Below are 110,405 nucleotides of genomic sequence, written 5' to 3' on the forward strand. Positions count from 1 at the left end.
GATCGGCCGCGAGCATCGCCAGCGCTTCATGACGCTCGGCCACCCGATCGTGGCCGGCGACGTGGCCCACGCCATTCCCGAAGCCATCGCCGACGTCATCTCATAACCTTGTTGACCTCCCTCTGACGAGGGAGGTGTCTCGGCAAAACCAAGACGGAGGGAGAGAAACATAAGCCTCAAACTCCACATACCCCAACCTATACACAAACTCCGTACACTAAATCGCAGACCTCACCCAACGACCCAAACACACAAGGAACCATCATGGCCAACTCCCCCATCACCGACGTGATTTTCGACTTCTGCGGCGTGCTGCTGGACTGGAACACCCGCGCATGCCTGGAAGGCCGATTCCCCGATGAGATCGTGGAACGCATCTGCGCCGACGACGACCCCTGCGGCTTCTTCCACTACGAGGACCGTATGGACGCCGGCGAGGATTTCGCGGACATCTACCCGGATGTGGTACGCGAACAAGGCCAGGAACTCGCCGACATCTTCAAGTTCTACATCGGCCACTACGCGGACGCGCTGCCTCGCACGCTGCCGGGCATGGTCGAACTGCTGGCGGATTTGAAGGCCCACGGCTACGGCGTATGGGGGCTGACCAACTGGTCGCATGAGACCTTCCACCTGGCCTTCGAGAAGTACCCGCGCCTTGAACAGCTGTTGCAGGGCACCGTGGTCTCCGGCGTGGAGAAGATGCACAAGCCGAACGCCGACATCTACGAGCTGGCCCTGACCCGTTTCGACCTCACGGCCGAGCGCTGCGTGTTCTTCGACGACACCGCCAAGAACATCGTCGGCGCCAACGAGGTCGGCATCCACGGCATCCTCTTCGAGAACGCGTTGCAGGCACGCGAATCGCTCGCCGAACTCGGCGTACGTCTGTAAGTCGCCAGACGTTGCATCGCGGCATCGGACGGCGAGCCGATTATTGACGACGATCCAACCCAATGCCGCGCCGAATACAGCAACCGGCTTATTCCGCCGAGTCCGCGCCCTTCAGCCCGGTATACAGCGTGTAGTACCGCCCGTGCGATGGCGAGCAGCTGGCGCTGGCCTCGGCTCAGCGCCGCGCTTGCGGGCGGTCGGGTCGTTTTCGGACGGCTTGACTTCCGGATAGCTGAAGTCAACGTCGTTGAAGCCTATGGACCCATCCTTGACGACGGTGACCGGCGTTTGGCGGCCGGCATGTCACACTGTTCGGTGAGCACTTCGACGACGCGGCGCGCGGAGGCCGACGACATCGTGATCATCACAATCGTCATAGACAGCATCACCAGACTCATCAGAATGTTTATGCAGTACATGAGCAGACTGGTCAGATCGCCGGCGTTCAGGTCGCCCGCAACGATGAGGCTGGCGCCCAGATAAATCAGCGCCATGCGCCCCGAGACCACGAACACCATGCACATGGCCACCAGCAGCGGGGTGATGATCGCATCCCGTTTGAATTCGCCGATGTGTTGCATCAGCACTTTGACAACCCTCACGCTTGGCCTTTCCCGCTCGTGTCGATGTCATTAGGTTACCAATGTGGCGCATATCCCGTTACACAGCGTCCGCGATATGCGAGGCGTCTCATATTGTGTCGCCATAGTGGATTGATGAGGTTATAAACCCGTGTGGCGACCATCCCTAGCGATATAAATAGACTTTATGACACTGCTGCAGCTGAAATACATCGTCAAGATCGTCGAGTGCGGCTCGATGAACGAGGCCTCCCATGCCCTGTACGTCTCCCAGCCGGCCCTGAGCTCGTCGGTCAAGGAATTGGAGAACGAGCTGGGCATCGAGATCTTCACCCGCTCCTCGCAGGGCATCGCCCTGACCGTGGACGGCGCGGAATTCCTGACCTACGCCCGCCAGGTGCTCGACCAGGCCGACCTGCTCGAAGAGCGCTACAAGCACGCCAAACCGCGCAAGCAGCTGTGCCAGGTCTCCACCCAGCACTACATGTTCGCCGTCGAGACGTTCGTGGAGATGATCAGCTCCATCAAGTCCGACGAATACGAGTTCACCATCCGCGAGACCCGCACGCGCGACATCATCAACCAAGTCGCCAACATGCAGTCCGAAATCGGCATCATCTACCTGTCCGATTTCAACAAGGACGTGATCGGCAAACTCCTGCGCGAGAAGCACCTCGAATTCCACCCGCTCTTCCGCGCGCCGCTGCACGTGTTCATCTCGCGCAACAACCCGCTGGCCGCCAAGAAGGTCATCACCATGGAGGACCTGAAACCTTACCCGTTCATCCAGTACGAGCAGGGCGAGGAAGGCTCGTTCTACTTTTATGAGGAAGCGGTCTGGCCGGAGTACTCCCCCAAGCAGATCAACGTGACCGACCGCGCCACGATCCTGAACTTCATCATCGGCCTCAACGGCTACACGGTGTGCACCGGCATCGACAACGGCGACCTCAACAACGAGAAGATCGTCACCGTGCCGCTCGACACCGACGAAACGATGTTGGTCGGCTGGATCACGAACGAGCGTTCCAAGCTCTCCAAGGCCGCCGAAACCTACCTCACCAAGCTCAAGTCCGTAGTCGCCGATCACGGCTACAAGCTCATTGATTAGGAGTAAATAAAACAGGCATGGTCAGCAGTGAGATATACTGCGATTAAGCCAACCCCGCTGGGGAAATGGAAGTAAGAGCCGGCCCCTGAGTATCTCAGGGGCCGGCTCTTGCGCTATTGAGACTGACTGGCACAACCAGTTTGATGGCCTCCGACTACTTGGCCGAGATTACCGACGTAGCGGCTGTCGCGGCAAATCCCTTAAGCACCTCAATCATCACGTCACGGTCTTCAACATCAATGCTGCGGGCCGCGGCGAGCATAATCGGCAGTGACTGTGTCAAATGCGAAGTGAGGTCGCCGAATGTGTCGTATCCGCCAGCCTCGAAGATGGCAAACAGGTTTTCGATGAACCTGCGGCGATGCTCATCATCGTATTTCGCCATCCATCCGTTGATCGTGCGCGCCAGGTATCGCGCGCTACTTGTCAGTCCATCAGCCTGTACGAATTGGCCATGATCTACTTGCCAGTGCAATGCGAAATGCTGCATGATGCTGGCACCGTCGCTGCTGACCACCGTATAGCCGTCTTCCACATGCTCACGAGTCTCAAACAGCATGCCGATGATCGACGATCCCGGTACCGATTTATGGATTTTCGGCGCAATGCGCGCGTACCCATCCTCATCGAAGAACGCCTCATCGAAGCCTGGACCATCGTGCGAATACACGGCCGTGATACGTCCCTGAATTTCGCCGGGCACATTGGCCGCCGCGTATACCGCCAGATTGCCGCCTTTGGAATGGCCGCCGACCATAATCGGCCCGGCCCAATGGCCAGCCAGCTCGGTCAGATAACGCGCGGCGGCCTCCTGCGAGGCGACCGCGCGGCGGAACGCCATCATGAAGTCCTCTTTCCACCCGACGATTGAGCTGTCGGTACCGCGAAAAGCCACATAGAGCGTGCCGTTACCCAGTTCGAACACGCAGGCCGAGAATTGCTTGGTGGTTTCGGCATCGAATTCGTCCACGTAGGCGCCCACGCGTAGGTTCCTCCAACGTGGGCTCTCGCTCATCGCACGTAACAGATCGACATTCATCGAAGGCGACCACACCTTGCCGAACATGTCGTCATAGCATTCGGCGCGTAGCAGGTCGCGGATGGAGACCGCGGGAATCATGCCGCTGGCGTCCGCCGAATCCTCGTGATAGCGCGGCACGTTATCCGGCATGCGCGCGTAGGCCAGCTGGGACAGGGCGAGACTGTCCGCCTCGGTGAACGGCAGTGCGGCGAAAGTGTCGAAATGTTGCCGAATATCGTCGGTGATGTTCCCCATAGCGGCCTTCCTTGTTCGAATGCAACGAACCTACGGTAATTCTACGCCGAGCGGGTTTTCATCACAGGCGAGCCGGTCCCAGAGTTTAGAACCCTATCTCGCCTTCAAGGGGCTGATTTGGCCTTCTGGAGACATTTATCTCCGTTTCAAGGGGCTGTTCATCCGTCATATCCCGAGTATGAGCGGCATCACCCCAACGTCATTCCGCCATTTTCATGCTGCTTCTACTTGGGCATCAGCCCCTCGAAACGGAAGTAGATCTCTGGAAACCACGACATCAGCCCCTCGAAACGGAGATAGCATCAATTTAGGCCCAGATTGCCCGTTACAGCATCGGGTAATACTTACCGTGATCGATTTTGGCGGCGATATCACGTAATTCGGCAGCATCTCGGCGGTCCTCTTCATTACCTCGCGACAACTTATTCGCTTTACCTTCCAGATGACGCTCAATGCCCTGAAAACTGCATATCTCCACGAGCGCAAACAGCCCTATACCAACTAACCAGTTCATAGCACGCTCCTTGCCAAAGCTTCTGCCTTAATATGGTACTGCTGTTCATGGATCGTAATAAAAAAAGCGGGCTCGCAAGCCCGCTTTTGGTTTTAGGTTGAAGACGATCAGGCGCCGTATTCCTCAAGGTAGGCGGCGGCGCGCTGCTGGATATCGTGGCTGAGCAATGGGGTGCCGTCGGAGTTCTTCATCTTGGCGGCGGCGTCGAAGATCTCGCGCACGTTGGCGATGGAGAGCACCGGGAAGCCGAATTCGGCTTCCACGGCCTTCACGGCGGACAGGTCGGAGTCCTTGGTCTTCTCCATGCGGTCCACGGAGAGCACGAGACCCACGACCTCGACGTTCGCCTCGGCCTTGAGCTTGGGGATGACTTCGCGCACGGCGGTGCCGGCGGTCATCACGTCGTCCACGAGCAGCACCTTCATGCCGTCGGTCAGCGGGGTGCCGACCATCCAGCCGCCGTCGCCGTGGTCCTTCTTCTCCTTGCGGTCGAAGGTGTATCCAACGGTCATGTTGTGGCCGGCGTTCAGCGCGATCGCGGTGGACACGGCCAGCGGAATGCCCTTGTAGGCGGGGCCGAACACGGTGTCGATGTTGCGGGGAATCGTGTTGTGCACGATGGCCTGGCTAATCTTTTCGGCGTAGAACGCGCCGAGCGCGGCGATCTTCTTGCCGTCGTCGAAGGCGCCGGCGTTGATGAAGTACGGGCTCTTGCGGCCGGACTTCAGCGTGAAGTCGCCGAACTTCAGCGCGTTGGATTCCAACAGGAATTCAGTGAAGCGATGTGCGAGTGTTTCTGCCATGATGTTCCTTACCTCCAAGTCTGTCCTGCGGCCAGTTTAGCAGCGAGTTCGGGACGGCTGTCCAGCAGGTAGTCGAGTTCGCGGGCGACGCGCAGCGGGGCCACCGGGTCGAAGAGCGCGGCCGCACCCACTTCGACGGCGTTCGCGCCGGCGTACAGGTATTCGAGCGCCTTCTCGCCGCTGTCGATGCCGCCGAGGCCGATGATCGGAATCTCCGGCAGTGCGGTGCGCACCCGGTAGACGGCTGCCAGGCCGACCGGCAGCACGGCCGGGCCGGATATGCCGCCGGTGACGTTGGCGATGATCGGCTGGCCTGTGCGAATGTTGATGCGCATACCTTTGAGCGTGTTGATCATGCTCAACGCATCGGCGCCGTGTTCCACGGCCGCGCGCGCCGGCACGGTGATGTCGGTGACGTTCGGCGTGAGTTTGACGATCATCGGCTTGTCGGTCATCGGGCGCAGCCGGTCCATAAGATTGGCGAGGGCCACCGGGTCGGTGCCCACGCTCATGCCGCCGGCGGAAACGTTCGGGCAGCTGACGTTGATTTCCAGCATGTCCGCGTCGGAGTCGGCGAGCTTTTCCACGACCGCCGCGTAATCGTCATCGCAATGTCCGGCGACATTGGAGATGACGAACGCGCCCGCGGCCTTGAGCTTGGGCAGGTCTTCGGCCAAGTAATGGTCGATGCCGGGGTTCTGCAGGCCCACAGCGTTGATGTTCGCGGCCGGCGATTCGGCGGTGCGCGGCGAAGGATTGCCCTCCCACGGCACGGGCGAGGCGCCCTTGGTGCATACGGCGCCGAGCTGGCTGACGTCGTAGAACCAGCGGACAGCGGCGTACTGGAAGGTGCCGGAGGCGGTGCCGACCGGATTCTTCCATTCCAGACCGGCCACCTTGGTGTGGTGCTTCCACACGTGGGGCTCGTACAGGTTGATGTGGTTGTCGCTGCCCTGCGCGGACTGGTTGTTTGCGGTCATCGTCACTCCCCCCATCCGAGCTGTTCGCGGGTGAACACGGGTCCGTCGGAGCAGACCTTGAGGCGGCCGTCCATGGTGTCGATGGTGCACAGCACGCAGGTGCCGTAGCCGCAGCCCATGCGCTGTTCCATGCTCAGTTGCGCGGGGATGCCACGTTCGGCGGCCCAGGCGGCCACGGCCTTCATCATAGGCAGCGGCCCGCAGGACAGAATGATCGGCTTGCGATCGTAGGCCTTCAGGTCGTCGCCTTGTTCCAGTTTGTTGAGCAGGTCGACCACGTTGCCTTCGGCGTCGTCGATGCTCCACGACCAGTCCGCGTACCGGGAGACGTATTCCTCGGCGAAGTGGTCGTTGCGGTAGCCGAATACGGCGGTGGCAAAGGAGGCGTCGTGTTCGGCGAGCTTTTGCGCGGCGTAGATTAGCGGGGGCACGCCGAGTCCGCCGCCGACGAGAATGTAGTTAGCGTCTTTCTTGAGGTTGAAGCCGCGGCCGAGCGGGCCGAGCACGTCGACGGTGTCGCCGTCTTGCAGTCCTGCCAACTGTTCGGTGCCGTGGCCCACGACGGCGAAGATCACGCTGACTTCGTCGCCGTCGACTTCGCTGACGCCGAACGGACGCGGCATGAGCATGAAGTCGTCGTGCGTGAACAGGTTGACGAACTGGGCGGGCTTAGCGTGGGAGGCGATGAACGGGTCGTGGAACGTCAGTCGCATCACGCGGTCGGTCAGTTCCGTAACCTGCGTGATTTCGACGTTGTGGCGCGGCGGGAAGAATCCGGCCGCAGTCGCCTCCGCAACCACATCATGGGTGGGGGTGAAAGTTGTCATTTCATTCCTATTCAGCACATCAAGCTCCCCTTATCAGGGAAGCTGTCAACCGCAGGTTGACTGAGGGGGAGTTAAACACACTCGGCTCCGGTTTCCAGCCCACACTCACGTATAGCCCACAGCCGGACAATCTACCTACCTATATACGGCAACCCGCAGATTATCGCGCATGCCGAGCGCCGCCTGGCGCGCGCTGCTCGCCACAAGGTCCAGCGCCTCGTCGGCGGTCATGGATTCGGAGTACTTGCCGCTCTTCTTCCATGCGCCGATGATGCCGCGCGACGAGTTGACGATGGCGCCGCTGCCCTGCTTGTCGAACATGCCTGCCACGTCCGCGGCCGTGCCGCCCTGCGCGCCGTAGCCCGGCACGAGGAAGAACGTGTGCGGCATGCGTTCGCGCAGCGCCTTGCCTTCCTCGGGGTGGGTGGCGCCGACCACCGCGCCCACGCGGGAGTAGCCATGGCTGCCGATGGTCTCGGCACCCCATCCTTCCACGAGATCGGCCACGTGCTCGTAGACCTTCGTGCCGTCGGCCAGGTCGAGCATCTGCAGTTCGCTGGAGGACGGGTTGGAGGTGCGCACGAGCACGAAGATGTCCTTGTCGGCTTCGGCGGCGGCCTTGACGAACGGGGTGATGCCGTCGGTGCCGAGGTACGGGTTGACGGTCACCGCATCCTCATGCCACGGGTCGAAGTCGCCTACGCCGTTCAGGTGGTGGGCGTAGGCGGCTGCAGTGGAGCCGATGTCGCCGCGTTTGATGTCGCCGAGCACGTAGAGGCCTTGCTGGGCCGCGTATTCGCAGGTCATCGTGTAGATGTCCACGCCGGCGGGGCCGAGCGCCTCGTACATGGCGATCTGCGGTTTGACGGCGGGCACGATGTCGGCGATGGCGTCGATGATCGTGCGGTTGTATTCGAAGTAGGCGACGGCCAGCTGCGCGGATTCGATTTCCTCCGGGGATTCGACCGAGTCACGCACCTCGTCGGCAAAGCTCGCCACGACCTGCGGCGGTACCAACGCCTCGGTGGGGTCGAGGCCCACGACGCTGGGGTTCTGAGTGTTGTCAATCGCTTCGATCAGGCGATCCATGCTGCTCCTTATGTTATCTACAGACGGCTGAACATCAGCTGGGAGCCGATGATCGTGGCGAGGGGGCGTCCGGTGACCTGCCAGCCGCCAAACGGGGTGTTACGAGCCCTGGAGTGGAACTGTTCAGGGTCCACGGTCCATTCCTCAGCGGTGTTGAGCACCACGAGGTCGACATTGTCGGCGTCATCCACGCGGCTCAGGTCGAGCAGTCGGTTGACGCCTTCACGCTGCGGCTGAGCGTCGCTCTCCCCCGCAATCACGCCATCCGGATCATCCCCAGTGGGCGCGGGTTCGGCGTAGTCCTCGACCAGCGCGGCCACGTCGGTTGGCACATGCCCCATGAGTTCGGCGGGTCCCACGGACATGAGCTCGATCAGACGCTCATCGGAAATGAAGCCGCCGTCGACGAGCACCTTGTGGCACACGCCGTACGCGCATTCCAGTCCGATGATGCCGTTGGGTGCCTCAAGGAAGCCGAGTTCCTTCTCTGCCAACGTGTGCGGCGCATGGTCGGTGGCCAGCAGATCCACGGTGCCGTCGGCGATGGCCGCGATGGTGGCTTTGCGGTCCGCTTCGGAGCGCAGCGGCGGATTCATCTTGGCGAGCGTGCCGTACTTGAGCAGCGCCTCGTCGCTCAACGCCAGATAGTGCGGCGCGGTCTCGCAGGTGATTGGCAATCCTTCGGCCTTGGCCTTGCGAATCGCCTCGAACGAGATGGCAGTGCTCACATGTTGGAAGTGTACGTGGACACCAGTGCGGCGGGCCGCTTCTATATCGCGGGCCACGATCTTGAGCTCGGTGTCTTCCGGAATGCCAGGCACGCCAAGTTCGCGCGAGACCGGGCCTTCGTTCACGGCACCTGTATCGTGATGCTCGCAATGCTCGATTAGGTACAGGTCGGAGGCCTTGACGTTCTCCAGCACCTGGTCCAGGATCTCCGGCGTCACAGCGGAACCGTCGTCGCTAATTGCGGTGATGGGGTGCGTGAGCATGGCCGGCGTCTTGGCGTCGTCCTCGAATCCGGGCACGTACCTGAGCCAGTCGGCAACGTCGCTTGCCTCATGACCGGCGCGATCCTTGGACGCGCACACGCACAGATCGTAACGAACCGGCAATTGAACATCGTGCGCAGTATCGTACTGCTGCAGGAAGTCGATGACGTTGTCGAAGCCGGCATCCAGAACCTCTTTCGCACCGGCCGCTTCCAGGTCAGACACGGTCTGCCCATCCAGTGCCGGCAACGTGTTCGGCATGATGAGCACGTTCGTGTATCCGCCGGATGCGGACGCGCGGCAGCCGGAGACCATAGATTCCTTGTAGGTCTGGCCGGGATCGCGGAAGTGGACGTGCGGGTCTTCGAAACCGGGGGCCACGGTCAGTCCGGTGGCGTCGATATCGGCACCGTCAGCCACGGCGGAGGTGTCGGCGAAGTAGGCGGCAGCGGTCCCGGGCACCACGAGGTCGATGACTTCGCCGGTGTTCCAGACCTTGATGTTGCGTAGGGTGATGCTCACAGTTTGGCTTCCTCGTCGCAGTAGTCGCAGCGGTATTCGAGCCGTTCGGAGTGCACGAGGTGGAACATCTGCTTGATGCCGGGCTCGGTGGTGGTCACGCAGCGCGGGTTCACGCAGGAGATCACGCCGACGATGTGCTCGGGCAGGTTCGGCTGCTTCTTTTCGACGATCTTGCCGCCGCGCACCACGTCTACGGTGGCCTGGCGGGCCACGAAGCCGAGCACGTCGAGGTCGATGTCCTTGTCATCCTCGATTTTGATGATGTCCTTGGAGCCGTAACGCTTGGAGTTGGCGTTCATGATGAGCGCAAGCTTGGTTTTGGCCGGGTCGATTTTCAGGTATTCAAGAACCTTCAGCGAGGTTCCAGCCGTCACATGGTCGATAATGATGCCGTTCTGAATGCTGGTGACTTCCATCAGGCATGAACCTCCTTGGAGTTGAGCGGTTCGTATCCGGGCAGTTCGTCGCCCACCACGGTGCTTTCGAGGGCCATGCGCACGAGCATGCCGTTCTTGACCTGTTCGAAGTAGGCGGCACGCGGGTCGTCGTCCACGTCCACGGCGATTTCGTTGACGCGCGGCAGCGGGTGAAGCACGGCCATGGACGGCTTGGCGAGCTGCAGCTTCTCTTCGTCGAGAATGTAGGTGTCGCGCAGGCGCAAGTAGTCGTCTTCGTTGAAGAAGCGTTCCTTCTGTACGCGGGTCATGTACAGCACGTCGAGGTCGCCGATCACGGAGGCCAGGTCGCGCACTTCCACGTAGGAGCAGTTGTCTGTGGCGTTGATGCGGTCGATCACGTACTGCGGGGTCTTGAGCTCGTCCGGGCTGATGAGCACGAAGCGCACGTTGCCGAAGCGGCACAGGGTCTCGATCAGGGAGTGCACAGTGCGGCCGAAGGTCAAATCGCCGCACAGTCCCACGGTCAGGTCGGTGATGCGGCCGAAGCGCGACTGCAACGTGGCCAGGTCGGCCAGCGTCTGCGTGGGGTGCATGTGGCCGCCGTCGCCGGCGTTGATCACCGGCACGGATGCGGCGCGGGAGGCCACCAGCGCGGCACCCTCCTTCGGGTGACGGATGGCGACCACGTCCACGTAGTTGGACACGGTCTTCAACGTGTCGGCGATGGATTCGCCCTTGGTCACGGAGGCCAGCTGCGCGCCGGCGAATCCGATGACCTTGCCGCCGAGACGCAGCATTGCGGTCTCAAAGCTCAGGCGCGTACGGGTGGAGGGCTCGTAGAACAGCGTGGCCAGCACTCGCCCATCGCAGGTATGGGCAACCTCTTTGCGGTGGGAATCGATGTATTCGGCCTTATGCAGCAGGTCGAGAATCTGGTTTGTAGACAGGCCGTCCAGCGTTACGACGCTTTTGCCGACCATTGGCGTTTCTTCAGACAAGGCTCACCTTTTCGCTCGTGGTTTTCAGGTGGCCACCCTTGTGTGACCTAATATAACTTACGCCATTTTTCGGACAGCCGCATTCACCGAGTGTTCACCTGAAAATCCAACGAATATGCTGTGTCTGTATAGCTGATATCTGCTTTGGAACGCCAGAGCTCATTCATTAGGTCGATTTGACGTTCATTAGGTCACTGCACCCTCGTATCTGTTGTTGGAATGCCGCCATTCCAACAAGGTATGCGGCGGCGGACCGACCTAATGAACGATGAATCGACCTAATGAACGTAGTGAACGCAATACAAGAAAGGTCTATCGCTGCGCGCGGCGTCGATTTCGTTCCAGTCGCGGCGCGATCACGTGCATACGCGGGCGAGGGGCGGTTTGCGGCTGCGGCGTTGCGGCGGAGGCCGTGGCGGTGGCTGCTGCAGTCGCCTCACCTTCGGTCTGCCCGTAGAACAAGCGCTGGCACACGTCACGGCATTTGCGCATCACCGCCAGCAGGTCGTTCTCGAAATGCTGGCCGCGGTGGGCGCCGTAGCCGAGGTAGACGGCGATGCCGCCCAGCGAATAGATGTCATCAGGCAGAATATCGGCCTGGTTGGCGCGCCCGCTCCACAGATAGTTGCCGTTGCGGGCCGCGGTGCACAACGTCCAGGTCTTGCGCAGCTGAATCGCGTCGATAGCGCTGATGAGCTTCTTGGCTTCCAGCACGTCCAATGCCTCCAACGTGCCGTTGACGCGCAGATCTTTGATATCGCCGGCGTGCTGGAGCTGCATGAGTTGCACGGTCCATTCCACGTCAGACAAGCCGCCCTTGCCGAGCTTCAGATGCCGTTCACGGCGCACGCCGCGCGGCAGACGCTCGGCTTCCATGCGGGCCTTGAGCTTGCGGATGTTCTGCAATTCTGCTTCAGTCAGTTCCGCGGTCGGGTAGCGCAGCGGGTCGGCGATGTTGATCAGGAAGTCCCGCGCCAGTTCAGCGTCGCCGGCCGCGTACCGGGCGCGCAGCAGCGCCTGGCGCTCCCAGGTCGAAGCCCAGGATTCGTAGTATTCCTCGCAGGAGGCATAGGAGCGCACGAGCGGGCCGTTCTTGCCTTCCGGGCGCAGGTCCAGGTCGAGTTCGATCTTGGGTTCCAGCGTCGTCGGGCCTTGCAGGATGTTGCGCAGGTCTTCCACGACCTTCTTGGCGAAGGCGTTGGCCTGGCCGTCGTCGGCGTCGTCGGCCGGACGGTAGATGAGAATGGCATCCGCATCGGAGCTGAAGTTCACTTCGCGCCCGCCGTAACGGCCCATGGCGATGACGGTGATGCCGGCCGGCGCGGTTTCGACGCCGAACGCGGCGATCTGGTGGCGCACGGCCCAGGTCAGTGAGGCGTCGATGATCGCGTCATACACGTCGGTCATGGCCTTGAGACTGTCGGAGTCGCTGATCACACCGCTCATCCAAGACAGGCCGATGCGTTCGATTTCGTGGCGGCGCATGGCGCGCATGGAGGTGGCGAACTCGTTGATGTTCGAGCCGAAACGTTCCAGCGCCGAGCCGGTCTGCACATCCAATGCCTCGCGCGTGCGGGCCTGCAGATTGCCGTCATCACCGAGCCAACTGATCGATTCGACCGACTTGTTGAGCGCGTCGCCCAGGAATCGCGAGTTGGACAGGATGTGGCACAGACGCTGGGCAGCGGAGGTGGAGTCGCGCAGGAAGCCGAGGTAGCCGGATTCGGTGCCGAAGTTCTCCTCCAGCTTGCGCCAGTTGAGCAGGCCCATGTCCGGGTTCTGGCCCTCGCCCAGCCACTGCAAGACGGCGGGCAGGATGATGCGGTTGATTTTGGCCGCGCGCCCCACGCCGGCAGTGAGCGCCTGCACGTGGCGGATGGCGGCGTCCGGGTCGCCGAAGCCGATGGATTCGAATCGTTCCTGTGCGGCCTCGACGCTCAGCACGATCTGGTCGTTCTCCATCTGGGCGTTGACCGGCAGCATCGGGCGATAGTAGATGTCGAGGTGCAGGTGGCGTACTTCGCGACGGGTGTCGTCGTATTTGTCGACGAGTTCTTCCGGGTGCAGGCCGAACGCGCGGGCGAGGCGACGCAGCTCCTGGTTCTGGTTGAGCTCGTCCACGTCGATGTCGCGCTTCTTCTCGAGGCCTCCGACCGAGGCTCGGCCGAGGTCCGGGAACAGGTGCGTGCGCTTCAGGGACCAGATCTGCTGGCGATGCTCCATCACGCGCTCGAAGCGGTAGTCCTGGGACATGCGCACGGCCTGTTTGCGCGAGACATAGCCGCCTTCGGACAGGCGCTGCAGCGAGTCGAGCGTGTTGCTGGTGCGCAGCGATTCGTCGGTGCGGCCGTGTACGAGCTGGAGCATCTGCACGGTGAATTCCACATCGCGCAGGCCGCCGCGGCCGAGCTTGATTTCGCGGTCCTTCAGGGGCGCGGGAATCAGATCCTCCACGCGCTTGCGCATTTTCTGGCAGTCGTAGACGAAGTTCTTACGCTTGGACGCGCTCCACACGAACGGCCGGCTCATGTCCATGTAGGCCTGGCCGAGGTCGGGGTCGCCGGCCACCGGGCGGGCCTTGAGCAGCGCTTGGAACTCCCAGTTCTCGGCCCACTGCTCGTAATAGTTCTTGTGAGAGGAGAGCACGCGCACCAGCGCGCCGTCCTTGCCTTCCGGGCGCAGGCCGCCGTCGATCTGCCACAGCGGCTGCTCTGCCACGCCCATGATGACGGACTGGCAGACGCGCTGCAGCATGGTGCCCATCTTGGTGCCCACGCGGATCAGCGTCTGATGGTCCACGTCCTTGTCGGCCGGTTCGACCACGTAGATGAGGTCCACGTCGGAGACGTAGTTCAGTTCCTGTGCGCCGAGTTTGCCCATGCCGATGATGGTGAAGCGCACGTGCTCGTTGCCCTCGGTTTCGTGGCGGGCGATGGCCAGCGCGCCTTCGAGCGCCGCGTCCGCAAGGTCGGACAATTCGCTGCTGATGGTCGGTTGGATGCGAATCGGATCCTCCGCCATGACGTCCTGCGCGATGATGGCGGCCAGCTGCCGGCGATAACCGGCACGCAGCGCCGTGGCCGCTTCCGCCAGATCCTTGGAGGCGACGGGCATGGCCTGATCGTCGGGATCGGCGCCGACCGCCATGAGCAGACGGGCTCGACGCTGTGCGCGGTTGAACAGGTGACTGTCGGCGCTGCCGACGGACGCGGCTTCGACGAGTTCCGGCCTGAAACGCATGAACTTGCCCATCGCGTCGGAGGCGCCGAGCACGGTGATCAGACGTCGAAGGGCACCGGCGTCGGGAATGACCCGATCCAGATCCCGCCGACTGGACTGCATCGCGTTGACGATATCCACGAAATTGCCCAGCGCCACGTCGGGGTCGCACGCATGGGCCAACACGCCCAGCAATTCGGCGCATCGTCCATCGGCGATGGCGTCGGCCTTGAGCTGGCCGAACAGGGCGCGAGCCCTGTCGAGGTCTTGCAGACCTGCCCTGATGAGGTCCATGGAGCTGGGTTTGAACATCGACGATTCCATAAGATTCCACTATATACGCTCATGCCCTTCCGAATGGGGCATGAGCCGGGAAGGAGTCATCGGGCGACGCTGATGAGCTCCGAGGAATCCATATCGTAATCGGCCATGGCGTAGGAACGGATGGCGGGATCATCATAGGTGTTCATGTAATAGGTGTTGGTCTTGGACGAGTATCCGCTGGTGAACAGCGTGCGTTCGAACTGGCCGTTGCCCATCTTCGCCATGCCGTCCACCATCTGCACGGAGCCGAGGGTGTGGAACAGGCGCGACACATTGGCGGCTTCATCGTTCTGCTGCGGGTAATGCGCGTTGGTGTAGGCCACACGAACGAAGCGGGACGGGGAGCTCACGTCGCCCGGGATGCCATGCATGCCCACACCCGCACCCCAGGCGGTCAAGGAGGCCTTGCCCCATGAAGTCGGTTCGGCCATCTCGTTGCTGACGCACATGTAGTTGCGCAGATTCTCCATATGGAAGTCGAACGTCGGCTGATTGGTCAGCACATCGACGTCATCATGATGCACATGCATGCCATCGGCCATCTGCTCGACGACGATGCTGCGTTTGCCGTCGCCGATGAACCAGTGCAGCAGCGACTCCTGCTGTCCCGGCACGATCTGGGAGACGAGCGTCACGTTCCTGAGCGCCTCCTCGACCTCGTCGACGGAGTCGAAATTACGCGCCACCCACAGCGGGAATTCGAACGTGGCGACGTTCTCCGTGCCTTCGACCGGTTCGTGGACGAACGAGGCGTAACCAGGGAAATTCAAGCCGGCGATGGCCAGACCATGTTCGTTGGCGCAGTCGAAATACATCGGCCTATCGGCCATGACCACGCCCACGCCGATCACCGCGTTCGGCTTCGCCTTGCCGCTCGCACCGAACACCGTGTCATAGTGGTAGCCGCACGGAGTGACCAGGATGGTCTCCCCATATGAGAAACTCCAGTCGAGATTACGGCCGAAATAGGTGTTGCCCTCATCATCGGAGAAACGGACACCAGTGCACATAACGGACTTCCTTCCATCGCTTTGGTTGGCTTGCACGTTCATGATACCCATCGGCCGCTGGGTGAACTCTGGGTTTCGCCAGCAGGTTAACGTGCGGCGCGACGCATTGAGACGCGCCGCGCCGCGATATGCGTCAACCTTGCGTACCGAGGAACAACGGTTCCACGTTGCGCCAGATACGGCGCGTGGTGGCGGGGTGGTTCATCGAATACAGGTGGACGCCGTCCACGCCGTGGGCCACGAGGTCGGCGATCTGCTCGGAAGCGTAGAGGATGCCGGCGGTACGCAGCGATTGAATGTCATCCTCCCACCTGTTCAGCAGTGCATCGAGTTTGTCGGGAATGCGCGAGGCGTTGCGTTCGGCCATGCGCCGCACCGACTTGGCGCCGCGCACCGGCATGATGCCCGCTTCGATCGGCACGGTGATGCCGGCGGCGCGAGCCTTGTCCAGGAAGCGGTAGAAATCCTCGTTGTCATAGAACAATTGCGAGATCAGACGGGTGACGCCGGCATCGACCTTGATCTTCAGGTTCTCGATGTCCTGATCCAACGATCCGGACTGGTAATGGCCTTCTGGATAGCATGCGCCGAACACCGTGAGATCCGGTTTCATGGATCTGATGTAGGACACGAGATCGCTGGCATGGTTGAAATCGCCGACCAAACGTTCGCCATCGATGTAGTCGCCTCGCAAGGCGAGCACCGCGCTCACACCGGCCTGCTCGAACATGTCGAGGGCCTCGTCGATTTTCGCCTTGTCGGAGTACAACGCGGTCAGATGCGCGACTGCGGGAATGCCGTACTCCTTGCTGATCGTGTGGGCGATGCGCGCGGTGGCGGTGCGGTCCGAATGGGTGCCGTGGCCGTAGGTCACGGAAATGAAGTCGGGGTTCAGCCCCTCCAGACCGTCAAGGGTGTCATAGATGGTGTCCACGGGAGCGTTGCGTTTCGGGGGAAAGACCTCAAGGCTGAACATCGGGGAATGCATGCTGATTTCCTTACATAAACCCGAGCTCCCTCATCCGGAAGGGAGCTCGGTGATTTCCGCTACTTGTCGAGCCTGGCGCGCACGGCCTTGGCGGCGGCGACCAGATGTTCAAGGCTCGGCCAGGTCTCGTCGTTGCCTCGGGTCTTCAGACCGCAGTCGGGGTTGATCCACACCTTCTTTACGTCGATCTTGTCCAGGATCTCGTAGATGCGATCCTCGATCTCCTTCTCGGAGGGGATGCGCGGGGAATGGATGTCGTACACGCCCGGACCGGCTTCGGTCTCGAACCGCGCGTCGTGGATGGCGTCAAGCACCACGAGATCGCCGCGGGACGCCTCGAAGGAGATCACGTCGGCATCCATCGCATCGATGTCGCGGATGATGTCGTTGAACTCGGAATAGCACATGTGCGTGTGGATCTGGGTGGTCGGCTTGACGGCGGAATGCACCAGACGGAAGGCCGGGATGGCCCAGTCGAGATACTTGGCGTGCCAGTCGGACTTGCGCAGCGGCAGCTTCTCGCGCAGGGCGGCCTCATCGATCTGGATGATCTTGATGCCGGCGGCCTCAAGATCGAGGACTTCGTCGCGGATGGCGAGAGCGAGCTGCTTGGTCTGTTCCTCATGGGTGATGTCCTCACGCGGCCAGGACCAGTTGAGGATGGTCACCGGTCCGGTGAGCATGCCCTTCATCACATGGTCGGTCTTGGACTGGGCGTACGCGGACCATTCCACGGTGATCGGGTTGGCGCGGGAGACATCGCCCCACACGATCGGGGGCTTGACGCAACGAGTGCCATAGGACTGGACCCAGGCGTTCTTGGTGAACAGGAAGCCGTTGAGATTCTGGCCGAAGTACTCGACCATGTCGTTACGCTCGAATTCGCCATGGACCAGCACATCGAGGCCGATCTCCTCCTGTTTGCGGATGACGGCGTCGATCTGCGATGCGATGAACTCGTCATAGGCCTCCTTGGTGACTTCGCCCTTGCGCAGCTTGGCGCGCTCGGCGCGAATCTCCTTGGTCTGGGGGAAGGAGCCGATGGTGGTGGTCGGCAGCAGCGGCAGCCCGAGGGCCTCGCGCTGCAGGGACTGGCGCTCTTCGCGGGCCGGCTGACGCACGTAGTCGGCATCGGACAGCTTGCCGATGCGTTCGGCGACGGCCGGATCGGCGGCCACTCGGGTGCCGTCGAACAACGCCTGATTGGCGGCGAGGGCCGCGGACGACTTCTTCTCATCCTCGGTGGCGTCGGTCAGGGCCGCGATCTCCTTGAGCTCGCCGAGCTTTTGGACCGCGAATGCGAAGTGCTTGAGGTCTTCGGCCGGGATGCCGGTCTCCCCTTCGGTGCTGAACGGCACATGCAGCAAGGAGGACGCGGTGGAGACGGCCACATCGGCGGTGACCTGCTTCAGAGCATCGACCAAGCCGAGGGAGGTGGCGTAGTTGTTGCGCCAGATGTTGCGGCCGTTAATCACGCCGGCGAAGATGGTGGTGCCGGCGGCCACGCCGTACTTGGCGACGGCTTCGAGGTTCTCCTCGCGACCTTCGTTGAGATCCAGCCCGATGCCGTCGAAACCGAACAGGTTGACGGTCTCATACACGTCGGCGATGTGGCCGAAGTAGGTGTTGAGCAGCACCTTCACATTGCCCTTGGCGGGCAGGATCTTGGTGTAGAGGGCCTTGAAGAGCTCGACATCGCCCGGCTCCTTGTCGAGCACGAGGTACGGCTCGTCAAGCTGAACCCACGCGGCGCCAAGATCGTTGAACCTGGCGAGCACCTCGGCGTAGACGGCGGCCACCGCGTTGACCAGTCCTTTGTCGATCTCCAGTTCGGCGGCTTCCGGAGTACGCGCGAGCTTGAGGAAGGTGTACGGTCCGATGAACACGGGCTTGGTTTCGACGCCCAAGGACTTGGCCTCGTTGAATTCATCGAACGGTTTGGTGGAATTGAGCTTGATTTCGGCGGACGGTTCAACCTCGGGCACCAGATAGTGGTAGTTGGTGGTGAACCACTTCTTCATCGGCAGTGCGGTTACATCACCCTTGTCGCCCTGGTAGCCGCGCGCCATGGCGAAGAGCGTATCCTCCTGATCGTCGAAGGCGAGACGCTGGTAACGCTGCGGAATCACGTTGAGCAGGATGGCGGTGTCCAGCATCTGATCGTAGTAGCTGAAGTCGTTGCTGGCGATGAGATCGATGCCAGCGGCCTGCTGCAGCCTCCAATGCTTGGCGCGCAGTTCGGCGGCGGTGGCCTTGACGGCGGCAAGGTCGTTGGCACCCTTCCAGTAACCTTCGATGATCTTCTTCAGTTCACGGTTCTGCCCGATGCGGGGGAAGCCGGAGACGGAAGTCAGAGTGGACATGAATCCTCCAAATTGTGTGCGTTCGTAACCCGATTCAGGGTAGCAAACATTCGGATTCCGGCCCCTATAAATAGCCGCAGAGTGTCGCTATCAACGGAATTTATACCCTGACGATCCCCTCCCGGCAGCCCCAGGTCGCACGCGGTCACGGAGGGTCGATTCAGTCAAAATCCTTCACATTGATGACGGCAAGCAATTCGCCGCTATGAACCTGCCATTCATCGAACGGTTTGTCCAACCCCATGATCACGACGGATGCGGGCGAGAGTCCCAGATTGAGCAGATCAAGCCGTTCGGCATCGGAGTCGGGCGAGGCGAGCCATTGGGCGCTGATCGATACCGTCGGCTCATGACCCACGATCATGAACACGCGGTTCTTGGCCTTGACGTGGGCGAGCTCGTCGAACACCGCCTGCACTCCCCCGTCATACAGGCTGATGCGGTAGTCGACGATCGGCTTGTCGCCAAAGGTCTTGAGCATGCGGTCCAGTGTCTGGCGCGTGCGGGTAACGGACGAGCAGGAGATTTGATCGGGCACCAATCCCAGCGACTCGATACCCTTGCCCACGGCCTTCGCCTGTTTCAGACCTTTGTCGGTGAGCTCGCGTTCCGAGTCGCCCTTGTCGCCGAACAGCTCGGCCTTGGCGTGCCTCATGATGATGAGGATATGGTCGTATTTCTTCGCTGCTTTGGCGACTTTGCTCAGCTTGATGCCCATCCGTGGCTCCCTTCACGAACCGCCTGCCCGGTGTGGCGGTGTGGCGTTGCTTCCAGTATAGAGGTGTGTGAGCGCTCACAAACTCATCGTTTGGCGGTTATTCGTGCGTGTTGCCAAGTTCTCCCACCTGACGGTCGAGGTCACGCAACACCTTACGTAGTTTGTGGTCGGAGATGTCGCGCAGTTCCAGTTCCTCGATCTGCGCCTCACGCTGTTCGTCGGTGAGCGAGTCGATGTCGGTCTGTGTGTCCTTGGTCACGCGATCGCGCTTTCTGAGCGCCTCGAACCCGGAGGCCATGGCGCGCGAGATAACAAGGAAACCGGTATGGCCGATCATCTGGTGGTCGGGGCGTACGGCGAGGCCTTGGGCCTTCCATGTGCGTTCGAACGATTCCTGGATCTGCGGCTCGGTCCAGCAGCCGGCCGCGCGCAGGGCTTCGGCCAGTCGGCTCATCTGCGTGGTGGTAGTTACGTAACTGACCAACACGCCGCCGGGGGCAATCACGCGGTATGCCTGGTCGAGCCTGTTCCACGGGTCGAGCATGTCGAGCATGATGCGGTCGAACCAGTGTTCGGGCAGTTCGGCGGCCACGGAGTCGAAGTCGCCGGTTTTGAGATCCCACCAGCTGGGGGCCTCGCCGTAATACAGCGTGGCGTTGGCCTGAGCCACTTTGGCGAATTCGGGGCGCAGCTCGATCGTGGTCAGATGGCCACGATCGCCCACGGCGTCCAGCAGGTTCACGCTCATCGCGCCCGAGCCGGCACCGGACTCAAGCACGCGCATGCCGGAACGGATGTCGCCGAGCTGGACAACCTGGGCGATGTCCTTCGGATACATGATCTGCGCGCCGCGCGGCATCGACAGCACGTAATCGGCCAGTCGCGGGCGCATCACCGCATATTCCCAGCCGCCGATGGCGCGCGACGACTTCCACGGCTTGTTCTTGTCTTTCTCTGGATAAACCTGGTTGACCTGCGCCTCACGCTTGGCGTGCACGGTGAGGATGACGGTGCCTTCGGTCTTGCCGATCACATCGTCATGCAGAATCAGGCCATGCTCGGTCTGCGTGGAGCCGCCAGCCACAAGCTGATCGGTGATCTTCTTGCCCTTGCGGTCGGTGAACTGCACCTTCTCACCTGCGGTGAGAGGCCCGCGCCTCGGCTCCATAACTTGCTCCTTGCGTGCTCGGTGGGTCAATCGCTACAAGTCTAATGCATGTAAGCTCGTTGGTGAGGTGATGACGATGCGAATGCAGATGACAAGCCAGATCGATGCCGACGGCAATGACCCCATTTTCCTGATGTTCCACGGTTACGGCAACGACGAAAGCGAGATGGTGCGGATTCTCGACGCCGTATATGCGCCGATGCGGCCCCGTCCGCAATTGCCGCCGTACCCAGCTATATCTCGTTCCGTGCCACCTACGCAAGGCCCTATATGGGCGGCAATTACTGGTATCCCGACGGCTGCGGCGTGGACGAGCGCCAACGCGAATGCGCGGCGGTCGGGGATGCGGTGGCTTCACTGCTGGATGCCTCGGCATTCGCCCATCGCAGGAAGATATTGATCGGTTTCTCCCAAGGCGGTTATCTGTCATATCGTCTGGTCAAGGTGCATCCGACGTTGTTCAATGCCGCGATCCTGCTCAGTCCTTCGTTCATGGGCGAGGAACAGGCGGCGCTTGACTCCACTACCCGATTCTTCCTGGCGTATGGCGCGCAGGACCGCACGATTCCGCTGCCCGACCAGCAAACGGCCCATCAGGTCCTTGAACGGGCCGGGCATCTGACCTATCGCGAGTATTCCGGCATGGCCCATGCCATCTGTGATGAGGAAATCGCCGATATCCGGCATTTCCTACGTGCCATATGATGCCGGAATAGCTTCAATATGGAATATCTCCGTTCAAAGAGGTACCGGTCCAAGTAGAAGCGGCTCAACAATGGCGGAATGGCGCTGGCCATGCCCATTCATCGCGCGATGGTTCTGCGATCAGCTCAATTCCCCTGCCGGCTGATGCCGCCCTTATGACCGGTGGCCTTGAATGGCGTGGCGCGTGCCGTCACCTTCGGCCCCGGCAGATTCGTACTGGTATTGGATTGACCGCGGAGCCCGACAGCCGGCTGGGACTCGGAGCGTCGACCAGTACCCGTGATGTTGGTATGCCGTTTGCCGTCGTGCGCCCGTTTCCCACCAGCACCTTCAGCCTCGTCAATATCAATGCCCTTGGCGTGCAAAGCACGCGCCCACCGCTCATCCATCGTGCGCCTCACACATCCCATTCGGGTTTCCACGTGTACTGTATGTCGTAGGCGCTTGACCAGAACAGGTATTCGTTCTGCACACCGGTCACGAAGATGTCCACGAGCTCGGCCCGGCGCTCTTCGTTCAAACCCTCCACGAGCTGTTCGATGTGTTCAATCAGCCACGCCGAGCTACTCCAGAACTCCTCGGTCTTGTACATGTCCACCCAGCTCTTGTACGGGTTGGCATCGAGCGTGTCCGCGAATTCGGCGGCGAGACGCTGACCGTAGTCGGCGTACACCCAGGCGCAGGGCAGCACGGCGACCAGGATATCAACCAGCGGATTGCCGTATGCGATCGACAGGATGTTCGACGTGTAGGCGCGGGCGAACGCAGACTGGCGCACCGAGTTCATCTCCTGCTCGCTGATGCCGTAGCTCGCCATGTATTTACGATGCATGGCGGATTCCACATTGAAGATGCCGTTCTGCACATCCGCCATGAACCGCATGACCTCGGGATCCTGGGTCTTGGTCAACGCCAGCGCGTGCACCTTGGCGTAATCGTTCAGGTAGCGGTAATCCTGCAGCAGGTAGAACGCGAAGCGCTCGCGCGAAAGCGTGCCGTGACCCAGCTCGCGCAGGAACGGCTGCCGGTAGCCCTCCTCCCAGACCAGGTCGGAGGCCTGGCGCAGGCGCTGGGCGAACGGCGGCAGGTGGTTCAGGGTGATCGGGCCGAATGCGACGGCGTCAAAAGACATCGTTTGCCCCCTTCGATGGTGTTGGCCAACAGGCTCCAAGGGTCAGGCACAGCGCCTTTCTCAACCCGTTCGCCACCACGATGGCCGGCAGCTTGCATTCACGGGTTCCCCTGCAATGCGCCTCATTATGGCAACACGAACCGACAGGTGCCGGCTGCGCCTAGGATGGGAAATCATTGCTGCACGCCGAAAAGGGGAGGCGACTGTCATGAGGTATTTCACGACCGACACGCATTTCGGGCATCCACTGGTCACGGTGTTGCGAGGGTTCACGACGTTCGATCCGACGCACTCGCGCTATGAGGAGGTGCTGCGCGCGCATGATCGCAAGACCGCCGAAGATTGGGCCAAGGAGGAGACGTTCGGCGCGGGTCTGACGTTTCGTCAGGTCGCCGATACGGATGCGCATGACAAGGCGATTGTGGATCATATCAACACTTTGGTCGGCCCGGATGATGAGCTGTGGATTCTGGGTGATATCGGTTTCCGCACATCGCTGACCCATCTGAAGAACTGCCTGCGAGCGCTCAATTGCAAGCATCTGCATGGTGTGATCGGCAACCATGATGACTGGTGGCTGGAAGACCGCCCCGCACTCAACCTGTTCGAAAGTTTGGAGCCGCACGATACGGTTAAGATTGAGGGACTCGGTACGGTCAATCTTTCACATTACCCGTATCGGGAGGATCTGGCATACAGTTGGCCCGATGATGTGGCGAAGTTCAGCGGCAAGGCGTTGCCGTTTGACGGTCGCAGACTGCTGTATGGACATACGCATCAGCTTTCGCCAGATGGTGCACGCCCGGAGGCACTGAATGTTGGCATTGACACAGCATTGACCGCCGTTGAGATGTATGCACGCTGAACACGCGCCTCAACGGCATTGGTCTCGTCATCTCTCGCTCACACCAACGGATTGCCGGCAAGACGGGTCAATTCGGCGTTCAGCTCGGGGAAATGCTCGTTGCCGACGAACGGACCGTATTCCGTGCCGGATTGGAATGGGCACCATGCCTGAATGGTCATATGCTTCAGTCGTGAATAAGGCAGGATGCCACCGGTGCGATCGGCTGCGGGATCGCTCGCCATATTGAATTGGATTTCAGCGTCGAGCATCTGTGTATGCATTCCGCCGTGTCGAAATAGTCGATGCCGGAATCATGGGCCACGGCCACGGTACGTGCCGCATCGGCGGCATCCAACGCGTCCATGCGCATCACGCCCAGCGCCACTCGTGACGCAATCATGCCGGATTGTCCGATTTCCTGAGTCTTCATAGTGTCTCATTTCTGTTATCGTGAATCGGCGAACGGGCACTGTCCGCTTCGTTGCCGGGCAGCAATCTCCATTGCCGCTGCTTATGTCACCTTATTGCTTGAAGTGCACTTGAAGGCAACTCGCAGGCAGGCAGCGCGCGCTGCCGGGCGCGTCTTCGCGTCTTCATGTCTTCGCTGTGACCGAGACATCGTTGTGCCGTAATCATGCCCATTTCTTGTATGATGACCTCTATAGCAACAGAGCTAGGGGGATTCCATGAATACTACCGATTCAGCCAAAGTCAGTGATGCCAACGCCGGCGCAAACAATGTCATCCATATCCCGCACAATCCCACGCTTGCCGGATTGGCCACACTGACCCGCAACGTGGCGTACGAGACCGGGGCCGATAACCTGGTGATGGATATCATCTCGCCACAATCCACCGGCGATGACGATGACCGCCGCTACCCCACCGTGGTATTCGTGCAAGGCAGCGCCTGGACCACGCCGCATCGCGACTACGAGATCCCGCAACTCTCGGCTTTGGCCCGCGAAGGCTTTGTGGTGGCTACGGTGAATCATCGCGATGCCTCGAGCGATCCCCACGACGTGTTCCCCGCATATCTCGAGGACGTAAAAGCAGCCATCCGCTATCTCAGGGCAAACGCACGTCAATGGCACGTGGACCCCGACCGTCTCGGTATCTGGGGCACGTCGTCCGGCGGCAACACGTCGCTGCTGGTGGGGTTGACCGCCGACGATCCGCGGTATGAGGACGGCACCAATGCCGCTGAGAGCGATGCGGTGAAGTACGTGGTCAGCTGCTTCCCGCCCACCGACATGCTTGAAGCTGTCGACGCATTCGACGATGAGACCAATCCATTCCGGCTGTATTATTTCGGCCCGTTCGCGGCCGTGGTGGGTGCGACCCATGAGACCGGCATCAATGCCGAGGTCCGTCAGCGCGCGGCTGACATGAGCCCCTACCTGCAGGTGCGGGATGACCAACAGTATCCGCCGATGCTCCTGTTGCACGGTACCGCCGACACCGTGGTCCCCTACCATCAATCCGTCAAGATGCGCGACCGGCTGGTCGAGCACGGCGTGGACGCGCAGCTGGTGCTAGTCGACGGCGCCGAACATGAGTACGATTTCTGGAGCCAACAGGTCTTCGACGTGATTTTCGATTTCATTCGTGAGCGGAGCTGAACGGTAAGGACACACGGGCGCGTCCTTTTTATAGGTTGCCGAGTTCTCTTTTAGCCAATTTTGTTGGATCCCCTATCTGCGCGAACATACCATGACAGTTCTAGACTGTGTTCTAGGACTGTCAATCGGCAATGTGTATGAAGCGTGATGTGATGGGTCAGACGGCGATTGATGGAGTTGAGGGACTTAATAGGGCCGGTGAACTCGGTGAACTCGGCAGATTTAGCCGTTCGCGGCAGCTGATGTGGGGGGTCATGCGCTGTATCTGATTTGGTGGTGTATTTTCTTCCGCCCGAATGCGCAGGTCAAAGGCGGCGCGCTGCGCGTATTCGGTATTGCGTGCATTCTTGTGGCCGGGCGGTGGCGGGCATCGTCGGAGTAGTGTTAGAATGTTTTGGCATCAGTAAGTTACTTTAGCACGCGGCCGATTTCCTCTTTGAGAGCATACCGTCTCGGGTACTTTGCCATGATCTCCTTGGCGAGAGCCTTGGCTTGGTCGAGTCCGAAAACGTTGCGATATTGCTCGATCCACATGGCAACGAATCGGTATTCGTTGCGATTTCCCTGTTGCAGATCGCGATCCAGCGGCAGCTGCTTTCTGATCAGTCGTTCTGCTTCCGCGCTGTGATTGAGGCTGATGGGCTTGAGCAAATCACGCAGGAGTTCCGGCCGCTGCCCGGCTAAGGCCAAGGCCTCATCGGATAGGCGCTCTTCAGTCATGAGTCGTGCAAGGACTTTCCCACCGAAATCATGCTCATGATAGTTGCGCAGAATGTTCTGAACGCTTTGAGGCCAGCCCGATTTGCCGACCATCGATTTGAGGATGGGAATGCAACGTTCGTCCGCCACTGAATCACTGTGAGCGACGTAGTACTCATATAATTGTTTGATGCCGTTCTCATCGTTCAGTCGTTCATAGCAGGCCTCCAGCATGGTAAGCTCGCCATGCGGCAGTTGAGCGGTGAGCTCCCAATACCCCGCATGCTTTTGCGCGGCATCCCAATCGTAAGTCTGTTCCAAGAAAACGGCGGCCCCGGCATAATCCCCGTCCAGGAATTTACGTGCGATGACGGCAAATCTGCATTCGGCCACGTCCGTGTTTTTGGACAGTAGCTCATCGGCACTAATTGCGTCGCCGCCGTACAGCAGAAAGTCATGATGGAGTTTCATCAGATAGTCCTGTGCAGCTCGCCAATCGTAATCGGTCAGGTTCGTTCGATGGCCGTCAATGGAATCCCCCTTCTTGTCATGAAGGAATTGCTGGGCAACATTCAATGTGGACTGCGCATAGGTGCGGCACATGAACGAGGTCGTGCCGATCTCGCGGGGCTGATGCTCCATCTGTTCTATGTCCGCCGTACCTCGTGCGTGAATATCCGCGAATGGGATGACGCATTCCAGCGGCGTGTGCGGCCAAAACAGCATCTCGATCATAGGGGTATCACGCATGAATCTCAACGCTGCAATCAGCATCTGCTGCGCTTGCTCGCCTGTAACGATTGGTGCCGCGGCATACGTATAAGCGAGGATCCGCTCATTGAGGTGTTCGATATATGTCTGTAGCGCACCCTCTTCATCATCGACTTGTCTCGCGAACCACACTGTTTTTCGCAAAGCCGCGCACATGCGTCTCATGGCCAGCGGATAGTCGTTCGATTGTTCTGCTTCCTCGAATACGGCCATCACGCCGTTTATGGCGGCATCTCCCCATTCGAATTTCCAGCCGTAGTCCTTGCCGAGATGTCGCCGCATGGGAGATTCCATGACGCGATTCACGGTGCTTTCGGGCATCAATGGTTCCATGCCGCTCGCGATTGCCGGATTCGCAGTCACGATGGCATTGATTTCGTCCTGATTCCAAACCAGATAGAAATGCTGAGCGGGCGTCCACCGTTCTGATTTGCGCAGTCCCACTCGTTCTCGAATATGTTGCAGCACTCGATTGAACACTTCAGGTTTCGATGCGAGAGGATTTGCTGCTACGGGTATGTCTGGCCGAGAGTCGTCCTGCTTTGCAATCATCGCATCGTATGTCACGTTCTGCTGATGATTACCGCCGTGTTTGTAATCACGCAACGTCAAGAGCGCCGCACCAATATGCTTGCAGTATCCGTCATAGTCGTAGGGGCAGGTGCAGGATGCGAACACGATATCGTTGCCACGAAGTCGAATATCGACATCGTAGAGTTCAGAACCGTGCACTTCGGCGTGGAATAGTCCGGCCGACAATTCCTCTAACCCACCGATTCTATGCTCGTCCACGTAATCATATGCTCGCTCCAGGCTGCGGGAGGTCATCTCCTCTTCGAACTCGTCGAAATGGGCAGTCATGACGGGCCTCCTAATGATTGGTCATACATTACGGTGTGGGACGTAGTAGCCTAATGCAGTTCGGCTATCATCTGTTCAGCATCACCCATGCAACATCATGTCACGGTGCTTGTGCCAACGGAACAGACGCTCACGATGGCGGTTCAGCGTGAAACGATCCCACATCTGGTCCTCGGCCCACTCAACCGTGCCATCATGTTCTTCATCTTCGGGATTGCCCAAGGTATCAAGGAACCGCTCGAACCCATACGCCCCGCCGACATCCTCCGGAGGCGCATCCCCCGCCCCATCCCAAAGCTGAGGATCCGCAACGTGCACGCTGCGGTAGGTACGCAGCAGCTTGATGTCATGGATCCAATCGTCACCATAATCGTAGTAATAGCGAGCGGTACGCGCCTTGGGAAACACGTCGCCCAGCTCGGTTTCCGAAGCAATGCGAACTTCCGGCAACGGCTCTACCGGCATATATTGTTCGTATCTCGCCTCATGGTATGAGGGCTCTTCTCCCCACAATTCTTCCACTTGCACCTGCTTCCCATCCGGGAATGTGGCGCAGAAGCAGAACAGATGCTCGCCGTACCACATAAAGCATTCCTGCAATACCGCATGCAAATCAAAGAACGTCAATGATGCCGGCACCAGAATCTCCCGCCAGCATTCGCGCCCGTCAAGGCGCAAAGTGACTCGGAAACGAAATGCCGTGTTGCCATTGCCTGCCATGAAGACTCCCTTATCAACGATGAAGTTATTATCACCGTAACAGAGTCCAGGGCAAACCACTGCATTACGAATCTGATTCGCGCCCTCAGAAAAGGCCGAATCATCTGTTCAATCTCCGTGTCCTGTGGAAAAGACTCTAACAATAACCGGTACTGTTCATCATCAGCAAGTCCAATATGCCATGTGACCAGGTGCGGGACACTCATGTGATCAGTCGCTATGGCGGGGAGACGTGACTTTGGTTCGTACCGTCGAGCAGACGCGAATGGGGATAGCCGTGCTGCTCGTGTCCGATATCGGCTGGGGCGTGCTGCCGCTGTACTGGCGCACGCTATCCAGTATGAATGCCATCAGCGTGCTCGCGTATCGTTTGGTCGCCACGTTGGCGGCCATGGTCGCGCTGTTGGTGGCGTTCTCCGGCCTGCCCACCGCGATTCCGCTGGCCACGTTCTCCTACGGCGTGCAGCACAGCCATTACCTGACCGTGAGTTTCATCCAATATCTCAACCCGCTGATCCAGTTCTGTGTGGCTGTGCTCCTGCTGCACGAACCGATGCGCGCGCAGGGCTATGCGGCGTTCATGGTGATTTGGGTCGCGATCGCGGTGTATTCGTTCGGCGCGATTTGGGCGTATTGGGAGCGGCTGAAGCCCCACGCACGTTAAGCGCTTCCTTAACTCCCCTCCCCGAATGCGATTACCCAGTGGAAACAAGACTACATCAGACCAGTATGCACCGCCAAGCGGCGAGTAACACTCCACCCGCTACAATCAGCAGTATGGTTGTTCCGCAAAAGCCAACGCTGGCTCAATTCGAGGTCATGTTCGAAGGCACACCGTTGATTCTTGAACGTGCCACCGATTACTGGGAATCGGGCCGCGTGAGTTCGGTGCAGGAGATTGCGCCGCAGCTGTATCACGCGCAGGTGTCCGGCAGTGCCGATGACTGTTATGACGTTGACATCCGCCTCAGCAAAGACGCTCGCGGCGAGAACGCCAATGAAGCAAACACTGATGACCAAGCCACTACCAGCAGTAACAGCGACCACGAATCCACAACCGACGACAATTCGATTCGCATACAATCCGCCGCGTGCACCTGCCCGTATCAGAGAACACCATATTGCAAGCATATAGGTGCCGTGCTTTACGAACTGCGCAAACAGCTCATTGGCGCGCACGGCAATCACCACAATGATGACACCGCCAACGCTCACGATGGTGTCATCGCACTCCCCCGCACCGTGCTGTATCCCATCCAGCAACACCTCGACACGCGCGCAGAGCAGGGCAAAGGCCATCTGCTGTTCCTGTGGTCCACCCAACTGCGCGAAGCCGCAAAGACGTTCTGCGCCCAGCCAGACGAAGAACGACCGCTAATCCCGCTGATCGACGCACAAACCATGCTCTCCGACACAATCCGCCGATGCCATGAACGTTTCATTATTCATATCAGTAAACACAGCGATGCGTACAGCAAATCATGTGACTACACAGAATTCATCAAAACCGTGCAGGCTATCGCGGGCAATGCCCTGCAATCCAGTGATTACGCGAGCGCATGCGGCAACCTGCGACTGTGCATACACGAAGTCCACGCGCTTCTGCTCTCGTCCGAGAACGATGATGGCTCCGAACCTTTGCTCACGCTTATGGATGATCTGGCGATGCGCGTGCGATGCTATATGGAGAATGTGGCGGAATTCGCCGACTCCTCTACCGCCGGCAAGGCATTGAACACCATTGCGCAGGCCGCGAACGACAAAGACATGCGGCAATGCGAACCATTGAACAGTATGTTGCTGATTTCCAGCGCGCTCGCTTTCGCCCAATATGACGACAAACGCATATGGGCCATTGACGTGATCGAGAACGCGATAACGCGTAATCTGGAATACTCGTTCAACGAAGAGAGCGAAGAAAGCGACGAGGACGACGAGGATGAGGATAACGAGGATACGAGCGAAGTAGACGACGAAACCGACTTCATTTCGGATGAATCGTTACACGTATTGCAGTTGTTCACACTCATGAGCGCCTACGACCTATACGCTCTATCCAACGATGACGCCGGACGCGAGCAGCTTCTGAAAGACTACCCGGAGTCAATGGCCCTCACGCTGATGAACGCTGCGAACATGATTCATGAAGAGCGCTTGCGTTCCGCATACATGCTCGCACAAGGTTTCCTTCTGTCGAGCCGGGATATGGAAGATGTCGATATCGATGCCCGGCATAACGGTCTGCTGCCGGACCTGCTGCCCCATGGATGGCATACCATCATGGAATGCTGCGCCGAGGGACTCAATGACGTTGGACTGCTCGCCAACGTGTATCGGTACTACATTCTTTCCTGCAACGACAGATCCGATACCCATTACGTGAGTAAACTACGCAATCTGTTACGCATCTACGGCGGTCTTAGCGCAGAAGAATGGCATGACGTGGCTGATGGGCTGACCAGAGATTGCGCCCGGAACATCATCGACCGCATCAAGTACCAGCCGGAAATAACCACCAAAGGCGGCACACAGCGCCACAGCAGTTGGCGCAATCCCGCTTATGAGAAGCTCATCGTGGATGAGCGGCTTTCGGACGCGGCCCTGACCTATTACGTCACCGTCGATTACCCGCCGCTGCCATTGCTGCGCACCATCGCCATCGAACACCCCGAATCGGCAAAATCGATAATCCTCGACGCGATGCCATACGGCACCATGGGCACGGCCGCGTTCCGGTTTACGGTGGAACGTGGCGTCGACAATACATTGACGGCACGCCGCGCCACATACCAGCAGATCGCCAAACAGCTGCGTCGTTTCGCCGCAGTGTTCGGCGATGAGGAGACCCGTGTGCTGGCACACGAGATTGTCGAGCGTTATCCGAATCGTACTGCGTTGCGGGAGGAGCTGGCGTTTGCGTTGTAGTGACGACATTGGCAACGCGGTACGGCATTCGGCACATATCCATTGACTATGCAGAGAAATGCCAGCCTGTTCTTCGCTGAGATTCCTGATGATATTGGTCAGCTGGCTGCAAACCCAGACCTTGGCCAAATGCTCATCCATGAGGAATCCCTTGCCTTTGGCATAGCGGACGACGACACCCGGCATGTTGAGTGCATTTTCAGCGCATTCAACATCATCTGCGTGCGCTTCGCGTGCATTTTCAGCACAATATCCGTCACATACCTTAATGGATGCAGCACTCCTTCAAACGCTGCTGCAGGCCTTCGTCCACCGCGAAAAGGTACAGACCGTGGACGCCGCGCTTGAGCAGGACATTCAACTCATGCTTCAAATTTTCTTCGGCAAAATCTCCTAAATCTTTGCGCTTATTGGTTGCCAGATAGTTTTGGCTGGCCTTTGCATCGAACACGATTCCCCCGTTACGATACGTCACCGAGGGTCCAATGATCACACCGGCATAGTTCAAATCAAACCCTTGGATGGTGAAGATGGAGCCAATCTCATCTATGGTGTACGGCTTCTCCGCCCAAGACAGTTCTTTGTCGATGCCTTTCCTGCTTTTCGGAGCGGAATCTTCGAGCTGATAGTTCCAAGGCTTGCAGAATTGGTCAGAACTTATTGCGGAATGATCGAATCCATGGTCATCCGCAAGTCCCATACGCCATACGCCGGAAGTATCGCGATGCAGTTCCACATTCCAAAAGCCATGCGGATCATTCTGATTCTCAGATTTCGCCGAATACTTCCAGTCATAGGTGGCCAACAAACGGGACAGTCCAGCCCCATCCCAACCATCGGGCTTCAGCTGGGCTTTCGCGTGAATGGCATTAAACAAATCAACCGGCGAGTCGAACACCTTAACGTCATAAGGTTCTCGAATCACTTCACCATCTACGGCATACTCGCCCGTATCAACGGGCAAAGGGCCGATACCTTTCCCCGAAGCGAATCGGTCAATCCACTGAATCATCGACTTACTCGCGGCAATACGGAATTGCTTTTTCAAATGGACATGCGCAATGTCCACGGAAATGGACGGCAGATGATATTCGGCGCCCAAATCAACCGCTTTGAATGCGCCGATTTTCCCGGTCGCACATGCGATCTGAGTCGAATCAGAGTCCAGCTGAAGTTTTTCCAGCATCGCTGGGTCCCACTGCTGGCTGGACTGCATAATCTGATTGTGATCAAAGACCGCAATCACCACCCGGGCTCTGCGCAGAATGTCATACAGCTGGTTCTTCCCGGAATATCCCTGATTTCCTTGCGTCATCAACAAATGGGCCTCGTCGATGAGCACGATGTCCGCCAGGCCTTGCGGTTGGTCTGGAATGCCTCGACCATGCTCATTGCGTAAGCTGAATCGATTGATGAACTGACTGGGCAGCATGACCACTTCATCAGATTTCTTCTGCAAACCCAGTTTCGTGGCAATCTGATTATATACGTGCACCTGTTCCTTATGATTGACAAGAATGTATGAGGAAAGCCGGCCGTTCGCCGTTTGTGACAGCTCAGGATAATCTTCGTCTTCGGAATAGGTGTCGCCTTGGATGCCGATTTCAGCCGCGATTCTGTAGAACAGGTGGCTTAACAGGACCGTTTTGCCTGTCCCTGCAGCACCTTGAACAAAGATTAATTTCGGATGGCGGTCTGAAGATTGCTCATCGGCTTTCTTCTGTTGCCGGCTATCGGCAACCAAGGCGGCAAGTTGCACCAAAATAGATTCTTCGGCTTCGAGCTGGCTATCGCTGAGTTTATGAAAAGGCGATGCCTTGAACAACGCGGAATCTCGGATGATCTCCTCCGCCGGGAACAGGTCAGAATCTTCCTTGTGTAATCTCAACCAGATTTGCGAGAAAATCCGATCAAACTGGTCTGCGGTGTAATAATCGCCTTGCGCATTGGTCCGTCGATTGTTGAGCCTTTTCACCGAATCGGTACTGGACATATAGTGCATAAGACGGTTTTCGACATCCAGGGTTAACGACTTATTGAATTTGGGATGTGAAATAACATATTGCCGATATGCATCATCATTCCGCGAGACAGCATCAGCTACAGCTTTCCAGTCCTCGCGTTCTTTAGCATCTCTTTCAAGATGCTGGAATGTACGATGCCGTATATCGTTGGTCTCACCGACGTACACCGTATATTCGTTCTTCATCGAATAGCGATTGGTCTTTCCTGAATACACGACATAAACCGTTGGATATGCCAACACATATCGCAGCATGAAATGTTCCAGATCGGAATCATTAACACTGCGCCCCATCTGCTTCTCGAGGGATTCGTCAAAAGCCTTTTCAAAAGCTTCCCTACTGTATTGACCATATGGCAGGTTGATGACAAACGGCGCCAAGCTCTCACTGTTCATAATCATATTATGGTCCATCATGAGCTCTGGTACATGACCAACATTCAGCAAGTCCTATAATGTCAGTCATGATCAGTGACAGTACCATTCAATCGATTCGTGATTTTGTGTCGGAGCGTGGCTGGGGCCAATACCACACTCCTGAGAACCTGGCGAAGTCCATCAGCATCGAGGCGTCGGAATTGCTGGAATGCTACCAGTGGACGCCGCAGTCGCCATCCATGGATGAGGGACATGTCAGAGAAGAACTAGCGGATGTGCTTACGTATTGCATCATGATGGCCGATGCGCTTGGTGTGGATATGGATGACATCGTCATGGGCAAGCTCGCAAAGACCAAGAGCAAGTATCCCGCGGAAGCCGTCCGTGATGACTTCGAGGAATACGAGCACCGGCATCTGAATGCTCGTAAGACGGATGACGATGCTCAATCTTCGCCTAGCAAGTAGCTTGTTCCATGCGGCTGCTATCACCATGCCGTGATTCCGACACCACCACTCGATAATGGTACACACGGAACCAATCAAGGATGACGGATGGCCGGTGGCATTGGTCACCGGCGGCACGAGCGGCATCGGCAAGGCGACTGCGCGGATGCTCGCTGTGCGGGGTTGGCGTGTGATTGCAGTGGGACTCGGTGCGGACGAGAATATCCCTGAGACTCAGCGTCTTGGCCACAGCGAACTGTTTACCTACGAGATGGATGTCACCAAACGGTATCCATTACCTCATGTGTATATGTAATATCAAGGTCGGGGATACAGTACAACACCTCAAATATTCGCTTGACAGCATGCCAATCTCCCTCTGTCAATCCGCGATATTTCGGGAATTCATGCATCGTATACCATCTCACACAATTCAATGCTTCATGAGGAAACTCTGAAACTTGGTCTTGCGATTCATCTAATTCCCGACGTCGGCTCTCACGCATGAAGATAAGCACCGCAGCCACATGCTTGCAGTACGTTGCACGTTGGGAATATTGGCATGTGCAGGCGGCAGAAATCACTTTGCCATGGCGCAAACGAATGTCCACTTGATAGTCGTCATTCCCGCGAACCACGGTATGCCAAAGATTCTCAGCAATCATGACCGGCGGATCAACCTTGCCGGCATCGTAATAAGCTTCTCCACGCACAAAAATCCTGCGTTCAAACAATTGAAAGAAACCGTCATCCACTTCTGCTGTCATACGGCCTCCTTGCCCTATGTATTTCAGGATAACGCTTGTCGCCCGCTTTTTGTCATGTCATGCGATATTTTCAATTGCTGCGAGCATCGCCCGGAACCAATATTCGCTTTCGGCGTTCCATGGACCATTCCCTCATATTCGGGACTACAGTAAGCGACAGATATGAAGCTACTGTGCCCCAGTCCGAAGGAGGACATTATGGGATTGTTTGATTCGCTGAAGAACATGTTTGCGCATCATGAGCACCATCATGGAGCCAGCATCGGTCAGCCGCTCACTCTTACCGACACCAAAGCAGTGCTCGCTTTCATCGTGCTGCACCAACATCTGGCAGATATGCGCAAGGTGGCCGAAGCGGTCAAGCAATTGCAGGATGAGATGCCTCAGTACATCACATTCGGCATGTCGCATTATTACAGTGAGCCCAAGCGCGTGCGCTTCCAGTCCGAAGGTGGCAAGTTCATCGATGCGGACGCCATCGCCACCGCATTTGCCGAGACCACCGTATTGCAGGACGAGTGCGAAATCCAGCATCTTATGGGCGATATCGAAGACAACCGTGAGCATCGCGATCCGGCAAAGACGCCAGCAGTACCGATTGACGAACTCGTGCGCGTCACCAATGAAAGGCTTGCGACCGGCAACGATGAGGAGCGAAGTCGTGCATGGCTGTTCGCCTTATTCGATCAGCTCGATGACATTGCCGAGGCGACAAAGAACAACCTGGAGCCGCTTGTCACAGCGTTGGATACGACTCTACAAAACAGCTCCGCTACTATTGGCAACTCCGCCACTACCGACGCCGGCAGCAGCAGCAACAATGCCAATGCCGGCGATGCACGTTCCCGTATCATCTCCCTAATCGCCGACGCTCTCTTCCCGGCCGCAGAATCCTCGAAGACGAGCAAGTCCTCAGCATCCGCCGCCATCCGCGAACTGATGCTCAATCCCACCGCAACATCGCTCGATTACATGCCAGCCATAGACGTACTGCGCGCCCACGGTCTCACTATTTGCCGGTGAGTCCGAGAAGTCAACCGGTGGTTCATACGGCAGTGGTTCATGCGGCACATACCGCACGGAACTGCTATGCACGAACCACTGTGTCCGAGCAACGAGAACGCGCTACTTCTCCAGCTTCTCCAACTTTTCCAGTGCCTTTAACAGCGAATCGACATGTCCTTTGGCACGCACGTTGTAGCGCGCAATCGCCACGGAGCCATCGGGATTGATGACGAGCGTCGAGCGGATCACGCCTACGTGCACCTTGCCGTAGAGCTTCTTTTCGCCGTATGCGCCGTACAGCTTGTGCACGGTCAGGTCGGGATCAGACAGCAGCGGGAACGTGAGATGATCACGCTGTGCAAACTTGCGCAGCTTGTCAAGTGAATCCTTGGAGACACCGAGCACTGTGACATTCTTCGACGCCAATCGGGCGAGATTGTCGCGGAAATCGCAGGCCTCGGTGGTGCATCCGGGCGTCATCGCGGCCGGGTAGAAGTACAGTACAACCCTGCGGCCGGCATCAAGCACGTCAGACAGGTTGATTGATCCGCTCTCTGTAAACCCAGGTATAACCGCCGGCAGAGTGAAATCGGGCGCCACGCTCCCCTCTTGCAGACGTTCCGGCATTGAATCAGAGCTATCAACAGTAGTGGTCATGATTCCCATCATAGAACCCTTATCAACAGCGCTAGTAAAGTTATTCAGAGGTCAGTCACACAACTGCGGATCGGCAAAACGGCGATTCTGCAACACCGGCAATGTTCGACGCGCGGAATCAAGACACTCACGACTCAGCTCAGCAGTAATGAGATCGGCTTCCCTATCGCCCGCCGCCGCATCACGCGCGAATCCGTCGATGATCTCCAGATTCCGTTCCGGTTCCTCCGCCACCGTAAATTGCGCAACCGCGACGGACAGATGGATAACGCCCGTTTTCTTGCGCAGATTCGGTTGTGGGTTCCGATGAAAAGGACATGGCCCGGCTTTGGTGCGATTTTCAGTCGCTTGCACATGAAAACCGCGATTGGAAAGAAGGCCGGAAGCCATGTCCGATAAGATCATACGGTTCGACGACGCCCTGTTCGGGTCGACGGTGATCGAGCGCTGCCGGAGGCGCGAATCCGGCGTCGAGGAGGCGCTGATGGAGATGTGCCTCGCGGGCGTGGGCACACGCGGGGTGGACGACACCGGCCGGCTGCTGTGGGGCGAGCGGATGCCATCCCGGACATTGAGCGACAGACTCAAGAAGATCCACAAGGGGATCGACGAGTGGCGGAAACGCCCGTTGGAATCCGAGTGCCCGTACGTGTTCGTGGACGGCGTGCGGCACAAGCGGTCCCGGGGCGGGCGCGTGGAGAACGCGGGCGTCCTCGTCGCCATCGGCGTCGGCACGGAGGGCCGGCGCGAGGCCATCGCGGTCGACGAGGGCATGCGCGAGGACGCGGCCGGCCGGGAGCGGTTCTTCCGAAGCGTGATCGAACGCGGGTTGGGGGGGCGTCGGACCGGTGGTCGGCGACCGGTGCGCCGGACTCGTCTCCACGGTCAACTCGATGCCGCCGAACGCAAGATGCCAGCGGCGCATGGTGCGTTTCATGCGCGACGTGCCCTCCAAGACGCCGCCCGGTCACAGGGAATGGGCGTCCGCCGCCCTGAAGGCCGTCTTCGCGCAGGAAAACCGCGAATCCGCCATGGCCAAGGCGGGGACGGTCGCGGGCGAAACGGAGGAACGCAAGCTCAAGGCGGCCGCGAACCGCCTGCGCGGGGGCGTCGGCGAGACCGCCGCCTGCCTCCTGCCGGGGTTCCCCGCGAACCATGGGATCAAGCCGCGCACGGACGACATGATCGGGCGATTGAACAGGGAGATCCGCCGGCGCACCCGGGTCGTGGGCGGCTTCCCCGGCTCCGACAGCGCGCTCATGCTCGTATGCGCCGGAATCCGCTACGTCACCTCACGCTCGTGGTCGGACCGGCGATACATGGACATGTCCCGGCTCGATGACAACCCAGGCGCAGCGGCATGAAAGTCACGCCAACAGCTGGCCAACAACCAATCTGCGCAAAAAAGCGGACACTACCGACAGATGACCACTATTTTCGCATGATGAACAAACCATTTTGAATTCACAATTCTCTATGCTCGGCGCAGCATACGTTCTGCCACATCGATATAAATATTGCAATCGAAAATGACACATACGGCGGAGCTCATCAGCTCTCCAGAAGTTGCTTCAAATAAGCTGAATCATGCACCCGCACTGGTCGAGTATCCTCATCAAAGCCTTCATTGGTGTCTACCTGCTGCTTGATGAAATCAAAAGCCTGCTGAGGAGTGACACGAATGCTGGCTTCCATCTGTTCTTTCATTATCGTCGGCATAAGATCGTTCCCTCCTTCCCCGTTCAGTATATATTCAACTTATTTCTCACTACTACAGCACGGAAGGATCCTCCGTCTGAGAGCAAACGACATAGCCTCACACCAGTCCCAACGTTTTGAAGGCGTTGGCCAGGCCGTCCTCGTGAATGTCGGTGGTGGTGAAGTCGCAGAAGGCTTGGATGCCATGAATGGCGTTGCCCATGGCTACGGATGTGCCGGCGGCTTTGAGCATGGCGGTGTCGTTGTCGGAGTCGCCGATGGTGATGGTGTCGGCAATGGCATAGCCCAGCAAAGAAGCCACGTCGCGCACAGCGGTACCTTTGTCGATGCCGTTGATGAGCAGTTCGCCGTTATTCGGCGAGATCTTGTCGTATGAGCCGTGCACGAGCTCAAACCATGGGCTCAAATCACGTTGAGTCTCCTCGAAAGTCACGTCAGGATTCGGCGAGGTGAAGTATGACCCCTTGCTCACATGAATCGTATGTCCCAACGTGGAGCCGGCCGGAACCTCGACCTCGTCCAGCAGATGCCAGAACCGCGCAAACTCACCACGATTCCACGTCTTGCCCTTGGACTCCAGATGGCGGCGATAACCTTCGGAAATGTACATGCCGTCCGCACCCTGCCATTGGTAGCTTTCGATATGATGCTCGGCGAAATACGCCATCGCCGCATCAATTGCCTCGGGCGATATGAGGTGCTGGAACAGCAGCTTATCGCCAATATTCGCCTGCGCGCCGGCTACGGAAACTACACCGTCGAATCCAAGATCCAGAATGCTGCGTTCGATTTTTGGCATGGAGCGACCGGTACAGATGAAGAGCTTGTGGCCGTTGGCCTGGGCTTGTTTGCAAGCGATTTTGGCAGATTCGGGTACGACGTGGTTTTCGTCGGCTAGGGTGCCGTCGATATCGATGAATACGAGTTTGCTATTGGTTGTCATGGTTGCCTTCGTAACTGGTTGGACCTCCCCCAGTCAGCTTACGCTGACAGCTCCTCCAGAGGGGGGCGAAGAAAATCCCGCCTAAAAACCTACAAGCATCACACGGCGTAGGCGGCCCAGCGGCCGTGGGTGTGCTGGACTTCGATGGGCATACCGAACAATTCCGACAAGCGTTCGTCGGTCAGGCCATTCTCCAACGAACCGGTGTAGACGATGGTGCCAGCACCGGGATTACCCATTGAATCCACGCCCGCTTCGGTGGCGTCCTCAGCAGGAATCGGCTTTCGTCCCATGATAGCGATGTGGTCGAAACCAGCCGGAATCTCCTCCAGTCGATGGGTGACCAGCACCACGGCACGCTCGGAGCTTTCCTCGCCGATTCGGCTCAGCGTGCGCATCACCTGCTCACGACCACCCAAGTCGAGGCCGGTGGTCGGCTCATCCATGATGAGCAGCTCGGGATCTCCCATCAGCGCACGGGCGATCAATACGCGGGTGCGTTCGCCTTCGGACAGTCGCCACATCTCCTTGCCTTCCAGATAGGAGACGCGAAAATCGCGCAGCAGCTGGCGGGCGCGGGCGTATTCCTCTTGCGTGTAGGTGTCGCGCCAGCGCCCGGTCACGGCGGACAGGCCGGTGACCACGGCGTCCAGCGGGTCCTCGAACTCGGGGAACTGCCGGCCCAGGTCGGCCGAGGCGAGACCGATGCGGGTGCGCAGTTTGAATACGTCGTATTTGCCGAGTTGATGGCCGAGGATGAATACGCGGCCTTCCGAGGGGAACGTGCGGGTGGCCAGCATGTCGACCGCGGTGGATTTGCCGATGCCGTTCGGACCGAACAGCACCCAACGCTCCCCCGCGTTGATGGTGAGGTTCACGTCGGTGATGATGACGCGACGGTTGCGCCGGAATTCGACGTTGTCGAGTTGGAGGACGGTGTTTGTCATGAGTGAAATACTACCTATGATTCGCGGTCTGACGACTCCCCTCAGTACGCTTCGCGGACGACTCCCCTTAAAGAGGGGAGCCAAGAAACCGGTACCTGAGGGGAGCTGGCCGGCGCAGCCGGACTGAGGGGGGCACTCGTTGCAGCGCTACTTACTTCTTCTGCTCGTCGAGCACGGACTGGTAGACTTCCACGGTCTTGTCGGCGATGGTCTCCCAGCTGAACACGTCGCGGGCGCGTTCGTAGCCGGCCTGGCCCATCTTCTTGGCGAGTTCGGGGTCAGCCATGATCCTGTCGATGGCGGCAGCCATGTCGTGCACAAACTTGTCCGGATCGGTGGGGGTGCCGGTACCGTCGTGCAGCTGATCGATCGGGACCAGATAGCCGGTTTCGCCGTCGACCACGACTTCCGGAATGCCGCCAGTGGCGGATGCGACGACCGGCAGACCACAGGCCATGGCCTCAAGGTTCACGATGCCCAGCGGCTCGTAGATGCTCGGGCAGATGAAGGCGTCGCAGCCGTGCTCCAGCGCGTTGAGCTCGGGCTTCGGGAGCATTTCTTCGATCCACACGATGTTGCCGCGCTCTTCGTCCAGCTTGGCGAACGCGTTCTTGACTTCCTCGGCGATTTCCGGGGTGTCGGGCGCACCGGCGCACAGCACCACCTGGATGTCCTTGGAAATCAGGTGCAGGGCCTTGAGCAGGTACGGCAAACCCTTCTGACGGGTGATGCGGCCCACGAACAGCAGGGTGGGCTTCGAACGGTCGATGTTGTAACGATCGAACACCTTCCAGCCCGGGTCGTCAGGGGCAGGGGTGGCGAAGTCGGCCATGGTGATGCCGTTGTACACCACGATGACCTTGTCCGGGTCGAGGTTCGGGTAGGCGGTCAGAATGTCCTTGCGCATACCGCCGGACACGGCGATCACACGGTCGGCGTGCTCGTAGGCTTCCTTTTCGCCCCAGGAGCTCAGGTTGTAGCCGCCGCCGAGCTGTTCGCGCTTCCATGGGCGGAACGGTTCCAGGGAGTGGGCGGTGATGACCAGCGGCGTACCGTGCAGCATCTTGGCCAGGTAGCCGGCCAGGCAGGCGTACCATGTGTGTGCGTGGATGATATCGGCGTCAACGTCGTTGGCAATCTGCAGATCCACGCCGAAAGTCTTCAATGCGGGGTTGGCGTCAGCCAGCTCAGAAGGCGTGTCATAGCCGACGACCTTCAAGCTGCCCTTAGCATCGGCAGCATTCGGGATAGCAGGAATGTCCGTCTCGGTGCGCTTGCCGTCAAACGCACGCACGGTCACATCAACGCGCTCGGCCAAAACCTTGGACAGCTCCTCGGCGTGTACGCCGGCACCACCATACACGTGCGGCGGGTATTCGCGGGTTAGAATATCAACTTTCATCGGACTGCCTCTCCTTCGTGCGTCAGAAAGAAACTCAAGCACTTCTTACTTTAGGGCACCGCATACAAGAAAACGCACAACTTCCGTCGTGCGTTTTGCTTTTCAAGCCGGATTTACCGGGCAAAAGATCAGACTGCCGTGCCGTTCTGATCCAAATTCGGATTGTGCTTGGAATCGCCAGCCGTAAAGAACAGGCTCAGCACACCCACAATGAACACCGCGGAAACGGTGATGATCAGCCACATCGGATGGCTTGGCAGCCACATAACCACGAAGAACGCGATAATCGCGATGGCGATCAGCGTCCAGCTACCCACACGGAACCACTGACGCAGCGAATGCGGTGCCTTGAACATCTTCGGATTCGTGTAGTTCGGGTTAGTGGTCAGCAGGGTTTCGGTGTCCGCAATCGTACCGCCGCTGGGCTTCCACTCGGTGTCGTCGGTGCCGTCCTGCAGACGCTGGGACTTCTGCTGCAGCTGGTATTCGTCAATCATTCCCGAGCGACCGCGGCCTTGGGTCTGGTCGTACTGCGACGGCACTCCCCTGCGGCCTGCTTTGGCTTGGGCACGGCGTTCTGCACGATTCGGCATTCCACTACTCCTGTTTCGACGGTGACACTGTTGGCTATATTACTCGCTTATCGGCGGCAATTTGCCACCAGTCCATCGGAACCCACTGTGTGTCATTGTATTTTCAGTCAGTGATGCGGGCAGTCGGTGATGCGATAAGTTTGCGTATGGAAGTCGCAAGTGACCGCAGTGCCGTCCGCGAATACCGAACGCTGCACCAGCGGATCATCATCCACGAACTCGTGACGAACCAGTTCCTGCATGCCGACCCGCTCATGGAATGCAGCGACCGTATGGCAGCGTTCGATGTCGTTTTCCGTGCGAGCGCGCTGTTCGTCGTCCATGTCGCCGTCAACGCCGATGTATGCGGCATCGCGAATCAGGTATGGAGCTCCGCCGTTGAGCAGGGCGTACAGCATGTAATCGTCGCCGTTCGCCACACGCTCCATCATCCATGGTTCGATAATGCAATCATGGTAGACGAGGTTATACAGCGGCACCGGCACACCTTGGCGCGGCTCGTTGGGTGAGCGCATCTGGAAGTCGTATGGCGCGTAATGGCAGAATATCAGGCTTGGCACTGCCCAGTCCGATACCTCTTCGGACGAGGAGAGGATGCCGTGCGAGAGCAGATATTCGAAGCATTCGGCGCGGCGGTCAAAGCATTCGCGGCGGGTCATGCGGTGTTCGGGGTTCGAGCATTCGTCGCCTTCGTTGCAGGTGAAAACATCCAAGTATGCACAGTCGAGCTTGATGCCGTGTGCGGCGATTTCGGCGAAATTGCGGCGCACGTAGTCCGGTGCGAGCTCGGCGCACAGGTAGGTCTGGTGGCCGCCCGCCCAGCGTGCGTGTTCGGGCATCGTACCGTCTGCCAGCCGAATCGCATTGTTGGCATCAAAGGTTTGCGCGGTGAAGTAGTAATCGCGGTACTGGTCATGCGTGCCGAAAATATCGCCTTGCTCATGGCAGGCGTCGACCAGCGACTTCATGCCTTCCCAGCCGCCTGCCTCCTGACAAGCCGGCAGATAGTCAGGGTGTGCGTTGTCGTATCCGGGCTGTGCCCAACCATCCAAGTGCATGTACAGTCGGCCTGCACCCATGCTGTGCAATGTTCGCATTTGCTTTTCGCGCTGCGCAAAGGTGACCAATGAATCGTTTTTCTCGGGGTGATCCTTATCGTAGTAGTACGAGTCGGGCTGTACTTTGGTTTTGATGCCGATGTGCACCCATGAACGACCAATCAGGTCACGCACGGAGGGATTGCGCGCCGCCTTTTCGGCGAGCGTACGCAAGCGACCTCGTTCATTGACGTACGAACGATAGGCCTTGCACACCGCCGTGTGATCGGCGTGGTCGAGGAACTGGTAGCGTACCACGCGGCGATAATTCATTGTGCCGAGGCTTGGCTCAAACCAAGTATTGATATGGGTGTACGGGCCATCGCTGGGATGGTCGATGCCGTAACCGGCATTCCATGGAGTTTCGCAGATGGCGATATACCCGTGTCCGTCTGCGCGGAGCTGCGCGAACCACGGCATGTAACCGCCAGCCGTTTCGAAGCGACCGTCGAAGGCGATGTCTTTGGTGCTCACGGCGGTAGGCCATGTGTTGGGGATCATCACACCTTGCTCATGGGTGATGAGCGTCGTGTCATGGTCGTCGGCGCAATCGAAGTCCATGGCTGCGGGCCACGTCACATTGGTGATGTTCAGGCCTTGCTCATTGAGCGGAATCCATTCGAAGAGCACATCGCCTGAGGCACGCTCCACCCATACATAGGTTTCAAAGGAGTATGCGCTGTGCCCAAAGCCGGTGAAGATGCTGCGAATGCCGGTTCCCGTGCCGGTTTCACGCTGCTCATGGGTGATGGAAGTGGCATCCGCGAACGCGAAGGTGCCTTGCGCGCATTGCAGGGTCGGCTTGAAATCAGCGCAGGTATTCCATTCGGCACCGTCGCGCGTAAAAGCGAACTGCATTGTTCGTTCATCGAATCGCACGGTAGTGCCGGATACGGTGAATTCCATAGTTAATGTGCTCCTGTATGTTCTCGATTGCTCCCGCTTACGGGAGCTCGCTCATATAACAAGATTAGGGGTGGTCTGCTGTTTGAGACCACCCCCAGTCGGCTTTGCCGACAGCCCCCGCCAGCGGGGGGCTAGCGCTGTCTGTTTATTACTTACTGCTTACTGCTTCTTGGTCAGTGCGGTGAACACTGGGCCGCCGCCGTAGTCGAATGCGACGCCGGAGACTGCGGAGGTGCTGGCTGCGGTGGCATTCTGGTTCCACAACGGGATAGCCGGAAGGTCCTGCAGCAGAATCTCCTCACCTTGCTGATAATACTTGTCGGCTTCCTCGGTGGACGGAGCGGAAAGAGCCTTGTCCATCATGGCATCGAAATCGGGGTTCTTGTAGTTGCCGCTGTTGCCGCCCTTGCCGTCGGCCGAACTGGAATCGTACAGCTGTATCAGATAGTTGTCCGCGGATGGATAATCAGGGCCCCAACCGCTGCGGTATGCGGAGGTCATCTTGCCTGAATCCACATTGGACAGGAATTCGTCGGAAGTGGACATCGGGATGCTCTTGGCATCGATATCCAGCGTGTTCTTGATGTAGTTGCAGATTGCCTCAACCCAGTTCTTCGCAGTGCCATCAGCATTGTACGCAATGCCGAACTCACCGCTCCACGGGGAGATGGCGTTGGCCTTGGCCCACAGTTCCTTGGCCTTGGACGGGTTGTACTTCAGTACTTCATTTCCCTTGAGTTCCTTGGAGTAGGCGCTGATTGGGGCTGCAAGGAAGTCGACGGCGGGCGTGGCGGTGCCGTGGAAGATCTTCTCGGCGATGGTCTTACGGTCGATGGACATGGAAATGGCCTGACGACGCAGGTTGCCTTCCTCGTTCTGGCCGAAATGTTCCAGCCATTCAGGAATGGTGAAGGTGAGCGTATTGCCACCGGGCTCGTTGTATGCCTTCAGCGACTTGTCGGATTGGAAGGAGGTAAGTGCGGTGTCAGGAATCGTGCTCGTGAAGTCCAGGTTGCCACCGCGTAGGTCGGCGTATGCCGAATCAGGCGAGGTGTAGATCTTGAAGTTCAGGCCATCGTTCTTGGCGACACGATTGCCCTTGTAGTCAGGGTTCTTCACCATTTCGATGCTGTGGTTGTGCTGCCAGGACACGAACTTGTATGGGCCGTTGCTCACTGGGTGCTGACCGAACTTCTTCGGGTCCTTGAACGCGGATTCGGGCAACGGCATGTAGGCGTGGCTGCCGGCCTTGACCGGGAATGCCGAGTCGGGCTGGCTGAGCTTGACATCGATGGTGTTGTCGTCAACGACGGTCAGGCCGCTCAGCGTGGCCTTGGGGTCCACGTCCGGCTTTTGCAGATCATCATAGCCTTCGATTGTGCTGAAGAAGCTGGCGCTGGCCTGCTTGTTGGCACTGTTGGCGGTGTAATTCCAAGCGTCTACGAAGGAGCGCGCGGTCACCGGAGTGCCATCGGTGAACTTCCATCCGCTCTTGAGCTTGATGACGTAATGCGTGGCGTTGTCGCTGGAGGTGATGCTGTCTGCTACCTCGTTGTGGATGCCGCCCCGCGCATCATAGGTCACCAGACCGGCGAACAGCTGGTCTACAACCTTGCCGCCACCGGCCTCAGTGGTGTTGCCGGGGAATAGTGGGTGTGCCGGCTCACTGCCGTACACGGAAATGATGTTGGAATCTGAAGCATTACTGGAATTGGAGATGCCGGTCGATCCGCAGCCGCTGAGCAGCATGACGATTGCCGCACCGGCCGCGACCAGTGCAGTGACATGACGTGTGTTCAAGAATCTCTCCCGAATATTTTGGCGTCGTCTTTTTGGCGACGAAAGGCACCATAGGAGCTTCATGTTAACCATGTATGCAATATTCTCGAAATATAGACATTACTGAAGACTCAAGGCAGTAATTAATCCCAGAAACGCAAAAATCCCCTCACGAAGAAGGGATTTTCATGTTTCTGTTTGGAAAGTATTCAGCGAGGCAGCATCATCGGACGCTGGCTGGCCTTAATCGGGGCCGGCAGCTCGCTCTTTTCCTTGGAGAGGTACTCGTCCACGGCTACGGCGCAGGAGCGGCCTTCGGCGATGGCCCAGACCACGAGGCTCTGACCACGGCCGGCATCGCCGCACACGAACACGCCGTCCTGGGAGGTGGCGAACTTGTCGTTGCGGGCGATGTTGCCACGCTTGTCAAGTTCGACGGGCAGCTGGTCGAGGATGGTCTCGGTGTCCGGGTGCAGGAAGCCCACGGAGATGAGGACCAGATCGGCCGGCAGCACGCGCTCGGTGCCGGGCTGGCGGGTGAAGGGGCCGTTCTCGCCGGGGGCCACAGAGACGACCTTCAGGCCGGTGACGTGACCGTGTTCATCGGCCACGAAGCCTTCGGCGGTGGTCGAGTTGTCGATGGTGACCTTGGCCTTCTCCTCTTCGGTGCCTTCGAAGTTCACCGAGTCGGTCGAGTAGATGTACTCGCCACCCTCTTCCATGGAGGAGGTCTTCTGGTAGGTGCGGGCGAAGGTCGGCCACGGGCTGTTGTCTGGGCGTGAAGACGGCTCTTTCGGCATGATCTGCAGCACGGTGACATCCTTCGCACCCTGACGGATGGAGGTACCAAGGCAGTCGGAACCGGTGTCGCCACCGCCGATGACCACCACGTGCTTGTCCTTGGCGGTGATGTCGTGCACCGGCTTGACGCCGAAGATACGGCGCGTGGCGTCGGGCAGGAAGTCGAGGGCGAAGTGGATGCCGTCCAGCTCGCGGCCTGGAATCTTCATATCGCGCGGCACGCGGGAGCCGATGGCCACCACGACGGCGTCGTAACGGTCACGCAGGTCATCCCACGTAATGTCCTTGCCAATTTCCACGTTGGTGCGGAAGCGGGTGCCTTCGGCCTCCATCTGCTTGACACGGCGGTCGAGCAGACCCTTCTCAAGCTTGAAGTTCGGGATGCCGTAACGCATCAGACCACCGATGGCGTCGTCCTTCTCGTAGACGACGACAGTGTGGCCAGCGCGGGTGAGCTGCTGTGCGGCGGCGAGGCCGGCAGGGCCGGAGCCGACGATGGCGACCGTCTGGTCGGTCAGACGCTGCGGCGGCAGCGGCTTGACGTAGTCCAAATCCCATGCCTGGTCGATGATGGTCTGCTCGTCAAGCTTGATCATGGTCGGCGGCTGGTGGATGCCGAGCACGCAGGCCTGCTCGCACAGGGCCGGGCAGATGCGGCCGGTGACTTCGGGGAAGTTGTTGGTCATGGACAGACGGTTGTAGGCGTCTTCCCACTTGCCCTGACGGACCAAGTCGTTCCACTCGGGAATCAGGTTACCCAGCGGGCATCCGGTCATGCAGAACGGGGTGCCACAATCCATGCAGCGGGCCGCCTGCGTTTGGGTCCACGGTTGCAGGCCGGTTTCGGCGTGAACGTCGAACCAGTCCTTGATACGCTCCTCAACGGGGCGTTCAGCCAACTCTCGGCGGGTACGGACCTTCAGGAATCCTCTCGGGTCGCCCATGTCAGCGCGCTCCTTCCATAACCTGCTCGTACACCTTTTCCCAGGCGCCGGGCGCATTGAAATCTACATTGTTGGCCTTGGCTTCTTCCATGGCCTTCGTCATGGCCACGAACTGCTTCGGCACCACGTGAGTGAACCGCTTGACGGTTTCGTTCCAGTCCTCCAGCAGGGCCGCGGCGAACTGGGAACCGGTCTCTTCGGCATGCTGCTTGACCAGTGCGTACACCAGCTTGGAGGTTTCGGCATCAAGCGACTTGAAGAGCAGTGCACCGGACTTGATGGCACTCGGGTTGACCTTCTTCATATCGAGGTCAAGCACATAAGTGTTACCACCGGAGAAGCCTGCACCGAAATTGCGTCCGGTGGGGCCGAGCACCACAACAGTGCCGCCGGTCATGTACTCGCAGCCGTGGTCGCCCACGCCTTCGACGACGAACGTGGCACCGCCGTTACGAACGCCGAAACGTTCGCCGGCGCGACCGGCCACGAACATCTGGCCGGACGTGGCGCCGAAACCGGTGACATTGCCGGCGATGACGTTGCTGTGCTTGTCGAAGGTGACGTTGTCTTCCGGGCGCACGATCATGCGACCGCCGGACAGGCCCTTGCCGGCGTAGTCGTTGACTTCGCCGTAGATGCGCATGGTCTCGCCGCGCGGGATGAACGCGCCGATGGACTGGCCTCCGGAACCGTGCAGGGTCATGTCGATGGTGTCGTCCGGCAGACCTTCCTCGCCGTAACGGCGGGTGATCTCGTAGCCGACCATGGTGCCGACCGTACGGTTGACGTTGCGAATCGGCATTTCGATGCGCACGGGTTCCTTGTGTTCGAGGGCCGGCTGGGCAAGTTCGATGAGGTTGTTGTCCAGCGCCTTCTCCAGCTCGTGGTTCTGCTCGGTGGTCTGGTGCAGAATCGTGCCGGGTACCGGGCCGGCCTGCTTGAGGACGTTGGACAGGTCGATGCCGCCGGACTTCCAGCGCTTGATGGCTTCGTTCTGGTCCAGGCACTCAACGTGGCCGATGGCCTCCTCAAGAGTCCTGAAGCCGAGCTGGGCGAGGATCTCGCGCACCTCCTCAGCGATGAACATGAAGAAGTTGACCACATACTCGGGCTTGCCCTTAAAGCGGGCGCGCAGCTCAGGATCCTGGGTGGCAATGCCCTGCGGGCAGGTGTTCTTCTGGCAGGCGCGCATCATGACGCAACCTTCCACGATCAGGGCTGCGGTGGCGAAGCCGAATTCCTCGGCACCAAGCAGGGCGGCGATGACCACGTCACGACCGGTCTTAAGCTCGCCGTCGCACTGGACGACGATGCGGGAGCGCAGGCCGTTCAGGATCAGCGTCTGCTGGGTTTCGGACAGGCCGATCTCCCACGGGGTACCGGCGTGCTTGATGGCGTTGAGCGGGGCTGCACCCGTACCGCCGTCATAGCCGGAGATAAGCACCACGTCGGCATGGCACTTGGCCACACCCGCGGCGATGGTGCCGACGCCGAACTCGGAAACGAGCTTGACGTGGATACGTGCCTTCGGGTTGGCCATCTTCGCATCGTTGATCAGCTGCTTCAGATCCTCGATGGAGTAGATGTCGTGGTGAGGCGGCGGGGAGATCAGCTCCACGCCCGGGGTGGCGTGACGGACCTTGGCGATCCACGGCGGGACCTTGGCTCCGGGCAGGTGTCCACCCTCACCAGGCTTGGCGCCCTGGGCGAGCTTGATCTGCAAATCGGTGGCGTGCACGAGGTAATCGGAGGTCACGCCGAAGCGGGCGGACGCAATCTGCTTGATGCGGCTGTAGCGCTGCGGATCATTGATACGGTCGTCGGATTCGCCGCCCTCACCGGAGTTGGAGCGTGCGCCAATCGAATTCATGGCGATGGCAAGCGTCTCGTGCGCTTCCTGCGAGATGGAACCGTAGCTCATGGCACCGGTGGAGAAGCGCTTGACGATCTCAGAGGCCGGCTCGACTTCGGAGATGTCGATCGGCTTGCGGTTGGTGTTGAACTTCATCAGGCCACGCAGGGTCATGAGACGGTTCGACGTGTCGTTGATGTGGTGCGAATACTTCTTGAACATCTGGTAGTCGCCACGATGGGTCGACTGCTGAAGCAGGAAGATGGCCTCGGGATCGTTGAGGTGATCCTCGCCGGTACGACGCCACTTGTAGTCGCCGCCCGTACGCAGGTTGCGGTGCGGGGATGCGCTCCACTGGTTCGGGTAGGCCACGCGGTGACGGATGGCCACTTCCTCGGCGATCTCGTCAAGGCCAACGCCGCCCACACGGGAGGTGGTGCCGGTGAAGTATTCGTCGATGACTTCCTGGCTCAGGCCCACAGCCTCGAACAGCTGCGCGCCACGGTAGCTCATGATGGTGGAGACGCCCATCTTGGACATGATCTTGAGCACGCCGGTGGAAAGCGCCTTGGTGAGGTTCTTCACGGCGGTGTCCGCGTCGACCTTGAGGTAGCCATTACGGGCCAGATCCTCAACGGATTCGAATGCCAGGTACGGGTTCACGCAGGCGGCACCGTAGGCGATGAGCAGCGCGACATGGTGAATCTCGCGCACATCGCCGGCCTCGACGGCCATGGAGATCTGCGTACGGGTGTGGTGACGCAGCAGGTGATGCTGCACGGCGGAAGTCAGCAGCAGGGACGGAATCGGGCCCCAGGTGTGGTTGGATTCACGGTCGGAGAGCACGATGAAGTTCTTGCCGTTGTCGATGGCCTCATCGATTTCGGCAAAGATCTCGGCAAGTCGATCTTCGAGGGCCTTGCCGCCGCCGGCGACCTGGTACAGGCCCTTGACCACGTACGGACGGTAGTAGCCGCCGAGGATGCGGGCCTTGTCGAGGCGCTTGAGCTGGGCCATCTCATCAGAGTTGACCACGGGCAGCGGGATGAGGATCTTCTTGGCGTGCAGTTCGGAATCGGACAGCAGGTTCGGTTCAGGGCCGATGGCGGATTCAAGCGAGGTGACGATTTCCTCACGCTCCCAATCCAGCGGAGGGTTGGTGACCTGCGCGAACTTCTGGGTGAAGTAGTCGAACAGCATGCGGCTGCGGCTGGAAAGCGCAGGCATAGGCGCATCGTTACCCATGGAACCGAGCGGTTCCTTGCCGGTGTTGGCCATCGGAGTGAGCAGGAGCTTCAGATCCTCTTCGGTGTAGCCGAAGGCACGCTGACGGCGCTGGACGGACTGTCCGGAGTGGCTCACGTGCTCGCGGCGGGGCAGGTCGCTCATTTCGACCGAGTTGCCTTCCACCCACTTGCGGTACGGGTGCTGGGAGGCGAGGGTCTTCTTGACCTCTTCATCGGGAATGATGCGGCCTTCGGCGGTGTCGACCAGGAACATCTTGCCGGGCTCAAGACGACCCTTGGACACGATGTGCTCCTGCTCGATTTCCGGAATCACGCCGGCCTCGGAGGCCAGAACGATGTAGCCGTCGTCGGTGAGCTGCCAGCGGCCGGGGCGGAAGCCGTTGCGGTCGAGCAGGGCGCCGACCTGGGTGCCGTCGGTGAAGACGATGTCGGCCGGGCCATCCCACGGCTCGATAAGCGTGTTGTTGTACTCGTAGAAGGCGCGCACGTCCGGGTCGAGGTCGGGGTTCTTCTCCCATGCCGGCGGCAGCATCATGCAGATGGCGTGCGGCAGGGAGCGGCCGGCGAGGTGCAGCAGTTCGAGGCACTCGTCGAAGGTGCCAGAATCGGAGTAGCCCGGGGTGGTGATCGGCAGCAGCGGCTCGAATTCGCCGAGCAGTTCGCTGCTCAGGCGGCCTTCACGGGCGGAGAGCCAGTTGCGGTTGCCCTGGATGGTGTTGATCTCGCCGTTGTGGGCCAGCAGACGGAACGGCTGGGCCAGCGGCCAGCTCGGGAAGGTGTTGGTGGAGAAGCGGGAATGGACGATGGCGATGGTGGCCTTCATGCGCTCGTCGTTCAGATCCTCGAAGAAGTGAGTGAGCTGCATGGTGGTGAGCATGCCCTTGTACGTGATGGTACGGGCGGACAAGGAGGCGAAGTAGACGCCTATCTCATGCTCGACGCGCTTGCGGATGCGGAAGGTCTTGCGATCCAAGTCCACGCCGGCCAGAGCACCGTTCGGAGAGGCGACCACGAGAGTCTTGAACCCCGGCATGGCGGCAAGGGCCTGCAGGCCAAGGCCGTCCGGGTTGGTGGGCACCACGCGCCAGGCGAGAACTTCGAGTCCCTCCTCGCGCACGATTTTGGCGATGGCCTGTTCCTGCTGACCGGAGGTTTCGATATCGCGGTCGAGGAAGGCGATGCCTGCGGCATAGTGGCCGGCTTCGGGCAGTTCGGCGGGCACGGTGGCACGCATGAACTCGTCCGGCATGCTCATCAGGATGCCGGCGCCGTCGCCCGTGTTCTCCTCGGCACCCACGGCACCGCGGTGGTCGAGATTGACCAGCACCTCGATGGCGTCAGTGACGATTTTGCGTTCAGGACGCTTGTTCAAAGTGGTGACCATACCCACACCACAGGCGTCATGCTCGTTGGCGGGATCATACATACCGTCCGGAGCGTGGACCGTGAGATCGAGCGGGGCTTTGAATGTCACCGGAATCACCTCAATTGGTTGTGGACACGTAAGGGAATCGTGTCTCTTCGTTCATTGCTGTTGACACAGTACCGTTGCTCCATGTCATTTACGTTTCGCGTGTCCATATTCCGAATCAGGCGATCCGCGACGATGACGGGCGGGACGTGGTCGGCCCGCTACAGGGCTTCGCCGCCGTCATACGCACGTTCGGAGGCGCGAAGACAGGGTTCGCCCTGCACCACTTCGACCTGCGAGGGCGGCATGCCGTCACCGGTGCGTTTGGCTTGGATCCGCTCGAACAGCATGCGGAAGGATCGCTCCCCCATGTCCAGGAAATTCTGCGTGTAACTGGTCAACGCGGGATTCCACATGGCACCGAAGTTGCGGTCGTCGAACCCCACGACGCTCACATCATCGGGCACGCGGCGCCCGACCTCCCTCAGGCCTCGGATCACGGCCACGGCGATCTCATCGTTGTCGGCGAAGATCGCGGTCACCTCGTCGCGTCGTCCCAGGACGCGACCGGCCTTGACCGACTCATCCAGATCATCGTCGGGCACGATGATCGGATCGGGCGCCGCGATGCCACGTTCCTCGAGCGCATCGCGCCAGCCGTTGGTCCTGGTGTTGGCGGTCGGCCCCGCCGGGCGCCCCACGTGAAAGACGGTGCGATGCCCGAGATCCAGCAGGTGCATGGTCATCCAGCGGCCGCCATCCCTTTCGGCGTTGATGATCTGATAATCGCCGTCTCCGAAACTACCGCCCACCACGACCATCGGCATGTCTTTGGGAATGTGTTCGAGCGCGGCGATGCCGGCCCGATCATATTCGTAGACGATCACTCCGGCCGGCCTGATCGACAGGCCCATGCGCACACGCGCCTCGACGGATTCCATGTCGGATTCATCCAGGGAAACGATGTTCAGCAGGAACCGGCGCCTTCGCGCGGCGGCCTCCACGCCATGATTCGTTTCGGATGTGGAGAAAGCGGATGGGTTGGCGGCGAACACCACCACGGAATCCATCTCCCGGTTCGATAAGGCACGCGCCACGATGTTCGGCTCATAGCCCAACTGGCTGATGGCTTTGGCGATGCGTTCGCACTTGTCCTCGGCGACGTTGACGGTGCCGTTGAGATACCGGGAGACGGTCGGTGCCGAAACCCCGGCCAACTTGGCCACATCCTTGATCACCGGTCTGGTGCGGCCCGTGCTTTTCGCCATCCTCATCTCTCCCGCCATAGCCGCCGGACATGGACGCCGTCATGCACCCGCGTCCCGGTCACGAATCCTTGGTTTTCCGCGTCTCATTGTAGGCCATGGCGCGGAGGGCGACGTATGGGCCGGATGCGCCAACGAGCGGGAAACGCCGAGGGCGGAATTTCGCTCTTGCGTTTGTCATCGAACCGCGCTATTCTGAAACCGGTTTCAAAAGGAAGCCGATATATAACTCAAAGCCACAAGGCTTTGACCAACGAAAGGAAACATGATGTCTTTCAAGGATTCCATGATGCGCGGTCTCGCTATGTACGGCATGAGCTCCACGACCCAGTACGGCCGCGCCAACGACACCATCCTCGCCGACCTGATCAACGAAGCCAACAAGAGCGCTCGCTGAATCGACGGGACGCACGCCTGACGACGGATGTCGCATCAGGACCCGAACGTCATCGACAGCAAGGAAACAACAGGAGCAAGGCCGTTTTCGGCTCTGCATGAACGAAAGGCAGTGACTATGTCCTTCAAGAATTCCATGGTGCGCGGTCTCGCCCTCTGCGGTATGAACTCCGTCGCCCGCGCCGGATACGCCGACAGCAAGATGTTCTCCGACATCATCGCCGGCACCGATAAGGACGCCCGCTGAACCGCCGCGGACGATTCCCGTTCAGACAACCGATAATTCAACACAGTGATAATCAAACACAGTGATAACTGAATGACAATCGGACAACGAAGTCCACTTCTCTCTCGCCCCCATGCCATGTGTCCGGGTAGGCGGCTTGACGAAACGTTCATTTCATCCGCATGACCCGCACGATCTGCTCGGTGGTGCGCGTCACATTGGCGGCCGCATCGGCCAGCAGGTCGTTGAGGCTCGAAGCGCCGGGCGCGATGCCGAAAACCGCGTCGATGCCAAGTCCATGTAACCCGTCGATTCCCACACCAACACATCCGGCCACGGCGACAACGGGCTTGCCATACCGTTTGGCCGCTCCGGCCACACCGGCAGGAGCTTTGCCGAATCCGGTCTGAGCATCGATGGCGCCTTCCCCGGTGAACACCACGTCAGCCCATCGCACGGCCTCATCAAGACCGGATTGCTCGATGACGATATCGACGCCCGATCGAAACTCGGCGCCAAAGAAACCCTTCAACGCGGCACCGATGCCTCCCGCGGCACCAGCGCCGGGCACATCGCTCACGTCCACGCCGAAACGGCTTTCGATCAGACGCGCGAAATGCGCCAAGGCGGCGTCCAACGTGACGACATCATCGGCACCGGCCCCCTTCTGCGGTCCGAACACCGCGCTGGCGCCAGTGGGACCGGTCAACGGATTGGTCACATCGCAGGCGGCGATGATGGACACGTTCCCAATGGCCGAATCCATCGTTGTGATGTCGATGACGGATACATCGGCCAAGGCCGCTCCCCCACGTCCCAGCTCGTCGCCGTTCGCGTCCAGGAGACGCACGCCGAGGGATTGCAGGAGGCCGGCGCCGGCGTCATTGGTGGCGCTGCCGCCGAGACCGACGATGATTCGTCGAACGCCAAGACGGGCGGCGGCGAGCAACAGTTCGCCGGTACCATAGGATGACGCGATCAGCGGGTTTCGTTCCTCCGCGCTGAGTCTGGCGAGACCGCTGGCCTCGGCGGTCTCGACCACGGCGGTCGCGCCATCGGCAAGCACTCCGAACCGGCCTTCGATAAGTCGACCGAGCGGATCATGAACTGGCACGGCATGCATCGTACCCCCGGTGGCGTCGACGAGCGCACACACGGTCCCTTCACCGCCATCGGCCATGGGAAGACAGCGAATCTCGGCATCGCGATCGGCATTCTCAATCCCCCGAGCCATCGCCTCGGCCGCCTGCATGGCGGTCAAGCTCTCTTTGAAGGAGTCGGGGGCGCATAGGTAGCGCGTCATGATTCGAGCATACTCCACGACGCTCCGGTCCTAGATACCGGCGAGATCGAAGAACCGTTCGATGACCGTGTCATTGATGAGCCTGCCGCGCCGCGTGGGCACCACCCGGCGTCCATCGACCACGGTGACCAGGCCCTCTTCGATCATCGGCGTAAGCCGATCCACGGCAATGACGCGATCGATGCGCTCCAGATCGAGCCCTTCACGCATACGCAGACCAAGCATGATCAGTTCCTCGAGGTTCTCCTCGGCGGTGATCCGCTCACTATCGGCCCATGGCACACGGTGTTCATTAATGGCGACTCCCCAGAGACGGGGGTGGGCGATGTCCCAACTGCGCAGGCCGTACCCATTGGAAGACATCGCATGGCAACGGTAATGGGAATGGGCGCCGGGACCCAGCCCCGCCCAATCGACGTTGCGCCAATACCCGAGATTATGCCGGCTCTCGTATCCGGGGCGGGCCCAGTTGGAAATCTCATACCAATCAAGACCGGCTTGGGTGAACAGCTCGTCGGCGAGCTCGTATTTGGCGGCCTCATCATCGTCATCCGGCTTGGGCAAGGTGCCGGCGGCGATCCGACGGCCCATTTTCGTGGTGGGTTCCACGGTCAGCGCATAAGCGGAGATATGATGCACACCGAGATCGAGAGCGGCCTCAACCGAAGTGCGCCAATCCTCAAGGCTCTCCCCCGGCGCGCCGTAGATCAGATCCACGCTGGAACGCAGTCCGGCCATGGTGGCGGCGTCGACGCCGGCGGCCACGTTGGACGGCGTGTGCGTGCGGTCGAGCGTCGCCAGCACGTGCGGCACGGCTGACTGCATGCCGAAGGATATGCGGGTGAAACCGCCGTCGGCAAGCTCGGCTATGTAAGCCTCATCGACCGTATCCGGGTTGGCTTCGGTGGTGATCTCGGCGTCGGGCGTCAGACCCCAGATCGCGCGGATGGCATCCACCACGGCCACCAGATCGGCGGCGGCGAGAACCGTGGGAGTGCCTCCGCCGAAGAACACGGTGGAAGCGGCAGGCTCCTCGATGCCGTGATCGCACTGCCATTGCCTGATCAGAGCCATCTCCCGGATGACCATCTGGGCGTAATGACCGCGCGAGGCGCCCGCACCGAGGTCCGTGGCCGTATAGGTGTTGAAATCGCAGTAGCCGCACCGCCGCAGACAGAACGGCACATGAATGTAGATCTCGTAAGTCAACCGTCACTCCCCTCAGCCATCCGTGCCGAAGACTCCCCGGCGAGGCGAGCCTCCGGCACCCGCTCAGCCTTCCGTCTTCTGCGCGGCGCGAATCTTGTCTTTGGTGTCGCGATCGTTGGAATCCTCGCCGGTGGACAGGGCGGCGATGAACGCCTCCTGCGGCACCTCTACATGGCCGAGCATCTTCATACGCTTCTTGCCAGCCTTCTGCTTTTCGAGCAACTTGCGCTTACGGGTGATGTCGCCGCCATAGCATTTGGCGAGCACGTCCTTGCGTAACGCACGAATGTTCTCACGCGCGATGATGCGCGAACCAATCGCAGCCTGAATCGGAATCTCAAACTGCTGGCGAGGAATCAGACTACGCAATTTCTTGGTCATCATCACACCGTACGAATACGCCTTATCGCGGTGAACGATGGCACTGAACGCATCGACCTTCTCGCCCTGAATAAGGATGTCCACCTTGACCAAATCGGCGGACTGCTCGCCGTCCTCGTGGTAATCAAGGGAGGCGTAGCCCTTGGTACGGGACTTGAGCTGATCGAAGAAGTCGAACACGATTTCGGCCAGTGGAATGCGGTAGTGCATCTCCACACGGTCGGTGGAGATGTACTCCATCGTGCCCATAATGCCGCGGTGGTCCTGGCACAGATCCATCACCGCGCCGATGAATTCCTTGGGCGTGATGATGTCGGCGGCAACCATCGGCTCGACGATCTTCTTGATCTTGCCGTCCGGGAATTCGCTCGGGTTGGTCACATGATGCTGGCTGCCATCCTCGGCGGTCACGTCGTAGGTGACGTTCGGGGCGGTCTGGATAAGGTCGAGGCCGAACTCGCGGGAGAGTCGCTCGTTGACGATTTCCATGTGCAGCAGACCCAGGAAGCCACAGCGGAAGCCGAAACCCAGAGCCACGGAGGTTTCCGGCGTGTAGATCAGGGCGGCGTCGTTGAGCTTGAGTTTGTCGAGTGCATCACGCAGTTCGGGGAATTGCGCGTTGTCGATCGGGAACAAACCGGCGTAGACCATCGGCTTGGGGTCGCGGTAGCCAGGCAGCGGCTCGGTGGCCGGGCGGACGGCCGAGGTCAGGGTGTCGCCCACCTTGGACTGACTCACATCTTTCGCACCGGTGATGATGTAGCCGACCTCGCCGGCACCCAGCGCTTTGGTGCGAGTCATGTCCGGACTGATCACACCGATCTCGATGGGATCATGGGTCATGCCGATACCCATCATGTGCACTTTTTCGCGGTCGTGCAGTTCGCCGTCCTCCATACGGATGTAGGTGACGATGCCGCGGTAGGAGTCGTAGACAGAGTCGAAGATCAGCGCGCGGGCGGGGGCATCGGGGTCGCCGTGCGGGGCGGGCACGTCCATGACGATCTGGTCGAGCAGGTCGGCCACACCTTCGCCGGTTTTGCCGGAGACGCGCAGCACGTCGCTCGGCTCGCAGCCGATCAGACCTGCGATCTCCTCGGCATGCTTGTCCGGTTCTGCGGACGGCAGGTCGATTTTGTTGAGCACGGGAATGATGGCCAGATCATGGTCGATGGCCATGTACAGGTTAGACAGGGTCTGCGCTTCGATGCCCTGGGTAGCGTCGACGAGCAGCACCGCGCCTTCGCAGGCGGCCAGTGCGCGGGACACCTCATAGGTGAAGTCCACGTGGCCGGGGGTGTCGATCATGCCGAGCGTGTATTCGGTACCCTCAAAGGTCCATGGCACGCGCACGGCCTGGGATTTGATGGTGATGCCACGCTCCTGCTCGATATCCATACGGTCAAGGAAGCGATCGCGCATCTCTCGCTCGGGCACAATGCCGCTCAACTGCAGGATGCGGTCGGCCACGGTCGACTTGCCGTGGTCGATGTGTGCGATGATACAGAAGTTGCGAATCACCGACTGATCAGTGGAACCCGGCTGATTGTGTTGGACGACCAACGCATTCCTCCTCTTGGCATATACTCAAACTTCACCTAGTGTAGCCGAGGGACTGTATTCGGCGTGGCATTGCGCGGGTTTTTCCGGGGCTCATGCTATCCTTTAACTCTTGTATGTCCTTATAACACACATCGTTTGGAGTAAACGTGGCAAACATTAAGTCGCAGAAGAAGCGCGTGCTCACCAATGAGAAGGCGCACCTTCGCAACGTGGCTGTGAAGTCCGGCCTGAAGACCGCCATCCGCGCCACCCGCGAAGCCATCGCCGCCGGTGACAAGGCTGCCGCCGAGGCCGCCTACAAGGTTGCCGCCCAGAAGCTCGACAAGGCTGCTGGCGCTGGCGTGATCCACAGGAATCAGGCCGCCAACCGCAAGTCCGGCCTCGCTGTTGCGATCAACGCTCTGTGAGCATAAGCCTCTTAAGGTTTTAGCAAGTCCCCGCAAGTCATCTGGCTTGCGGGGACTTTTTATATCTCCGTTCAAAGAGGTACATTGGCGGTCTTGCGAAATGACATCTCCGTTCAGAGAGGTACCGGATACGGGAAAACCCAATTATAAACGCCGTCATTGCAACGCTTATACTCGATGTTTCGTGCTTCAGGTACCTCTTTGAAAGCAACTAGCCCTGAGGCGGTCTTGAATCATCCTGAGGCGTACCCCCATCATCCATGGTATTAGCGTGGTCTCGGCCAGCTGATTGCTGAATATGCCGTTTTTCGCTAGGCAGATACACACGATGACGTTCGACGGCTCCGGGCAGAGTGACGTTGAAGCCTACCGAAAACAGTCGCAGCGCCACCACGATGATAACGATCAGTACATCGAGCAGCATTTCCGAGCGCATGTCGAACCAGCCGTATCTCGCGCCACGCCATACCAACACAGTCAATATGCAGCCGATAAACGAGGGCACAGCATAGAGGTGTTTGTCCCGAATAATCATTGGCACGTCGCCAATGAAGATGTCACGAATGAGGCCGCCGGCCAGTGCTGTGAACATGCCCAGGAATACGGCGGTCATGCTTGAGGAACCGTATGCCAGCGCTTTTGCGGTGCCGTTGACTGCGAATAGTCCGAGGCCCAGAGCATCGATGACAGTCATCGTCCATTTGAGTTTGGTAATCTCCGGGTGGGCCACCACCACGATAATGCCGGAAAACAGCGTAGTGAGCACAAAGCCTTTGTCGGTGATGCCGACCGGCGGCAGGGCACCGAGCATTACGTCGCGCACAAGACCGCCGCCGAGTGCAGTCAGCCAGCCGCACAGCATAATGGTGAAGATGTCATAGCCCTTGCGAATGGCGGCAAGCCCGCCGGACAGTCCCCAACACAAAATAGCGAAGTACTCGATGACCACAAAAACGATGTTGTTCTCCAACGCCACCTGCATGAGCCGCTCCCCTCTTGTGCCGCTTCGGTTCGTTTCAGTCCGTCTTCGTTCTGTTCCCATTCATCCTTATCCGGCGCTACCGCCCGCCGTACCCGAGCTTACAACAGGCCTTGCCTGACGCAATTGGACTAGAGAACAAACCGAATAAATGCTATTGCCGGTTCGACTCCACTCTTTTTCTCTTACAGCGTCGCCAGCGCGCCAAACTTTGAGCAGCCACCGACGTTAGTCCTTCTCATTTGTCGGAGGTCGGCCAAAGTTTGGCACGGCACCAACGATCATGCGCTCCAGTGTCGTTGCCGTGCCAACTTATGTACAGCTAACGACGCTAAGCCCCTTTTTATCGTCGTTTGATCGCCAGAACTTGACCCGTTAACGACGCTAAGGTGTCTCAGCGACGTCAGCAGTCCAAACCTTGAACCATTACTGACATTGAACATCCCCCAGCGTCGCCAGAAGCTCATGTCTTGTCTCACCACCGACGCTATAGTAGTGGAGGCCTTCATCAAGAGCCCAAATATAGATTCACTCATCGCATCCGAATGTAGTTTTCAATGGATTCAACGCGTGATTCAACATCGCGTAGACGGTTGCACAATGCTGCTTCAATATCGATACCGTCCGAGAGGGCTCGACGCACGATGGCGAGGATTTCATCGGCGTAGGCATCGGCCTTCTCATGTTCAGGAGAATTGTCACCGTTTGATTCGGATTGAATCGCCGCTTGAGGCTGCTCGTCATCTTGCTTCGTGTCAGCCGCAGCCGGCTCATCAAACGCCGCGAACAATCTATCAGCATTCGGCGATTTGGAGATACGAGAAACGACTTTGGCCGCGCGAGGCGACGAACCTTGAGCGTGGGAAATGCCCTCAAGCACGGATTTACAATGCTTTTCCTGTTGTTTCATCTTTTCCCATAGAGCCACTACGGCTTCCGGGGATTCGGGTTGGGTAGTCTCTCTCCCGTCGTTGCCGTCAGCATCAAAAGCATCAGAAGATTCGGAGGAATTGCCGGCATCATCAGCCGCAAACACATGCGGATGCCGAGTGATGAGCTTGTTCATCAACCGGTCGGCGACCTCGTCAATACCAAAAGGATCCTCGGCATCCGATTCGCAGACCCGCGCCTGAAACACGGATTGCAACAGCACATCGCCCAGTTCCTCGCGCATGTTGTCACGGTCGTGAGTTTCCACCGCGTCGACGTATTCGTAGGTTTCCTCAAGCAGATTCTTGAGCAGTGACTCGTTCGTCTGCTTACCGTCCCACGGGCAGCCGCCCGGCGAATACAGCACGTCCACCACGGCCTTGACCCGGTCCGGCGCCGTAACCGCCTCAACCACCGGCTTTAATTCCGAACAATGCTCGAAGCCTGACGGCAAACGGTAGGCTGAAGCATGGTATTCCGTCATGTCACTCATCTTGCTCATAGGTTTGCTCCTGTTCTCATCTGGATGAACCATAACCAACCCGCGCAACGTGTAGAAGACCTAGATCATATTATTTGTTGCGAAATGTTGCTAAATCCATCTGTATCCCTCTAGCCAAGAACATTTCCAATACGCCAAGACCCCTTGGAATTGTTGATGTTCCAAGGGGTCTTAATCAGAAACAAAAGGTGCTAGTTCAGCACACCTTCCACATCCAGTAACGTATAATGAAATCAACGGCTCCCACGGAAAGAACGGCGGAATTCCAACGATTTGATACGATTGGTATACCATTGGAATACCATTCGCCACGGATTGTTTGTTGGAGAATGTTGGAGAATGAAGGATGCTGAATGCCTAGGATAAGGAAAACCGGAGCGGTCTACCCCATCCGCCACGAGCAGCGGAAAACACTCAAGGACGGCACGGTAAAGACATACGTGAACTGGCAGGCCAAGGTGGACGGCCGATGGGTGTCCGCCAAGACCTACAAGGAATGCGACAGGAAAATAGCCGAAGCCCTCAAGGAGAAAACCGAATGGGGCATGGGCGTAGACCGCGCCACCCGGCTCGGCGAGTACGCGGAACGATGGTTCGAGCTGAAACGACGCGACCTGAAACCCAAGTCCATCAACAACTACGCGAGCCTCATAAGCGTGCACCTGTGCAAGTACGCGAACGAGAAGCTGGGCGAAGTGACCGCCTCGGCGGTGCAGCGCATGATAGCCAACATGCGCAACCTCGACGGCACCCCATGCTCGTACAACCGGCAGCTTGGCTTCTACAACATCCTTAACCAGATATTCAAGGCGGCGGTGGCCGACCGGCTGATACCCACCAGTCCGGTCACCAGCGCGGCAAGGCCGAAACGCAGGGACACGGGATTGGCCGGGGACCGGCGCACCATCAACGGGCCCGTGGCCGTGTCGGCGGACAGGCGCAGCGGCACGCAGGACCGCAAGGCGTTCACCGTGGAGCAGATGCAGGACATGCTCGAAGCGTCCTCCGACGACCTGTTTCTGGGCGCACGCCAATGGTGGCGTCTGCTCACCGGCATGAGACAGGGGGAGATACTGGGAGCCACATTGGACGATCTCGACCTGTGGCGGGACAAGACGTTGGAAACCCCGGACAGCGGCGAGATATGGATAGGCACCTACACGGTGAACTGGAAACTGGAAAGCCTCGACAAGGAGCATGGGTGTGGGGAGCCCGGCAGGGACGGAAGATACCCGTGCGGCTTCAAACGGCCTTCGAGCTGCCCCCGATACCGGTGGAGGGTGCCGGACGGATACGACATGATACACCTGTGCAAAGGGTACGCTTTGACGCCGCCGAAGTCCGCGAGAGGCAAGGTCGTGCCGATAATCCCCCAGTTGGGCACCGTCGTGCACCGGTATCTGGAGGCCACGGAGAATATCATCCCGAACCCGTACAACCTGATATTCAGGACGCGCGAGGGTATGCCGTTGGCCGCGTTGGATGACAGGGCCAGTTTCCGCGACCTCATGCGCAGGGCGGGCATACCCGACTACGAGAACCGGTACGGGCATGAATGCCGCAACTCCGTCGTATCGCTCCTGTTCCACATGAAGGTTGACCCCGGCATCATCCAACGCATCGTCGGCCATTCGAGCATAGCCATGAGCGAGCATTACCGCACCGTGCCGGTAGAAGATTTGATGCGAGGCATGGAGACGATAAGCGACGGGCTCGGTCTGAAGCAGATCGAATGGAAGGCGTGAACTGGCGCGCCGAAACTTGCCGGCCATACAATGGAAGAGTAAGTTAATCACCTTGAATGTCCAGCGGAAGGAACGTTACGGAGGCGCACCATGACAAGCATATTCGACGTGGCCGCTTACGTGCTGGACAAGCTCGGCGTCATGACCACAATGAAACTGGAAAAGCTCTGCTACTATTCACAGGCATGGTCCCTCGTATGGGATGAACGGCGTCTGTTCCCCGAACGGTTCGAGGCATGGGCCAACGGCCCGGTATGCCCCGACCTATACCATGCGCACAAGGGCATGTTCAAGATCACGCGCGGCGATATTCACGGCGACCCGTCCAACATTGACGAGGACGGCATCAACACCATAGACGCCGTGTTGAAGGCCTACGGGAAAATGGGAGCCTACCAGTTGAGCGAACTCACCCACAGCGAACGCCCTTGGAAGGACGCTCGCGGCAATCTCCCCCAAGGCGCCATCTGCAACACCGAGATAACTGAAGCCGCCATGGCCGAATACTATGGGAGCCTCACCGAATAGTGGGCCACCGCAGCAAAACCAAGAGCATCAAGGCCAAAGCCCCGAGCTCTTCAAAACGTGTGCCCGCGCATCACGTGGCGAAAAGCTATCATGTCCCCGAATCCGCCACGGAGATTCCCAAAGATTCCGTGAACCGTCGCATCGTATTCCGTTTCGACTGCGTTGACCTTGAGGCCGACTGTCCATGGTCGCTCGCGCACATGAGCGACGAGGAGCATCGACTGCTGCTGTTGAAGATGCGTGACTTCGAAAAGGCCACGGTGGGCGAGATCATTAGCCCCTCATATCAGGCGTTCACCTGCTACCCTGATTTCACCCAATGCCCCAACCAGACGCCACAGGACCGGCTGGCGAAATACTATGAACGCGAAGGCGATGCGTTGGCCCGGTTCCGCTTGGGCGGCACCGAACGCCTGTACGGTTTCCTTGTAGGCAACGAGTTCCACATTCTCTGGTGGGACCCGAACCATGAGGTATGGCCCTCCACTAGGAAACACACCTGACCATCATATTGTAGTGGTATACAAAATGGTCCCGTTCTCCAATACAGGAAGACGAGACCATTGTCTTTCGTTTACTGCTTCGCTGTATATCCGACAGCAACACATGATTCCATGACGCTATTCAGATCAGATAGCACTTGAAGGCTGTCGTATTGGGCATCAGCGTAACCAAGATTCTGTGTCGCATACACAATCTTCAACATCGGAGCATTCAATGCGGCAAGACTCGCTTTCATATCGGGGTCGGCCTTTGGGAATGCCTCGTTGATTGTCTTGACCGCCAATGAAGCTCCCGAGAAGGCTTGGACGGCATCATGGTTAGCCGGATCGCGGAAGTACCCAGATACCGCTGCCACATCATCAATCAGGGACTGATTACCATCGAAGAGGACACCGCAGGCTCCCATCGTATCGGGCGCTACGCTCGGAGCGCTCACATATCCGTTCAACTGGACCTTCGCGGCTTTGTATTTATCCTCCCATGCATACGACGATTGTTGAGCGGAATTGACTTCTTCGCTCATGGCTCCGACACCGAAAAGCATGCCCACGAACAGTGCGACGATGATACCGATAATCAACAAGACGAAAACCGGCACCGGAATCGTGATTCCTTTTTTACGCCTATGAGATACAGGCTGTGATGGTTGCATGCCTGCTGGCGGCATGGGCTGGTAAACCGGCGAGCTCATGTTGTTTCCCCTTCTCTTCATTGGGTCAATGGTTTATGAATTTTATGTCCCATGCTTGATTATCATGGTTGCATCGGTAGGGACGATAGAAAGATGTCGTCCGGTGAGCCGCTACCTAGACTCAGCGCATCATAAATATTGTCGGAGGCATGTTCATTGACTTCCTTCGTTTTGGTGTAGTCATGAATGACGAAGCCGACCACGGCGATGATCACCGCTGCGATAAGAATGCTCACAACGGATTTGCCGATGCCGGTATCGTGATTGTCGGATTGAGAATCCTTCTTCCTTATCTGCTGTTCCTGCAATTCCACGAGTCTTTTCTGTGTCTCCAATAGCTGGCGTTGCAGTTCTTCCTGCGTCATTTCCGGCTTTGACTTGTCCGGTTCCGATTCAGGCCGATTCTGTTCAGGCTCGCTCAAAATTATTCCCTTCTATCCATTGAACTGGTGCCTTAATCCTAACTCGATATGGTCAGGTTGTCGTGCAGCCAATGCCGGTAATCCTGCAGAACGCTGACGGTGATACCGAGTTCCTGCGCCATCGCGTACGGTTCTCCCCCGTACAAGTCCTCGGCGTGCATATAGTCCACGGGGTTTATCAACGCCAATGCGGTCTCCTTGCGCGTCAGGCATTCCTCCTTCTCACGGCTCAACAGACGCAGCCCGTCATCGAAGTGCTTGGCGTGGATAAGCTCATGCTGCAATGTACATGCCCGTTGTTCCATGCTCATTGTGGGGTCAATGTAAGCGGTGCGGGTGATGGGATCGTATTCCCCGCACTGCGAACCATCGAACTTCCTATCCTCTATAAGTACTCCCATATGACGCGCCTCACCGGTGAGGTCAGTCCATGTTTTCACGCCCGGACTCCGCATTCTTGTTCTTATCCTCATAGGCCGCTTTCTCGATCTGAATCTTCTTGCCGAGAACATCTTCAAGCTGGGAAGCGACTGAGGCATATTGCGTTTGAGGCTCCGGCGCAGAGGCTTCTTCCAGAATAAGGAAAGGATCGCACCCTAAGGCTTCGGCCACTGCGTCAATATCTTCGGTGTTGAAGCATCGTTCACCACGCAATTTTGCGTAATAGGAATTACGGCCTATCCCTGAAGCTTTGCATAGGTCATCGATGGTCATTTTGGCGTCTCTGCGCCTGTTTTCAATTGTCTCTATCACTCGTTGAGTGAACTGCGATTCATATTTACTCATAACTACATTGTACCGAATTTCGGTACGTTTGTAAATTTCGTACCGTTTCCGGTTGACAAGCCGTACCGTATGCGGTACGTTAAAGATATGCAAACGAAAACAAAACTTTCAAAAACTTCGGTGGGACTGATTCAAGCAGTTCGTGCTGAGGCAGCAAGACGAGGGGTAAGCACCCCGGAGCTTGCCAACAGAGTGGGGCGCAACAAGAAATTCTTCTACGACCGCTTCAATTTCAGGAAGGCTTTCTCCACCGACGATCTCAACGACATCGCCGTGGCGCTTGGCATAACAATGGCAGACATCATCAGTTCAGCTCGCTTAGCCGCCGGCATGAAGTCTCCTGACTTGGAGGTAACAGCATGAGTGTCTATCAGACCCCAACTTGGACTCGCCGCCACGCGAGACTGACTGGCTCCCCCCAGTCAGACCCACGTAGCGACATGAACGCCAGCCGCCTCACGAACGGGTTTGCTGCAACTGAGATTGCAGCACGGCGTTTTCACGAGAGATATGGACGATTGCAGCCGCGAGATTCGCTAGACCGTACGCCATCTTCCGCTGAGCTGGGTCAGCTGACAGCCTTACTGCTGCATTGAAATCATCGCAAGCGGAACTTGCATAGTTCTCCGCTTCACTAGCCATAAAAATCACCTCCTCTCCGAATCGAGAAAACAATGCTTAGTCAGAATCGTAACCTCTCCCAGAAGCTCGTTGTGGAGGAACGTCGCACCCGTGAATACTTCACCGGCAACGTCACCGAAGATGGTCTAATCAACGCGGAAATCGACACCGATTACGGTGCCCGTCCCCTCACTCCGAGTCAGGCGCGTTTCGTCGCCAAGGCCCTTGAAGACCTGGCCGACTGCGCCGACGAGAAGAACGAGGAATAACAAAGTCTTGCCGTGGCCGGTCGGTTCCCTTATTCACCAAACAAGACTACAGGCGAACAAATACTGACCATACTACGACCGTTCACGGCAACCATCGGCCCGTCCCTTGGCGATTAGGGGGAATCGGAGACGCCGACAAACCGTCACCCATTAGACACTCCTGTCTCCGTTTGAAATTTCATGACGGTTGGCGTGGGAAGTTCAAATCTTCCACGGGCCACGGAAAGGATAAATGATGAACACCAAGGATTATGGACATCACTGTTCGGGCTATCAGCACCCTGACGGTTCGCCCACACGCTATGAGACACGGGCCGTGAGCCTGTGCATGGCGGGCTTGGTTCTTGGTGTTCTCACGCTTCTCTTCCAACCCAGTGCGGGCCCGTGGAGCATTCTCGCGGGTTTCCTGTGCTGTTCCCCCGTCGCCCTGTGCTTCATGTTGGACGACGAATAACTGAAGATTTCCGGGCGTGGTCTTTTCCTCATTTCTAACTCGTCCGGTGGTAGCCAAGCGCACGGTGGCCGCAGCCGAGAAGCCTTCCAATGGTCATGGACTTCAAAGACTGCACCGGGTTCGACTCCCGGCTTGGCGCTCAGAAAAATTGAACCCCTTCGCGTCCTTGCGTCGGAAACCAATAAAAGGGTTTCGGACGTGTCAGCACCGGCGTAGAAGGACAACCAAATAATCAAGCCCAGTGGAGGGAAACAATCATGGAACTCACCCCATTCGACCGTATGAGACTGCTCAACGAGGCGCGTGGACTATTGCCGCAGGACGAGCTTGAACGTCGGGCGCGCGTGATTCTCGACGATCCCGCCGCTCCTTCTGAGACATCGAAGGAACCCGACTCGCCTCGTCTTATCATCAGCGACTTCCTGCGCTCGAAAGGATTCGAGCCGATGAAGAAAAGCGCTCTGCATTTCGGCTCCCGTCTGGCCGAGAACTACAAGATGAAGTTCGGCGCCTACCCGCCGAAGCACGGGAAGGCCTACATCTACTACGAGATCGACCGGCCTCTCATGGAGGAGACGTGGGCTCAGATTCAGACGGAGGACGCCGACTGATGGCATCTGATTTCAACTCCATCGCCAAAGCCATCCGTTATCTCGGTGATTGCGTCCGTTATCTCGCGGACAAGTATGTGGCCGTGAACGATCGTGTGTACTCGGATTGGAACGAGGCCTCGAAGGTCGTGGGGGACGTTGGCCGTGACCATGTGGCCGATTATGCGGAGGCGTCGCACAAGCAGGGCAAGTCGCGTACTTGGCGTCACAGTCACCTGATGGAACGCGAGGAACAACTGTCCATGCAGTCGAGGGGTTCTCATGTTGACTCCGAATGATGTCCGGCATAGAAAGTTCCGCACGTATCGTTCCCTGCTTTACGGAGAGGTCTACGACGCGGAGGACGTTGACGATTTTCTCGACTCGGTGGCCGACACCATCAAGGTTTTAGGCAAGGAAGTACTCAAAGCAAGAAAGAAAAGGCAATGACCGTCGAGCAGATGACCGATGACGATTACTTCGCGTTGGACGCGGTGGATCAGACTTCGTTGAAGAAAATGCTGGTAAGCCCGTTGGCGTATTCGGATTACCTGACCGGTGAGCATGGTTACTCTTCGGCGTTGGAGTTTGGTAAGGCGGCGCACAGCATGGTTTTGGGCAGTGGCCCGCAGGTTGTGGCTAAACCGAATCTGCGTACCAAGGAGGGCAAGGCTCTTCGTGACAGGCTGGTCGAACAGTATGGTGCGGACGACATCGTGTGGCTGTCCTCTGATGATGTGGAGAAGGTTCAGGCCATGCGGGACATGGTTGGAGACTTTTTCACGAAGCTGGATGGTCAGCCGGAGGTGGCGATGATCGCCACCGACCCTGATACCGGGTTGTTGATTAAGGGCAAGGCGGACTGGTTGCCGTCCACTCCCGACCCGGATGGTGTGCTGCGTATCCGTGATTACAAGACCACGGTGAAGTCGCCGGACGAGTTCGAGCGTTCCTGCTGGCAGTACGGGTATCACATTCAGGCCGCGTTCTACATGAGTCTCTACCGGTTGACGATGCCCGACTATAAGGGGCCGTTGGGTTTCGAGTTCATCGTGCAGGAGAAGAACCCGCCGTTCGACTGGATGCGCTACGAGATTCAGGAGGATTCACCCATCATCACCGAACTGGCGGAACCGAAGATAAACCACGCCTTGCAGAGCATCAAATGGTTCCGCGACAACACGGAGAACCCGTTGGAGGCGATGAGAGCCTACGGGTTGCCCAAATACCCGCAGGATGTCGTGTTCCCCGACTGGAAGCTGTTGGAGGAAGAGGAGGAGATTGAATCATGGCGGTAGTCAAGAAGAACCGTAAGGCTTACGGATACGATTACGCGGATTTGCCGTCGATTCTCCTTTATGTTGACGAAACCCTGCACCTTGAGGTCAGGCAGCATGTGATCTACGATGTGGCCCCTCATTTCCCTTATGGGTGCGTGGTCACGTCCATCAGGCAGAAGGACGGCGAATGGTCCGACTGGCTGGCTCCCATCCCGGTTCTCGTGGGAGACGAGACGGAGGGCGGCAACCAGAAAAGGAAGAACACGCTGGCGCAACGGTATGGTTCCGCCGAAACGTATGCGCGACGCTACTCGTTGAACACGGCGTTGGGATTGTCTTCCACGGATAATGACGCGCAGACCTCCGGTTTCCAGAAACGTTCCGTCAAGTTCATGACCGACGAGCAGAAAACACAGATCGACCGGATTCTTGAAGACTGCAAGATTCCGGTGGGTCAGGAGAACGGTTTCATCGGCAACGTTCTGCAAACGCGGGTCGCCTATGGCACGTTGACCGAATATCAGGCGCAACGGTTCATCGACGCTTATCAACAGCACAACGACAAGGTTAAGGAGGCTCCCAGTGAGCAGTGAGATTGGTTTAAACGACGCGAAACCGGGCATGTGGATCGAGTTCGATGATGCGTACGGGCATTATGCGGGTGAACTGCATGAGATGAAGGATTCGGAAGATGTTATACACTCTCTCATCCTAAGTATGAGCGATAGGCCTCCACTGTACATCGAGACCGAGGATGAGGGCAATCTCGTGATTCTCATTGATTTTGGTGATGGGTACCGTCACGGTTCCGCCCGGAACGTGCACGTGTATGAGTCGAAGCCCGAGACGGAATCCGTCAAGCAGGCTGAAGATGATGGCGGGCAACCGTTCTGGAAAGGCAAAACCTGCGAGGAGCTAGCCGGATTACGTGTCAAGGTAACATACAAGAACGGGGCCGTGCTTACCGGCGTCACCAACGAAGATGGCGACGTTGTGATATCTGATTCAGGTCGCGTTGCCCCCTTGTCTCGCTACTACGGTAATGGACGCTTTGCTCCAACGATTTATATCAAGTCCATTGAACTGTTGGATGATGCCCCGCGTGAGCGTATCACCGATATCGCGAAGGTTCGTCCCGGCGACAAGGTGGTAATGAAGAACGGCAACGAGTACACGGCGGTGAATGTGCGTCCTGAGTGTACGGACGGCTCGTCCCTGCAACTGAACGTCGAGGGTTTCGGCATTGCAGTCGCTTTATGGGCGGAGGACTCCGCCTTCCAATATGCGTATCGAGAACCGTACACGATGGCCGACCTTCCGAAGGAGCCAGGATTCTACAAGGCTCGCACCGAATCGGTGTGGAAGCATGACGGCAAACGTTGGATGCCGGTGCTCTCCCACGATGGCACCATCGCCCCCGCCTTCCCATGCCAGTCCCAATCCCGCAGCCAGTTCTTCAAGACCAGTGTCCGGGATGATCGTTTCCCGTTCACGAAGGTGGAGGCGAGCTTCGAGTGACTTTCACCCCGAGACCGGGCTGCAAGTGCGCGAGATGCCTGTGGGCTCACGGGGACAAGATCACGCTCCCCCAATGCCCTACATGCGGCGCCACTGATTGCGCCGGAGCCCAATCACACATGCTGGTCTGCAATCAGACGGCCAGCAAGAAACACAAGGTCTACCCGTATAGGAGGTACAGCTGATGGCCGGAGAGGCACGAGTCGTTTTGGAGAACGCCAGTCTGGGCGCTGACCCGGAACAGAAGCAATCACAGTCGGGACAACCGTATCTGAGTCTGCGGTTCGCCATTACTCCTTACTGGAAGAACCGTCAATCCGGCCAGTATGAGGACGGGGAGACGGAATGGTGGCAGGCCACAGAGTTCGACACCCGGCAGATGGAAACCTATATGCGTGAACTGCACAAGGGCGATTCGATTCGCGTCGAAGGCGTGTTAAACATTCGTCTCTATCAGGACAAGCAGGGTCAGACGCAGATCAGCCGCGAGGTTCGTTTCGCGCGCATCTCGAAGAATCTTCCCAAGGCGAAGCAACAGCAGCAGGGTTTCCAGCCGAATTACGGTCAGCAGGCGAACAATTACGGCCAGCAGGGCTACGGGGTGCCGAACTACCAGCAGTCCGCCCAACAGCTCAACCAGCAGTTCCAGCAGCCTCCTGTCGACCCTTGGAGCCAGCCGCAGGGCACTGCCTCTCAGGACGAGTTCGGCAATGGTTAGTTCTAACCCTTCGCGTGAGACGTGCCGTCTTGTGGATAGACGGGATGGCGAACGTTGCGTGAGATGCGGGGCGACATGGAATTGGGCTGGTTTCTCCCGTCATCACCGACATCTGAGAAGCCACCCGTTCCCCGGCCTGCACTTGCCATCGAACCTGATCCTGCTGTGTGGAAGCGGTTCGAACGAGGGTTGCCATTTGTGGGTGCATACCCATCAGCGTGAGGCGATGGAACAGGGGTGGATCGTCAGCGGTTTAAACGACCACCCCGAACAGGTGCCGGTACGAATCTACGGCAAGGGCCTTGTGCTCTTGGACAACATGGGAGGCTACACGTTATGCAGTTAGACCCCATCGAACAACTCTACAAACTGTTCTGTCGTGAATCATCGTTCAGGCCAGCCTTATACAAGCTAGACCCGGTGTTGTTTCGCCGGTTCACGAACGGGGAGATTCGAGTATGACACAGGCGAGGAAGGGCCCACGACTGCCGTTGAACCGGTTGGGTGAGGCGATACTTGCCGGCTCGTGGCTGTCAACCCAGTTGGGCAGACGATTGTATGCGGCTGAGGCGCAGACATTCGGACGCATGGTGTACGACGAGTGGGCGAAAACCCATCCGGGCACACTCCCCTACACGGTGAGAATCGATTCCAGTCAGAAAACCGCGTACCTGCCAGAAGACATGCCTCTGCTGCATAAGGCGCTCACACGGTACACGAACAGCAGATCATACCAACGCATACAAGCGGAAATCAAAGGAGAAACACCAATGAGTGAGAAACCATTCTGGGAAGGCAAGACCTGCAAGGAGATGGCCGGACTGCACGTCAAGGCCACATGGAAGAACGGCACCATTGTTACTGGAGTGTTAGATGACGCAGGAGATATTAATTTAGGCGATAATTGGTCTTTGTACACGTCACGTGGCTATGACTCTTCCTGTGATTTTGAGCCAATAGACAATATCCAATCCATCGAACTGTTGGATGACCCCGAGTATGAGCGCATCGACAACATCGAAAACGTGCAGGTGGGCGATATTGCCTGCACGACGGAGGGAAACCATTTCCGCGTCATCGATCTCAAGCCTGACCCTCTAGGCGACATGCTCCTGCGTATCCGCATCAGCGAGATAGACGGTGAGTACTGCATCGACTCCGATGATTTCGCCTACGCTTTGCGTCGGAAGCCGAAGCTGCCCGACCATGACGGGTTGTGGCGGGATAAGGACAATGCCTTGTGGAGCGTCGCCATCTCCGGCCTGGACAATTCGAAGTTGGTCGCTTTGCTTATCGGTGACCCGGAATCCCCCGTCACCGGGTCTGTTTGGTCGGGCCTCAACAGCAAGCACGTGACCTCTCAAGCTCCGTTCCGTCCGGCCAAGGCGGTGGAAGCATGAACATCCACCCGATCATTGATAAACCTCCATCGTTTCCGCAAACTGTCTTACGCCTGCTCACAGGAAGCACTCATTGCTGTGACTGGTGCGAGAAACGCTGGATCAAGGTTCACCGCACTGGCCAATTGGAATGCCGAAACCGTCGATGTCCCTACTGCGGGCAATACGGATGCCCCCGAGCCGAAAAACACTGGAAGAAATGCCCCGTGTGGAATCACACGATCCCGCCTGCATGGCTATACCCCGTGTTGAATCGGCTCTGCGAAAGAGATCTGCAACGAATGGCGAAGAAATCGAGGAATGATGCGTGACACGATTCTGTGCCTATGCGACCTGACCGGTGTCATGGCCCGCCCTTGGGTGGAACACGGGTATCAAGCCGTGTTGGTGGACCCGCAGCATGGTTGCGACCATGAAGACGGTGCCTACCTGAAACTGGCTTGCACCATCGAGGAAGCGTTCGACCAGATCAGCGTACTGGTCCGTTCCGGCCGGCTCGCGTTCGTGGCCGGGTTCCCGCCATGTACGGATATGGCGGTGAGTGGAGCGCAATGGTTCGCCCGTAAGTACGAGGCCGACCACATGTTTCAGGCGAAGGCCGTGAGCGTTGCCGAACAATGCCGGGTGATCGGTGAAATGAGCGGCGTCCCGTACATGGTTGAGAACCCGGTGAGCGTACTCAGCCGTGTTTTTGGTAAACCCTCCCACACGTTCGACCCGTGCGACTACACGGCCTACGAGCCCTTGGACAATTACACGAAAAAAACGTGCCTTTGGACGGGGGGGGGGATTCCAGATGCCGCCTCGCAGCCAGGACATGAGCCTGCCGGCTCCTGACCGGAATCGTATCTGGTACATGAGCGGCAAGGACAGAGCCAACAACCGAAGCAAGACGCCGCTCGGCTTCGCCCGCGCGGTTTACGAAGTCAACCAAGGAAAGGCAACGGAAGAATGAATCTTTTAGGTGAAACCAAGGATGCGATATCACGAAGCGGGCATTCGACCGATGACGTTCGATTCGTCGGCTCCCGCGACGGGGAGCTGGGAATTCCGTGGAGTCAGGCCGAACCGGTGCTTGACATCGATTACGACGAAGGATACGGCGGTCAGGAGATAGCCGCCGATCTGGTCGTGGTGTTCACTGATGGCGGGTTCCTGCGCCGCGAGGAATACGACGGCAGCGAATGGTGGGAGTACGAGCCACCGTTCAGAGGCCCGGAGACGCAGAAGCCGTTCAAACTCGTGAAGCTGACCAGCTATCGCACACGGTTGCTTGTGGAGATCAATTATCCGATGGAGGCAACGGAGGAATGAGCGACATGAGGAGCTTCATCAAGGTTAGCCATGAACGTTTCACTTTGATTCTGCGCAAGGGGATGCTCCCGTTCCACTGGATTGCGGAGTCTCATGTCTTCCCGGACAAGGGTTATGTCACATCGGTGCGAGAGCGCGCCAACTACGGCGCAGTATGGGCGTTGAGCAGTATGGGCGCTCTCGATCAGGTCATGCCCTCGATCTGGGAGGACATCAAATGGTTGGACGAAAGGATGGACTGATGCGTTTTCACAAAATTAGCCCGTGTCCCAAATGCGGGGGCAAGGTCAAGGCGAAATGGGAGGAGCAGCATTATCTGTCCGCTTTGGTCTTCCGGTGCGGCGGATGCAGGTATAAGCCGTATGTTCTCGCGTTGAAGTCGAAGCCCGCAGTGGAGTGGGAGTGGCCGAAAGACATGATGCTCGCAGCCGCCATCCGTCGTTGGAATGCGATGTGCAACGGGGACAAGCGTTATCGGTTGATCTACGAGAGTCTGGGAGGCAGACGATGAGTGTCCTGTATCACGGCGGCGTACCCGATCTGAATACGGGCGACATCATCGAGCCCGGTCACAGCCGGGACAATTTCGACGACTGCCCGATATGCCGCGCCCGACGCGAGCAGGGCGCGGACGCACCCATCGACGCGACACTGCACCCCGACCAGGTGTACTGCACCCCCGACCGTCTCTACGCGCACTTCCACGCGAGCATGTACGGGCGCGGGAACGTCTACCAGGTGCGACCGGCCAATTGCACGCTCACCCGCAGCGGCGAGGATTCCATCGAATCCTACCGGTGTGACCGGCTGGAGGTGGTCAGGGTGGTGGACGTGCACGTGACGCTGACATGGAAGGAACGCCGCAAACTCGCCCGCAAGTGGGCCAAGGCCGACAAGGAGCACGACGGCAAGGCGTTAGACCCGAATCCGGTGCCGCGCAACGCGACCCCTGAAATGCTAGCCCGCTGGCAGGAAAGGGAAATCGCACTCGCAGAAAGACAGATGGGAGGCGGACGATGAATGAACCGTTTGACGTGCAGAAGATCATTCACGACCGCATTGTGATGCACTCCAAGTATGGCGTGCAGGGTGCTTGGAATGACGGGTATATCGCGGGCTTGTCGGCCGCATTGTGGGCCGTGGTAACGGCTGACGGAGTGAACCGTACCGGCTGCAAGCATTTCGATCTGCACAATCCCGGACAAAAGGAGATGGGCCTTGAGCATTGAGACGGAATCGTTCGACTTGACCTTTGGCAGCATCCACTATGCCGGCACGAGGCTCACTATCCCGATTGACGATGACGAATACATGGTTTATCGGGTAGAGATCGCCAATCATCGGCGTGGCTCTTCCAGCTTGGTGACGTTTCACCTCGACCGGGACGACTCCCGCCCGGAGCACAAGACCGTTGGCCAATCTGCAAGCGCTTATCTGAGCGTGGACGAGGCGAAACAAATCATGCAGGCACTGCAACAGGCAATCAAGGAGGCGGACGATGAGTGACAAGGCGATGCCGTTGGGCAGGAAGTTCAAGGTTCGGTTGACCATCACGCCGGAGGAAACCGGAACGCCCGTGGACATGCTGGGATTCACGTTCACCAGCGGCCGGAACGGGCATACGGAACTGGACGCAATGTACAGCAACATTCCCAAACTGGTTGACGACGGGCTCGACTCACTGTCGATTCTTGTGATCTTCAAAACACTGGAGATGTGGGCCCAGAAGGGATATGAGCTGTGCCAGCCCATCGTTCAACGATTTTACGGAGGCAGACGATGAGCTATAAGGCGAAGATATTCACCCGCGAGGAGTTTCGAGAGGTCGTCGCAGCCGCCATCTACGACTACGAACAAGCGCCCGCGAAATGCCTCTACACGACCAAGGATGCGGCAGACCAACTCTACGGCCATTACGGCGAGGAAACCGAGGTGGAGGAATGAACGGAGTACAGCTTACCAACCATCTGACCGCGCAATTCAGGGCCTCAGCCCTGAGCCGGTACGAGGCCAGAATCACCGAGGACGGCGACTTCAGAGCCTACATATACGCCATGAGCCTCAAACGTCTCAAACGCAAGTGCGAGAGGTACGCGAAGCGTGAACGCAAGGCCATCGCATATGTCGCCACGCTCAAGGAGGGATCATGAGCGTAAGTAGTCTCAAAACGCGAAGAAGGAATTGAATTGAGCGGCTGGCGTGACAAGGCCGCGTGCCGTGACATGGACCCTGACCTGTTCTTCCCAACCACGTCCAGCGAGGAACGATTGGCGCTCAAGGCCTGCGCCCAATGTCCGGCGATATGCGAATGCGCACGGTACGCGGCGCAACACGACAGAATCAGCGGCTACCCATTGCAAGGCGTATGGGGTGGCGTGAACAGGAGCAGAAGAAGGAATCGAAATGAGTGACAAGGATATGGTCACGGTTTACGAACGACGTGACGGCAGCAAACCCGGATTATGGTCCGTGTACCGGTATTTGGGGTGGGACGTGTTTTTCTCGTTCTCCCTCGCGGTGGGCATCACGTCAAAGAATACGATGATGGCCATTGTTCAAGCGTTTTGTCTGCTGGTTTTTCTTGGACTCACCGTCTGGCAGTTGAACCATCTGACTTGGAGCATCACCGACTATCGGGTGCGTATCAGCTCTAATTTGGAGAAGGGGGCTCATGTTGAGCAAAGCGAAAAGTAAAGCATGGCAACTGCTCATTGAAGACTCGAACCGTCCGGCAGAGGAGATTCGCTTGGCTACCGGACTTCGGGTCGATGTGATCGAGCAGATGCGCGGGGACGTGCAAAAACGACTACGAGACAACCCGGAGTTCTGATTATGAGACCGAGTTATCTGCCCGTCCAGTATGAGCATTGCCCGTACTGCGGAGGAATCTTGAACGTATTCGGGGACTGCGTGGACTGCCAGTTTCACGATGACCCGACTGAATGGTGGATGGACGAATGAGCCGACAGAAAGCCAAAGGCACACTGCTTGAATCCAAGGTGGTCAACTATTTGCGCGCCCGGTTGGGTGACAGCGAGCAGACGATACACCGTGAAGTGTTGCATGGGACGAAAGACCAGGGCGATATCACCGGTCTGCGTATCCACGGCCAGCCGGTCGTATTGGAGTGTAAAAACTACAGCACCTATACGGGGAGACTCAAGGAGTGGATGCAGGAGGGCCGTACCGAGGCGGGTAACGCTGACGCACCTTACTGGTTCGTCGTGTTCAAACAGAAGGGTCTCGGCTTGGACTCGCTGTCAAGCATGGACAACCAGCCCGTGCTCACCGACTTAAAGACCCTCGCATTGATAGCAGGACATGGAATCATCGAAGGAGACGAAGAATGAGCTACGACCTGTTCATAGTGGACAAGGATGTGCCGGAACCGGAATGGTTTGACGTATGCGAACGGGACGGCGAGCATGTGCGGACCGCTCATGGCCATTATTTCAACTACACGTATAATCTATCCGCGTTTTTCACCGATTACAAGGTCCATCCTAAGCATGACCTGGACGGGTTGACGGCCGGGGAGGCCGCAGCCCGTATCGACAAGGCGTTGAAAGACATCTACTTGGAACCATTGTATGTTTTGCGCGGCAAATACAATCCGCCGAACTATTGGGGCAGCGTGGACAGCGCCATCGCATGGTTGAAACTGATATACGACTATTGCCGGGAACACCCGGACTATATCGTGAGGGAACGCTCCTAAGGGGAAATGATGGAAGATAGGAAACTCGTTGATTTCGCCCGTTGGCTGAACGATCATCCGGGCGAATGGAATCTTTGGCCGTATCTCATTCTCATACAGGCCGACCGCAGGGATACCGTCGCATCGATGAGGCTTGTCATGGAACGCATCAAAAACCATCAGTACGACGAGTTCCGCGTGGACACCGTATTGCTCGAATACGAACTATTCAACGGTTTCATGGGCTTCGATAAGGGCAGCGTGCATGAAAACGGTCTCGCGTTGAAGATGAGGCTCAAAGCATGACCGCGCGGGGGGACGACCGGAAACTCATGCACTGGATAGCCTCACACGGATACACGGTGGTCAGGGCCACGACCGGCCACTGGAAAGTCTACGACAACGGCGTGCTGCTCACGGCGACGAGCGGCACGCCATCGGACTGGCGAAGCCGCCACAACTTCATCAAGACGTTCAGGAGACGATCATGTCAGACCCCGTGAACCCGGAACGGCTGCTGGAGGAGGCGGAATGAGCATCGTCGGCTTGGCGCATTTCATCGAACTGGCCGTGTTCTTCATCATCGGGATACAGGCGTTCCGCTACCTATTCAGGAAATGGAATATATCCCTATCCGATGAAGGCGGCGACGCGATGACGATCGTTGCCTTCAGCTTTGGATTGATAGCGGCTTTCGCAGCGCATGGCGTCTGCTGGGCGTTCATGCAAATGGTGTTCCCCGATTACACGTACTGGCTGATAGGAGCATGACAATGGTACGCAAAGGATACGTTCAACTGGTCAACAGCTTCTACATGAACCGTAAGGTACGCAAGCTCAGGCACACATGCCCGAGCGCAATAGGCGCGTTCACGATGATGCTTACTTTCTGCGGAGACAATCTTTCAGACGGACATATCAGCGAAGACGATGCGTTTTACGTGTTGGATATCACCGATTCAGAAATCGATGCGCTTTGCGAAGTCGGCATGATCGAGCCGGACGGGAACAACGGGTACTACATTCACGACTATCTCGCACACAATCGAAGCCGCGAACAGGTGCAGAAGAAGCGCGAAAGCAATGCTGAAAATTACCGAAAAGATAAAAACGAGGCGAAAACCTCCGATTCAGATAACTTTCAGACGGCTGAATCGCGTCTGAATCGGGACAAACACCAGAACACCAGAACACCAGAAGAATTATCTAAAGATAATTCAACTCCCCCTACCCCCTCGAAGCCGGACTTCGGTAATCTGCTTGACCGTATCGAGGCTTTCTATCCGACGAACAGGTTTGACGGGAAAACCTCCCAGTCCCGTATGCAGCTGGAGGTCGATTGGCCGAAGATCGTGAAAGCCGCTGGAGACTCCGACCCGAGCATGTTTCTCGAAGCCAAGGCTCGAGCGTATGCGGAGGCCACCGACGAGCAGTACGTGAAAACGTTCAGCCGGTTCATCGGCGGTGAACTGTACGCCCGCAACTGGGAGAAACCCAAGCCCGAAGCGCCGAAGCCACGACCAGGGCAACCGTTGAAATCCCGAAGCCAGCAGAACCTTGAGGCGAATCTGGCGAAAACATGGCAGTACATGACACCCGAGGAACGTGCAAGATACCAGCAGCAGGGAGGTTTCAATGCTCAGCAGGGGTGAGGCAGCAGCTGTATTGTCGCTTATCAACGCGCATCACGGCAACGCGCAATGGGATGACGTTCAGCTTGAAGCGTTCCATTCGGAACTGAGGACGGACATCACCGCCGCCGAGGCTCAGGAGGCGGTGAGACGCTTCTATGCGGAGAACGATACCGGCCGTTGGTGTGGTTCGGGTGACATCAACGCCATCGTCCGCCGACTGCGCGTCAAGGCGAAGCCCTCGGAGGCGGAGATCGCGCGTGAGTGCGATGCGCGGGGCTTGGAGGGTGACGCGGCGTGGCTGTACCGGCGTCAGCGCATGTTGGGCCGTCAACCCGAGGAGGCGGCTCGAATCACGGCCTCGAGTCGCAACCCGTTGGAGTTGGAGCCGGCGAAGCCGAAGCGGCGTACACCGGTACGGCATTTCCTCGGCGCGGGCGACTTGGGGTTGGGTGACATACTGCCGCGACACGCCGAACCACATTTGGAAAACTAGAGACGCCCGTGCATTATTGGTCTTGCTGACACGTCCGAAGCTCTTAATGAGTGAAGGTCTAGGTCAGTTTGTCTTTTTCCCCTGAAAACACGAGGCTCTGCCGCTATGACGGTTGCTGGCGGGAGATCGTGACCGACGCGCCGTCCATGCTCATCGGGCATGGGATACCCGAGAACCGGAGCCTGTTGTGCGCATGGCATGAACGCCAGCTCTCCAACGACCTGCAATGGTTGGAACGCAACCTGCCCGACCTGACCGAGTATCGCATCAACCGCGCCTACGGGCACAAGAACGGTGGCGGCGGGAACGCGGGCACGGCTCCAGCGCCCGTAAGGGAAACCCTGCACGACCTGCTGTACGCTGACGACGACCACGGTTATCCGGGCTTGCAAGGCACACTCTACGAGTGGGTGCGCAGCCTGAAACTGAACCTGCGTGAATCGGCGCCGCTGGCCGACATGGTTTACCGAATCGCCAATCACCCGAAACTCGACGAGCACCCGTCCACGCCCGTGTACGCGGAACCGGTTCACGGGCTGGTGCGCAAACTGCGTCGTTTCCTCACGGACGATGACGGGGAAACCGTGTTGTACGGGCCATGCCCCGCCAACGGGTGCCTGGGCCAGCTCTCCGGCTATGCGGACGCGGAGACGGCGAAATGCCCGCAATGCGGTTTCAGTATGCCGGTCGCCCTTATCAGGGCGGAACGGGTGAAGCGTCTCCTCCAATCGGAGGCGGTGAGAACCCGTGGCGAACTGTTGGACATCATCAAGGCGTGCGGAATGCGCGTGAACCGCAGCACTTTGCGTAGTTGGATACATCGAGGCCAGTTGCCCCAGCAGGGCGAGGATACGTACAGCAATCCGCTTTACCGGTTCAGTGATTTCTACCGTCTCGCGTCCGGCTTGTCGGAGGACGCGGACGTGTGGGAGATCATGCAGGTTTCGCAAAACCAATCCAAGGAAGGAGACAACAAGTGAGCAATCAGATTCAACCATTTGACTTCAACGGCATTCAGGTGCGTGTCCTAACCGATGAACACGGCAACCCGTGGTTCCTTGGAGCGGACGTATGCGCCATTCTCGGTACGGCCACCAACCATATTCGGGAATACCTCGATGCCGATGAAATCACCAATATCCGTAGTACGGATATTGCTCAGAACGGCGGCAAGGCACCCGTTTTCGTGTCCGAGTCCGATACCAGCCACTCAGCCCCATCCACTCGTCAGGACGGGGCACACAACTTCAACAAGCAAAGGGAAACCAATGAGCGACAACCTCAACCACATCAACGCGCGCATCGGAGGTGAGGCATGAGCACGATACGCTACATCAGCCTGTTCAGCGGGATCGAAGCCGCCACCGTCGCATGGCGCCAGCTCGGGTGGAAGCCAATCGCATACGCGGAAATCGAGCCATTTCCCAAAGCCGTGCTCAGACAACACTATCCGGAAGTACCAGATTTAGGAGATATGACCAAAGTTGACTGGAAACAATACCACCATGCGGCAGATGTCGTTGTGGGAGGAAGCCCCTGCCAAGCCTTCTCGATCGCCGGCCTCAGGAAGGCTTTGGACGATCCACGCGGCCAGCTCATGCTCGAATATCTCCGAGCTTGCGCAGAGATTGATCCGGAATGGATCGTCTGGGAGAACGTGCCCGGAGTACTGTCGGCTGAACACGGACGGGCTTTCCAATCGCTCCTTGAAGCCGTGGCCGAACTCTGGCCTGATGGCGGGGCGGCATGGCGAGTGCTGGACGCTCAGTTCTTCGGTGTGGCCCAACGACGCGAGCGTGTGTTCCTTGTCATCAACACTCGAGACTGGCGACGTGCCGCCCCGGTTCTTTTTGAGCGCGAAAGCCTGTGCTGGGATTCTGCGTCGAGCCGAGAGAAGAGGGAAACCCTTACCGGTGGAACTGCGAACGTCATTGGAAACGCAGATTCACACGTTGGAGAATGCCTGACACCCGGTGAGAGCCAGGCACGCCGCGTGTATGCGGCTGACGGCGTGATGCCGACGTTGAACGCGCGTGAGCATGGCGGGCAGAACCAGCATGCGGTCATGCTGGACTTCCACCAGCAGGACGGCAGGTTCCAGGCGTCGAACCATCCAGACGTGTCGAACACGCTCACCAGCCACATGGGAACCGGTGGGAACAACGTTCCACTTGTGAAAGCGTTCAAATGGAATCAAGGGGAACGCTCGCGCAGTCTGGCGATCGGTGATGTGAGTCCGACATTGAGCACCGACCATAATCCAGCCGTCTACGAGATAGCGGGAAACATCATCGGTCGCGGCCCAATGAACGGCGGATACCAGCTTGGTGTTGCCGACCCGGACGAAAACGGCGCTTTCACATTGACTTCCACCGATAGACATGCGGTGGCTGGAATCGAGAGAGAGAGAGAAGTGATGTGCCGGGCGGACAGCCAGGCGAACGCCGCATTGGACTCCGACCTCGCGCCGACCTTGATGGCGCACTCCGCGAAGGACGCGCCGATCATATACCCATCATGACAAGCAACGGAGATGACGTGTTCCCCGCGCTGTGCGCCACTGACGGAAGCAAACGGTTCATCGACAACCAGTCCATCAACGGTGGGCGACTACTGATCGACAGGAGGCGAACATGAGTCTCGCATTCAAAATACGCGGAGGGAAAGCGGGGGGGTAAGGGATTCCTGGGACAGGAAGAGCTTTCCGCCACACTCAGCACGCACAACGACCAATACCTATACATGGAAGAGGATTCGATGAAAGGTTTAACGGTTCGCAGGCTCACCCCGTTGGAATGCGAACGGCTCCAGGGATTCCCGGACGGGTGGACGGATATCCCGTGGAAAGGCAAAAAGCATTCGCCGGACAGCCCCCGTTACAAGGCGTTGGGGAATTCAATGGCCGTTCCGGTCATGAGATGGATAGGCGAAGGAATTCAACTCGTCGAAGACAACAAGGAACTTTTCAAGAAGGACAACCAATGAGCACTGAAATACAACGATTCGACTTCAAAGGCGCTGCACTGCGTACCTTGACCGATGAGGCGGGGGAGCCTTGGTTCGTCGCCAAGGACGTATGCGACATCCTCGGCATCGATACCAATCATCTCGGAGAAAGCCTTGATTCCGACGAGATGAATACCCTCCGAATTACGGAGGGAAATACCAGAGGCAATCCGAATAAGACCATCATTAGTGAGCCTGGCCTGTATCGTCTGGTCATGCGTTCGCGGAAGCCGGAGGCGAAGGAGTTCCAACGCTGGGTGACGCATGAGGTGCTGCCATCGATTCGCAGGCATGGTGCGTACATGACCGAATCGACTTTGGAAAAGGCAGTCACCGAACCCGACTTCCTTATCCGGCTTGCCACGCAAATCAAACAGGAGCGGGCGGAAAAGGAGAAGGCCCAAGCACAGGTCGAACGGATGCGTCCCAAAGCGTTGTTCGCTGACGCTGTGGAAACCTCGAAGACCAGCATCCTTGTGGGCGACTTGGCGAAAGTCCTGAAAGGCAATGGCGTGGATATTGGCGGCACTCGCTTGTTCGCGTGGCTGAGGGACAACGGATGGCTGATGAAAACCGGCAGCTCTCGCAACATGCCCACGCAGAAATCTATGGAATTGGGCTTGTTCGAGATCAAGGAAACCACCGTGGTTCACTCGGACGGTCACACGACCATCAACAAGACGCCGAAAGTCACGGGCAAAGGTCAGACGTTCTTCGTCAACAAGTTCCTCGGACACAGGGAGATTACTCAATGAGCATCAATCTTGGTACCACGGAAGTGGAATTGAGCTTGTACTCCAAGGCGCTTCAACTAGCCACGTTCACCGTGGAAGTCCCGGTGGTGGGCGAACTGGAACCGGACAGCGTGTGCATAGGCGACGACATGCAGCCACGCGCGCACGTGACAGTGACGCTGCCGCCCGACGGTTCCGTCGAAAAGGCCGTTAAAGCCGGGGTTTATGCGTTCCAGAAGGCGTTCAACGAGTCGATGGAATCGAGGAACGTATGAACTGGCTGAAGCGACTGCTGCACTTGGAGGAGCCGGAACCTAAGCTACCGGTGTTGGAGCCATGCCCTATCTGCGGACGCACACCCAAGCCGAAGTATGTATACGACGACATCCTTACCCGCTACTACTGTCAGGAAGACTCCGTGTGGCTGCTCTCGGAGTGGTGCGATCATTCCGCGAGTATCTTCTCGTTTGCCCCGTTTGAGGGCAAGGACGTTCCGAAGTGGAATACCGGTTGCAGACTGTTAAGGACAATTGCTGCCGTGCCAGTTCCCGAATGCCCTGTCTGCGGGGAGAAACCCACCGTGCAACCGGATACCGAGTCGGATATTCCCCAGCTTGTCTGCTCATGCAACGAACTGTTGGGCAACGATGGGATAACCAACGTCTATCAGCGCAAACACGAGTGGATACGTCGTTGCGTGGCGTTGAAACGCAAGCAGGACAACGTGAGTGAAATGGAACAACTGATCGGAGAAACACAATGAACGGACATTATCTCATGAGAATGCTCAAAAACCCGTGGAACGACTCTATTCCGAGTGTTCCACGGGTTTTCTTGTATAATCGGGCCCATATTTATGGTTATCAGTTATTAGCATCGTCATTCTATAACAGATAATCGATTATCTGTTATCGTCTTAACGATTCCGCCACGGTTCGGCTAGCCTCGTTGGTGACGGCCAGACGGTTCATGTCGTAGCGGTCAAGCATCTCGCGCGTGCTCCAGCCGCCTGAGGCCATGATCTCCCTGTCGGGGACCTTGCGGCGTCGTGCTTCCGTGGCGAATGAGCGGCGCAGCGAGTGCGGCGTAATTCTCCGCGCTGCCTTCACTTTTTCGCCCAGGCTGGTCACGACGCCGGCAAGCTGCGGATAGGTGACGCGCTTGCCCCTCCAGACAAGCAGCGGCCCTTTCCGACGTTCGCCTATCGCTCGTTCCACCGCCTTGGCGGCGCGTTGCCGGCCATCCTCTACCAGATGATCGCGGATGACCGGCAACCATGATGGGGTGAGCCGCAGTTTCTTCTTCCGGCTCATGCCTCTTCCACTTTCTCGGCTTTGAACGTGGAATCGTATTCATCGTAAGAGATGTCGCTGAGCCGCCTGTATCCGGCCTCCTTCAACGCCTTGTCGATATCCGGCGACCAATCGGGGCCCGAGGGGTCGGACGGTGTGAACGCGATAGGCTCGATACCGTCAGTGTCCTCGGTTTCGGAATGCAGCCACCAAGGGTCGTCTTCGTACACTTTGTCGGCACCGTCTGCCGGATAGAGGCTGAAGCGGAATGTAATCATGATAAATTTCCTCACTTTCCTGTGAGGCGTGCTATGCTAGTGCACGCCTCAAATTCGTTGAATGGTTTTGTTGGCATACGGCTGGAAGGGCCTAATCTTCCGGCCGCATTTTTTTACTCGTGGTAACCGCCCGTCAATTAGCACCGGACACGCACTAGTTCCAATCGACTGGGGCAAGCACCCGTAGGGTTTCGTCATTGTTGACGATCTCCCACAATCTCGCCATGTCATCGGCCTTGATCTGCGGGTAATCATCATTCCTGTCATAAACGATGTCGAAACCGTCCAATCCGGTGAGATAATCCTTGATATTGACCAAGCCTTTATCCTCAGCCTTATCGATGGTGCCGGTGGAAACGAGCGTGTCACCGAACGGGGAGAGTCGGGGGACGCCATGCCCCGAATACGTCCAATTGCCGATAATCACGTCATTGTTGGGGAATATGATGATTCCGCTCTCATTGTTGGTTGCGTCGAAAAGCGTGTCGAAGTCAGTCATGGTAGCTCCTTGGGTATGGTTGCAAAACGTCCCGAACGATATGCTCGGGACGCACTGATGGTAAGAATGTTTCAATCCACGCCCGGAAACCGGGTGACAACACGGCATTGAACGCCGGTAATGGTCAAGTCTAGCACTTTTTAGCGTCGGTGTACCGGCTCGGCACGGGCGTGGAATCGCCCCACTCGTCCATTGACTCAGAAGTCAGCTCCCACAAGCGTTCGACCTTGAGCTTCCCGTCCTGGAACAGCGTGTCCGCGTAATCTCGGAGTTCGTCAGCGTCGCTTGCGGACAATCCGGCGCGGCCGCAAGCCTCCATCACATCGTCCATCATGGTTGCGTCGCCTTTATGAGCCTGATACCACGTGACGATACGCTCGAAATAGTCGAGCGGAAGCGCCGAAGCGTTAGAGTTAACCTCGAAATCTGACCTCATGGCCGCGTACAGGTTTCGACCCAGCTCCTTGAGTTCCCTGACGCTCTGAGAAACGTGAGTAGGCATGATATTCCTCCTGAAAAATGTTCGGGCACGACAGTCGCCGTGCCCCTTGTGTTTTGGTTTGCTAATTCCCAGAAGGTCACAAGATAGTCCTATGGCCTTCAGTGTATCAAGATTTTGAGTATTCCTTGCATAGATCGGCGGCGAACTTGCTGAGATTATCCGGGTCAAGCACATAGCTTTCCCCGTCCTCCCCCGCTTCGTCATACCATTTCCACACCTCATGCAAGGCAGCTTCCATACGCTTGGTGTTCAGACCGCCGATATCCGAGTTGCCGGCGTTCCCGAAACCGTCAACGACTGAGAAAGCCTCGGTCAGATTTTTAATGCCAAGAATTTCAACGCCTTTTATAACGCAAGAATCAATCTCAGTCGCCTCGCTATCCTCAACGCTGAGATAGTCCAGAAAGCTCGAGTATGGCACCAAGACACGCTTCGCGCCATGCTTAACCGCGTAGGCCACTACGTCCTTGGCGCTAATGGGAGTGGAATGCACGTCACCATCGGCATTGATTTTGCCGATAGCCACAAGCCCCCTAAGCCCAGCCAGGTAGACGTGGAGATCATAATCTGGATTATTATTGTATTCAGCCAGCCCTCGAACCACCAACGCTATGGCAAGGTCACAAATTCCGTCAGCCTTGCCCATTGACGCCGGCGCAAGATTCACGTTGATGCGACAGTCGGGCCATGTGATACCGCTTGCTTGCATTCCGACCTTGATACGCTCTCGCGTATCGGATAGGCTTGCGTCCGGTAATCCGATAAGACTGAAATATGGTAGTCCCTTTCGTAGAAACGCTTCCACCGTGACGCCATACAGGTGCTTGCCGGTCGTGTTAATTGTCTTGCATACGATGCTCATTTGATTACCTCCTGATTCCAGTCCAACATGTCAGCGGCCAACCATTGACCGCCGCCCGAAGCATTCGCGTACAGCCAAGCCCGATATGAGATTCGAGCCGCCTTATCGCGCTTTACCCATGCCTGAAGCCACATGAGACGCAACCTCCAGCCGGGTATGCGCCGCCACAGTTCCGTGTTCGTGGCCGGGTCGAAACGCTCATAACGGTAGACAGCGGTAATCATTCCGACTCCCTGGAATCAAGTTCCGTACCATCCTGGCGACTGGCGGCGAACACGTCACTGCCGATATCGTCAACGTCGTATAGATCGCCGTCACCGTTCTCCTCCACCCAATCGCACAGTTCAGCGAAGGTCAATCCCTTGGGAGCCTTGACCTGCCGGTATTCGATTGTCGTGACATGCTGGGAGATACGGTAGGTCTCCATACCGTCGTCTTCCGCCATCGCGGCGAAAAACTTCAAGCTGGCGCGGACCTTGCGCATACGACTGTACGCCGTATCGACAGGCACAAGGTCATTCATCATCTGGGCCACGTCATCGTCGGCGTCATAGCCGCCGTCCGCAAGCTCCCTCAACTGGTTTTGTACGTGCTCCAGCGAATCCCATTCGATGAAAAACTCACGGCCGGACGGCAACCCATCAACCTTATATCCATCCAATACCCACAGGACCCGCGCCTCGGACATGCCCCGCACCTTTTGGCATACATCCCCTAGCCCCGAGCCCTCAATCAACGCCTGCAAATTCTCCAACTTGTCTTCCATGACAAAACCTTCCTTTGTATTGTTCGGTAAAACGATTGACGGAACAATAGAACGCTCTAAAGTCCCGTCTAAATGCTGATTTATGTGAAAACCGCACCATAGAAAGCCCTATGATGCGGTTCTAAATGATGGTTTCTATAAGAATGGCCTCATAGAACAAGTCCATGAGGCCATGAAAACGATAACGGCTATACGCTCCGCCTGTATGGTGGAATGTCCAACGTGGCTTCCAATCCGTCGTTAACATGCTCCGCGTCCCTCAACGAGAGTCGTCCGAACCATTGCAGCAGTTCGCTCCTGTTGAAGTAGAAGCGTTGCGAACAGCGCACGAGTGACGGCTTCAACAGCCCCTCGGCCTTCCAGTCGAGCAGCGGCACGTCGCCGGCCTCATCCCAATCAGTGTTGCCGGTTATCTTCGCCACGATACCCGACACCAGATCACCGTCAACCTCGGTGATTACCACGGGACGCGGCTTGCCGATACCGGGATGGTCGGGAAACTCGACCCACATCAGCCACACGTCATACAGGCGCGGTTCACTTGGCGTACTGGTCATAGACAGCATCCTCCGAATCATTCCAATCGGCGGGCAGTATCACATGGCCCTTCTCCGAACGCTCGAACATGTAGGCATTGTGAACAGGCGGCACCGGATAGCCGTCCGGCGTGTGCCGCGTCGGCTTGAACGGCAACCCGTTGTCCACCAGAGACTGGCGTAAAAACATGTTGACTGCGGTGCTCAGGCTCATGCCCATGGAATCGTAGAGCGCGGCGGCACGCGCCTTGACATCATCATCGATATTGGCGACCAGCTTACCCATAATAAACCTCCTTAACGGTTAACAGATGGTATCAATCATATACCATATTGGGATAGAATAGTATCCGAATTTTTACTAGTAGATGTAAATCTCACCCGCCTTGTGTTTCCACCCGTCCGGCGCGTCAGGGAACGCCTTACGCCATTCAGGTGTCAGAGATCCAAGCAAATCGGCGTAATCATCAAACGAGAACACGTCTTCATACTGTGCCTCAATATCGTGTGCCACACCGTCCAGTTCGCCCAACATATTCATGAACTGTTGAGTTTCGCCATCGGGATACACGTATTGGGTGATCATAAGGTTACTCCGCCAGTCGTCCAAGTATTCTCGGACGCGGTAATCGATCAACGTAAGTTTGATAGTGGCGCTCATAGTAATCTCCTAAAAAAGTATTGGTTTGGTTTATAGGTATGGGATGCCGTCCAGCGGAAGTGAGGAAAAATGCTGGACGGCAAGAACTTAGAACAGCGGCAAAGCAAACCGCTTATCGGGTAAATCGGTGGCGTTCAACGCCGCCAGAATCAGATCGGACGTATGCAGTGGAATGTTGGCACGCACGGCCGCGATATTCCCGGCAGTGTAGGCGCAACCGGACGATTCCAGCACCTCACGAATCTTCGCCGTGGATATCCTGACTTCCATCACAGCACTCCCAGCAAATCATCGACAAGCATGGCGATAGCGGTTTGATAACGCTGATACGTGGTGGAATAAGCACAGTCGTAAACCTCACGCGCTCTCTTATCCAGCACGTCCAACGTGAAACCGCTATCAGCGGTCAAACGTTCCATTTCATCATTGTCAGGCGGCGTACTGGGCATACAGCCGACACCCTCCAAGGTGTCCATCGCGCGCCGGCGTAAATCATCGATGAAACCATGCTGACCATCGAACACGGCGGATAGCTCATCTTCGTTGTCATCGGCCATTTCCCACGCCGACTTCAACAACAGTCGCGTGGCCTTGTCTCTCAGCTCGCTCATGTCACGCCGCCTTAGCCCACAGGTTACGGGCAACGGCCACGTAATCGGCCACCGCCTGTTCTAACTGCTTGTCACTGCCACGCTCATACCTTGCACGGTAGGCGACTACGCATTTGCCGTTGGCCGAAGCGATGTACGCCACCTTTTTACCCTTGCTGGTACGGAACGCCTTGATATGGCCCAAACCTTGCAGTTCCGGGCATTCCTTAGCCATCATCAGGTCAGGCAGAGTCGCGTAGGACACGGCAAACGTGTTGACCTTGGGCGGGACTTCAGGGATCTCTTGAGTGATCGGGGCCGGTTCATCATCAAGAAACTCATCCTCACCAGCCCATTTGCTTTCATCTTCAACCTCGGTAGGCGGCAGATGACGCACCATACCTTGCTTAGGCCAATGGTCAATAGTCGTAAACCGTTCGTTCTCGCATGTCCAACGGGACTCAAAATCAGCCACCGTGATACCGGAAACGCTTTTAGCATCCATCCCCGTCAGCACGGGAACCGTGAACCCGTAAGCCTTACGCTCATTGTCAGGCACCAGAAACCAGCCATGTTCAAGGTCGGACTGGCTTGCTTTCATACCATCCAATAGTTCGGCGTATTTCTTCTCACCCTTGGCCTGAACATTCCAAGACGTGCCAGCGGACGTTTCCGACAATCGCCAGATACGCTTCAGCCGGGCGTTTACATACCGCACGTCATACTTACTATTGTCCTTACGCAAGCGTACCCACATGCCGCTCACGGCATTCACGTTACGCGACGGGTCATTAGCCAGCTTCTTCATTTTGTTTACCTCATTTCAAAAAAATCGATTGTCAGATCTGCACGCCACGGTGATAGGCGTAATCGCCATACACGCAAGTGGCAGTGTCGTTAACGCCGTAAGGCGTGGAACATTGGGGAGTCGGCTGGATAAAACCAACCCACCTGAGAAAGAGAGTGGCCGCGACTAGCGCGGCCACAAGCAGAACATGACGGACTCTCAACACTCGCCATCCTCAGTGGCTTCAGTGTAGAAAACGTCGTCCATCTGGTCATTATCAAAACGCTCATTGATGTAATCGGACAACGCTTCAACGTCGCCGTCGTTGTAGAGTCGGGCGATTCTTCCACACCCTACGCCGTTGCCTTCCAGCATGTAAGCGTCCTGGGCCCAGTAGGGTTCGCCTTTGAAAGCCGCGTTATATTCGGTTTCGGTGACATACCCGTAATCGCCCAGACGGTAGATGCCCTCACAAGGCTGAAACCCGTCATACCGGCATTTAGGCGTAAGTTTCGCGTCAACACGCTCCACCATATCCGTAATATCCTTAGCGGTAATCATTGTTAGCTCCCTTAAAACAGCGGGGGCACGGCTCCCATGCCATGCCCCGAAACGATTGATTTAACGATGGACTCGCACCATGTAGCCGCGTCCCCAGTGGTCGATCACGGCAATCACTCTGCGTAATACCTAGCCGGGTTATTCTGCATGTCAACACGCCGCCATGCCCTGACCAGTTCGACAGTCGAAGCATACCGTTCAACAGCCGACCGACTACGGTCGTACCGGACGGCCATATCATTGTCGAAACCGATAACCGTGTCCGCCATGATATGACGCGCCTCTTTTGCCGTGATGGCCTCACGATGCCAGTTGCCATCAAAAACGTCGTCGGCAACCCAAGCGTCACGCTCAGCCCTCGAATCAAACACCATGAGATACCCCGGCCATGACCCGTCATCCCATTTTTTGCCGACACCGTAAGTCCAGTAGAAAGCGTAATGATAGCGTGCCATCATGCCACCTCGCCATCGAAGTGACGTTCGGCGGCTACCGCGTACAGCACGTCATGCATGGTGTCGGTACTGTAGCCGTTGATATTGGTGACAACTTGCAAAGTCTGCTCGGACACACCGTAATCATCTTTTAGCGCGTCCCACATTTCCTCGATAGACATTGTTGAATCTCCCTTGAATTGATGAAGCGCGGAGACAGCCGCGCGACTGAATGAACTTGGGCGGAGAATGCCGCCCGACATGTAAAAGGTCACAGCCACGGGTTACGCGCGAATACGCTCACCGTCATGGTGTCCTCATGAGCTTGGTACCCGTAACCGTCAGGCATATAGACGATATCCGTGTAAGGCGGTTCGCTACCGTCGCCCGCACCGTCATGCCAATAGCACTGCGGCAGGTCGGAACCGTCTTCGAGCTCGCAGTAGGGCGAGTTGACGGCAAGATTGTAGACGTCCTCAAATGTGTAGGATCGCGGCGCGGCCTGGGGCACCGACTGCGCCGGCGCGGACTGTACCGACTGGCTGACAACCGGCGCGGCCTGAACCGGCTGGCTGACAACCGGCGCGGCAACCGGCACCAACTCGTTAACCCGCGCTTGTACAGCGTCATAATTATCACCGAGAGCGGCACGCCTCGCCTCACCGTCACCGTACTCACCACGGATAACAGCGGCGGCGAGAGCGTCAATATCCACCGGTTCCGGCTCACTGACAAGCTTGGATTCCGGCACTGGTATCGGAACCAGCACGTGAGGGGTAACGTCCTCACGGATAGGCTGAGTAGTCTCGGCGGCATTGGCCGGAACCGACACCATGCCGCACAGGGCGGCGAACGCGGCAACAGCCGCAACAAACTTCTTACGCATGATAGTCCTCACTTCCATGTGAGGCGGTACAATGAGTACCGCCTTTTTAATCTCTCAATTGATAAAGGTCAGCCCCGCAAGTGTTGGCGCACTTACGGGGCATTTATGTTAGGCCAATAGGCCCAGTGCCTAGACTATGGGATAAACCCAGTGAGCTAGGCCAACTGTGTACAATGCCCACAGTCAGGCAAAGAATTGATTAGGGCGCACACCTAGCTTTCGCTAGTGTTTTCTTTTGGCTTATCAGCCTCTAACAGCTTGCGCGGATTACTGACCTTGAGCGCGTCAGCCACCTTGATGACGACGTTAAACGAGGCGTCACCTAGGTTCCGAGCGCCGGTCTCCCAAGCAGCTATGCGCTGCTGGTTCACACCGTCTACCCTATCGGCCAACTGCTTCTGCGTCAGCCCTCGCTTCTGCCTTAACTCCCTAAGACTCATGGCTCACCTCGCTCTTCGCTACAGTGAGCCCAATTATACCTTTGGCTTAATCGCAGACGGGGTTTCTGATGCCATCGCACCGCGTTCTTTCAGCGGCCCCCGCACTACTCGCAAGGCCTCTGCCTTGCTTCGCTATCCCTCACCGGCCTGTAGCCGGGATGTCGGTATCACTGTTCAGTTATCAAACTTCTGGACTCACAGACTGGAGCCTGTCTAGCGCCCTGAGGTCTGTGGTCTCTGCTTGGCTTTCCGCCTTGCGTGGTTCCCACTATACACACTCCCAACTGGGAGTGCAAATCAGGTACGGCACGACACCACGCAACCCGTTGCAAACACTCGCATCTCTCGGCGTGTCGAAACCCACAAAACACGACACAAAAACCGCGCGGCACGACACCACGCAACACACCACCAGATCACAGACCCGCAGACACAGACACAGCCATGACATAGAGGCACACCACCACGTCACAACTCACAGACGGATAGGCCACGTCACCACCACGTGACGGACTCACACGGACGGATAGACGGAGAGGGACACGAGACAGTCAGGACAGCCGTACAACACGACCACCACGTCACCCTCACACTCAGGCAACAACGCATAGGTACATGCACACACGGGTACCACGACCACCAACATAGGGGCGGAGAGGGGTACCGGCACCCGTTATACATTTGGCCGCTAGGTGTCTGGTTTCGCCCGTGAATGCCGCTCCCAGACTTTTTTGAATTAGCGTGACATGGTGTGTCGCACCAATGATTGCAACGGTTTTCGGGCTGTGGTCTTTTCCGGTTTCTGTGCAACGCTTGTTGCAACGCTTGTTATGAGTAAACTGTCGTGTAGATGGATTGTCGGGGATTGGAGCAAGGCTCAGATTCCTGACAAATTATTATTCACCCCGTATGCCATTGGCGTCGGGGTTTTGTTTTTGCCGTGCCTTCAGATCACATCAACAGACAGTGTTGGTGTCGTTTCTTGAACCGGGGCGCGGTGTGGACGGTTGGCAGAGTCCGGTTGATTGCAGTGGCTTGCTAAGCCGCCGAACGTCGTTTTGGCGTTCCGCGAGTTCGAATCTCGCACCGTCCGCGAAGTATCGAGGGTCGCTCCCTTGGTGCTTTATGAGGTTGGCTGAATAAACCCGGATTGCATGTATGCCGGGTTAAGGCTGCGTCACGGCTTAGCGGCACCCTTTAGCGGGGGAAGTGTGACGAGGAACGCTACAGCGGTACACGGTTAGTGCATCACATGCTCGGCGTTGGTGGTAAAACGCAATCCACCACCTCGCAATTCTTAGCTCATCTACATGTCGTAGAAGGAGTTTCCTAGGTCGTTTCTATGAAGCGGCCTTTGTTTTCCCGATCTGGTCTGCTACGTAGGGGCTGGGGGTGGATGACCTACGGGTCGCGCCACAATCGGGGTCTGGCGGTAGGCACGTGGAGTGCGCGTCGGCTGTAACCCGACTGCCTTTGGCAATGGGAGTTCGATTCTCCCTGCCGCCACAATCGCAATGTAGTGCCAAATATCTGGTTGTTAGGACTGGGGCTGAATACCTAGGGGGCCCCGGTCGCAGAGAACGTCGGGTAGCGCCCGGAGATCGTCGCATTATATTCGTGCGGCGCGTTGCGAGATTTGGAGAGGCCAGCCGATTGGCGGCGGCAACTGTTCCGAAAACAGTCTGCCCTTACGGGCGTGTGGGTTCGACTCCCACTCTCTCCGCGGAGACGGCTGGTCGGACGTCTGACGAGCGAAATATTACGACCTATATGCCCGTGGCCGAGTGGTTCAGGCACCGGTCTCCAAAACCGGTTACGGAAGTTCGATTCTTCCCGGGTATGCGATGCCTTGAGAAGAGGCAGCTCTTGGCGGTGACAGCTTCTCAGTCATCGCCAGTCGCCGGCGGCGGCTTCACGCCATGCCGTACGGCAATAACTGAATAGCCTTCCTCTAGTGGGAGGCATGGCATTGTAGCTCAGTTTGGTGGAGCGGACGCCTCGTAAGCGTCAGGTCGCCGGTTCGAGTCCGGCCATTGCCTCTAGGTGCCGTCCGACCGCAGAACACGGCCTTTCTCTCGCTGCTTATGCTGCGCAACGGACGGCACCGTCCCCTTTATCAAGGAGTCGTCATGGCTTGGTCGAGTTCGAATCGCAGGGAACGGTTCAATCCGGGTTGGGAGCGGACTCGCAAGCTGATATTGGAGCGCGACCATCATCGCTGCCAGTGGCCGGTGACCGACGAGTTCGGTTTCACTCATATCTGTGGCCGTCCGGCCAATCAAGTGGATCACAAGGTTCGCAACCCGTCGCATGACGATGACTCCTCCGAGAACCTGCAATCCCTGTGCCAATACCATCACGAGCAGAAAACCTGTCAGGAGTCCGCCGAACAGCGTCGTAAGAACAGGGAGCGTCGGAAGGAAGAGGAATGGTATTCGCATCCGGCGTATCGACGGACTGTCTCGTAACGGGTTGCGGCGAGCTTGCCGCGGCCGATGGATTGTGCCGTAGCCATTACAATCGCAAGGCTTATTCCGGTAGGCCGGTGACGCCTATCCGTGCCCGTGTGTGTCCGATGTGCGGTATGGCGTTCCAGTTGACCCGATGCTCGAAGATTTTCTGTTCCCCTACTTGTCGCAAGCGGTTTCAACGGTTTCGGGCGAAGCACCCGTATACAACATTGGCCAGTGCCCCCAATCCGATTATCGAATCGGAGCCTTTGACTCCCGAGCCGGTGCGGAGCATGACGTATGGGGCTTTCACGGAGGCTGATATCTGGGCCAAGTGTGATGGTACTTGCAGGGGTTGCGGCAAGCCGGTTTCAAAAGACATTGACAGTCCGGACGCCGGTACTCCCGCGTGGATTGTCCCGCCCGAGGACGGTGGTGAGCCATCGTTCGAGAATCGGGCGATTTTCCATTACAGGTGCGTGCGACGCCACGTCTGACGCGCCTTCTGCAGAACGAAGCCCGTCATGGGACGAAAGTGGTGAGTCATGGCTGGGAACGGAAGGAAGGCGGCGAAGCCCAAGACGGGTGGCGGCTATGAGGTCGGAGCGCCGCTGGCCGAGGTGCCGGAGGATTGGACATTCGAGGAATTGGAGCCCATCGGCCCCGAACTACCGGACGCTTCCGAACTGAATCTTCTTGATGGCGTGTGGAGCCCGTTCGTCCGTAAATACTATGACGCTTTCCGTCGTACCCCTCAGGCGCGCCAGTTGCGCACGAAATGGGAGTGGTGGAATTTCTTCTACAAGCTGGCCGTCATGGACAAGAGCATCAAGAAACGCTCCTATGACGGTCTGGCCCCGGAGATGCGCCAGTCCATGAACCAGTATGGTGATACCCCCGACGCTAAACGCAAACTGAAGATGGAGGAGTCGCAGGCGAACGACATGGCCGCTGGGATCGTGGGCTTCCAGATTCCCGATGACCCGAACAACGATTTCGATGATCGTGCGCGGGCGGTGCTCTGATGCATGATGTCATCCCGAAACTCAACGCGAAGGACAGGCAGCGTTCGCTGGGCCGTCTTGCGGTGTGGTGGATCGAAACGTTCACGCTCATCGGTCGCGGCGACGCGAAGGGCATGCGTATCCGCCACTCCCCCGAATACTTCCAGTTCATCATCGACTGCTATGCGCTCGACCGTAATGGTAGGCGTAGGTTCGGTCAGGTGTTCCTCGCCCGTCCGAAGGGCTGCAACAAGAGCGGTTTCGCCGCCGAGATAGCCATGTTCGAGGCTTTCGGCCCTTGCCGGTTCGCTGGTTGGGCGAAAGGCGGGGAAACCTACACGTTCCTCGGCAAGACCTATACGTATCGCAAGGGCGAGCCGATGGGCCGTCCCGTGAAATCGCCTCTCGTGGTGTGTCTGGCCACCGCGGAGGAGCAGACCGGCGAGGTCTACGACACCATCTACTACAACTGCACCGAAGGGTATCTGAGGTTCCTTGCCGGCGATGGCATGGATGCGGGTAAGACCCGTATCCTGTGGCCGAAGACCGGCATGGAGATTCGATATTCGACAGCAGCCGCGCGAAGCAAGGACGGTGGCCTTCAGACGTTCGTGTGCTTCGACGAGGTTCACCAGTACAACAACAAGCGCCTGCGTGACCTGTTCGACATCATGACGCAGAATCTTACGAAGCGTGGCGTCGCCGCCGACCCGTGGTATCTGATGACCACGACCATGTATCAGCCGGGCGAGGACAGCGTGGCCGAACGCGCGTTCAAGACGGCGCATGATCTCATGGAGGGCCGTCTGCGCGGCTGGGAGGATTTGCTGTTCGACCATCGTTACGCCGACTTGGCGTTGGACGATTTCGCCGACGACGAGAAACTTGAGCATGCGGTCTACGAGGCGTACGGTTCCGCGATGAAATCGCCTGACGGCAAGGACTACATCTTTCTCCCCGATGGGCGCATGGTGCCGGTCGGCCCTGATGGGCGTTCCGCCGAAGGCTGGTCGTTGAGGGACGAGGGCGTCGAGCCCGGCCCTTCGAAGTACGGTTGGTGTGATTTGCGGCGAACCGTGAAGAAGATTCTCGACCCCGCGTATGACCCGAACAACGCCATCAGGTTCTACTTGAACTCGTTGGCCTCCGCCGTGGATGCGTGGCTGACCGAGGACATGATTAAATCGCATGCGGTTCACCGCGACATCGTGGACAAGGCCATCGCCTCGCGTGACCTGAACCGGTTGAACGACGCTTGGCAGCAGGTGGTCTCCGACACCGATGAAATCACGTTGGGCTTCGACGGTTCCGTGTCCGATGATTCCACCGCGCTGGTGGGTTGCAGGATACGCGACGGCATGCTGTTCCTCATCAAATTGGAGCAGAAGCCGGACGGCCCGCAGGGCGCGAAATGGCGTGTTGACCGTGATTCGTTCGACGGCAGGGTGCGTTGGGTGTTCAACCATTACAACGTGGTCGGCATGTTCGCGGACACGGACGAATGGGAGCCGTACATCGCGCAATGGGAATTGGATTACGGCGACAGGCTTCAGGTGTATCCGAGGTCGAACGGCTCGCACATCCGCTTCCCGATGAACGGCTACAAGCGTGACGTGATGAGCGAACTGAAGACCATGCGCGCCGCGTTCAACGAGCCCATGAGAACCGTATCCAAATACGACGAGCCCGATGTGACGAACATCCAACTGTTCGCCGACCCTCGGCTCATCGACCATTTCCGCAACGGACGCCGCAAGGACAAGCCCGAAGGATACCTCGTGTTCAAGGAGACCCCGAACAGCCCTCATAAGATCGACGCCGCCATGGCCGGGCTCCTCGCCTACCGTGCCCGCGACATCTACTTGGGTGCCGCCGTTTCCAACGAAGAGGAGTCGTTCGCCCCCGTGCGCGTCTGGTGAATCTGATGAAAGGAGGCCGCATTGGCCGAACTGCAGAGCCTTATCCCCGGCGACGAGGAGCCTGACGGCGATGCCATGCTGCTGACCCAGCTGGCGAACGGCCTCGTATCCCGTATTCCGACCCTATGCACGTTGAAGACGTTCTATGACGGCAAGGAGCAGGTGCCGGTCAAATCGATTCCGAAAAGCACCAACCAGTCCGGCTACGCGGTCTACCAGAGGTTCGTCTCCATCTGTCAATTGGATTTGGCGAAGGCCATCGCCGATGCGGTGATACACCGCCAGCGGCCCACCGGGTTCCGGCTCATCGCCGACAAGACGATGCGTTCCACTAAGGCGGACGACATGTGGTCTCAGTGCCGCATGGAATTGAAGAGCCGTCAGATGTTCCACGATCTCGCCGTATACGGCAACGCCTACGCACTGGTCAACAAGAACAAGCTGCCATCGCATATCACGGTGCTCAGCCCGTGGAACACGTACGTCTCCTCGGACGAGGATTCGGCGGTCAACTACTGGTACAAGGCCAGCGAGGGCTGCGAATATCTCGCCCTCTACCGTCTGATACGCAATGATGACGGCAGCGTGAAGGACGTCTACTGCCGCATCGCCTACAACGAGACCGACTCCCGAAGCCTCCTTGAAGAAGGCGACGAGGAGGAGATATACGGCATCGCCAACGACGATTCCAAGATTCATCCAACGCTGTCACCCACGTTCCAATGGGATGGCGGTGCGGAAAGCTCCTATGATTTCGCGGAGAAATGCGAATGCCTTCCCATCGTGCGCATGCACGCGCCGGGCGGCAAGGGCCAGTTCGAGCCGCATATCCCTACATTGGGCAGCATCGACCAGCAGCGTTTCCAGCGTTTCTGCATTCAGGAATTGCAGGCGTTCAAGCAGCGTGCCGTGTCGATGAGCAACATGCCTCAGTTCTACAAGGAGTCCGACCCGCAGGTTCGTGACGGTTTGGCTCAGGCCGGAGACCGTATCGACTACAAGGATCTGTTCCAGCAGGGGCCCGACGCATTGTGGCTGGTTCCCGGTGACGCGAAGTTCTGGGAGTCCGGCGTCACGGACATCAACCCGCTCATCACCGCCGTGGCTTCCGACATCAAGCATCTCGCCGCCTCCTCCGGCACCCCGTTGGATATTCTCAGCCCGGACGTTTCCGGCAGCGCGGAAGGCGCACAGCTCAAGCGCGAGGGTCTGGTGTTCAAGGTCGAGGACATGAACGCGCGTGCCAATGACGGGTTCACCCGTCTCATGCGCATGGCGTTGGAGGCCGATGGCAACAGCGCCGCCGGCGAACGGTTCGAGACCGTGTGGAAGCCCATCAACCCTCCATCACAGTTGGAGCAGGCTCAGGCCGCGAACTATTCGAAGGGCATTCTTCCCGTCAAGACGAACATGCGCCGCAGCTACGGCATGACCGAGATCGAGATAGCCGAGGCCATGCAGGACCTCATGGACACGCAGTTCGCTCAGGCCATGGCCTCCGAGAACGCGATGATCGAAGGCAAGACCTCCCAGCAGTCGGCGGGCGTCCTGCCCGACGAGACGGATTCTCTCGCGTTCACCGATACCACGAGTGAAAACGACGTGGTGCAGGCGGATGAGCCCCCGACCGTGGACGGTGAATGATGGCCGTTATGACCTTGGAGGTCGCATCCAACGCGCTCCAATCCTCACGTCAGAGGCTCGTCAACGAGTATGTGAGGCTGGCCCGCACCATGTGGCTCAGCCTCACGCCAGCCGACTGGTGGAACGACGCCGTGACCTACGGCGCAGCCGCGAGGCTCGCATTGCTGGAACTCGCCCTGATAGGCCAGGTGCGCAGGCTGGGAATCAGCTACGCTGACCAGACGCTGCGCATGGTGGGCGTCGCTCCCGCCGGCAATGTGCAGCAGCTCGTCTATCCGAGGGTCAACACCGACCCGTGGCTGGTGGCCGCACGCCCCGCAGAAGACTATCGCGGCGAGGCCGTCAAGAACCCCGGCATAAGGCCGGAAACATGGCCCAAGAAGGGTGATGAGCTGTTCGATGAGGTCAACAAGTGGCTGCAATCCGCGTTGCAGCGATTGCAGACCAACGTGTGGGACAACGTGGAACGGGCCTCCACCGACGCCACATTGGGCCGGTATCGCGGCAGCAAGGTGCTCGAATACCGCAGGGTGCTTCATCCGGAGCTTTCCCGTTCCGGTTCGTGCGGCCTGTGCATAGCCGCCGCAGACCGATGGTATTCGACCGCAGCCCTGCTCCCCCTGCACGCGAACTGCAAGTGCGGCGTCGCCCCTGCGGGCTCCGACTACGATCCCGGATTCCAATTGAACTCCGACGATCTCAAAAAGCTCTACGAACAGGCCGGAGGCACCACGGCGGCGGCGTTGAAGAACGTGAGGGTCAAGACCATCACGCACGGCGAACTCGGCCCGATCCTCATGGCGCAGGACGCGAGGGATACGCCGAACCCGGTTCCCGGCAAGGATTCCGACAAGTGGACCACGCCGGACCGGAAAACCACGCTCCAACAGTTCCAGCGGATGAAGGACCGTGCGATCGAGTTCTCCAAACGCTACAAGCAGGTGTCCGACACCGGCAAGGAAGTCCACTTCAGATACGAGGGCCGAACCTACAGGTTCAAGCCGTCGATCCATCTGAGGCAATCATGGGCATACCAACGTGCCCTGCTCAACCAAGTGCAGTCGATGCTCGGCACCGCTGCCTAACCAAGAAAGGCCATCATGGCTAACAATCAGGAGAATCAGACCGTCACGGACGGTTCTCAGAACGCCGGTCAGACCGTCACGGCCAATACCGGTACGGATTACATCGCGAACAGCTCGATCACTGGTCCCATCACCGATTCCAATCTCGCCGCCAATAGCGTGACCCACCAGAGCATCATCGCCAACGCAGTGACCACCGAGAAACTTGCCGCGAACAGTGTCGATGAGACGGAAAACGGCCCCGACTGGAAGGCATTGTCCCGTAAGCACGAGAAGCAGGCCAAGGACAACTACGAGCAGCTTCGCAAGACCGAAGCCGCCTACGAGGAGTCCCAGAGCCAGCTGCATGACTTGCAGGTGGAAAACGCGCGCATGAAGGCCCAGAAGGCCCACCCGCAGATCAGCGATGACGTGTTCGCCCTGTGCGGTGAGACCGAACCGGAGAAGATTTCCGAATGGGCCGAAAAATACGCGGCACTCAATCCAGTTACGTCTCCGGTGAAGGCAGAACCTGTGCGGGAGAAGGCCGAACAAGGGGCACGTACCCGTGGCGAGGGAGCCCCGAAGATTCGTTCCGGCACATACGCAGACGGATACGCCGCCGCCAAGGCACGTCAGGAGCAGCGGCGCCAAGCCCGCTCCGCCAAGTAACCACAAACATTCAATCGAAAGGAAAAGCACATGGCATACGAGAATGTGCGCTCCACCGGCACCGTGACCGTGGAGGAGAACAACGAGTGGCGTTTCGGCAACCACACCGACGACGGCATCGTGAGCGTCACCCTCGACCTGTCCACGTTCAACGTGAACGACAAGACGAAGCGCGACAAATACCTGACCGGCCTGGGCGACAAGGCCACGACCATCTGGATCAAGAGCGGCATCCCGCTGGCCAAGATCACCGCCAGCGGCGAATACGGCCCGTATGACCCGAATGCTACCGATGGCCGTCAGAACAAGATCGCCGGCCTGCTGGAAAGCATGGTGGAGATCAGCGTCACGTTCGGCGGCTGGGATGTGGTCAACGGTGCGAACGTCGGCATGCGCTACCGTGGTGACATCATCAAGAGCAAGCTGCCGGTCGTTCCCGCCGACGGCGCGGTGTGGGGCGGCAGCTTCTTCGACATCGAGGACGATACCGTCACCCCGCTGTCCAACGCTTCGGCCACCTCCAACATCACGGTTCCAGCAACGGTCACCGCGGCGAACATCACCGACGCCTCCACCGTCGGCCGCAGCATCCTGACCGCCAACGATGCCGCCGCAGCTCGCACCGCCATCGGCGCCGGCACCGGCAACTCGAATTTCGACGGCTCCTACAACAGTCTGAAGGACAAGCCGACGATTCCCCCCGCCTACACGCTGCCCGCCGCCACGGCGAACGCGCTCGGCGGCGTCAAGCAGGTGACCATCGCGGCGGGTGCCAGCGCGGCGGACATCGTGACCGCACTCAAGACAGCCGGCATCGCCAAGTAACCAATCCAACAACCCTTATAAGCCCGCCCATTGTGGCGGGCTTTCGTATATCTGAAAGGAACCCTCAATGAGTGGAACCCTGGAAAAGAACATCATCAGCCCGTCCGAGGCGTCGGGCGTGGTGCAGTCCGGCTTCGATTTCATCGACGGCCTGCTGCCGTTCGGCTCCGTGTTCCCCGTCAAGTCGAATGACGGCAAGGACACGGTGACGTGGCAGAAGATCATCCCGCCGAAGGAGACCGACGCCATGAAGTTCCGCGCCTGGGACGCGGAGGCCGCTCACGGCAAGACCGTCGCCCAGTCCGGCGAGAACTACACGGGCCTTATCCCGCTGTCGAAGATGGGCCACATCTCCGAACGCGACGTCATCAACCACACGGGCGATTCCACGTGGCTGCATGACAAGGCCGTGGAAATCCTCACCCAGTTGGGCCAGGAAGCCGCCGTACGCATCGAACTGGCCCGCATCGCCGCCATGGTTGACGCGAAGATCACCGTCGAGGAGAACGGCCTGAAGGCCAACACGTGGACGTTCGACCGTCCGAACAGCATCTCCAAGCTCACTCCCGCCAAAGTCTGGTCGGACGTGAAGTCCGATCCGGTCACCGACGTGCAGAAGTGGGTGGACGCCATCAAGAAGGAGCGTGGCCGTACTCCGGGTGCCGCGCTGACCACCAGCAAGGTCATCGACGCGCTGCGCACCAACGAGTCGTTCATCACCGAATACACCGGCGTCTCCCTCGCCAACTCGAAGCCGCGCCTGACCCGCGCCGAAGTGCTGGACGTGCTGCGCACCGCCTGCGGCCTCGCCGACGTGCGCATGATCGACGTGCTGTACACCGATCTCGAGGTCAACAACGGCTTCAAGATGCCGGTGGACACGAACACGCTGATCCCCAACGGCACGTTCATCATGTTCCCGTCGTACAACGACACGGGTCTCGGTTTCACCGCCTCCGGCCCGACAGCAGAAGGACAGGATCCCGAATACGGCATCAACAAGAGCGTGAACGACGGTTTCATCGGAGCCATGTTCTCCGGTGGCGCCCCGGTCAAGTACGACCTGTGGGCCAACGGCACGATGATGCCGATCCTGCAGGAGGCCGTCAGCACCGCGAAGGTTTCCGTCCTCGGATAGTAAGGAGGGGTCGTGGCTTCCATCGATTCCATCGACTGGCTGAAATGGTTGCGTGTCAACGCGCTCGACCAGCCCGACCTTCTCCTTGACCGGTTTCCCAACGCATGGCTGCTCAATGAGTGCGGGGTCGCTGCCGACATGGTTCAGGCTGAATGCCAGAACGTGGCCCCGCGTTATCAGAACGGCCTGTTGAAGGAGCGCACGCTTGGCTATGTGGTGAGCCAGATGGTGTTGCGTGTCGTCCGCTACCGGCAGTTCAAGACCGAATCGAACGGCAGCTACTCGTATACGAACTTCGATGCGCAGGACAATCCGCCCGGCAAGGACGGTTCCATGAACCTGTACGTGTCGAAACGTGAGAAGGCGCTGCTGGAAGGCCATTCCGACTCGATGGGCCCGATGGGTACCGTGCATATGGGTCTCGACCGCGCCTACGGCCTGTGAGGCGCTTATGGAGACCTATGACATGGGCCACCTCTACGACGGGGTGGACATCGACGAGCTGGGCGGAGGTCACCTGTACGACCGTACGGAATTGACCGGCCATGGCGTCCAACAGTTGTTCGATACGGATTACGTGATCGTGGTCAACCGTCGTCATGTGCAGGACGCGCATGGAGGCTATCACGAGCAGGTCGGCGACCCGGTGAAGGTCGTGTGTTCGGTCGAAGGCCGGGCGCAGCAGGCCGGCATGTTCTCCATCAGTGGCGCCGAGGACAAGAGTCCTTCCGGGCAGAACGGCGGGGGCCTTCAGGAGGTCACGCCCTTGCAGATTCTCGCACGCCAGTGGCCCGGTGATATTCATTCGCGTATCTGGTACAAGGGCGACTGGTATGACGCCGATGGCTATCCGACATGGCGTGGCAGCGGCAGCGTGCTTTCCCGTCATTGGGAGGTTCGCTGCCGTCGCGTGGTCATCGGCGGCTACGTGCCCGGCGGCATTCCCGAACCCGTATGGTCGAAGGAGGTGGGCGCCGATGGGCCGCGTGACCATCAGACCGGGGATAGGCCGTGACGTGGCGCTCATGTTCGGCCCCTCGATAACCCTCGCCGCAGCCGAGAAAGCGGCCGTCATGGTCAAAACGCAGATGGGGGTTGGAACGGTTGACGACCGTAATCATGCGGTGGCGCGAGCGGACTTGACGGATCGCATCGACGTCTCCGTCCGCCCCGGCCATGCGCAGGACCATTCGGTCGTTCTCAGCGTCAAAGGCCGTGAGGGAACGGAAATCGCCTCGCATTTGGAGTTCGGTTACGTCAACAATCGTGCCGGACGTCGTTTGGCCGGCATGCATTCCATGCGCAACGTTGCGTCGAAGCTGAAGGTGTAGGCCGTCATGGACAACATCTTCAAACACCTCGCCATCGATGTGAGGGAAAGCATCGACGCCGAACAGGTCGTCTACGAACTGTTGAACCGTGAATATCCGAACGAGGATTGGGCGTCGGTCGCAGTGTACAGCGAAATCGACCTCGACCTGAACGCCGTGACCGAGAACGGCCGGGTGATTCTCTATGAGGTGTCTCCCGGCCAACAGGTTGACAGGGGCTTGTGGCGGTTCACCGTGTCGTTCACCGTTCTCGCCGCCGACACGAACAATCCGAGCGGTTTTGCCCGCGACCTGTACCGCACCGTCATGGGATGGCCGTTCGAGGAGAAGACCTCGGCGGGCAAGATCAGCCGCATCAACAGCATTGATTCCCCACAACGTCGCAGCGACGCCAAGGAGAACCAAGGCAAGAACATCAAGGAATACGGTTTCGACGCATCAATGGACGCGCGGGACCTTATCTGACCTACAGGGGTCGGCCACATGGCCGGCCCTTTTCTTTTACCCAAATCCAATATCCGAAAGGAACCATCATGGCTATTAACGGCGATGCGCTGCTTCAGGCCGCGCGAGGAACCGTGTTCACGGCCCCCGCCAAGACCGCCATCCCGACTGCCGGCGTCAAACAGTTTCTGTTGAACTCCGGTAGTGTGAAGGTCGGCACCGCGGACACTCCCGTTTGGGATAATCTCGGCCACACGTCCAATTCCAACAAGATCAGCTTCAGCAAGGACGGCGGCGACACCAACACCATCGACACGTGGCTGATGGCCGCCGCACGCACTTCCACCGAAGCCCCGACCATCACCGTCAGCGGCGCCAGCGTGCAGGGCGACAAGGCGACCCTGCAGAAGGTCACCGGCGGCTGGACTGGTGACAACGGCGGCGTGATCGTGCCCATCAAGCCGATCGTGCAGAAGCTCGCCTTGTTCGTCCTCGCCTACGATGACGGCGACAAACTGTCCTTCGGCCTGTACCTGCCGGAGACCGATTTCACGTTCGACACCATCGACCTGACCGGCGACGAGTTCGCCGAGTTCAGCTTCAACGCGGTGGTCAAGTCCACCGATGCCCTGAAGAAGGGCCCGAACGGCGAGATCGGCGGCTACGCGCTGTTCAGCCCGGAGGATTTCAAGTAAGGTCCGCAGCCATCCGCGCTGCGGATGGTGGAGACCCGCCAGCCACAGTCGAGGCTGGCAAGGATATCCGGCTCGCAGGCCAGTCTTCCACTCTCGGCGGGGTGAAGCTGCCGGCTCCCCCCGCCTGACATTGATTCATCCCCATACGGTTCTCCTATCCGGGCCGTATGGGGATTCTCCATTCACGGATAGGGTTTCACGGATAGGAGGACGGCAATGACCGCCAAGAAAAACGACACCAAGACTCCGAAGAAGGAGTTTCCCGAAACTTTCGGCCAGCTTGTCGAGGAATACCCGGAGTTGAAGGGTCTTCCAGAGCTGGTTCCCGCACGCGACTTCAACGCGGAGCAGTCCGCTGATTTCACGGTGCTTCTCACGCTTCTCGACACTCAGATGCCGGAGCTCGACACCAAGGATGATTCGATGGACGCAGCCCTGCTCGTCGCCCGCGTCGTATCCATCTCCAATGATTTCTACAAGGGTCTTGCCAAGGACGAGAAGGCTTACGAACAGTGGGCCACGGGCCGTGACGGCAACGTCCTGTTCTCAGCGTTCCTTGCCCTGAGCATGTTCTACAGGGTCGAACTGGGAAAATCCGAAGCGTCGAGGACGCCTACCGAAACTGCCCGGTCGAACTGACCTGCGACTTCAGACGCTTCTACAACCTTGATATGCCCGCCGCCATCCACGAGTATGACGGCGGGTTTCTCGTAAGGCTCCTGCAGGGTTTGTCGGGTTATGACGAGTCCCTGTACCGCGAATGGCTGCTGAACCATCCCATGCGATCCGAGACCGCCGATGAGGGCGAATCACGGCGCATGCTCTCCTATCACCGTTATTCGCAGGACACGAGCCTCCTGTTGGGCATTTTCAACCATGTAGGCGCGTTGACGTGCGGGCTCATGGAAACCAAGAACGGCAAGCACCCCGAGTTCACGCCGATTCTTCCCCCGGACACGGAGCAGCCGGAAAAGCCGGTCGAGGCGAGCCTCGATTCGATGAAGGCCCTGTTCTCCTCCTGATAACCGAAAAGAGGTTCGCCAATGGCAGTATACGAGGGCGGTGCCGTTGGCATCAGCATCTACCCGGACACCACGGAGTTCGGTTTCGAACTGCGCCGCAAGCTCGCCAAGTACGCGGATGACAGTCTCACCATTCCGCTGAACATCGACGTGGACGACGCGAACTGGACGGCGGCGAAACGGCGCATCAACAACGACCGTCTCTCCAAGACCGTCGAGGTGCGAGGCGATACGAGCGCGCTGCGCAAGGCCGTGCAGGATATCGAGGAGCGTGACATCTCCCCGAAGGTCGATCTGACCAAGCAGCTGCGCGACCTGCGTTCCCTGCGTCAGAGGGTCGAAGCAGCCAACCGTTCCTTCCAGAAGTTCAACCGTTCGGTCGATACGAGTTCCGCCAAGTTCAAGCACAACAAGACGCTGGTGAAGCAGTACGGCGACGCGATGGACAAGACGTCCACGCTCACCCGCAAGTACGGTGACCGGCAAATCAACGTGCTGGATAAGACGAAGCGTCGTATCCGCACCCTGCAGGACGCGATTCTCAAGTTCAAACCGTTGGGTTCGAACGTCGTGGAGATGAAAGAGGCCAACCTCGCCATTGCCCGCATCAGGCGCGATATCAAACAGCTTGAAAACGATCCGGGCGCGAAGATTCGCATCGACATCGACCGTTACGCGAAGGTCATTTCCGACCTCGAGAACGTGGCCCGCAAGACCGACGAGCTGAACCGCAAGGAAGCCCGCGTCAAGTTCTACACGGACGGCGCGGACAAGCTCAAACGCGAGCTGGACGACCTTCGCCGCCGTTACGTGAACCTGCCCAAGGAGATAGAGGACTCCTACAGGCAGGCCATCGACCGCATGAACACAGCCGGCCATCTCGCCGGACGTGACAAGGACTTCAAATACGTCGCGAACCTCGATCTCGATGTGAGCGAGGCGCGGCGCAAGGCCCGTGATTTCCAGAACGACCACGACAAGCTGGAGATGGACCTCGACCTCAAGTCCGCTGCGGCTTCCGCCCACCTCATGTACCTGACCCGCCCGCGCAGCGTGGAGATCTACGCAAGATTGCATGCCACGGACATGGGCAAGCTCATCGACGGCATGCTCTACGGGGCCACCGGCCTTCGCGGCGTCAACAACCAGTTCCAGCGATTGGTGAACCTGTTCGATACGTTGGACACGAAGGTTCCCATACTGGGTGCGGTGGGCGCCGTCATCGGCGGAGTGTCCGCCGGCGCGGTGAACCTCTCCTCCAGCGTGCTCGGCGTCGCCGCCAGTCTCGGAGCCATGAGCAAGGCCGCGTTCGCGGCTCCCGCCGCCATCACCGGCTTGGGTGCGGCGTTCGTCGTGCTCAAACATGCGTGGGGCGAAAAAGGCACCACGTTCAGCGACCAGATCGACATCGCCACGACGAAGCTCGCCGGTTTCGGCGACGCCATGGACGAGGCGTTCTACGAGAAGGCGCGTCCAGCCATCAGAAGCCTGATGGACGATGTGAGCGGCACGCTTATCCCCGGCATGACCGGCATCGCGTCCAGCGAGGGCAAGGTGGTCGAGGGGCTGGCGGACATCATCCGCGAGTCCGACAAGGCCGGCGAGCTGTCCACCATATTCTCCCGTACTTCCGAGGCCGTGGACAATCTCAATCCGGGACTGCGGAGCGTGGTGGAGTCGTTCCTCCGCTTGAGCGACGGCACCAGCCAGTACCTGCCTCGCGCCGCCTCCTATTTCAGTGATATGGCCTCGAAGTTCGCCGACTGGGTGGATAAGACCCGAGCCACCGGCGAGATCGTCGCGTCGATGAAGCAGGTGGTCGAACAGGCCGGTTATCTGAAGGACTCGTTCAAGGGCGTGTGGGGCATCGCCACAGGTCTGTATTCCGCGTTGGCGGAAAGCCAGAACGGGCTCGAGGGGTTCAGCACGGCTGTAGGCAAGGCCGACCGTGCGGTGAACTCCGCCAGATTCCAGACCACGCTCAAGGCGTGGGCCAAGGGCGCGGAAGCCGCGAAGAACGAGATGCGCAACGCCTTCTCGGACATCGGTTCCGCAGCCTACGAGCTGCGCGACACCACTGCGGGCATGTTCACCGATGCGGGCAATACGATCAGCTCGTTCACCCGTAACGCGAGCCGTCTTCTGAAGAACTCGAAGGACGGTATCAGCGGATTCTCGTCGGGAGTGTCCGAAGGCTTCCAGAAGGTGTTCTCAGCGGTTGGCGACGCGAGCCCCGCGTTCAACCAGCTGTTGAAGACCGTGGGCCAGTTGTCCAGGACGTTCGGCGGTACCCTTGCCGCCACGTTGAAGGCCAGCGCGCCGCTCATCACCACGGTCGCCAAAGCCGCCGAGGCCACCGCCAATGCGTTCAGCAGGCTGCCCGAACCGGTTCAGGCCGCGATAGGCCTGTACGCCACGTTCGGCAAGGCGGGCATGACCGCTTGGAACACGGTGAAGACCGGTCTGGTCGAGAACACGCTGCGCATGGTCGAATACCAGAAGGCGTTGAACGGGCTCGGCGTGACCACCAAGACCGCCGGCGCGAGCATGAAGGATGCGGTCAGCGGTTTCATCGCCGCCAACCCGTCGTTGAAGGGCATAGCCGACAGTGTGAGGAACGCGAACGGTGTGCTAGGAAAGACCGGCGCTCTGGCCAAGGGCGCGGGCAGCGCCGTGCTGGGCGCGTTCGGCGGGCCGGTCGGAGCCGCCGTGACCGCTGGCGTGGCCGTGGTGACCGCAGCCTACTCGGAGTATGTGAAAACCGCTCAGGCCAATGAGCAGGCGTCCGAGAACATTCGCACCGCGTTGGAGAAGGTACCGGATTCCGCTCAGTCCGCAGCCGAGGGAATCACCGAGGTTGGCAAGGCCATCAAGGAGAATTTCGACAACACGGATTATTCCGGCACGAAGTTCGACTGGTGGTCGGATATGACCACGGGTTTTGATTCGGTGAGCGACGCGGCCAAGAAGCTCGGTCTCAACGTCAGCGATCTCACCAAGTCCGTTACCGGTTCGCAGGCCGAATACCAGGCGACACTTGACCGGCTCGATGCGACGATTGAGAAATACAATGTCAACGTCGGTCATGGCATAGGCAAGAACGCCGATCTGGCGAGGGCCGCGCAGAAGGTGAAACCCGCGCTTGAGGATCAGCGCAACGAGTACATAGCCAATTCCGAGGCCATTGCCCAAGCGAACGGGTATGCGGAGGGTTATGCCACGAAGCTCATCAAGCTTGGTGAGGATTCCGATTCGGTGTCCATCGCCATTTCCACTCAGGCCGAACGTACTCAGATGCTGGCCAAGGCTCAGCAGACTGCTGCGGATTGGGCAGAACGTCAACGCACAGCTCAGCAGAATGCGTTGAACGCGGCTTCCGACTACGGTGAAACGTATTCCAATATGGGGGATGCGATAGCCCGCGTCAATCAGTTGGCCGCGAAGAGCGGCCCGGTTTGGGATGCGAACGCTGCTGGCATTCAGGGCGTGACGGGCTCGTTCAACACGATGAGCGAGGCCGGTCGTGAGGCGCAGTCCGCGTTGGAGAATCTGGGCAATTCCGGT

Annotated in this window: 133 protein-coding genes, 5 tRNA genes and 2 pseudogenes (2 of these 140 running past the window's edge); 76 read left to right on the top strand and 64 right to left on the bottom strand. The window is 58.4% G+C overall.

All coding sequences use genetic code 11. The annotated features are described in order from the left end of the window. Together BLIJ_RS07470 and BLIJ_RS07475 are read left to right on the top strand one after the other, a co-directional pair. On the top strand, positions 1–106 hold the 3' portion of the coding sequence (locus tag BLIJ_RS07470) for a bifunctional ADP-dependent NAD(P)H-hydrate dehydratase/NAD(P)H-hydrate epimerase (RefSeq protein ID WP_012577763.1). 1,658 nt of this gene lie to the left of the window's left edge; the window shows 106 of its 1,764 coding nt (coding positions 1,659–1,764); its start codon lies beyond the left edge, outside the window; the stop codon is at positions 104–106. Between the two features lie 158 nt (positions 107–264). After that, complete coding sequence (locus BLIJ_RS07475; protein ID WP_012577764.1) at positions 265–894, top strand: HAD family hydrolase; 630 nt, start codon at positions 265–267, stop codon at positions 892–894. A 254-nt stretch (positions 895–1,148) separates the two neighbouring features. On the opposite strand, the gene BLIJ_RS07480 is transcribed toward BLIJ_RS07475, so the two are convergent. Beyond that, the gene (locus BLIJ_RS07480; RefSeq protein ID WP_041982454.1) at positions 1,149–1,496 is read right to left on the bottom strand and encodes an ABC transporter ATP-binding protein; all 348 of its coding nucleotides are present in this window, start codon (positions 1,494–1,496) and stop codon (positions 1,149–1,151) included. A 166-nt stretch (positions 1,497–1,662) separates the two neighbouring features. Between BLIJ_RS07480 and BLIJ_RS07485 the strand changes: the two genes are divergently transcribed. Further along, on the top strand, positions 1,663–2,586 hold the full coding sequence (locus BLIJ_RS07485) for a LysR family transcriptional regulator (RefSeq protein WP_012577765.1): 924 nt from the start codon (positions 1,663–1,665) through the stop codon (positions 2,584–2,586). Positions 2,587–2,740: 154 nt separating this feature from the next. On the opposite strand, the gene BLIJ_RS07490 is transcribed toward BLIJ_RS07485, so the two are convergent. The 15 genes from BLIJ_RS07490 to BLIJ_RS07560 all read right to left on the bottom strand — a co-directional run bounded on the left by BLIJ_RS07490 (position 2,741) and on the right by BLIJ_RS07560 (position 20,775). Then, on the bottom strand, positions 2,741–3,862 hold the full coding sequence (locus BLIJ_RS07490; RefSeq protein ID WP_012577766.1) for a DUF2974 domain-containing protein: 1,122 nt from the start codon (positions 3,860–3,862) through the stop codon (positions 2,741–2,743). 325 nt (positions 3,863–4,187) lie between these two features. Then, positions 4,188–4,376 carry a hypothetical protein gene (locus tag BLIJ_RS07495; protein ID WP_014484931.1) on the bottom strand — a complete coding sequence of 63 codons (189 nt, stop codon included), beginning with the start codon at positions 4,374–4,376 and terminating at the stop codon, positions 4,188–4,190. Positions 4,377–4,483: 107 nt separating this feature from the next. Next, positions 4,484–5,179 carry an orotate phosphoribosyltransferase gene (gene pyrE, locus BLIJ_RS07500; RefSeq protein WP_012577767.1) on the bottom strand — a complete coding sequence of 232 codons (696 nt, stop codon included), beginning with the start codon at positions 5,177–5,179 and terminating at the stop codon, positions 4,484–4,486. A gap of 8 nt (positions 5,180–5,187) precedes the next feature. Further along, positions 5,188–6,159 carry a dihydroorotate dehydrogenase gene (locus BLIJ_RS07505; RefSeq protein ID WP_012577768.1) on the bottom strand — a complete coding sequence of 324 codons (972 nt, stop codon included), beginning with the start codon at positions 6,157–6,159 and terminating at the stop codon, positions 5,188–5,190. A 2-nt stretch (positions 6,160–6,161) separates the two neighbouring features. Next, a complete protein-coding gene (locus BLIJ_RS07510; protein WP_012577769.1) occupies positions 6,162–6,986 on the bottom strand; it encodes a dihydroorotate dehydrogenase electron transfer subunit in 825 nt (274 codons plus the stop codon). Between the two features lie 135 nt (positions 6,987–7,121). Next, positions 7,122–8,075 (bottom strand): orotidine-5'-phosphate decarboxylase, encoded by a 954-nt coding sequence (pyrF, locus tag BLIJ_RS07515; protein WP_012577770.1) that lies wholly within the window; start codon positions 8,073–8,075, stop codon positions 7,122–7,124. Positions 8,076–8,092: 17 nt separating this feature from the next. Then, positions 8,093–9,589 carry a dihydroorotase gene (locus BLIJ_RS07520; protein WP_012577771.1) on the bottom strand — a complete coding sequence of 499 codons (1,497 nt, stop codon included), beginning with the start codon at positions 9,587–9,589 and terminating at the stop codon, positions 8,093–8,095. Further along, a complete protein-coding gene (locus BLIJ_RS07525) occupies positions 9,586–10,005 on the bottom strand; it encodes an aspartate carbamoyltransferase regulatory subunit (RefSeq protein ID WP_012577772.1) in 420 nt (139 codons plus the stop codon). The genes BLIJ_RS07520 and BLIJ_RS07525 overlap by 4 nt, the downstream gene beginning before the upstream one ends. Continuing rightward, positions 10,005–10,967, bottom strand: coding sequence for an aspartate carbamoyltransferase (gene pyrB / locus BLIJ_RS07530; protein ID WP_012577773.1), 963 nt, complete (start codon positions 10,965–10,967; stop codon positions 10,005–10,007). The genes BLIJ_RS07525 and pyrB overlap by 1 nt, the downstream gene beginning before the upstream one ends. 330 nt (positions 10,968–11,297) lie before the next feature. After that, a complete protein-coding gene (locus BLIJ_RS07535) occupies positions 11,298–14,528 on the bottom strand; it encodes a bifunctional [glutamine synthetase] adenylyltransferase/[glutamine synthetase]-adenylyl-L-tyrosine phosphorylase (RefSeq protein WP_012577774.1) in 3,231 nt (1,076 codons plus the stop codon). Positions 14,529–14,584: 56 nt separating this feature from the next. Then, positions 14,585–15,538: a choloylglycine hydrolase gene (bsh, locus tag BLIJ_RS07540; RefSeq protein WP_012577775.1), complete on the bottom strand. Its 954-nt coding sequence runs from the start codon at positions 15,536–15,538 to the stop codon at positions 14,585–14,587. Positions 15,539–15,671: 133 nt separating this feature from the next. Continuing rightward, positions 15,672–16,526, bottom strand: coding sequence for a methylenetetrahydrofolate reductase [NAD(P)H] (gene metF / locus BLIJ_RS07545; RefSeq protein ID WP_012577776.1), 855 nt, complete (start codon positions 16,524–16,526; stop codon positions 15,672–15,674). 59 nt (positions 16,527–16,585) lie between these two features. Beyond that, positions 16,586–18,889, bottom strand: coding sequence for a 5-methyltetrahydropteroyltriglutamate--homocysteine S-methyltransferase (gene metE / locus BLIJ_RS07550; RefSeq protein WP_012577777.1), 2,304 nt, complete (start codon positions 18,887–18,889; stop codon positions 16,586–16,588). A gap of 160 nt (positions 18,890–19,049) precedes the next feature. After that, a complete protein-coding gene (locus tag BLIJ_RS07555; protein ID WP_012577778.1) occupies positions 19,050–19,607 on the bottom strand; it encodes a SixA phosphatase family protein in 558 nt (185 codons plus the stop codon). Positions 19,608–19,704: 97 nt separating this feature from the next. Further along, entirely contained in the window at positions 19,705–20,775 is a 1,071-nt protein-coding gene (locus BLIJ_RS07560; protein ID WP_012577779.1) for a tRNA (adenine-N1)-methyltransferase, read from the bottom strand. A gap of 82 nt (positions 20,776–20,857) precedes the next feature. Between BLIJ_RS07560 and BLIJ_RS07565 the strand changes: the two are divergent. After that, positions 20,858–21,480 (top strand): annotated as a pseudogene (locus tag BLIJ_RS07565) (alpha/beta hydrolase). A 125-nt stretch (positions 21,481–21,605) separates the two neighbouring features. Here the strand turns inward: BLIJ_RS07565 and BLIJ_RS07570 are convergent. Both BLIJ_RS07570 and tenA read right to left on the bottom strand, forming a co-directional pair. Further along, complete coding sequence (locus BLIJ_RS07570) at positions 21,606–21,890, bottom strand: hypothetical protein (RefSeq protein WP_231837819.1); 285 nt, start codon at positions 21,888–21,890, stop codon at positions 21,606–21,608. After that, the gene (tenA, locus tag BLIJ_RS07575) at positions 21,878–22,612 is read right to left on the bottom strand and encodes a thiaminase II (RefSeq protein WP_012577782.1); all 735 of its coding nucleotides are present in this window, start codon (positions 22,610–22,612) and stop codon (positions 21,878–21,880) included. Before tenA ends, BLIJ_RS07570 begins: the two co-directional genes overlap by 13 nt. Positions 22,613–22,820: 208 nt before the next feature. On the opposite strand from tenA, the gene BLIJ_RS07580 reads away from it, so the two are divergent. Continuing rightward, complete coding sequence (locus BLIJ_RS07580) at positions 22,821–23,477, top strand: metallophosphoesterase family protein (RefSeq protein WP_012577783.1); 657 nt, start codon at positions 22,821–22,823, stop codon at positions 23,475–23,477. Between the two features lie 38 nt (positions 23,478–23,515). On the opposite strand, the gene BLIJ_RS15185 is transcribed toward BLIJ_RS07580, so the two are convergent. Both BLIJ_RS15185 and BLIJ_RS07585 read right to left on the bottom strand, forming a co-directional pair. Continuing rightward, positions 23,516–23,638 (bottom strand): hypothetical protein, encoded by a 123-nt coding sequence (locus tag BLIJ_RS15185; RefSeq protein WP_256755799.1) that lies wholly within the window; start codon positions 23,636–23,638, stop codon positions 23,516–23,518. Between the two features lie 5 nt (positions 23,639–23,643). After that, on the bottom strand, positions 23,644–23,889 hold the full coding sequence (locus BLIJ_RS07585; RefSeq protein WP_014484932.1) for a putative oxidoreductase: 246 nt from the start codon (positions 23,887–23,889) through the stop codon (positions 23,644–23,646). A gap of 256 nt (positions 23,890–24,145) precedes the next feature. Here BLIJ_RS07585 and BLIJ_RS07590 point away from each other — a divergent pair, with 256 nt between their 5' ends. Beyond that, positions 24,146–25,081, top strand: coding sequence for an alpha/beta hydrolase (locus tag BLIJ_RS07590; protein WP_012577784.1), 936 nt, complete (start codon positions 24,146–24,148; stop codon positions 25,079–25,081). Between the two features lie 408 nt (positions 25,082–25,489). Here BLIJ_RS07590 and BLIJ_RS07595 read toward each other — a convergent pair whose 3' ends face one another. Continuing rightward, a complete protein-coding gene (locus BLIJ_RS07595; protein WP_012577785.1) occupies positions 25,490–27,412 on the bottom strand; it encodes an SWIM zinc finger family protein in 1,923 nt (640 codons plus the stop codon). Between the two features lie 81 nt (positions 27,413–27,493). Beyond that, positions 27,494–28,132 carry a plasmid pRiA4b ORF-3 family protein gene (locus BLIJ_RS07600; protein ID WP_012577786.1) on the bottom strand — a complete coding sequence of 213 codons (639 nt, stop codon included), beginning with the start codon at positions 28,130–28,132 and terminating at the stop codon, positions 27,494–27,496. Between the two features lie 232 nt (positions 28,133–28,364). Between BLIJ_RS07600 and BLIJ_RS14705 the strand changes: the two genes are divergently transcribed. Then, positions 28,365–28,796 (top strand): EamA family transporter, encoded by a 432-nt coding sequence (locus BLIJ_RS14705; RefSeq protein WP_231837820.1) that lies wholly within the window; start codon positions 28,365–28,367, stop codon positions 28,794–28,796. 113 nt (positions 28,797–28,909) lie between these two features. Beyond that, on the top strand, positions 28,910–31,057 hold the full coding sequence (locus BLIJ_RS07610) for an SWIM zinc finger family protein (RefSeq protein WP_014484935.1): 2,148 nt from the start codon (positions 28,910–28,912) through the stop codon (positions 31,055–31,057). 265 nt (positions 31,058–31,322) lie between these two features. Here the strand turns inward: BLIJ_RS07610 and BLIJ_RS07615 are convergent, their stop codons facing one another. After that, complete coding sequence (locus BLIJ_RS07615) at positions 31,323–33,482, bottom strand: DUF2075 domain-containing protein (RefSeq protein ID WP_014484936.1); 2,160 nt, start codon at positions 33,480–33,482, stop codon at positions 31,323–31,325. A gap of 62 nt (positions 33,483–33,544) precedes the next feature. On the opposite strand from BLIJ_RS07615, the gene BLIJ_RS07620 reads away from it, so the two are divergent. Further along, the gene (locus BLIJ_RS07620) at positions 33,545–33,925 is read left to right on the top strand and encodes a nucleotide pyrophosphohydrolase (protein WP_014484937.1); all 381 of its coding nucleotides are present in this window, start codon (positions 33,545–33,547) and stop codon (positions 33,923–33,925) included. Positions 33,926–34,019: 94 nt separating this feature from the next. Beyond that, entirely contained in the window at positions 34,020–34,220 is a 201-nt protein-coding gene (locus BLIJ_RS13685; protein ID WP_226746477.1) for an SDR family NAD(P)-dependent oxidoreductase, read from the top strand. On the opposite strand, the gene BLIJ_RS07625 is transcribed toward BLIJ_RS13685, so the two are convergent. After that, complete coding sequence (locus tag BLIJ_RS07625) at positions 34,183–34,671, bottom strand: SWIM zinc finger family protein (protein WP_012577791.1); 489 nt, start codon at positions 34,669–34,671, stop codon at positions 34,183–34,185. The genes BLIJ_RS13685 and BLIJ_RS07625 overlap by 38 nt on opposite strands. A 198-nt stretch (positions 34,672–34,869) precedes the next feature. Here BLIJ_RS07625 and BLIJ_RS07630 point away from each other — a divergent pair, with 198 nt between their 5' ends. After that, positions 34,870–35,694 (top strand): hypothetical protein, encoded by an 825-nt coding sequence (locus BLIJ_RS07630; RefSeq protein WP_012577792.1) that lies wholly within the window; start codon positions 34,870–34,872, stop codon positions 35,692–35,694. Positions 35,695–35,796: 102 nt separating this feature from the next. Here BLIJ_RS07630 and BLIJ_RS07635 read toward each other — a convergent pair whose 3' ends face one another. Together BLIJ_RS07635 and BLIJ_RS15190 are read right to left on the bottom strand one after the other, a co-directional pair. Beyond that, a complete protein-coding gene (locus BLIJ_RS07635) occupies positions 35,797–36,345 on the bottom strand; it encodes a peroxiredoxin (protein WP_014484938.1) in 549 nt (182 codons plus the stop codon). Positions 36,346–36,384: 39 nt separating this feature from the next. Continuing rightward, positions 36,385–36,723: a hypothetical protein gene (locus tag BLIJ_RS15190; RefSeq protein ID WP_232048295.1), complete on the bottom strand. Its 339-nt coding sequence runs from the start codon at positions 36,721–36,723 to the stop codon at positions 36,385–36,387. A 28-nt stretch (positions 36,724–36,751) separates the two neighbouring features. Between BLIJ_RS15190 and BLIJ_RS13690 the strand changes: the two are divergent. Continuing rightward, positions 36,752–37,697: pseudogene (locus tag BLIJ_RS13690) on the top strand (IS256 family transposase); the annotation flags it as partial. Between the two features lie 187 nt (positions 37,698–37,884). On the opposite strand, the gene BLIJ_RS14785 reads toward BLIJ_RS13690, so the two are convergent. The 10 genes from BLIJ_RS14785 to BLIJ_RS07690 form a co-directional block, all read right to left on the bottom strand. Then, positions 37,885–38,052 carry a hypothetical protein gene (locus BLIJ_RS14785; protein WP_012471888.1) on the bottom strand — a complete coding sequence of 56 codons (168 nt, stop codon included), beginning with the start codon at positions 38,050–38,052 and terminating at the stop codon, positions 37,885–37,887. 97 nt (positions 38,053–38,149) lie between these two features. Further along, positions 38,150–38,995 (bottom strand): Cof-type HAD-IIB family hydrolase, encoded by an 846-nt coding sequence (locus BLIJ_RS07650; RefSeq protein WP_012577795.1) that lies wholly within the window; start codon positions 38,993–38,995, stop codon positions 38,150–38,152. A gap of 98 nt (positions 38,996–39,093) precedes the next feature. Continuing rightward, on the bottom strand, positions 39,094–39,942 hold the full coding sequence (locus BLIJ_RS07655) for an ABC transporter ATP-binding protein (RefSeq protein ID WP_012577796.1): 849 nt from the start codon (positions 39,940–39,942) through the stop codon (positions 39,094–39,096). 151 nt (positions 39,943–40,093) lie between these two features. Then, positions 40,094–41,344 carry a glycogen synthase gene (gene glgA / locus BLIJ_RS07660; protein WP_012577797.1) on the bottom strand — a complete coding sequence of 417 codons (1,251 nt, stop codon included), beginning with the start codon at positions 41,342–41,344 and terminating at the stop codon, positions 40,094–40,096. A gap of 128 nt (positions 41,345–41,472) precedes the next feature. Next, positions 41,473–41,937, bottom strand: coding sequence for a membrane protein (locus BLIJ_RS07665; protein ID WP_012577798.1), 465 nt, complete (start codon positions 41,935–41,937; stop codon positions 41,473–41,475). A gap of 107 nt (positions 41,938–42,044) precedes the next feature. Next, complete coding sequence (locus tag BLIJ_RS07670; protein ID WP_012577799.1) at positions 42,045–43,940, bottom strand: DUF5696 domain-containing protein; 1,896 nt, start codon at positions 43,938–43,940, stop codon at positions 42,045–42,047. Between the two features lie 159 nt (positions 43,941–44,099). Then, entirely contained in the window at positions 44,100–45,740 is a 1,641-nt protein-coding gene (locus BLIJ_RS07675; protein WP_014484941.1) for a peptide ABC transporter substrate-binding protein, read from the bottom strand. Between the two features lie 188 nt (positions 45,741–45,928). Then, positions 45,929–47,464 (bottom strand): glutamate synthase subunit beta, encoded by a 1,536-nt coding sequence (locus BLIJ_RS07680; protein ID WP_012577801.1) that lies wholly within the window; start codon positions 47,462–47,464, stop codon positions 45,929–45,931. A 1-nt stretch (position 47,465) separates the two neighbouring features. Further along, positions 47,466–52,037, bottom strand: coding sequence for a glutamate synthase large subunit (gltB, locus tag BLIJ_RS07685; protein ID WP_014484942.1), 4,572 nt, complete (start codon positions 52,035–52,037; stop codon positions 47,466–47,468). Positions 52,038–52,195: 158 nt separating this feature from the next. After that, positions 52,196–53,242: a LacI family DNA-binding transcriptional regulator gene (locus tag BLIJ_RS07690; protein ID WP_012577803.1), complete on the bottom strand. Its 1,047-nt coding sequence runs from the start codon at positions 53,240–53,242 to the stop codon at positions 52,196–52,198. 262 nt (positions 53,243–53,504) lie between these two features. Here BLIJ_RS07690 and BLIJ_RS15195 point away from each other — a divergent pair, with 262 nt between their 5' ends. Next, entirely contained in the window at positions 53,505–53,636 is a 132-nt protein-coding gene (locus BLIJ_RS15195) for a hypothetical protein (RefSeq protein WP_256755803.1), read from the top strand. A gap of 117 nt (positions 53,637–53,753) precedes the next feature. Then, the gene (locus BLIJ_RS15200; protein WP_014484945.1) at positions 53,754–53,882 is read left to right on the top strand and encodes a hypothetical protein; all 129 of its coding nucleotides are present in this window, start codon (positions 53,754–53,756) and stop codon (positions 53,880–53,882) included. Between the two features lie 148 nt (positions 53,883–54,030). Here BLIJ_RS15200 and BLIJ_RS07695 read toward each other — a convergent pair whose 3' ends face one another. The 3 genes from BLIJ_RS07695 to lepA form a co-directional block, all read right to left on the bottom strand. Continuing rightward, the gene (locus tag BLIJ_RS07695; protein WP_012577804.1) at positions 54,031–55,164 is read right to left on the bottom strand and encodes a glycerate kinase; all 1,134 of its coding nucleotides are present in this window, start codon (positions 55,162–55,164) and stop codon (positions 54,031–54,033) included. A 30-nt stretch (positions 55,165–55,194) separates the two neighbouring features. After that, positions 55,195–56,373 carry a radical SAM family heme chaperone HemW gene (hemW, locus tag BLIJ_RS07700; RefSeq protein WP_012577805.1) on the bottom strand — a complete coding sequence of 393 codons (1,179 nt, stop codon included), beginning with the start codon at positions 56,371–56,373 and terminating at the stop codon, positions 55,195–55,197. Positions 56,374–56,436: 63 nt separating this feature from the next. Further along, positions 56,437–58,317: a translation elongation factor 4 gene (gene lepA / locus BLIJ_RS07705; protein ID WP_012577806.1), complete on the bottom strand. Its 1,881-nt coding sequence runs from the start codon at positions 58,315–58,317 to the stop codon at positions 56,437–56,439. Between the two features lie 146 nt (positions 58,318–58,463). Here lepA and rpsT point away from each other — a divergent pair, with 146 nt between their 5' ends. Then, on the top strand, positions 58,464–58,724 hold the full coding sequence (gene rpsT, locus BLIJ_RS07710; protein WP_012577807.1) for a 30S ribosomal protein S20: 261 nt from the start codon (positions 58,464–58,466) through the stop codon (positions 58,722–58,724). A gap of 211 nt (positions 58,725–58,935) precedes the next feature. Here rpsT and BLIJ_RS07715 read toward each other — a convergent pair whose 3' ends face one another. Both BLIJ_RS07715 and BLIJ_RS07720 read right to left on the bottom strand, forming a co-directional pair. Then, positions 58,936–59,706 (bottom strand): trimeric intracellular cation channel family protein, encoded by a 771-nt coding sequence (locus BLIJ_RS07715; protein ID WP_012577808.1) that lies wholly within the window; start codon positions 59,704–59,706, stop codon positions 58,936–58,938. A gap of 529 nt (positions 59,707–60,235) precedes the next feature. Next, positions 60,236–61,135 carry a MazG nucleotide pyrophosphohydrolase domain-containing protein gene (locus tag BLIJ_RS07720; RefSeq protein ID WP_014484947.1) on the bottom strand — a complete coding sequence of 300 codons (900 nt, stop codon included), beginning with the start codon at positions 61,133–61,135 and terminating at the stop codon, positions 60,236–60,238. 353 nt (positions 61,136–61,488) lie between these two features. On the opposite strand from BLIJ_RS07720, the gene BLIJ_RS07725 reads away from it, so the two are divergent. From BLIJ_RS07725 to BLIJ_RS07735, 3 genes are all read left to right on the top strand, one after another. After that, a complete protein-coding gene (locus tag BLIJ_RS07725) occupies positions 61,489–62,880 on the top strand; it encodes a site-specific integrase (protein ID WP_012577810.1) in 1,392 nt (463 codons plus the stop codon). Positions 62,881–62,970: 90 nt separating this feature from the next. Beyond that, on the top strand, positions 62,971–63,408 hold the full coding sequence (locus tag BLIJ_RS07730; protein ID WP_012577811.1) for a Panacea domain-containing protein: 438 nt from the start codon (positions 62,971–62,973) through the stop codon (positions 63,406–63,408). Then, positions 63,408–63,911, top strand: coding sequence for a hypothetical protein (locus BLIJ_RS07735; protein WP_012577812.1), 504 nt, complete (start codon positions 63,408–63,410; stop codon positions 63,909–63,911). The genes BLIJ_RS07730 and BLIJ_RS07735 overlap by 1 nt, the downstream gene beginning before the upstream one ends. A gap of 71 nt (positions 63,912–63,982) precedes the next feature. On the opposite strand, the gene BLIJ_RS07740 is transcribed toward BLIJ_RS07735, so the two are convergent. The 4 genes from BLIJ_RS07740 to BLIJ_RS07755 all read right to left on the bottom strand — a co-directional run bounded on the left by BLIJ_RS07740 (position 63,983) and on the right by BLIJ_RS07755 (position 65,811). Next, positions 63,983–64,603, bottom strand: coding sequence for a hypothetical protein (locus tag BLIJ_RS07740; RefSeq protein WP_012577813.1), 621 nt, complete (start codon positions 64,601–64,603; stop codon positions 63,983–63,985). 62 nt (positions 64,604–64,665) lie between these two features. Further along, entirely contained in the window at positions 64,666–65,025 is a 360-nt protein-coding gene (locus BLIJ_RS07745) for a hypothetical protein (protein WP_014484948.1), read from the bottom strand. 38 nt (positions 65,026–65,063) lie between these two features. Continuing rightward, the gene (locus BLIJ_RS07750) at positions 65,064–65,426 is read right to left on the bottom strand and encodes a hypothetical protein (RefSeq protein WP_012577815.1); all 363 of its coding nucleotides are present in this window, start codon (positions 65,424–65,426) and stop codon (positions 65,064–65,066) included. Between the two features lie 22 nt (positions 65,427–65,448). Continuing rightward, positions 65,449–65,811 carry a helix-turn-helix domain-containing protein gene (locus tag BLIJ_RS07755; protein ID WP_012577816.1) on the bottom strand — a complete coding sequence of 121 codons (363 nt, stop codon included), beginning with the start codon at positions 65,809–65,811 and terminating at the stop codon, positions 65,449–65,451. Between the two features lie 69 nt (positions 65,812–65,880). On the opposite strand from BLIJ_RS07755, the gene BLIJ_RS07760 reads away from it, so the two are divergent. After that, positions 65,881–66,174 carry a helix-turn-helix domain-containing protein gene (locus tag BLIJ_RS07760; protein WP_012577817.1) on the top strand — a complete coding sequence of 98 codons (294 nt, stop codon included), beginning with the start codon at positions 65,881–65,883 and terminating at the stop codon, positions 66,172–66,174. 93 nt (positions 66,175–66,267) lie between these two features. On the opposite strand, the gene BLIJ_RS14375 is transcribed toward BLIJ_RS07760, so the two are convergent. After that, positions 66,268–66,453: a hypothetical protein gene (locus tag BLIJ_RS14375; RefSeq protein WP_041981969.1), complete on the bottom strand. Its 186-nt coding sequence runs from the start codon at positions 66,451–66,453 to the stop codon at positions 66,268–66,270. 32 nt (positions 66,454–66,485) lie between these two features. Between BLIJ_RS14375 and BLIJ_RS07765 the strand changes: the two genes are divergently transcribed. The 36 genes from BLIJ_RS07765 (at position 66,486) to BLIJ_RS07925 (ending at position 84,302) form a co-directional block, all read left to right on the top strand. After that, the gene (locus tag BLIJ_RS07765; RefSeq protein ID WP_012577818.1) at positions 66,486–66,701 is read left to right on the top strand and encodes a hypothetical protein; all 216 of its coding nucleotides are present in this window, start codon (positions 66,486–66,488) and stop codon (positions 66,699–66,701) included. A 711-nt stretch (positions 66,702–67,412) separates the two neighbouring features. Beyond that, positions 67,413–67,766, top strand: a complete 354-nt coding sequence (locus BLIJ_RS07775; protein ID WP_012577820.1) for a hypothetical protein — start codon at positions 67,413–67,415, stop codon at positions 67,764–67,766. Then, positions 67,766–68,044, top strand: coding sequence for a hypothetical protein (locus tag BLIJ_RS07780; protein ID WP_012577821.1), 279 nt, complete (start codon positions 67,766–67,768; stop codon positions 68,042–68,044). The genes BLIJ_RS07775 and BLIJ_RS07780 overlap by 1 nt, the downstream gene beginning before the upstream one ends. Beyond that, positions 68,028–68,195: a DivIVA domain-containing protein gene (locus tag BLIJ_RS13695; RefSeq protein WP_014484951.1), complete on the top strand. Its 168-nt coding sequence runs from the start codon at positions 68,028–68,030 to the stop codon at positions 68,193–68,195. Before BLIJ_RS07780 ends, BLIJ_RS13695 begins: the two co-directional genes overlap by 17 nt. Continuing rightward, positions 68,192–69,043 carry a PD-(D/E)XK nuclease-like domain-containing protein gene (locus tag BLIJ_RS07785; RefSeq protein ID WP_012577822.1) on the top strand — a complete coding sequence of 284 codons (852 nt, stop codon included), beginning with the start codon at positions 68,192–68,194 and terminating at the stop codon, positions 69,041–69,043. Before BLIJ_RS13695 ends, BLIJ_RS07785 begins: the two co-directional genes overlap by 4 nt. Beyond that, positions 69,034–69,618: an ERF family protein gene (locus BLIJ_RS07790; protein ID WP_012577823.1), complete on the top strand. Its 585-nt coding sequence runs from the start codon at positions 69,034–69,036 to the stop codon at positions 69,616–69,618. Before BLIJ_RS07785 ends, BLIJ_RS07790 begins: the two co-directional genes overlap by 10 nt. Then, positions 69,608–70,543: a hypothetical protein gene (locus BLIJ_RS07795; protein ID WP_014484952.1), complete on the top strand. Its 936-nt coding sequence runs from the start codon at positions 69,608–69,610 to the stop codon at positions 70,541–70,543. Before BLIJ_RS07790 ends, BLIJ_RS07795 begins: the two co-directional genes overlap by 11 nt. A 184-nt stretch (positions 70,544–70,727) precedes the next feature. Then, positions 70,728–71,261, top strand: a complete 534-nt coding sequence (locus tag BLIJ_RS07800; protein WP_012577825.1) for a single-stranded DNA-binding protein — start codon at positions 70,728–70,730, stop codon at positions 71,259–71,261. 458 nt (positions 71,262–71,719) lie between these two features. Continuing rightward, positions 71,720–72,661 (top strand): hypothetical protein, encoded by a 942-nt coding sequence (locus tag BLIJ_RS07805; protein WP_012577827.1) that lies wholly within the window; start codon positions 71,720–71,722, stop codon positions 72,659–72,661. A gap of 300 nt (positions 72,662–72,961) precedes the next feature. Next, entirely contained in the window at positions 72,962–73,498 is a 537-nt protein-coding gene (locus BLIJ_RS07810) for a hypothetical protein (protein ID WP_014484954.1), read from the top strand. Positions 73,499–73,612: 114 nt separating this feature from the next. Further along, positions 73,613–73,975 carry a hypothetical protein gene (locus BLIJ_RS07815; protein WP_012577829.1) on the top strand — a complete coding sequence of 121 codons (363 nt, stop codon included), beginning with the start codon at positions 73,613–73,615 and terminating at the stop codon, positions 73,973–73,975. Next, positions 73,972–74,217: a hypothetical protein gene (locus BLIJ_RS07820; RefSeq protein WP_012577830.1), complete on the top strand. Its 246-nt coding sequence runs from the start codon at positions 73,972–73,974 to the stop codon at positions 74,215–74,217. The genes BLIJ_RS07815 and BLIJ_RS07820 overlap by 4 nt, the downstream gene beginning before the upstream one ends. After that, positions 74,217–74,486, top strand: coding sequence for a hypothetical protein (locus BLIJ_RS07825; protein ID WP_014484955.1), 270 nt, complete (start codon positions 74,217–74,219; stop codon positions 74,484–74,486). Before BLIJ_RS07820 ends, BLIJ_RS07825 begins: the two co-directional genes overlap by 1 nt. After that, entirely contained in the window at positions 74,483–74,995 is a 513-nt protein-coding gene (locus BLIJ_RS07830) for a hypothetical protein (RefSeq protein WP_012577831.1), read from the top strand. Before BLIJ_RS07825 ends, BLIJ_RS07830 begins: the two co-directional genes overlap by 4 nt. Further along, entirely contained in the window at positions 74,992–75,204 is a 213-nt protein-coding gene (locus BLIJ_RS07835; protein WP_014484956.1) for a hypothetical protein, read from the top strand. Before BLIJ_RS07830 ends, BLIJ_RS07835 begins: the two co-directional genes overlap by 4 nt. After that, positions 75,194–75,481, top strand: a complete 288-nt coding sequence (locus tag BLIJ_RS07840) for a hypothetical protein (protein WP_012577832.1) — start codon at positions 75,194–75,196, stop codon at positions 75,479–75,481. Before BLIJ_RS07835 ends, BLIJ_RS07840 begins: the two co-directional genes overlap by 11 nt. After that, positions 75,474–75,758 carry a hypothetical protein gene (locus BLIJ_RS07845; RefSeq protein ID WP_012577833.1) on the top strand — a complete coding sequence of 95 codons (285 nt, stop codon included), beginning with the start codon at positions 75,474–75,476 and terminating at the stop codon, positions 75,756–75,758. The genes BLIJ_RS07840 and BLIJ_RS07845 overlap by 8 nt, the downstream gene beginning before the upstream one ends. Further along, complete coding sequence (locus BLIJ_RS14790; protein ID WP_007051868.1) at positions 75,755–75,919, top strand: hypothetical protein; 165 nt, start codon at positions 75,755–75,757, stop codon at positions 75,917–75,919. The genes BLIJ_RS07845 and BLIJ_RS14790 overlap by 4 nt, the downstream gene beginning before the upstream one ends. Then, positions 75,916–76,125: a hypothetical protein gene (locus BLIJ_RS07850; protein WP_012577834.1), complete on the top strand. Its 210-nt coding sequence runs from the start codon at positions 75,916–75,918 to the stop codon at positions 76,123–76,125. The genes BLIJ_RS14790 and BLIJ_RS07850 overlap by 4 nt, the downstream gene beginning before the upstream one ends. Before the next feature lie 36 nt (positions 76,126–76,161). Continuing rightward, positions 76,162–76,386, top strand: coding sequence for a WhiB family transcriptional regulator (locus BLIJ_RS13705; RefSeq protein WP_012577835.1), 225 nt, complete (start codon positions 76,162–76,164; stop codon positions 76,384–76,386). Beyond that, a complete protein-coding gene (locus BLIJ_RS07855) occupies positions 76,379–76,669 on the top strand; it encodes a hypothetical protein (RefSeq protein ID WP_012577836.1) in 291 nt (96 codons plus the stop codon). Before BLIJ_RS13705 ends, BLIJ_RS07855 begins: the two co-directional genes overlap by 8 nt. Further along, entirely contained in the window at positions 76,647–76,805 is a 159-nt protein-coding gene (locus tag BLIJ_RS14610; RefSeq protein ID WP_015713523.1) for a hypothetical protein, read from the top strand. The genes BLIJ_RS07855 and BLIJ_RS14610 overlap by 23 nt, the downstream gene beginning before the upstream one ends. A gap of 127 nt (positions 76,806–76,932) precedes the next feature. Beyond that, entirely contained in the window at positions 76,933–77,325 is a 393-nt protein-coding gene (locus BLIJ_RS07860) for a hypothetical protein (protein ID WP_012577837.1), read from the top strand. Further along, a complete protein-coding gene (locus BLIJ_RS07865) occupies positions 77,322–77,693 on the top strand; it encodes a hypothetical protein (protein ID WP_012577838.1) in 372 nt (123 codons plus the stop codon). The genes BLIJ_RS07860 and BLIJ_RS07865 overlap by 4 nt, the downstream gene beginning before the upstream one ends. 6 nt (positions 77,694–77,699) lie before the next feature. Beyond that, entirely contained in the window at positions 77,700–77,978 is a 279-nt protein-coding gene (locus BLIJ_RS07870) for a hypothetical protein (RefSeq protein WP_231837822.1), read from the top strand. After that, the gene (locus BLIJ_RS07875; RefSeq protein ID WP_041981975.1) at positions 77,975–78,175 is read left to right on the top strand and encodes a hypothetical protein; all 201 of its coding nucleotides are present in this window, start codon (positions 77,975–77,977) and stop codon (positions 78,173–78,175) included. The genes BLIJ_RS07870 and BLIJ_RS07875 overlap by 4 nt, the downstream gene beginning before the upstream one ends. Positions 78,176–78,203: 28 nt before the next feature. Continuing rightward, a complete protein-coding gene (locus tag BLIJ_RS07880; RefSeq protein ID WP_012577840.1) occupies positions 78,204–78,443 on the top strand; it encodes a hypothetical protein in 240 nt (79 codons plus the stop codon). Between the two features lie 2 nt (positions 78,444–78,445). Beyond that, positions 78,446–79,324: a hypothetical protein gene (locus BLIJ_RS07885; RefSeq protein ID WP_012577841.1), complete on the top strand. Its 879-nt coding sequence runs from the start codon at positions 78,446–78,448 to the stop codon at positions 79,322–79,324. Continuing rightward, the gene (locus BLIJ_RS07890) at positions 79,308–79,799 is read left to right on the top strand and encodes a hypothetical protein (protein ID WP_014484959.1); all 492 of its coding nucleotides are present in this window, start codon (positions 79,308–79,310) and stop codon (positions 79,797–79,799) included. The genes BLIJ_RS07885 and BLIJ_RS07890 overlap by 17 nt, the downstream gene beginning before the upstream one ends. 128 nt (positions 79,800–79,927) lie before the next feature. Next, a complete protein-coding gene (locus BLIJ_RS07895) occupies positions 79,928–80,779 on the top strand; it encodes a hypothetical protein (protein WP_014484960.1) in 852 nt (283 codons plus the stop codon). After that, the gene (locus tag BLIJ_RS07900) at positions 80,776–81,111 is read left to right on the top strand and encodes a BRO-N domain-containing protein (protein WP_012577844.1); all 336 of its coding nucleotides are present in this window, start codon (positions 80,776–80,778) and stop codon (positions 81,109–81,111) included. Before BLIJ_RS07895 ends, BLIJ_RS07900 begins: the two co-directional genes overlap by 4 nt. Before the next feature lie 3 nt (positions 81,112–81,114). Further along, positions 81,115–82,320, top strand: coding sequence for a DNA cytosine methyltransferase (locus tag BLIJ_RS13065; protein WP_012577845.1), 1,206 nt, complete (start codon positions 81,115–81,117; stop codon positions 82,318–82,320). A gap of 221 nt (positions 82,321–82,541) precedes the next feature. Beyond that, on the top strand, positions 82,542–82,784 hold the full coding sequence (locus BLIJ_RS07910) for a DNA cytosine methyltransferase (RefSeq protein ID WP_077323823.1): 243 nt from the start codon (positions 82,542–82,544) through the stop codon (positions 82,782–82,784). Further along, positions 82,781–83,560 (top strand): phage antirepressor Ant, encoded by a 780-nt coding sequence (locus BLIJ_RS07915; RefSeq protein ID WP_012577846.1) that lies wholly within the window; start codon positions 82,781–82,783, stop codon positions 83,558–83,560. Before BLIJ_RS07910 ends, BLIJ_RS07915 begins: the two co-directional genes overlap by 4 nt. Further along, positions 83,557–83,814: a hypothetical protein gene (locus BLIJ_RS07920; protein ID WP_012577847.1), complete on the top strand. Its 258-nt coding sequence runs from the start codon at positions 83,557–83,559 to the stop codon at positions 83,812–83,814. The genes BLIJ_RS07915 and BLIJ_RS07920 overlap by 4 nt, the downstream gene beginning before the upstream one ends. After that, a complete protein-coding gene (locus tag BLIJ_RS07925; protein ID WP_012577848.1) occupies positions 83,811–84,302 on the top strand; it encodes a hypothetical protein in 492 nt (163 codons plus the stop codon). Before BLIJ_RS07920 ends, BLIJ_RS07925 begins: the two co-directional genes overlap by 4 nt. Before the next feature lie 145 nt (positions 84,303–84,447). On the opposite strand, the gene BLIJ_RS07930 is transcribed toward BLIJ_RS07925, so the two are convergent. From BLIJ_RS07930 to BLIJ_RS08010, 18 genes are all read right to left on the bottom strand, one after another. Then, positions 84,448–84,852: a tyrosine-type recombinase/integrase gene (locus tag BLIJ_RS07930; RefSeq protein WP_014484963.1), complete on the bottom strand. Its 405-nt coding sequence runs from the start codon at positions 84,850–84,852 to the stop codon at positions 84,448–84,450. Beyond that, the gene (locus BLIJ_RS07935) at positions 84,849–85,109 is read right to left on the bottom strand and encodes a hypothetical protein (protein WP_012577849.1); all 261 of its coding nucleotides are present in this window, start codon (positions 85,107–85,109) and stop codon (positions 84,849–84,851) included. The genes BLIJ_RS07930 and BLIJ_RS07935 overlap by 4 nt, the downstream gene beginning before the upstream one ends. A gap of 154 nt (positions 85,110–85,263) precedes the next feature. Beyond that, on the bottom strand, positions 85,264–85,608 hold the full coding sequence (locus BLIJ_RS07940; RefSeq protein ID WP_012577850.1) for a hypothetical protein: 345 nt from the start codon (positions 85,606–85,608) through the stop codon (positions 85,264–85,266). 130 nt (positions 85,609–85,738) lie between these two features. After that, positions 85,739–86,110, bottom strand: a complete 372-nt coding sequence (locus BLIJ_RS07945; protein WP_012577851.1) for a hypothetical protein — start codon at positions 86,108–86,110, stop codon at positions 85,739–85,741. Between the two features lie 106 nt (positions 86,111–86,216). Beyond that, positions 86,217–86,972 (bottom strand): magnesium chelatase domain-containing protein, encoded by a 756-nt coding sequence (locus tag BLIJ_RS07950; protein WP_012577852.1) that lies wholly within the window; start codon positions 86,970–86,972, stop codon positions 86,217–86,219. After that, entirely contained in the window at positions 86,969–87,196 is a 228-nt protein-coding gene (locus BLIJ_RS07955) for a hypothetical protein (RefSeq protein WP_014484964.1), read from the bottom strand. The genes BLIJ_RS07950 and BLIJ_RS07955 overlap by 4 nt, the downstream gene beginning before the upstream one ends. Further along, positions 87,193–87,738: a hypothetical protein gene (locus BLIJ_RS07960; protein ID WP_012577853.1), complete on the bottom strand. Its 546-nt coding sequence runs from the start codon at positions 87,736–87,738 to the stop codon at positions 87,193–87,195. Before BLIJ_RS07960 ends, BLIJ_RS07955 begins: the two co-directional genes overlap by 4 nt. A 188-nt stretch (positions 87,739–87,926) precedes the next feature. Next, the gene (locus tag BLIJ_RS07965) at positions 87,927–88,295 is read right to left on the bottom strand and encodes a type II toxin-antitoxin system PemK/MazF family toxin (protein ID WP_012577854.1); all 369 of its coding nucleotides are present in this window, start codon (positions 88,293–88,295) and stop codon (positions 87,927–87,929) included. Further along, positions 88,276–88,560 carry a type II toxin-antitoxin system RelB/DinJ family antitoxin gene (locus tag BLIJ_RS07970; RefSeq protein ID WP_012577855.1) on the bottom strand — a complete coding sequence of 95 codons (285 nt, stop codon included), beginning with the start codon at positions 88,558–88,560 and terminating at the stop codon, positions 88,276–88,278. Before BLIJ_RS07970 ends, BLIJ_RS07965 begins: the two co-directional genes overlap by 20 nt. A 75-nt stretch (positions 88,561–88,635) precedes the next feature. Next, a complete protein-coding gene (locus tag BLIJ_RS07975) occupies positions 88,636–88,935 on the bottom strand; it encodes a hypothetical protein (RefSeq protein ID WP_012577856.1) in 300 nt (99 codons plus the stop codon). Between the two features lie 87 nt (positions 88,936–89,022). Then, complete coding sequence (locus tag BLIJ_RS07980) at positions 89,023–89,205, bottom strand: hypothetical protein (protein WP_014484966.1); 183 nt, start codon at positions 89,203–89,205, stop codon at positions 89,023–89,025. Next, on the bottom strand, positions 89,205–89,546 hold the full coding sequence (locus BLIJ_RS07985; protein ID WP_012577857.1) for a hypothetical protein: 342 nt from the start codon (positions 89,544–89,546) through the stop codon (positions 89,205–89,207). Before BLIJ_RS07985 ends, BLIJ_RS07980 begins: the two co-directional genes overlap by 1 nt. A gap of 1 nt (position 89,547) precedes the next feature. Further along, a complete protein-coding gene (locus tag BLIJ_RS07990; protein ID WP_012577858.1) occupies positions 89,548–90,333 on the bottom strand; it encodes a hypothetical protein in 786 nt (261 codons plus the stop codon). A 198-nt stretch (positions 90,334–90,531) separates the two neighbouring features. After that, the gene (locus BLIJ_RS07995) at positions 90,532–90,873 is read right to left on the bottom strand and encodes a hypothetical protein (RefSeq protein ID WP_012577859.1); all 342 of its coding nucleotides are present in this window, start codon (positions 90,871–90,873) and stop codon (positions 90,532–90,534) included. Between the two features lie 113 nt (positions 90,874–90,986). Further along, a complete protein-coding gene (locus tag BLIJ_RS08000; RefSeq protein WP_014484967.1) occupies positions 90,987–91,331 on the bottom strand; it encodes a hypothetical protein in 345 nt (114 codons plus the stop codon). Next, entirely contained in the window at positions 91,328–91,489 is a 162-nt protein-coding gene (locus tag BLIJ_RS14615; protein ID WP_155245937.1) for a hypothetical protein, read from the bottom strand. The genes BLIJ_RS08000 and BLIJ_RS14615 overlap by 4 nt, the downstream gene beginning before the upstream one ends. An 89-nt stretch (positions 91,490–91,578) precedes the next feature. Then, entirely contained in the window at positions 91,579–92,193 is a 615-nt protein-coding gene (locus BLIJ_RS08005) for a lysozyme (RefSeq protein ID WP_012577862.1), read from the bottom strand. A gap of 212 nt (positions 92,194–92,405) precedes the next feature. Continuing rightward, a complete protein-coding gene (locus tag BLIJ_RS08010) occupies positions 92,406–92,633 on the bottom strand; it encodes a helix-turn-helix transcriptional regulator (protein WP_025221588.1) in 228 nt (75 codons plus the stop codon). 1,001 nt (positions 92,634–93,634) lie between these two features. Here BLIJ_RS08010 and BLIJ_RS08015 point away from each other — a divergent pair. From BLIJ_RS08015 to BLIJ_RS15040, 21 genes are all read left to right on the top strand, one after another. Next, positions 93,635–93,726: transfer RNA gene (locus BLIJ_RS08015), tRNA-Ser, on the top strand. A 335-nt stretch (positions 93,727–94,061) separates the two neighbouring features. After that, positions 94,062–94,139 (top strand) — tRNA-Tyr (locus BLIJ_RS14380). 132 nt (positions 94,140–94,271) lie between these two features. Continuing rightward, positions 94,272–94,356: transfer RNA gene (locus BLIJ_RS14385), tRNA-Ser, on the top strand. Positions 94,357–94,403: 47 nt separating this feature from the next. Then, positions 94,404–94,475: transfer RNA gene (locus BLIJ_RS08020), tRNA-Trp, on the top strand. A gap of 123 nt (positions 94,476–94,598) precedes the next feature. After that, positions 94,599–94,672: transfer RNA gene (locus BLIJ_RS08025), tRNA-Thr, on the top strand. Positions 94,673–94,762: 90 nt separating this feature from the next. Next, positions 94,763–95,101 (top strand): HNH endonuclease, encoded by a 339-nt coding sequence (locus BLIJ_RS08030; RefSeq protein ID WP_014484970.1) that lies wholly within the window; start codon positions 94,763–94,765, stop codon positions 95,099–95,101. Between the two features lie 527 nt (positions 95,102–95,628). After that, entirely contained in the window at positions 95,629–96,108 is a 480-nt protein-coding gene (locus BLIJ_RS08035; RefSeq protein ID WP_012577864.1) for a hypothetical protein, read from the top strand. After that, positions 96,108–98,006 carry a terminase large subunit domain-containing protein gene (locus tag BLIJ_RS08040; protein ID WP_012577865.1) on the top strand — a complete coding sequence of 633 codons (1,899 nt, stop codon included), beginning with the start codon at positions 96,108–96,110 and terminating at the stop codon, positions 98,004–98,006. Before BLIJ_RS08035 ends, BLIJ_RS08040 begins: the two co-directional genes overlap by 1 nt. Positions 98,007–98,027: 21 nt before the next feature. Then, positions 98,028–99,650 carry a phage portal protein gene (locus BLIJ_RS08045; RefSeq protein WP_012577866.1) on the top strand — a complete coding sequence of 541 codons (1,623 nt, stop codon included), beginning with the start codon at positions 98,028–98,030 and terminating at the stop codon, positions 99,648–99,650. Between the two features lie 8 nt (positions 99,651–99,658). Further along, entirely contained in the window at positions 99,659–100,735 is a 1,077-nt protein-coding gene (locus BLIJ_RS08050; protein WP_012577867.1) for a hypothetical protein, read from the top strand. Between the two features lie 15 nt (positions 100,736–100,750). Beyond that, complete coding sequence (locus BLIJ_RS08055) at positions 100,751–101,386, top strand: hypothetical protein (protein ID WP_012577868.1); 636 nt, start codon at positions 100,751–100,753, stop codon at positions 101,384–101,386. 30 nt (positions 101,387–101,416) lie between these two features. After that, positions 101,417–102,211 (top strand): hypothetical protein, encoded by a 795-nt coding sequence (locus BLIJ_RS08060; protein WP_012577869.1) that lies wholly within the window; start codon positions 101,417–101,419, stop codon positions 102,209–102,211. 67 nt (positions 102,212–102,278) lie between these two features. After that, positions 102,279–103,349, top strand: coding sequence for a major capsid protein (locus BLIJ_RS08065; RefSeq protein WP_012577870.1), 1,071 nt, complete (start codon positions 102,279–102,281; stop codon positions 103,347–103,349). A gap of 12 nt (positions 103,350–103,361) precedes the next feature. Next, positions 103,362–103,793: a hypothetical protein gene (locus BLIJ_RS08070; RefSeq protein ID WP_012577871.1), complete on the top strand. Its 432-nt coding sequence runs from the start codon at positions 103,362–103,364 to the stop codon at positions 103,791–103,793. 7 nt (positions 103,794–103,800) lie between these two features. Beyond that, positions 103,801–104,364, top strand: a complete 564-nt coding sequence (locus BLIJ_RS08075) for a hypothetical protein (RefSeq protein WP_012577872.1) — start codon at positions 103,801–103,803, stop codon at positions 104,362–104,364. Next, on the top strand, positions 104,327–104,680 hold the full coding sequence (locus BLIJ_RS08080; RefSeq protein WP_014484971.1) for a hypothetical protein: 354 nt from the start codon (positions 104,327–104,329) through the stop codon (positions 104,678–104,680). The genes BLIJ_RS08075 and BLIJ_RS08080 overlap by 38 nt, the downstream gene beginning before the upstream one ends. Positions 104,681–104,686: 6 nt before the next feature. Beyond that, entirely contained in the window at positions 104,687–105,145 is a 459-nt protein-coding gene (locus BLIJ_RS08085; RefSeq protein ID WP_012577874.1) for a hypothetical protein, read from the top strand. Positions 105,146–105,213: 68 nt separating this feature from the next. Continuing rightward, on the top strand, positions 105,214–105,819 hold the full coding sequence (locus BLIJ_RS08090) for a phage tail tube protein (protein ID WP_012577875.1): 606 nt from the start codon (positions 105,214–105,216) through the stop codon (positions 105,817–105,819). Between the two features lie 216 nt (positions 105,820–106,035). Further along, a complete protein-coding gene (locus BLIJ_RS08095; protein WP_012577876.1) occupies positions 106,036–106,458 on the top strand; it encodes a hypothetical protein in 423 nt (140 codons plus the stop codon). A gap of 89 nt (positions 106,459–106,547) precedes the next feature. Then, positions 106,548–106,841, top strand: a complete 294-nt coding sequence (locus tag BLIJ_RS08100; RefSeq protein WP_014484972.1) for a hypothetical protein — start codon at positions 106,548–106,550, stop codon at positions 106,839–106,841. A 21-nt stretch (positions 106,842–106,862) separates the two neighbouring features. Next, a protein-coding gene (locus BLIJ_RS15040; RefSeq protein WP_012577878.1) for a coiled-coil domain-containing protein crosses the window boundary here: on the top strand, positions 106,863–110,405 show its 5' portion. The gene runs 1,296 nt beyond the window's last position; 3,543 of the gene's 4,839 nt are visible here — the first part of the coding sequence; it begins with the start codon at positions 106,863–106,865; its stop codon lies off the right edge, out of view.

Origin of the sequence: Bifidobacterium longum subsp. infantis ATCC 15697 = JCM 1222 = DSM 20088, from assembly GCF_000269965.1 — a bacterium.
GTDB classification, from domain to species: Bacteria; Actinomycetota; Actinomycetes; order Actinomycetales; family Bifidobacteriaceae; genus Bifidobacterium; species Bifidobacterium infantis.

Coding starts and splice junctions, on each gene's coding strand:
- pyrF (WP_012577770.1), bottom strand. CDS start 8,075: ATGGATCGCCTGATCGAAGCGATTGACAACACTCAGAACCCCAGCGTC.
- BLIJ_RS07835 (WP_014484956.1), top strand. CDS start 74,992: ATGAATGAACCGTTTGACGTGCAGAAGATCATTCACGACCGCATTGTG.
- BLIJ_RS07490 (WP_012577766.1), bottom strand. CDS start 3,862: ATGGGGAACATCACCGACGATATTCGGCAACATTTCGACACTTTCGCC.
- BLIJ_RS07825 (WP_014484955.1), top strand. CDS start 74,217: ATGCGTTTTCACAAAATTAGCCCGTGTCCCAAATGCGGGGGCAAGGTC.
- BLIJ_RS07780 (WP_012577821.1), top strand. CDS start 67,766: ATGGCATCTGATTTCAACTCCATCGCCAAAGCCATCCGTTATCTCGGT.
- BLIJ_RS07985 (WP_012577857.1), bottom strand. CDS start 89,546: ATGAGCGAGCTGAGAGACAAGGCCACGCGACTGTTGTTGAAGTCGGCG.
- BLIJ_RS07695 (WP_012577804.1), bottom strand. CDS start 55,164: ATGACGCGCTACCTATGCGCCCCCGACTCCTTCAAAGAGAGCTTGACC.
- BLIJ_RS07475 (WP_012577764.1), top strand. CDS start 265: ATGGCCAACTCCCCCATCACCGACGTGATTTTCGACTTCTGCGGCGTG.
- BLIJ_RS07935 (WP_012577849.1), bottom strand. CDS start 85,109: ATGATTACATTCCGCTTCAGCCTCTATCCGGCAGACGGTGCCGACAAA.
- BLIJ_RS07875 (WP_041981975.1), top strand. CDS start 77,975: ATGACCGCGCGGGGGGACGACCGGAAACTCATGCACTGGATAGCCTCA.
- BLIJ_RS07610 (WP_014484935.1), top strand. CDS start 28,910: ATGGTTGTTCCGCAAAAGCCAACGCTGGCTCAATTCGAGGTCATGTTC.
- BLIJ_RS07890 (WP_014484959.1), top strand. CDS start 79,308: ATGCTCAGCAGGGGTGAGGCAGCAGCTGTATTGTCGCTTATCAACGCG.
- BLIJ_RS07790 (WP_012577823.1), top strand. CDS start 69,034: ATGGCGGTAGTCAAGAAGAACCGTAAGGCTTACGGATACGATTACGCG.
- BLIJ_RS07580 (WP_012577783.1), top strand. CDS start 22,821: ATGAGGTATTTCACGACCGACACGCATTTCGGGCATCCACTGGTCACG.
- BLIJ_RS07615 (WP_014484936.1), bottom strand. CDS start 33,482: ATGATTATGAACAGTGAGAGCTTGGCGCCGTTTGTCATCAACCTGCCA.
- BLIJ_RS08050 (WP_012577867.1), top strand. CDS start 99,659: ATGACCTTGGAGGTCGCATCCAACGCGCTCCAATCCTCACGTCAGAGG.
- BLIJ_RS07945 (WP_012577851.1), bottom strand. CDS start 86,110: ATGCCTACTCACGTTTCTCAGAGCGTCAGGGAACTCAAGGAGCTGGGT.
- BLIJ_RS07965 (WP_012577854.1), bottom strand. CDS start 88,295: ATGACCAGTACGCCAAGTGAACCGCGCCTGTATGACGTGTGGCTGATG.
- BLIJ_RS07805 (WP_012577827.1), top strand. CDS start 71,720: ATGACACAGGCGAGGAAGGGCCCACGACTGCCGTTGAACCGGTTGGGT.
- BLIJ_RS07850 (WP_012577834.1), top strand. CDS start 75,916: ATGAACGGAGTACAGCTTACCAACCATCTGACCGCGCAATTCAGGGCC.
- BLIJ_RS08005 (WP_012577862.1), bottom strand. CDS start 92,193: ATGCGTAAGAAGTTTGTTGCGGCTGTTGCCGCGTTCGCCGCCCTGTGC.
- pyrE (WP_012577767.1), bottom strand. CDS start 5,179: ATGGCAGAAACACTCGCACATCGCTTCACTGAATTCCTGTTGGAATCC.
- BLIJ_RS07725 (WP_012577810.1), top strand. CDS start 61,489: ATGCCTAGGATAAGGAAAACCGGAGCGGTCTACCCCATCCGCCACGAG.
- BLIJ_RS07585 (WP_014484932.1), bottom strand. CDS start 23,889: ATGAAGACTCAGGAAATCGGACAATCCGGCATGATTGCGTCACGAGTG.
- BLIJ_RS07720 (WP_014484947.1), bottom strand. CDS start 61,135: ATGAGCAAGATGAGTGACATGACGGAATACCATGCTTCAGCCTACCGT.
- BLIJ_RS07680 (WP_012577801.1), bottom strand. CDS start 47,464: ATGGGCGACCCGAGAGGATTCCTGAAGGTCCGTACCCGCCGAGAGTTG.
- BLIJ_RS07715 (WP_012577808.1), bottom strand. CDS start 59,706: ATGCAGGTGGCGTTGGAGAACAACATCGTTTTTGTGGTCATCGAGTAC.
- BLIJ_RS07995 (WP_012577859.1), bottom strand. CDS start 90,873: ATGATTACCGCTAAGGATATTACGGATATGGTGGAGCGTGTTGACGCG.
- BLIJ_RS07485 (WP_012577765.1), top strand. CDS start 1,663: ATGACACTGCTGCAGCTGAAATACATCGTCAAGATCGTCGAGTGCGGC.
- BLIJ_RS07815 (WP_012577829.1), top strand. CDS start 73,613: ATGAATCTTTTAGGTGAAACCAAGGATGCGATATCACGAAGCGGGCAT.
- BLIJ_RS07990 (WP_012577858.1), bottom strand. CDS start 90,333: ATGAAGAAGCTGGCTAATGACCCGTCGCGTAACGTGAATGCCGTGAGC.
- BLIJ_RS07730 (WP_012577811.1), top strand. CDS start 62,971: ATGACAAGCATATTCGACGTGGCCGCTTACGTGCTGGACAAGCTCGGC.
- BLIJ_RS08035 (WP_012577864.1), top strand. CDS start 95,629: ATGGCTGGGAACGGAAGGAAGGCGGCGAAGCCCAAGACGGGTGGCGGC.
- BLIJ_RS07785 (WP_012577822.1), top strand. CDS start 68,192: ATGACCGTCGAGCAGATGACCGATGACGATTACTTCGCGTTGGACGCG.
- BLIJ_RS07765 (WP_012577818.1), top strand. CDS start 66,486: ATGCTTAGTCAGAATCGTAACCTCTCCCAGAAGCTCGTTGTGGAGGAA.
- BLIJ_RS07800 (WP_012577825.1), top strand. CDS start 70,728: ATGGCCGGAGAGGCACGAGTCGTTTTGGAGAACGCCAGTCTGGGCGCT.
- BLIJ_RS15195 (WP_256755803.1), top strand. CDS start 53,505: ATGATGTCTTTCAAGGATTCCATGATGCGCGGTCTCGCTATGTACGGC.
- BLIJ_RS07650 (WP_012577795.1), bottom strand. CDS start 38,995: ATGACAACCAATAGCAAACTCGTATTCATCGATATCGACGGCACCCTA.
- BLIJ_RS07885 (WP_012577841.1), top strand. CDS start 78,446: ATGGTACGCAAAGGATACGTTCAACTGGTCAACAGCTTCTACATGAAC.
- BLIJ_RS07560 (WP_012577779.1), bottom strand. CDS start 20,775: ATGGAGCCGAGGCGCGGGCCTCTCACCGCAGGTGAGAAGGTGCAGTTC.
- BLIJ_RS07625 (WP_012577791.1), bottom strand. CDS start 34,671: ATGACAGCAGAAGTGGATGACGGTTTCTTTCAATTGTTTGAACGCAGG.
- BLIJ_RS07980 (WP_014484966.1), bottom strand. CDS start 89,205: ATGGAAGTCAGGATATCCACGGCGAAGATTCGTGAGGTGCTGGAATCG.
- BLIJ_RS15200 (WP_014484945.1), top strand. CDS start 53,754: ATGTCCTTCAAGAATTCCATGGTGCGCGGTCTCGCCCTCTGCGGTATG.
- BLIJ_RS07600 (WP_012577786.1), bottom strand. CDS start 28,132: ATGGCAGGCAATGGCAACACGGCATTTCGTTTCCGAGTCACTTTGCGC.
- BLIJ_RS08075 (WP_012577872.1), top strand. CDS start 103,801: ATGGAGACCTATGACATGGGCCACCTCTACGACGGGGTGGACATCGAC.
- BLIJ_RS07620 (WP_014484937.1), top strand. CDS start 33,545: ATGATCAGTGACAGTACCATTCAATCGATTCGTGATTTTGTGTCGGAG.
- BLIJ_RS07630 (WP_012577792.1), top strand. CDS start 34,870: ATGGGATTGTTTGATTCGCTGAAGAACATGTTTGCGCATCATGAGCAC.
- BLIJ_RS07555 (WP_012577778.1), bottom strand. CDS start 19,607: ATGGGCATCAAGCTGAGCAAAGTCGCCAAAGCAGCGAAGAAATACGAC.
- BLIJ_RS14375 (WP_041981969.1), bottom strand. CDS start 66,453: ATGGCTAGTGAAGCGGAGAACTATGCAAGTTCCGCTTGCGATGATTTC.
- BLIJ_RS07760 (WP_012577817.1), top strand. CDS start 65,881: ATGCGGTACGTTAAAGATATGCAAACGAAAACAAAACTTTCAAAAACT.
- BLIJ_RS15190 (WP_232048295.1), bottom strand. CDS start 36,723: ATGGCTTCCGGCCTTCTTTCCAATCGCGGTTTTCATGTGCAAGCGACT.
- BLIJ_RS07940 (WP_012577850.1), bottom strand. CDS start 85,608: ATGACTGACTTCGACACGCTTTTCGACGCAACCAACAATGAGAGCGGA.
- BLIJ_RS08090 (WP_012577875.1), top strand. CDS start 105,214: ATGGCTATTAACGGCGATGCGCTGCTTCAGGCCGCGCGAGGAACCGTG.
- BLIJ_RS07740 (WP_012577813.1), bottom strand. CDS start 64,603: ATGAGCTCGCCGGTTTACCAGCCCATGCCGCCAGCAGGCATGCAACCA.
- BLIJ_RS07570 (WP_231837819.1), bottom strand. CDS start 21,890: ATGGGATGTGTGAGGCGCACGATGGATGAGCGGTGGGCGCGTGCTTTG.
- BLIJ_RS07775 (WP_012577820.1), top strand. CDS start 67,413: ATGGAACTCACCCCATTCGACCGTATGAGACTGCTCAACGAGGCGCGT.
- bsh (WP_012577775.1), bottom strand. CDS start 15,538: ATGTGCACTGGTGTCCGTTTCTCCGATGATGAGGGCAACACCTATTTC.
- BLIJ_RS08010 (WP_025221588.1), bottom strand. CDS start 92,633: ATGAGTCTTAGGGAGTTAAGGCAGAAGCGAGGGCTGACGCAGAAGCAG.
- BLIJ_RS07750 (WP_012577815.1), bottom strand. CDS start 65,426: ATGGGAGTACTTATAGAGGATAGGAAGTTCGATGGTTCGCAGTGCGGG.
- tenA (WP_012577782.1), bottom strand. CDS start 22,612: ATGTCTTTTGACGCCGTCGCATTCGGCCCGATCACCCTGAACCACCTG.
- BLIJ_RS07690 (WP_012577803.1), bottom strand. CDS start 53,242: ATGGCGAAAAGCACGGGCCGCACCAGACCGGTGATCAAGGATGTGGCC.
- metF (WP_012577776.1), bottom strand. CDS start 16,526: ATGCATTCCCCGATGTTCAGCCTTGAGGTCTTTCCCCCGAAACGCAAC.
- BLIJ_RS07925 (WP_012577848.1), top strand. CDS start 83,811: ATGAACTGGCTGAAGCGACTGCTGCACTTGGAGGAGCCGGAACCTAAG.
- BLIJ_RS07595 (WP_012577785.1), bottom strand. CDS start 27,412: ATGACTGCCCATTTCGACGAGTTCGAAGAGGAGATGACCTCCCGCAGC.
- BLIJ_RS07755 (WP_012577816.1), bottom strand. CDS start 65,811: ATGAGTAAATATGAATCGCAGTTCACTCAACGAGTGATAGAGACAATT.
- BLIJ_RS08095 (WP_012577876.1), top strand. CDS start 106,036: ATGACCGCCAAGAAAAACGACACCAAGACTCCGAAGAAGGAGTTTCCC.
- BLIJ_RS08085 (WP_012577874.1), top strand. CDS start 104,687: ATGGACAACATCTTCAAACACCTCGCCATCGATGTGAGGGAAAGCATC.
- BLIJ_RS07950 (WP_012577852.1), bottom strand. CDS start 86,972: ATGAGCATCGTATGCAAGACAATTAACACGACCGGCAAGCACCTGTAT.
- BLIJ_RS07495 (WP_014484931.1), bottom strand. CDS start 4,376: ATGAACTGGTTAGTTGGTATAGGGCTGTTTGCGCTCGTGGAGATATGC.
- BLIJ_RS14785 (WP_012471888.1), bottom strand. CDS start 38,052: ATGCCGACGATAATGAAAGAACAGATGGAAGCCAGCATTCGTGTCACT.
- BLIJ_RS07590 (WP_012577784.1), top strand. CDS start 24,146: ATGAATACTACCGATTCAGCCAAAGTCAGTGATGCCAACGCCGGCGCA.
- BLIJ_RS07505 (WP_012577768.1), bottom strand. CDS start 6,159: ATGACCGCAAACAACCAGTCCGCGCAGGGCAGCGACAACCACATCAAC.
- BLIJ_RS14790 (WP_007051868.1), top strand. CDS start 75,755: ATGAGCTATAAGGCGAAGATATTCACCCGCGAGGAGTTTCGAGAGGTC.
- BLIJ_RS14610 (WP_015713523.1), top strand. CDS start 76,647: ATGTTGAGCAAAGCGAAAAGTAAAGCATGGCAACTGCTCATTGAAGAC.
- BLIJ_RS07970 (WP_012577855.1), bottom strand. CDS start 88,560: ATGGGTAAGCTGGTCGCCAATATCGATGATGATGTCAAGGCGCGTGCC.
- BLIJ_RS07920 (WP_012577847.1), top strand. CDS start 83,557: ATGAGCATCAATCTTGGTACCACGGAAGTGGAATTGAGCTTGTACTCC.
- BLIJ_RS07865 (WP_012577838.1), top strand. CDS start 77,322: ATGAGCTACGACCTGTTCATAGTGGACAAGGATGTGCCGGAACCGGAA.
- BLIJ_RS07810 (WP_014484954.1), top strand. CDS start 72,962: ATGATGCGTGACACGATTCTGTGCCTATGCGACCTGACCGGTGTCATG.
- BLIJ_RS07635 (WP_014484938.1), bottom strand. CDS start 36,345: ATGATGGGAATCATGACCACTACTGTTGATAGCTCTGATTCAATGCCG.
- BLIJ_RS07855 (WP_012577836.1), top strand. CDS start 76,379: ATGAGTGACAAGGATATGGTCACGGTTTACGAACGACGTGACGGCAGC.
- BLIJ_RS07820 (WP_012577830.1), top strand. CDS start 73,972: ATGAGCGACATGAGGAGCTTCATCAAGGTTAGCCATGAACGTTTCACT.
- BLIJ_RS07670 (WP_012577799.1), bottom strand. CDS start 43,940: ATGGAATTCACCGTATCCGGCACTACCGTGCGATTCGATGAACGAACA.
- BLIJ_RS07975 (WP_012577856.1), bottom strand. CDS start 88,935: ATGAGCGCCACTATCAAACTTACGTTGATCGATTACCGCGTCCGAGAA.
- BLIJ_RS07535 (WP_012577774.1), bottom strand. CDS start 14,528: ATGGAATCGTCGATGTTCAAACCCAGCTCCATGGACCTCATCAGGGCA.
- metE (WP_012577777.1), bottom strand. CDS start 18,889: ATGTCCACTCTGACTTCCGTCTCCGGCTTCCCCCGCATCGGGCAGAAC.
- BLIJ_RS07955 (WP_014484964.1), bottom strand. CDS start 87,196: ATGATTACCGCTGTCTACCGTTATGAGCGTTTCGACCCGGCCACGAAC.
- BLIJ_RS07870 (WP_231837822.1), top strand. CDS start 77,700: ATGATGGAAGATAGGAAACTCGTTGATTTCGCCCGTTGGCTGAACGAT.
- BLIJ_RS08040 (WP_012577865.1), top strand. CDS start 96,108: ATGCATGATGTCATCCCGAAACTCAACGCGAAGGACAGGCAGCGTTCG.
- BLIJ_RS15185 (WP_256755799.1), bottom strand. CDS start 23,638: ATGACCATTCAGGCATGGTGCCCATTCCAATCCGGCACGGAATACGGT.
- BLIJ_RS07880 (WP_012577840.1), top strand. CDS start 78,204: ATGAGCATCGTCGGCTTGGCGCATTTCATCGAACTGGCCGTGTTCTTC.
- BLIJ_RS07960 (WP_012577853.1), bottom strand. CDS start 87,738: ATGGAAGACAAGTTGGAGAATTTGCAGGCGTTGATTGAGGGCTCGGGG.
- BLIJ_RS07665 (WP_012577798.1), bottom strand. CDS start 41,937: ATGCCGAATCGTGCAGAACGCCGTGCCCAAGCCAAAGCAGGCCGCAGG.
- BLIJ_RS13695 (WP_014484951.1), top strand. CDS start 68,028: ATGTTGACTCCGAATGATGTCCGGCATAGAAAGTTCCGCACGTATCGT.
- BLIJ_RS08000 (WP_014484967.1), bottom strand. CDS start 91,331: ATGATGGCACGCTATCATTACGCTTTCTACTGGACTTACGGTGTCGGC.
- BLIJ_RS07655 (WP_012577796.1), bottom strand. CDS start 39,942: ATGACAAACACCGTCCTCCAACTCGACAACGTCGAATTCCGGCGCAAC.
- glgA (WP_012577797.1), bottom strand. CDS start 41,344: ATGAAAGTTGATATTCTAACCCGCGAATACCCGCCGCACGTGTATGGT.
- BLIJ_RS07830 (WP_012577831.1), top strand. CDS start 74,483: ATGAGTGTCCTGTATCACGGCGGCGTACCCGATCTGAATACGGGCGAC.
- BLIJ_RS07915 (WP_012577846.1), top strand. CDS start 82,781: ATGAGCACTGAAATACAACGATTCGACTTCAAAGGCGCTGCACTGCGT.
- pyrB (WP_012577773.1), bottom strand. CDS start 10,967: ATGGTCGGCAAAAGCGTCGTAACGCTGGACGGCCTGTCTACAAACCAG.
- BLIJ_RS07845 (WP_012577833.1), top strand. CDS start 75,474: ATGAGTGACAAGGCGATGCCGTTGGGCAGGAAGTTCAAGGTTCGGTTG.
- BLIJ_RS07860 (WP_012577837.1), top strand. CDS start 76,933: ATGAGCCGACAGAAAGCCAAAGGCACACTGCTTGAATCCAAGGTGGTC.
- BLIJ_RS13065 (WP_012577845.1), top strand. CDS start 81,115: ATGAGCACGATACGCTACATCAGCCTGTTCAGCGGGATCGAAGCCGCC.
- BLIJ_RS08060 (WP_012577869.1), top strand. CDS start 101,417: ATGGCATACGAGAATGTGCGCTCCACCGGCACCGTGACCGTGGAGGAG.
- BLIJ_RS07525 (WP_012577772.1), bottom strand. CDS start 10,005: ATGGAAGTCACCAGCATTCAGAACGGCATCATTATCGACCATGTGACG.
- BLIJ_RS07930 (WP_014484963.1), bottom strand. CDS start 84,852: ATGAGCCGGAAGAAGAAACTGCGGCTCACCCCATCATGGTTGCCGGTC.
- BLIJ_RS08030 (WP_014484970.1), top strand. CDS start 94,763: ATGGCTTGGTCGAGTTCGAATCGCAGGGAACGGTTCAATCCGGGTTGG.
- BLIJ_RS14615 (WP_155245937.1), bottom strand. CDS start 91,489: ATGTCTATCGAGGAAATGTGGGACGCGCTAAAAGATGATTACGGTGTG.
- BLIJ_RS08080 (WP_014484971.1), top strand. CDS start 104,327: ATGGGCCGCGTGACCATCAGACCGGGGATAGGCCGTGACGTGGCGCTC.
- BLIJ_RS08055 (WP_012577868.1), top strand. CDS start 100,751: ATGGCTAACAATCAGGAGAATCAGACCGTCACGGACGGTTCTCAGAAC.
- BLIJ_RS07910 (WP_077323823.1), top strand. CDS start 82,542: ATGGAAGAGGATTCGATGAAAGGTTTAACGGTTCGCAGGCTCACCCCG.
- BLIJ_RS08065 (WP_012577870.1), top strand. CDS start 102,279: ATGAGTGGAACCCTGGAAAAGAACATCATCAGCCCGTCCGAGGCGTCG.
- BLIJ_RS07510 (WP_012577769.1), bottom strand. CDS start 6,986: ATGACAACTTTCACCCCCACCCATGATGTGGTTGCGGAGGCGACTGCG.